The organism is Stieleria tagensis (assembly GCF_024129865.1).
Classification (GTDB): domain Bacteria; phylum Planctomycetota; class Planctomycetia; order Pirellulales; family Pirellulaceae; genus Stieleria; species Stieleria tagensis.
This window is the reverse complement of the sequence record NZ_JAMYFE010000086.1, coordinates 1-115,343: the sequence shown is the minus strand read 5'-3', so window position 1 is coordinate 115,343 and position 115,343 is coordinate 1. Positions and strand designations below refer to the sequence as shown.

Annotated in this window: 76 protein-coding genes and 1 other RNA gene (1 of these 77 running past the window's edge); 33 read left to right on the top strand and 44 right to left on the bottom strand. The window is 57.3% G+C overall.

Annotated features, from left to right (window positions below):
* Positions 1-1,116: the 5' portion of a M28 family peptidase gene (locus NHH03_RS20170; protein WP_253159007.1), read on the bottom strand. 36 nt of this gene lie to the left of the window's left edge; only the first 1,116 of its 1,152 coding nucleotides appear in the window; the start codon lies at positions 1,114-1,116; the stop codon falls past the left edge of the window.
* 92 nt (positions 1,117-1,208) lie between these two features.
* Positions 1,209-2,594 carry a Si-specific NAD(P)(+) transhydrogenase gene (gene sthA / locus NHH03_RS20165; RefSeq protein WP_253159005.1) on the bottom strand — a complete coding sequence of 462 codons (1,386 nt, stop codon included), beginning with the start codon at positions 2,592-2,594 and terminating at the stop codon, positions 1,209-1,211.
* Between the two features lie 39 nt (positions 2,595-2,633).
* Between sthA and NHH03_RS20160 the strand changes: the two genes are divergently transcribed.
* Complete coding sequence (locus NHH03_RS20160; protein WP_253159003.1) at positions 2,634-3,503, top strand: carbon-nitrogen hydrolase family protein; 870 nt, start codon at positions 2,634-2,636, stop codon at positions 3,501-3,503.
* Here NHH03_RS20160 and NHH03_RS20155 read toward each other — a convergent pair.
* From NHH03_RS20155 to NHH03_RS20135, 5 genes are all read right to left on the bottom strand, one after another.
* Positions 3,500-4,717 (bottom strand): polysaccharide biosynthesis/export family protein, encoded by a 1,218-nt coding sequence (locus NHH03_RS20155; protein ID WP_253159001.1) that lies wholly within the window; start codon positions 4,715-4,717, stop codon positions 3,500-3,502. The genes NHH03_RS20160 and NHH03_RS20155 overlap by 4 nt on opposite strands.
* Positions 4,718-4,874: 157 nt before the next feature.
* Positions 4,875-6,479 (bottom strand): hypothetical protein, encoded by a 1,605-nt coding sequence (locus NHH03_RS20150; protein ID WP_253158999.1) that lies wholly within the window; start codon positions 6,477-6,479, stop codon positions 4,875-4,877.
* Positions 6,480-7,560: 1,081 nt separating this feature from the next.
* On the bottom strand, positions 7,561-8,592 hold the full coding sequence (locus tag NHH03_RS20145) for an acyl-CoA desaturase (RefSeq protein ID WP_253158997.1): 1,032 nt from the start codon (positions 8,590-8,592) through the stop codon (positions 7,561-7,563).
* Between the two features lie 497 nt (positions 8,593-9,089).
* Positions 9,090-9,296 (bottom strand): small basic protein, encoded by a 207-nt coding sequence (locus NHH03_RS20140; protein ID WP_253158996.1) that lies wholly within the window; start codon positions 9,294-9,296, stop codon positions 9,090-9,092.
* 102 nt (positions 9,297-9,398) lie between these two features.
* On the bottom strand, positions 9,399-14,957 hold the full coding sequence (locus tag NHH03_RS20135) for an SdrD B-like domain-containing protein (RefSeq protein WP_253158994.1): 5,559 nt from the start codon (positions 14,955-14,957) through the stop codon (positions 9,399-9,401).
* A 592-nt stretch (positions 14,958-15,549) separates the two neighbouring features.
* Between NHH03_RS20135 and NHH03_RS20130 the strand changes: the two genes are divergently transcribed.
* The 3 genes from NHH03_RS20130 (at position 15,550) to NHH03_RS20120 (ending at position 18,473) form a co-directional block, all read left to right on the top strand.
* Positions 15,550-16,455 (top strand): ParA family protein, encoded by a 906-nt coding sequence (locus tag NHH03_RS20130; protein ID WP_253158992.1) that lies wholly within the window; start codon positions 15,550-15,552, stop codon positions 16,453-16,455.
* Between the two features lie 136 nt (positions 16,456-16,591).
* Positions 16,592-17,734, top strand: coding sequence for a prenyltransferase/squalene oxidase repeat-containing protein (locus NHH03_RS20125; protein WP_253158990.1), 1,143 nt, complete (start codon positions 16,592-16,594; stop codon positions 17,732-17,734).
* 1 nt (position 17,735) lies between these two features.
* Entirely contained in the window at positions 17,736-18,473 is a 738-nt protein-coding gene (locus tag NHH03_RS20120) for a hypothetical protein (protein ID WP_253158988.1), read from the top strand.
* A gap of 52 nt (positions 18,474-18,525) precedes the next feature.
* On the opposite strand, the gene NHH03_RS20115 is transcribed toward NHH03_RS20120, so the two are convergent.
* Together NHH03_RS20115 and NHH03_RS20110 are read right to left on the bottom strand one after the other, a co-directional pair.
* Positions 18,526-19,380: a hypothetical protein gene (locus NHH03_RS20115; protein WP_253158986.1), complete on the bottom strand. Its 855-nt coding sequence runs from the start codon at positions 19,378-19,380 to the stop codon at positions 18,526-18,528.
* A gap of 237 nt (positions 19,381-19,617) precedes the next feature.
* Positions 19,618-21,606, bottom strand: a complete 1,989-nt coding sequence (locus tag NHH03_RS20110; RefSeq protein ID WP_253158985.1) for an NAD(+) synthase — start codon at positions 21,604-21,606, stop codon at positions 19,618-19,620.
* 241 nt (positions 21,607-21,847) lie between these two features.
* Between NHH03_RS20110 and NHH03_RS20105 the strand changes: the two genes are divergently transcribed.
* The gene (locus NHH03_RS20105; RefSeq protein WP_253158983.1) at positions 21,848-22,309 is read left to right on the top strand and encodes a superoxide dismutase, Ni; all 462 of its coding nucleotides are present in this window, start codon (positions 21,848-21,850) and stop codon (positions 22,307-22,309) included.
* Positions 22,310-22,331: 22 nt separating this feature from the next.
* Here the strand turns inward: NHH03_RS20105 and NHH03_RS20100 are convergent, their stop codons facing one another.
* Genes NHH03_RS20100 through NHH03_RS20090 form a run of 3 tightly spaced genes read right to left on the bottom strand, consistent with a single transcriptional unit; the run spans position 22,332 to position 25,504 of the window.
* Entirely contained in the window at positions 22,332-23,750 is a 1,419-nt protein-coding gene (locus tag NHH03_RS20100; protein WP_253158981.1) for a DUF4832 domain-containing protein, read from the bottom strand.
* Positions 23,747-24,160 carry a cytidine deaminase gene (locus NHH03_RS20095; RefSeq protein WP_253158979.1) on the bottom strand — a complete coding sequence of 138 codons (414 nt, stop codon included), beginning with the start codon at positions 24,158-24,160 and terminating at the stop codon, positions 23,747-23,749. The genes NHH03_RS20100 and NHH03_RS20095 overlap by 4 nt, the downstream gene beginning before the upstream one ends.
* A gap of 54 nt (positions 24,161-24,214) precedes the next feature.
* On the bottom strand, positions 24,215-25,504 hold the full coding sequence (locus NHH03_RS20090) for a thymidine phosphorylase (RefSeq protein WP_253158977.1): 1,290 nt from the start codon (positions 25,502-25,504) through the stop codon (positions 24,215-24,217).
* 96 nt (positions 25,505-25,600) lie between these two features.
* Between NHH03_RS20090 and NHH03_RS20085 the strand changes: the two genes are divergently transcribed.
* Together NHH03_RS20085 and NHH03_RS20080 are read left to right on the top strand one after the other, a co-directional pair.
* Positions 25,601-26,875, top strand: coding sequence for a S1C family serine protease (locus tag NHH03_RS20085; protein WP_253158975.1), 1,275 nt, complete (start codon positions 25,601-25,603; stop codon positions 26,873-26,875).
* 158 nt (positions 26,876-27,033) lie between these two features.
* The gene (locus tag NHH03_RS20080) at positions 27,034-29,139 is read left to right on the top strand and encodes a carboxy terminal-processing peptidase (RefSeq protein WP_253158973.1); all 2,106 of its coding nucleotides are present in this window, start codon (positions 27,034-27,036) and stop codon (positions 29,137-29,139) included.
* Positions 29,140-29,350: 211 nt separating this feature from the next.
* Here NHH03_RS20080 and NHH03_RS20075 read toward each other — a convergent pair whose 3' ends face one another.
* Positions 29,351-30,265 carry an N-acetylglucosamine-6-phosphate deacetylase gene (locus NHH03_RS20075; RefSeq protein WP_253158972.1) on the bottom strand — a complete coding sequence of 305 codons (915 nt, stop codon included), beginning with the start codon at positions 30,263-30,265 and terminating at the stop codon, positions 29,351-29,353.
* The gene (locus tag NHH03_RS20070; RefSeq protein WP_315861474.1) at positions 30,262-31,026 is read right to left on the bottom strand and encodes a glucosamine-6-phosphate deaminase; all 765 of its coding nucleotides are present in this window, start codon (positions 31,024-31,026) and stop codon (positions 30,262-30,264) included. Before NHH03_RS20070 ends, NHH03_RS20075 begins: the two co-directional genes overlap by 4 nt.
* Positions 31,027-31,163: 137 nt before the next feature.
* On the opposite strand from NHH03_RS20070, the gene NHH03_RS20065 reads away from it, so the two are divergent.
* Positions 31,164-32,351: a hypothetical protein gene (locus NHH03_RS20065; RefSeq protein WP_253158970.1), complete on the top strand. Its 1,188-nt coding sequence runs from the start codon at positions 31,164-31,166 to the stop codon at positions 32,349-32,351.
* Positions 32,352-32,446: 95 nt separating this feature from the next.
* Here NHH03_RS20065 and NHH03_RS20060 read toward each other — a convergent pair whose 3' ends face one another.
* Positions 32,447-33,724 (bottom strand): glutamate-5-semialdehyde dehydrogenase, encoded by a 1,278-nt coding sequence (locus NHH03_RS20060; protein ID WP_253158968.1) that lies wholly within the window; start codon positions 33,722-33,724, stop codon positions 32,447-32,449.
* Between the two features lie 274 nt (positions 33,725-33,998).
* Between NHH03_RS20060 and NHH03_RS20055 the strand changes: the two genes are divergently transcribed.
* On the top strand, positions 33,999-34,784 hold the full coding sequence (locus NHH03_RS20055) for a TIGR00282 family metallophosphoesterase (protein ID WP_253158966.1): 786 nt from the start codon (positions 33,999-34,001) through the stop codon (positions 34,782-34,784).
* 15 nt (positions 34,785-34,799) lie between these two features.
* Here NHH03_RS20055 and NHH03_RS20050 read toward each other — a convergent pair whose 3' ends face one another.
* Positions 34,800-35,021, bottom strand: a complete 222-nt coding sequence (locus tag NHH03_RS20050; protein ID WP_253158964.1) for a BON domain-containing protein — start codon at positions 35,019-35,021, stop codon at positions 34,800-34,802.
* Positions 35,022-35,098: 77 nt separating this feature from the next.
* Here NHH03_RS20050 and NHH03_RS20045 point away from each other — a divergent pair, with 77 nt between their 5' ends.
* Entirely contained in the window at positions 35,099-35,338 is a 240-nt protein-coding gene (locus NHH03_RS20045) for a hypothetical protein (protein ID WP_253158962.1), read from the top strand.
* A 326-nt stretch (positions 35,339-35,664) separates the two neighbouring features.
* Here the strand turns inward: NHH03_RS20045 and NHH03_RS20040 are convergent, their stop codons facing one another.
* Positions 35,665-36,213 (bottom strand): hypothetical protein, encoded by a 549-nt coding sequence (locus NHH03_RS20040; protein WP_253158960.1) that lies wholly within the window; start codon positions 36,211-36,213, stop codon positions 35,665-35,667.
* Between the two features lie 116 nt (positions 36,214-36,329).
* Here NHH03_RS20040 and NHH03_RS20035 point away from each other — a divergent pair, with 116 nt between their 5' ends.
* From NHH03_RS20035 to NHH03_RS20020, 4 genes are all read left to right on the top strand, one after another.
* Positions 36,330-37,451 carry a leucine-rich repeat domain-containing protein gene (locus NHH03_RS20035; RefSeq protein ID WP_253158958.1) on the top strand — a complete coding sequence of 374 codons (1,122 nt, stop codon included), beginning with the start codon at positions 36,330-36,332 and terminating at the stop codon, positions 37,449-37,451.
* A gap of 75 nt (positions 37,452-37,526) precedes the next feature.
* Positions 37,527-37,923, top strand: an RNA gene (gene rnpB, locus NHH03_RS20030) — RNase P RNA component class A.
* A 136-nt stretch (positions 37,924-38,059) separates the two neighbouring features.
* The gene (locus tag NHH03_RS20025; protein ID WP_253158956.1) at positions 38,060-38,698 is read left to right on the top strand and encodes a hypothetical protein; all 639 of its coding nucleotides are present in this window, start codon (positions 38,060-38,062) and stop codon (positions 38,696-38,698) included.
* Between the two features lie 510 nt (positions 38,699-39,208).
* The gene (locus tag NHH03_RS20020) at positions 39,209-41,857 is read left to right on the top strand and encodes an ATP-dependent Clp protease ATP-binding subunit (RefSeq protein WP_253158954.1); all 2,649 of its coding nucleotides are present in this window, start codon (positions 39,209-39,211) and stop codon (positions 41,855-41,857) included.
* A gap of 69 nt (positions 41,858-41,926) precedes the next feature.
* On the opposite strand, the gene NHH03_RS20015 is transcribed toward NHH03_RS20020, so the two are convergent.
* Positions 41,927-42,208: a hypothetical protein gene (locus NHH03_RS20015; protein WP_253158952.1), complete on the bottom strand. Its 282-nt coding sequence runs from the start codon at positions 42,206-42,208 to the stop codon at positions 41,927-41,929.
* Between the two features lie 186 nt (positions 42,209-42,394).
* Between NHH03_RS20015 and NHH03_RS20010 the strand changes: the two genes are divergently transcribed.
* A complete protein-coding gene (locus NHH03_RS20010; RefSeq protein ID WP_253158950.1) occupies positions 42,395-42,769 on the top strand; it encodes a hypothetical protein in 375 nt (124 codons plus the stop codon).
* A 71-nt stretch (positions 42,770-42,840) separates the two neighbouring features.
* Here the strand turns inward: NHH03_RS20010 and NHH03_RS20005 are convergent, their stop codons facing one another.
* The 6 genes from NHH03_RS20005 to NHH03_RS19980 all read right to left on the bottom strand — a co-directional run bounded on the left by NHH03_RS20005 (position 42,841) and on the right by NHH03_RS19980 (position 60,816).
* Entirely contained in the window at positions 42,841-44,553 is a 1,713-nt protein-coding gene (locus NHH03_RS20005; RefSeq protein WP_253158948.1) for an alpha-keto acid decarboxylase family protein, read from the bottom strand.
* Between the two features lie 85 nt (positions 44,554-44,638).
* Entirely contained in the window at positions 44,639-48,553 is a 3,915-nt protein-coding gene (locus NHH03_RS20000; RefSeq protein WP_253158946.1) for a protein kinase domain-containing protein, read from the bottom strand.
* A 34-nt stretch (positions 48,554-48,587) separates the two neighbouring features.
* The gene (locus tag NHH03_RS19995; RefSeq protein ID WP_253158944.1) at positions 48,588-49,793 is read right to left on the bottom strand and encodes a hypothetical protein; all 1,206 of its coding nucleotides are present in this window, start codon (positions 49,791-49,793) and stop codon (positions 48,588-48,590) included.
* Positions 49,794-49,796: 3 nt separating this feature from the next.
* Positions 49,797-51,167, bottom strand: coding sequence for a hypothetical protein (locus tag NHH03_RS19990; RefSeq protein ID WP_253158943.1), 1,371 nt, complete (start codon positions 51,165-51,167; stop codon positions 49,797-49,799).
* Positions 51,160-51,930: an SDR family oxidoreductase gene (locus NHH03_RS19985; RefSeq protein ID WP_253158941.1), complete on the bottom strand. Its 771-nt coding sequence runs from the start codon at positions 51,928-51,930 to the stop codon at positions 51,160-51,162. The genes NHH03_RS19990 and NHH03_RS19985 overlap by 8 nt, the downstream gene beginning before the upstream one ends.
* 174 nt (positions 51,931-52,104) lie before the next feature.
* Complete coding sequence (locus NHH03_RS19980; RefSeq protein ID WP_253158939.1) at positions 52,105-60,816, bottom strand: type I polyketide synthase; 8,712 nt, start codon at positions 60,814-60,816, stop codon at positions 52,105-52,107.
* Positions 60,817-61,103: 287 nt separating this feature from the next.
* On the opposite strand from NHH03_RS19980, the gene NHH03_RS19975 reads away from it, so the two are divergent.
* Entirely contained in the window at positions 61,104-62,825 is a 1,722-nt protein-coding gene (locus NHH03_RS19975; RefSeq protein WP_253158937.1) for a B12-binding domain-containing radical SAM protein, read from the top strand.
* A gap of 102 nt (positions 62,826-62,927) precedes the next feature.
* The gene (locus NHH03_RS19970; protein ID WP_253158935.1) at positions 62,928-67,511 is read left to right on the top strand and encodes a c-type cytochrome domain-containing protein; all 4,584 of its coding nucleotides are present in this window, start codon (positions 62,928-62,930) and stop codon (positions 67,509-67,511) included.
* An 11-nt stretch (positions 67,512-67,522) separates the two neighbouring features.
* Here NHH03_RS19970 and NHH03_RS19965 read toward each other — a convergent pair whose 3' ends face one another.
* The 4 genes from NHH03_RS19965 to NHH03_RS19950 all read right to left on the bottom strand — a co-directional run bounded on the left by NHH03_RS19965 (position 67,523) and on the right by NHH03_RS19950 (position 74,476).
* Positions 67,523-68,500: a hypothetical protein gene (locus NHH03_RS19965; RefSeq protein ID WP_253158933.1), complete on the bottom strand. Its 978-nt coding sequence runs from the start codon at positions 68,498-68,500 to the stop codon at positions 67,523-67,525.
* Positions 68,501-68,697: 197 nt separating this feature from the next.
* Entirely contained in the window at positions 68,698-73,200 is a 4,503-nt protein-coding gene (locus NHH03_RS19960; RefSeq protein ID WP_253158931.1) for a VWA domain-containing protein, read from the bottom strand.
* A 302-nt stretch (positions 73,201-73,502) separates the two neighbouring features.
* On the bottom strand, positions 73,503-73,991 hold the full coding sequence (locus NHH03_RS19955) for a hypothetical protein (protein ID WP_253158929.1): 489 nt from the start codon (positions 73,989-73,991) through the stop codon (positions 73,503-73,505).
* A 347-nt stretch (positions 73,992-74,338) separates the two neighbouring features.
* Entirely contained in the window at positions 74,339-74,476 is a 138-nt protein-coding gene (locus NHH03_RS19950; protein ID WP_253158927.1) for a hypothetical protein, read from the bottom strand.
* 319 nt (positions 74,477-74,795) lie between these two features.
* Here NHH03_RS19950 and NHH03_RS19945 point away from each other — a divergent pair, with 319 nt between their 5' ends.
* Complete coding sequence (locus NHH03_RS19945; RefSeq protein WP_253158925.1) at positions 74,796-75,713, top strand: hypothetical protein; 918 nt, start codon at positions 74,796-74,798, stop codon at positions 75,711-75,713.
* Positions 75,714-75,761: 48 nt separating this feature from the next.
* Here NHH03_RS19945 and NHH03_RS19940 read toward each other — a convergent pair whose 3' ends face one another.
* Both NHH03_RS19940 and NHH03_RS19935 read right to left on the bottom strand, forming a co-directional pair.
* Positions 75,762-77,069, bottom strand: coding sequence for a DUF1501 domain-containing protein (locus NHH03_RS19940; protein WP_253158923.1), 1,308 nt, complete (start codon positions 77,067-77,069; stop codon positions 75,762-75,764).
* Entirely contained in the window at positions 77,069-78,757 is a 1,689-nt protein-coding gene (locus NHH03_RS19935; RefSeq protein WP_253158921.1) for a DUF1549 domain-containing protein, read from the bottom strand. Before NHH03_RS19935 ends, NHH03_RS19940 begins: the two co-directional genes overlap by 1 nt.
* Before the next feature lie 209 nt (positions 78,758-78,966).
* Here NHH03_RS19935 and NHH03_RS19930 point away from each other — a divergent pair, with 209 nt between their 5' ends.
* Positions 78,967-79,677, top strand: a complete 711-nt coding sequence (locus tag NHH03_RS19930; protein WP_253158919.1) for a class I SAM-dependent methyltransferase — start codon at positions 78,967-78,969, stop codon at positions 79,675-79,677.
* Between the two features lie 95 nt (positions 79,678-79,772).
* On the opposite strand, the gene NHH03_RS19925 is transcribed toward NHH03_RS19930, so the two are convergent.
* Positions 79,773-80,891: a WD40/YVTN/BNR-like repeat-containing protein gene (locus tag NHH03_RS19925; RefSeq protein ID WP_253158917.1), complete on the bottom strand. Its 1,119-nt coding sequence runs from the start codon at positions 80,889-80,891 to the stop codon at positions 79,773-79,775.
* Between the two features lie 38 nt (positions 80,892-80,929).
* The gene (locus NHH03_RS19920) at positions 80,930-81,199 is read right to left on the bottom strand and encodes a MoaD/ThiS family protein (protein ID WP_253158915.1); all 270 of its coding nucleotides are present in this window, start codon (positions 81,197-81,199) and stop codon (positions 80,930-80,932) included.
* 329 nt (positions 81,200-81,528) lie between these two features.
* Between NHH03_RS19920 and NHH03_RS19915 the strand changes: the two genes are divergently transcribed.
* Genes NHH03_RS19915 through NHH03_RS19900 form a run of 4 tightly spaced genes read left to right on the top strand, consistent with a single transcriptional unit; the run spans position 81,529 to position 86,246 of the window.
* On the top strand, positions 81,529-82,881 hold the full coding sequence (locus NHH03_RS19915) for a Gfo/Idh/MocA family protein (RefSeq protein ID WP_253158913.1): 1,353 nt from the start codon (positions 81,529-81,531) through the stop codon (positions 82,879-82,881).
* 27 nt (positions 82,882-82,908) lie between these two features.
* The gene (locus NHH03_RS19910; RefSeq protein ID WP_253158911.1) at positions 82,909-83,976 is read left to right on the top strand and encodes a dipeptidase; all 1,068 of its coding nucleotides are present in this window, start codon (positions 82,909-82,911) and stop codon (positions 83,974-83,976) included.
* A 46-nt stretch (positions 83,977-84,022) separates the two neighbouring features.
* Positions 84,023-84,388, top strand: coding sequence for a DUF997 family protein (locus tag NHH03_RS19905; RefSeq protein ID WP_253158909.1), 366 nt, complete (start codon positions 84,023-84,025; stop codon positions 84,386-84,388).
* Complete coding sequence (locus NHH03_RS19900) at positions 84,372-86,246, top strand: sodium:solute symporter family transporter (protein WP_253158907.1); 1,875 nt, start codon at positions 84,372-84,374, stop codon at positions 86,244-86,246. Before NHH03_RS19905 ends, NHH03_RS19900 begins: the two co-directional genes overlap by 17 nt.
* Positions 86,247-86,284: 38 nt before the next feature.
* On the opposite strand, the gene NHH03_RS19895 is transcribed toward NHH03_RS19900, so the two are convergent.
* Entirely contained in the window at positions 86,285-89,263 is a 2,979-nt protein-coding gene (locus tag NHH03_RS19895; protein WP_253158905.1) for a PQQ-dependent sugar dehydrogenase, read from the bottom strand.
* Positions 89,264-89,464: 201 nt separating this feature from the next.
* Between NHH03_RS19895 and NHH03_RS19890 the strand changes: the two genes are divergently transcribed.
* On the top strand, positions 89,465-90,856 hold the full coding sequence (locus NHH03_RS19890; protein ID WP_253158903.1) for an outer membrane protein assembly factor BamB family protein: 1,392 nt from the start codon (positions 89,465-89,467) through the stop codon (positions 90,854-90,856).
* A gap of 491 nt (positions 90,857-91,347) precedes the next feature.
* On the opposite strand, the gene NHH03_RS19885 is transcribed toward NHH03_RS19890, so the two are convergent.
* Together NHH03_RS19885 and NHH03_RS19880 are read right to left on the bottom strand one after the other, a co-directional pair.
* Positions 91,348-92,706, bottom strand: a complete 1,359-nt coding sequence (locus NHH03_RS19885) for a sulfatase (protein ID WP_253158901.1) — start codon at positions 92,704-92,706, stop codon at positions 91,348-91,350.
* Positions 92,707-92,802: 96 nt separating this feature from the next.
* The gene (locus tag NHH03_RS19880; protein WP_253158900.1) at positions 92,803-93,603 is read right to left on the bottom strand and encodes a hypothetical protein; all 801 of its coding nucleotides are present in this window, start codon (positions 93,601-93,603) and stop codon (positions 92,803-92,805) included.
* A gap of 116 nt (positions 93,604-93,719) precedes the next feature.
* Between NHH03_RS19880 and NHH03_RS19875 the strand changes: the two genes are divergently transcribed.
* From NHH03_RS19875 to NHH03_RS19855, 5 genes are all read left to right on the top strand, one after another.
* Positions 93,720-94,265, top strand: a complete 546-nt coding sequence (locus NHH03_RS19875; RefSeq protein WP_253158898.1) for a sigma-70 family RNA polymerase sigma factor — start codon at positions 93,720-93,722, stop codon at positions 94,263-94,265.
* Positions 94,262-95,929 (top strand): FecR domain-containing protein, encoded by a 1,668-nt coding sequence (locus NHH03_RS19870; RefSeq protein WP_253158896.1) that lies wholly within the window; start codon positions 94,262-94,264, stop codon positions 95,927-95,929. The genes NHH03_RS19875 and NHH03_RS19870 overlap by 4 nt, the downstream gene beginning before the upstream one ends.
* Before the next feature lie 43 nt (positions 95,930-95,972).
* Complete coding sequence (locus tag NHH03_RS19865; RefSeq protein ID WP_253158894.1) at positions 95,973-98,891, top strand: PSD1 and planctomycete cytochrome C domain-containing protein; 2,919 nt, start codon at positions 95,973-95,975, stop codon at positions 98,889-98,891.
* 65 nt (positions 98,892-98,956) lie between these two features.
* Positions 98,957-100,345 (top strand): DUF1501 domain-containing protein, encoded by a 1,389-nt coding sequence (locus NHH03_RS19860; RefSeq protein ID WP_253158892.1) that lies wholly within the window; start codon positions 98,957-98,959, stop codon positions 100,343-100,345.
* A gap of 299 nt (positions 100,346-100,644) precedes the next feature.
* Positions 100,645-101,370, top strand: a complete 726-nt coding sequence (locus tag NHH03_RS19855; protein WP_253158890.1) for a 3-keto-disaccharide hydrolase — start codon at positions 100,645-100,647, stop codon at positions 101,368-101,370.
* Here the strand turns inward: NHH03_RS19855 and NHH03_RS19850 are convergent.
* Together NHH03_RS19850 and aroE are read right to left on the bottom strand one after the other, a co-directional pair.
* Positions 101,367-101,864, bottom strand: coding sequence for a GNAT family N-acetyltransferase (locus NHH03_RS19850; RefSeq protein WP_253158888.1), 498 nt, complete (start codon positions 101,862-101,864; stop codon positions 101,367-101,369). The genes NHH03_RS19855 and NHH03_RS19850 overlap by 4 nt on opposite strands.
* Positions 101,865-101,879: 15 nt before the next feature.
* A complete protein-coding gene (aroE, locus tag NHH03_RS19845) occupies positions 101,880-103,373 on the bottom strand; it encodes a shikimate dehydrogenase (RefSeq protein ID WP_253158886.1) in 1,494 nt (497 codons plus the stop codon).
* Between the two features lie 178 nt (positions 103,374-103,551).
* Here aroE and NHH03_RS19840 point away from each other — a divergent pair, with 178 nt between their 5' ends.
* A complete protein-coding gene (locus NHH03_RS19840; RefSeq protein WP_253158884.1) occupies positions 103,552-104,706 on the top strand; it encodes an outer membrane protein assembly factor BamB family protein in 1,155 nt (384 codons plus the stop codon).
* A gap of 3 nt (positions 104,707-104,709) precedes the next feature.
* Here NHH03_RS19840 and NHH03_RS19835 read toward each other — a convergent pair whose 3' ends face one another.
* The 5 genes from NHH03_RS19835 to NHH03_RS19815 form a co-directional block, all read right to left on the bottom strand.
* On the bottom strand, positions 104,710-105,519 hold the full coding sequence (locus NHH03_RS19835; protein WP_253158882.1) for an inositol monophosphatase family protein: 810 nt from the start codon (positions 105,517-105,519) through the stop codon (positions 104,710-104,712).
* A gap of 94 nt (positions 105,520-105,613) precedes the next feature.
* Positions 105,614-105,835 (bottom strand): translation initiation factor IF-1, encoded by a 222-nt coding sequence (gene infA / locus NHH03_RS19830; RefSeq protein WP_094411247.1) that lies wholly within the window; start codon positions 105,833-105,835, stop codon positions 105,614-105,616.
* A 15-nt stretch (positions 105,836-105,850) separates the two neighbouring features.
* Positions 105,851-106,264 (bottom strand): 30S ribosomal protein S9, encoded by a 414-nt coding sequence (gene rpsI, locus NHH03_RS19825; protein ID WP_253158880.1) that lies wholly within the window; start codon positions 106,262-106,264, stop codon positions 105,851-105,853.
* A gap of 63 nt (positions 106,265-106,327) precedes the next feature.
* The gene (gene rplM / locus NHH03_RS19820; RefSeq protein ID WP_253158878.1) at positions 106,328-106,783 is read right to left on the bottom strand and encodes a 50S ribosomal protein L13; all 456 of its coding nucleotides are present in this window, start codon (positions 106,781-106,783) and stop codon (positions 106,328-106,330) included.
* Between the two features lie 464 nt (positions 106,784-107,247).
* On the bottom strand, positions 107,248-108,717 hold the full coding sequence (locus NHH03_RS19815; protein WP_390895599.1) for a deoxyribodipyrimidine photolyase: 1,470 nt from the start codon (positions 108,715-108,717) through the stop codon (positions 107,248-107,250).
* Between the two features lie 117 nt (positions 108,718-108,834).
* Between NHH03_RS19815 and NHH03_RS19810 the strand changes: the two genes are divergently transcribed.
* Positions 108,835-110,187, top strand: a complete 1,353-nt coding sequence (locus NHH03_RS19810; RefSeq protein ID WP_253158876.1) for an A24 family peptidase — start codon at positions 108,835-108,837, stop codon at positions 110,185-110,187.
* On the opposite strand, the gene NHH03_RS19805 is transcribed toward NHH03_RS19810, so the two are convergent.
* A complete protein-coding gene (locus NHH03_RS19805; protein WP_253158874.1) occupies positions 110,104-111,651 on the bottom strand; it encodes a GntP family permease in 1,548 nt (515 codons plus the stop codon). The genes NHH03_RS19810 and NHH03_RS19805 overlap by 84 nt on opposite strands.
* Positions 111,652-112,011: 360 nt before the next feature.
* Between NHH03_RS19805 and metF the strand changes: the two genes are divergently transcribed.
* A complete protein-coding gene (metF, locus tag NHH03_RS19800; protein WP_253158872.1) occupies positions 112,012-112,902 on the top strand; it encodes a methylenetetrahydrofolate reductase [NAD(P)H] in 891 nt (296 codons plus the stop codon).
* Here the strand turns inward: metF and NHH03_RS19795 are convergent.
* The gene (locus NHH03_RS19795) at positions 112,899-113,729 is read right to left on the bottom strand and encodes a hypothetical protein (RefSeq protein WP_253158871.1); all 831 of its coding nucleotides are present in this window, start codon (positions 113,727-113,729) and stop codon (positions 112,899-112,901) included. The two genes, metF and NHH03_RS19795, sit on opposite strands and share 4 nt — an antisense overlap.
* 142 nt (positions 113,730-113,871) lie before the next feature.
* Between NHH03_RS19795 and NHH03_RS19790 the strand changes: the two genes are divergently transcribed.
* On the top strand, positions 113,872-115,185 hold the full coding sequence (locus NHH03_RS19790) for a prolipoprotein diacylglyceryl transferase (RefSeq protein WP_253158870.1): 1,314 nt from the start codon (positions 113,872-113,874) through the stop codon (positions 115,183-115,185).
* Positions 115,186-115,343 lie beyond the last annotated feature (158 nt).

Here is a 115,343-nt window from a genome sequence, read left to right as displayed (position 1 = left end):
AATCATCCATTGGTGTGCGACCCAGACCACGGCCGCGATCGATTCACCACTGCAGTTGGCCGGCACGTCTTGTTGCGTGTGCCAGTACGACGGGGCGCCAATGCCGGGTCGCGGGTAGTCAAAATCGATCACATCAATCGTGGGGATCCCGGCGATCTGGTTCAGTGGCAAATGGTCGTCACGCAGTTCATGTCGCTGTCGCATGACAAAGGCCTGGACGCCCAATCGGTCGGCGGTTTTCCAGAACGATCGCGCCACGTCTTTGGCGTATCGCAAACTATTGACTTCGTAGTACAGCTTCAATTCTTTATCGCCGATCATGTCGAACAGGACGCCCGATTGGTAGCCGATCTTAGGTGGCTCGGTTTTGTATTGATTGGCAAAATAGGTCGATCCAATGAAGTAGCGATCGCGGCGTTCTTGCCAGACAAATTCTTCGCCGTCGAACATCACCAGATCAACGCCAATATCGCTGGGCAAGTCATCCAGTTGATTGGCCAATTCCATCAGCCCAGCGGTGCCGCTGGCGCCGTCATTGGCGCCGATGAAAACACCGCGTTTGTTGTGGGGGTCTCGGTCGGGATAGGGCCGCGTGTCGTAATGGGCACAAAACAAGAAACGTTTGGGTCGATCGGGGTGCCAGGAAGCGATCAAGTTTGTCATCTCGAGCGCGGATCCGTCATTCGGATTGCGGGTCTCGAAACCTTGCCGGGTCACCGTGGCGCCACGTTTGGCGAAAAAATCTTCGAGCAATTGCTGTTGCCGCACCATCGCCGGGCTGCCCGATGGCCGAGGCCCTAAATCGCACAGTTGGTTCAGGTAGCCCATCGCCCGGCCGGCATCGTAGCGATCGGGAATCGGGCCCACCGCAGGGCTTTCGGCCACCACGGCGCCGCGCCCACCGACGCCCGATAGCACCGCGATCAAGATCACGACCAAACCAATGATCAATCCCAACGCCAGGAACGTCCATGTCGGATAAGAAGGGCGTGGCGATCCATCACTGGATTGGCGATCGGAATCCGATCGCGGTGGATGATCGCGACGGATCGTTAGCGATTGCTGCCGCGGCTGGTCGGCCAGCGAGTGAGACGCGGAAACGAAGGCTTTGGTCATGAATCAAGTCGGCCGATGCGGTGCGAAACAGTCCGACCGGTCAACTGGCCGCTCAGACAGCAGCCATTGTAGCGCTCCGACAGGTGATGTGACTAGAACAGTCGGTTGTATCCATTGAGCGCTGCGACCCGGTAGGCTTCGGCCATGGTGGGATAATTGAATGTGGTTTCGATGAAATACTCCAGGGTCTGGCCGTGACCGCTCATCACCGCTTGGCCGATATGGATGATTTCCGATGCGTTTGCGCCAAAGCAGTGAACACCCAGCACCTCCAATGTCTCGCGATGAAACAAAATTTTGAGCATGCCAACGGTGGTTCCCATGATTTGAGCACGGGCCAAACTTTTGAATTGACTTTGGCCCACTTCGTAGGGAATGCAGGCCGCAGTCAGTTCACGCTCGGTTTTTCCGACCGAACTGATTTCGGGACTGGTGTAGATTCCGGTGGGGATGTCGTTGATCCGCAAGTTGCCGTCGCAGCGTCCGAGCACATGCATGCCTGCGGCGCGGCCTTGCGTGTAGGCGGCACTGGCGAGCGAGGGAAAACCGATCACATCACCGACGGCATAAATGTGTGCTTTGGCGGTTTGGAACTGTTCGTCGACTTCCAATTGGCCTCGGCTATTGACTGCCAGTCCGATGTTTTCCAACCCCAGGTCTTCGGTGTTTCCGCTGCGCCCGTTGGCCCATAGAAACGCATCGGTCTTGAGCGCTTTGCCGCTTTTCAGGTGCAGCACCACACCGTCGCTGTGTCCTTCGATGCGATCCATTTCCTCGTTGTGGCGAATGATCACGCCTTGGTCACGTAGGTGGTAGGCCAATGCGTCGACGATTTCATCGTCCAGAAATTCCAGCAGGTGACTGCGGGTGTTGATCAAATTGACTTTGATTCCGATGTTTCGATACATCGATGCGTACTCGGTACCGATAACCCCGGCGCCGTAAATCGTGATCGAACTGGGTTTTTCTTCGAGTTGTAAAACGGTGTCGCTGTCGAAGATGCGTGGATGACTAAAATCGACATCGGGCGGGTGATAGGGACGCGTGCCGGTGGCGATGACAAACGATTTGCTGCGGATCGTTTCTGCATCGTCGATCGACACGGTGTGTTCGTCAACGAACCGCGCTTGCCCGAAAAAGATGGGGACTTCGTTTCGATCGTAAAACGATTGCCGCATCGTGACCTGTTTGCGGATGATCGCTTCGGTGCCACGCCGCAGTTGCTCCATGGTCGGGCTGGCATGAATCCCCAGTTCTCGGAAGACAGGATTCTTCAACACGTTCATGGTGTTGGTGATCGTGTATCGCAGGGCTTTGCTGGGAATCGTCCCCCAGTGGGTGCAGCCGCCGCCGATCTGACGGTATCGTTCGGCGACTCCGACCCGCAACCCGCCTTTGCGAGCCTGCATCGCCGCCCCCTCGCCGCCGGGACCCGTTCCGATCACAAATAGGTCAAAATCAAACTCTTTGTCGCTCATCTGTGTCCGCTTCTTGGCTGGAAATTCCGATTTACCCGCATGTGTTTTACGATGTTGATCGCTTGTGTCCAATCCGATGTGACGTTTGCCGACCCCGCTGCGAACCTGAATCGCGTTCTGGCATGGATGGAAACGGCCGCAGAAAAAAAGAAAGATTGTGCGACCGAAGAGGCGGACGTGGTGGTTTTTCCCGAGTGTATGTTGACCGGCTACGCATTTGGTTCACGCCAACACGCACTGGAAGTCGCACTGGAAATCGACGATCCAATTTTTCAAAAACTTGGTCAAGCTGCCCGCCAATGGGGGCAATTTGTGACGCTGGGGTTTTTGGAGTCCGCAGCGGGACGGTTGTACAACAGTGCCGTGCTGATTGGGCCGGACGGGGTAGTCGGTTGCTATCGCAAAATTCACCTGCCGCACCTGGGGGTGGATCGATTTGTGGACCGTGGCGATCAACCCTACCAAACGTTCGCTGCAGCGACACCCCGGCGGGGGCGAGCACAGATCGGGCTGGCGATCTGTTACGACGCATCCTTTCCCGAGCCGATCCGGGTGTTGGGGTTGGCGGGGGCCGACATCATTGCGCTCGGTACCAACTGGCCTGTCGAAGCGGCGCGCACGGCTCAGATCGTGCCGTCGGCTCGCAGTCTAGAAAACCACTTGTATTTCGCTGCGGCCAATCGTGTCGGACACGAAAATGGGTTTGACTTTTGTGGCCTCAGCTCGATCTGTGGACCCGACGGTGTGGTGTTGGCAGCGACCGACGGCGATCAGGAAACGATGTTGCTGGCGGAGATCGATTTGGCAGTGGCACGCAACAAGCGAATCGAGCGGACGGCTGGCACACACATCATCGATCGATTTGCCGATCGCAGACCTGAATTCTACGGATCGATCACAGAGGGTTAACGGCCGTCAAAGTTGAATGGTGCGACGCGGTAGACACCGTTGGTAAAGACCAATGCCAACCAGTTGTCCAAACGTTGAATCGGTTTATCGGGCACGATGATGACGTCACCGTCACGCAGCCAGATTTCATCGGCGGGTGTCGGGCGTTTGCCATAGACTGCGCCTTGCAGATCCAACATCGTCGAAATCAAACGCCAATCCTCGGCTCGTCGAAAGACAACCACTTGACGCATGTTGCCGCCGGGTAGATGGCCGCCAGATTGTGCGATTGCAGCCAACACGGTGGTCGGGCCTTCCAGCTGGATTCGTCCCGGTGCAGCGACCTGTCCCAAGACGTTGACAAAGTGATTGGCTTGTTGCGTCAAGATCGGTTCGGTTTCCAGTCCGACAACCAGTTCCCGGTATCGCAGGTTGATTTCTTTCTTTAATTCCGGCAGCGAGAACCCTTGCACACATAGACCACCGATACCAGGCAAGCGAATTTTTCCGTCGGGCATCACGGTCACATTGAGCGCCTGCTGTTGCAAACCGCTGGCACCACCGACGGCATTGCGAATGTCGTCAGCCAGCGTGTTGGTGCGAACCGGCGTGACATCGATCGATGGTTCGTCGTACAACTTTTTGTAGCTGGTTTCCAAAACTTGGCGCAACTGGCTGACCGTCAACCCGGCGGCGTGAATTTGTCCCAGCAAACGAACCGTGATCGTGCCATCGGGTTGAATCACCAATCCACGTTCAAGGGTGCCGCGCGTCAGATCGGGGTCCGCGACCGATTCGATCAATACTTCGTCGCCGGGCGCAAGCCGGTAGTCGCCTTGGTCTTGCCGCCGGGTGATCAGATAGATCACCTGTAGCTGGTCATTGGGACGCAGTCGATATTCGCTCAGATGCGCATAGCGTGACGGTCCGGCGTAGCCCCCGGGCCCATAGGCGTCAAACGGCTGAGGGGCCATATCGCGCCAGCGTCCCTCCTGGCCACACTGGTCCTGGCAATCGACTGCCATCATGCATTTTGGGCATCCGCCCTGGCAGGGATAGCCACCGGGAACATTGCGGCATCCACATTCGGTTTCGGAGACGGTGCTACCAAACTGGCCCAACATTTCGTTGGTGACCGGCCCGTCCTGGGCGACACCGATCCCCAAGGCTGCTGATCCGGGGGATTGAGCATGTGCCGTGATCCAACCGTTGAGTCCCCCTCCGCAGGCAGTCATCAGTATCCAAGCCACACCCATCAACACCTTCCTGGCGTTCCGGCGACGATCGATTATTTGAGACTGCATGTACAAATCTCGAATTCGCTTTGGTCGTGGTGTGGAAGGTGAAAGACAGGAAACTCGCAGCCGATGAAGCGGGACGGATCGATTTCGACTACCACAGTTTTGGCAGGTTGCCGAAGTAGCGATTCAGATGCGTCTTCATCTTGCTCGTGGAAACCGGTTCGCGCTGGGCGTCAGCGCTGGGATCGCTGGCGGCTGGGTTGAGATCCGACGGAGCATGGTCAACAACAGACCGTGGGAGTTTTGCTGGTGCGGTAGGCGGCGCAGTTTGCGTCACGGGGGTTGCCGCTGGGCCCGGCGGATCCGGCGTTGGCATTCGATAGCCGGCAAACGACGCTTGAGTCGGCTGGGCCGACAGCGATCCGCCGGGTGCCGCCGCGGTCGCGCCGGACAAGTTGACCGCCGGCGAGATCGAAGCAAATTCGCCCGGTGACAATTCGACGATTTCAGGAACCCGGTTGGTCGTCACCGTCGGACCGTTGGCTGCCGAGGATTGTTGGGCCAGTTGCATCGCGGCCTGACGATCACCGCGACGCATCATGATTTGCGCCAGCGCCTGTGAGGCTTCGTCCGACGGTGCCAGTGACATCGCATGTCGCAACGCCATCTCGGCTTCGCTATCCAATCCCATCGATGCCAACTGCATCCCCAGTCGAGTCGCCAGCGCCGGGTTGGTCGGTTGTCCTTGCAGGGCCGAACGGCGTAAACACAACGCGGTTTCTTCTGGCAACCAACTCGCTTCGTTGCGTCCCAGTTGGATCGCGGCCAGCAAGTCCATCGCCTGTGCCGCTTCGACTCGGTTCGCTGCCAGCGGAGCCAGTTTGGTGCGGGCATAGTCCAGGTAACGGTCGGCCGCCACCGTCGGTGTCAGTCCGGGGACAAGTTGGCCGGCCAAGACAGGTGTTTGGTGTGACGAAACGATGCCTTCGAGTTCGCTGGGGTTGACCGACGCACCATAGGCGACAAAGTCACGCGATTCGCGAATGGCTGTTCGCGCCTGTTGTAGATCCGCGGACGATGAATGCGCCGCCGTGGTGGTGGTGGTTGCGGTGGGGGCGGTGACATCGATGCCGGTCGCGATCAACTCCATCGCCTTCCATCCCGATGCTTCAGCACTCGCCCAAGCGTTCACCGAGTATTCGCGGTAGGCATCGTCCAGCAGTGCCGCCGCGCGATCGCTGCAAGAGTCGGGAGTGATCGATTGCAGCCAACTGGGGGCGCCGGCAGGCACACGTCGTGGCTGGTCGGCGTTTAAATCCGCATGGCGTTTGGCGGCCACGGCGATCATCCGAGGCGCAGCTTGCTCGCTAGCAGGCGGCGTTGTCGGCAATTCGAAGTTCTGGCCGAGCTGTGTCGACGGTGCGGGTTCGGCCTGTGTGGCCTGGGGTGCTCGATGGCTCGGTGGCAATTGCGGCAGCCGTTCCGTCGCTACCGGGCGGTTCGGGTCGCTGGGGGCATGGTTGACCACCGGCAGCCGCCGAATGCGCCGCGGCGTCGGGACCGTATCGCTAGAGGGTAGGGAGGTGGCTGCGGGGGTGTCGCCGGCGGGCTGGCTAATGCGGTGCTTGCTTAAAAAGAAAGGGTTGGTGTGCGTTTCCGCCATTGCTGGCGAGGCTACACAGCAGAGTACAGACGCCAACAGCATCGACCGTCGATGGCGTCGTCGTGCGTCGCGTTTCCGCTGTTTCGTGTTCATTGCGTTTCCCTCTCCTTGGCTTCCGTCAGGCTGATCTGACGGGTGCGATCATTTTGGCGTTGTTCGCCGTTGTAATGATCGGACAGGTCGAAACGATGATCCCTGCAATTCCGCCGTCAGCCAGCCGCCATAAGCGGTTGTTGGTGATTGATCTGATACAACCCGCAGAGATCACCAATGATCGGAATTGACAGCAAAATCAAGTCACAACAACGCAAGCAATTTTTTGCAAGCAAGCCGTCTTCGTAGCTGGGCCCGCCAGGGTTCAGACGGTATCGCCGGCGATTGCGGGTGGGCGAAGATTTGGCAGAAGAATGTTCTGCGTGGGAGACCTGCAGCGTTGCTGATCGCTTGGTCGTAGCTGGGCCCGCCAGGGTTCAGACGGTTTCACCGGCGATTGCGGGTGGGCGAAGGTTTGGCAGAAGAATGTTCTGCGTGGGACCTGCAGCGTTGCTGATCGCTTGGTCGTAGCTGGGCCCGCCAGGGTTCAGACGGTTTCACCAGCGATTGCGGGTGGGCAAAGATTTGGCAGAAGAATGTTCTGCGCGGGGCCTGCAGCGTTGCTGATCGCTTGGTCGTAGCTGGGCCCGCCAGGGTTCAGACGGTTTCACCAGCGATCGCGGGTGGGCGAAGATTTGGCAGAAGAAAGTTCTGCGTGGGACCTGCAGCGTTGCTGATCGCTTGGTCGTAGCTGGGCCCGCCAGGGTTCAGACGGTTTCGCCGTCGATTGCGGGTGGGCGAAGATTTGGCAGAAGAATGTTCTGCGCGGGGCCTGCAGCGTTGCTGATCGCTTGGTCGTAGCTGGGCCCGCCAGGGTTCAGACGGTTTCACCAGCGATCGCGAGTGGGCGAAGGTTTGGCAGAAGAATGTTCTGCGCGGGGCCTGCAGCGTTGCTGATCGCTTGGTCGTAGCTGGGCCCGCCAGGGTTCAGACGGTTTCACCGGCGATTGCGGGTGGGCGAAGATTTGGTAGAAGAATGTTCTGCGTGGGGCCCGCGTTTGATTGGCGGTGTGGAACCGATTCACCCGGTGTAATGATGGCAAGCTGGAAGCTTACCCCACTTTTAAACGTGGGAGCACCACTAAGACTTGGTCATCGATTTGGGGCGGACGACGTCTTTGGCCAGTCCGACCATTTCCAAGCTGCGGATCACCCACCAAGACATGTCGTATTCCCACCAGCGGTGACCGTGGGCCGCCGAGCGTGGTTCGGCATGGTGGTTGTTGTGCCAGCCCTCGCCGTGTGACAGCAATGCGACCAACCAATTGTTGCGGCTTTCGTCCCGTGTTTCGTAATTGCGATAGCCAAAGACGTGGGCCACCGAATTCACTGCCCAAGTGCCGTGCAGCACGAATACGGTGCGTGCCGCGACACCCCAAACGTAGTAGCTAGCCGCATAGCGAATCGCTTCTGATCCGCCGCCGATGATGAATCCGACCACGGCACCCACGAGTGTGATCAAGGCGGCATGAGCGAGGAAGACGAAGAACCAGCCGCCTCTTCGCTCCAGTCGCAAGTAGAACGGGTCGCGCAACAGGTCGCGCACATAGCGCTCGTAGTGACTGGTGCGGTCCAGGTCGCGGTTACGGACCAGAACCCAGCCGACGTGACCCCACAGGAAATTGACCAGCGGCGAGTGCGGATCGGGTTGTTTGTCGCTGTGCTGGTGGTGCATGCGGTGAATGGCGACCCACCGCGCCGGCGAATCTTGCAGATTGCACATCCCCAAGATCGCCAATCCGTGCTCAAGCCATTTGGGGCAGGTGAATCCGCGGTGGGTCAATAGGCGGTGGTAACCGATTGTGATTCCCATCATGCCGAACACAAAGTGGCCGGCGATGCCGATGATCAACCCGGACCAAGTGAACAGATAGGCGGCAGTCCAGGGCAGCACTGCTAGCAGGGCGACCAGGTGCACCGCGGTTAATACCGCGACGTATTCCCACAGGATCCGGGTCGGCCGCGTCTGTTCTGGTGGGGCAAGTCGTTGAGGATCGTAGGCCGGTAGCTGGTCGGCGGTGGTTTGGTCGACGGCCGCAGTTTGAACCGTTTGGTCCGTTTCCGCGGATTCGGATCTCGTTTCAGGCGTCACGGGCGCATCGGCGGTGGACATGGCGAGTCTGGATTCGTTGAGGCAATCGGCCAGGTAAGTCTTGCGAAATGGAAAGACCTCCGGCGCGCTCGCCGGGTGACCTCTACAGCTTCGTTCTATGCTAACTGCCAAGTCCCCCGGCAGAGCAATCGGGCAATAAAAAAGCCGTGCGCGAAAAAATTCGCCACGGCTTGGTCGCTTTTAATCAGCACCCCGTGTCATATGGGGGGATGATTTCGCAACCCTGGCTCACACGTTTGAAGTTGCGATTGAATCACAATCCGACGCGTGAGCGAGGGATTTTGGGTGTTAACGGGATCCCCTCGCTGACGCTTCGGGTTACCGAAAACCAGTGCCCCACGGGCAAAAGCACAACGGGCAAAAGCGCAACTTTGGAACTCTCGCGTCGGGCTGTGTTCAACACGAACCCGACTTGCGGCGAATCTGCGATGTGATGGAACGAAAAAAGTCGCTTGCGGTGAGGTCGCCACGAAGAAACAGGGAAACGGCGAGAGAGCCTATTTCTTGTCGTCGTCGGCTTTCTTGACCTTTTTCTTCTTCTTCAACGAGACTTTGACAACGCGCACCTTGGGCATGCCCAGGATGTCGTCTTCCTCGTTGAATTTCTCCAGTTTTTGCAACTGGGCGATCCGCTCGGCTCGGGTCAGCACGTTTCGCGACTTGATCGCCCCGGCTTTTACCTTCAGGCTGCGATCGAGCGTCATGGTAGCTTCCTCGGGGGAGGGAATTTGGTTTGAAAATGATGTTTAGGGCCGCGAAGCGTAATGTCTGGGCCCGGAATCCGCAAGGTTGAGAAGCGGTTTTTTTTAGCGAGACAGGAACAGTCTCTTTTGCAGCAGTCGGGGGGCTTTGATCAGCACCGAAGCTTGGTCGTCTTCGGAATCAATCTGGTTGTCCGGCGTGCTGTCGATATCGAACTCATTGGCGGCCACCAATTCGATCTCCACGTTCTTGATTCCGCGTTGATCGATTCTCAGGTTCAGCACCAACCGCGTCGCTTGGCCGGCATCCAGGTCGCCCAGGTTCCAGCGACCGGTGGTGCTGTCGTAGCTGCCGGATTGCGGCTGGCTGCTGACCAATGCGAACCCGTCGGGGATGGCCACAGCGAATTCGATGCCCGTGGCATCGGCGGGGCCATCATTGGTTGCCGTGAACGCGACTTGGATGGTATCGCCTTCGAGCGGAGTTTCGTTGCTGGTGGTTCCGGCAACCGAAATGTCGATCACCGGCGGCGTGACGCTGGCCGACGCGATGTCGTCTTCATCGGGGTCTCCGTTTCCGGGTGTGCTATTGGGATCGATCTGCTGCGATTGGATGATTTCGGCGACGTTGGTGGAGGGTTCGGCACTGGTCACTGCGGCCACCAACCGCAATTGTTGGAACTGGTCGGCGTCGATCGTTGGGATCGTCCACAGACCGGTGTCGGGATCATAACTGCCGCCGGTGGCGTCGGACGAAACGAATCGCAATCCTGGTGGCAGTGGATCATTGACGACGACTTCGGTGGCATGATTGGGGCCCAAGTTGGTCACCCGAATTGTGAATTCGACTTCGTCGTTGCGCCCGGGCGCGTCGTTGTTGACCGATTTGGTTAACGACAGGTCGGCGATCTGGGTGGTCAGTGTGACCGAGGCTTGGTCGTCTTCACTGGGGTCTCCGTTGGCCGGTGTGCTGTCCGAATCGGGTTGATCGGCGGACTGAATTTCGGCGGTGTTTACGGCGCCGGTGATCATCCCCACGACGGCTTCGATTTGCAGCGTCGGCGTGGCTCCGACGGGGACTTCGCCGACGTTCCAGATCCCGGTGTTGGGATCGTATACACCCAGGCTGGCGCGCGAGGTCTGGTAGGTCAGGCCATCGGGCAGTTGGTCGAGCACCGTGACACCGGTGGCGGTGGACGGGCCCTCGTTGGACACTCCCAATTCAAACAACACGACTTCACCGATGTTCGGATTGTCGTCATCAACGGTTTTGACCAGCGCCAAATCCACCAGTTCCGGTGACAGCGCCGCGCTATCCTGGTCGTCTTCGTCGGGATCGTCGTTGGCGGGGCGACTGTCGGGATCAAACTGGTCGCTGGCGATGATTTGGGCGATGTTGGTTTTGTCATCCACACTGTCAACGCTGGCGGTAATTGTCAGCGTTTCCTGGCCGTCGACGGCGATCATGTCCAAATCCCACACACCGGTTCCGGCGTCATAGGTGCCCGTGCTGACCGTCGATTCGACAACGGTCATGCCGGCGGGGATTTGGTCTCGCAATTGGACACCGGTCGCGATGTCTGGGCCATCATTGGCGACGACGATCGTGAACACCACTTGGCTGCCGACATTGGGCGTGTTGTCATCGACGGTTTTACTGACCGACAGGTCCGCGGTCGCCGGTGTCACGGTGGCGCCGGCCGAGTCGTCTTCGTTGGGGTCGCCGTTGCCCGGAGTGCTATCGATGTCACGCTGGTCGGCCGCGGTGACCTCGGCGTTATTGGTTTCGGCGAAGTCCGAATTGACCATCACAACGATCAGCAGCGATTCGGTTTCACCGGTCCCGACACCGCCCACGGTCCACACGCCGGTGGTGGGGTCATAGACGCCCGAGGGCTGGCTGCGGACGAATGTCAAACCGGGCGGCAGCAGATCGGTGACTTCGACACCGGTCGCCGGATCCTGTCCGTCGTTGCTGACCGAGAGCGTGAACGTGACTTCGTCGCCCGGATTGGGCCGATCGACGCTGGCGGTCTTGGTCAGCGACAGGTCGATCGACTGCGGCATGATCGTGGCGCTGGCATAGTCGTCTTCGGTTTCAACGCTGTTGCCCGGCGTGCTGTCTGGGTCGGCTTGATCGGCGGCGATGACTTGGGCGATGTTGGTAACGTCGTTGATTGTGTCGACGATCGCATTGATCCGCAGCGTCGCGAATGCGTTGACGTCCACCGCGCTGTCTTCGATCGTTTCGGTGTTGACCGCGGTGTTCAAATTGCCGATCACATTGATCCGCGGCACATCGACGCCTTCCAATGCGGTGCCGAGAAATCGGATTTCAATATTGATGCCGCTCGGATTCGTTGCCAGCGAAACTTCGCGCAGTTGGAATTGCGAGGGTAGATAGCCGAGTGCGACCAAGGCATTTGCCGTTTCGCCCAGCGGGTCACTTTGGAACAACGCGATCGGGCTGTCATGCGTGATCGGGCTGTTTTGCTGGGAGAACACCATGTTCCCGCTGGTCGCCGTGAACACTTCGGGGCCGATGATCAGGGTTTGTCGTTCGGTCGGAGCGGGCACTTCGCCGATCGTCCAGACGCCGCTGGCCGAGTTGTAGATGCCAGCCGAAACGCTGTTGGAGACATACGTCAATCCGGTCGGCAGCAGGTCGCGGACTTGGACTCCGGTCGCGTTATCGGGACCGCTGTTGGTGACCGTGATGTCGAACGAAATCTGGTCACCGGCATTGGGGTGGCTATCGCCGAACACCACTTTTTCCAGTGACAGGTCGGCGGATTCCGTCGTGAATGCCACGGAATCCTGATCGTCCTCGGTGGGCACGTTGTTTCCGGGCGTGCTGTCGATGTCGCGTTGGTCGGCGGTCTGGACCTGGGCGCTGTTGGTGCCCATTCCGATCGAATCGACTCGGGTGCGGATCGTCAGCGTCACCGGATCGTTGATCCCGATCGAACCGATGGTCCAAATGCCGGTCGAACGGTCATAACTGCCACGTGACGGCGACTCGTCGATCGACGTGACACCGGCGGGCAATTGTTCGGCGACAGTCACACCGGTGGCCACATCATCGCCGGTGTTGTTGACGGTGATCACAAACTCGATTTCGTCGCCCACCGTCGGCGAATAGTTGTCGACGGTTTTATTCAACATCAAATCGATCTGACGCGGCCGAATTTGTGCGTCGTCTTGGTCGTCTTCGGTTGGATCGCCGTTGTTCGGTGTGCTGTCGGTGTCGGGCTGATCCGACGCAATGATTTCAGCCATATTGGTTTGGAACCCCGCGCCGGTGACGATCGCATCGAGATTCAACGTCACCGACGTCCCAGAAGCGAGGGTGCCGACATTCCAAATTCCACTGACCGAATCGAAGTCCGCCACGCCGCCGTTGCCACTGCCGGGGGCATAGTTGGCGGCGACGAACTGGGTCCCCGAGGGCAATTGGTCGCGGACTTGAACTCCGGTCGCCGTGCTGGGGCCGCTATTGGAAACGGTGATTTGGAACCGGACCGTGTCGCCGATGTCGGGCGACAGATTGTTGACGCTTTTGATCAGTGACAGGTCGGCCGCTTGCGGAGTGATCTGGACTTGGGCTTGATCATCTTCGCCCGGCACATCGTTGCCCGGTGTGCTGTTGCTATCGTCCTGATCCGCGGTCTCGACCTGTGCGGAGTTTGTTTTGACTCCGATTTGGTCCACCGAGGCTTGGATCGTCAATGACGTGCTGCCGTTGTTGGGCAGCGTGCCGATGTCCCAAATGCCGGTGTTGGGGTTGTATTGCCCAGGCGCCGAGGACATCAGGAAAGTCAGTCCCGGCGGCAATTGGTCCAGCACGGTGACGCCGGTTGCATCATTCGGGCCGGCGTTGGAGACGGTGACGGTGAAGTTAACGATGCTGTTCAAATTGGGCGTCGCATCGTCGACGGTTTTCGTCAGGCTCAGGTTGGCGGCAGCGGTGGCAAAGGTGACACTGGAAAAATCATCGCCGGTCCCATCTCCCGGGATGCTGTCGATATCGGCTTCGTTGGCCGCGATGACTTCGGCGGAATTGGTTCGCGAACCGGCGGTGTCGACGATGGCGCGGATCGTCAGCGTTTCCGTCGTGTTCCCGGAAATCGTACCGACGTCCCAGACGCCATTGGCCGAGTTGTAGGAACCGGTCGTCGTGGTCACATCGCCGGGGGCGGCAATCCGCAGTCCGGCGGGCAGTTGGTCGCGAACTTGGACGCCCGTCGCATCCTGGCCCAGACGGTTGGCGGCAACCACGGTGAAGGTGACTGTGTCACCCACATTGGGCAGCACGTTGTCAATCGACTTGCTGACCTCGAGATCGATTTGCTGTGGTGTCAGGTTCACCGATGCCGAGTTGTTGCTGTCGATTTGGTCGGTTTGATCGCTGCGCGTGATCGTGGCAACATTGTTTTTGGATCCCACGGTCGTGACCCGGCCGGTGATCACCAACGTGGCTTGATTGTTTTGGCCTGCGGTCAGCGTGCCGACATTCCAGATCCCGGTGCTGGCGTTGTAATTGTTGCCGGCCGATGAGGACAGGAATTGGACACCGGCGGGCAATTGGTCGGTGACTTGCACATTGGTGGCGTCGGCCGGGCCATTGTTGGTCAACTGAACGGTGTAGTTGATCGTGTCGCCGACATTGGGCGACGCATTGTCGACCGTTTTGGTGATCGCCAATTCGGCTTCGTCATAGTTGTCGAAATCAGCGTTGAACTGCGTCATTGCAAACGCACCGATCAGTTCCGCAACACCGTCGGTGCGACGCCCGCCTTCGATTTCCAATTCGATCGCGGTGATGTTGGTCAGGTCCGCGCCGCCACCGACGCTCTGGAAAGCAGTGAAGGCGACGTATTCGATTTCACGAATGTCGAAGCTAGCGGTTTCCGGGATCGGGACCCGGGCGAAGGAGTAGCGACTGGCGGTGGCCGGGTTGTTGTCGTCGGAGTACAGTCGCAGAATTGCGATCGAGTCATCCGAGTCGCTGCCGGCGACCAGGTTGAAACCAAACGCTTGGCCACCGGCGGTCAAGTCGACGTCCAATCCCGTGTCGTCGACGTTGATGGGGTCGGAATCGATGCCGTCCCAAATCACACGACGTTCACCATCACCACCGGTCAATGAGTCGAAACTGATCACGCCCAGCGAGGAAGCGATTGCCAGTTGCACGCCGCTATCGTCCGAGGCGCTGACGTCGTTGACGACCAAGTCACGCTGGCCACCGATGGCTTCGGGGGCGTTCATTTGGCTGGTCACCGGGATGTTGTCGGCGATGTTGTCGGTGACGGTTTGCGATGTCGAATCAAAGGAATCGATTCGCGTCGACAAGGTGCCGGTCACGTCGTCGGTGGTGATCGTGATCGTCGAAGACACCTTTTCAACCAAATTCCGATTGCTGGGCGTCGTTTGCGCGGGTTGGCGAACGATGTAACTGCCGGCGGTCAGCATCGGGAAGGAATACAGGCCCGAAGCGTCGCTGGTTGTCGTTTGGATCAACGAACCACTGGTGGATTCTAAACGAATCTGCGCATCGGCAATCCGGACGTCGCCGGCATCGACCACATTGTTGTTGTTGATGTCGTCGTAGACGGTTCCGGAGATCGCTGCCAAATTGGTCGCCGCTGCCAACACACGACGCATTTCTAGCGTCTCCATACGCGGGCGAAACGCGGTCGAATTTCGACGTCGTTTGTCGCGCGCCGTTTGGGGACGGGGTCGTCGGGCCGGTGGGTTGGAGGAGCCGTAACGAGATTTCATCGAGGTGCCGGTGTCTGCAAAGCGGTTGATTGGCTCTCTGCAGCAGGCGAGCTCGATTGCTGATTCGTCGACTGACCTGCGCAGGATGGAACACATCGCATTCGGCATCGTCATCTGTGCCTGTCGCACCCAGTTTTTCATCGCCGGCGGGTAACGAATGGCGGCCATTGGGTTGGGGAATTAGCGGTCAGGATGGTCACAACCGACGATCGGGTTCAGGCCCAACGGATTTGCAACCGGTTGAGCCGGCCGGTGCGAGGAACGTCGGTGTGAAACCGGCGCTGGATAAGGATCAGGTTGAATCGCTGATAGCGATAAAATCGGCGAACCGATGTTTGCCGCTGTGATTTTGCCGGGGCTGAGTCAGGCGGCCTTCGCCACGACGTTCATCTGTAGCCAATAGTGTCCCATAGCCCCCCCGGGGGAAGCCTGCACGTAAATCCACTCCAGCCTGACCACACGACGAGCCGAGACAATGCCCCTATTGCTGATGATCAACTTGAAAGGAGGCGTTGGCAAAACGGCCTCGACCGTCGCGTTGGCTGAAACCTTAGCCGAGCAGGGGCAGCGGACTTTGGTGATCGATGCCGACCACCAAAGCATGGCCGGAGAGTTGTTGGTGGGCGAATCCAGGATGATGCAAGCAGAACGACGTGGCAGCACACTGCACGATGTGTTCTTGTCGATGGCCGATGTCGACTTCGATCCGGGCAGTTTGGGACGGTATGTGATTCGCGGTGCGTCGAACGTGCTGGCGACTGAGAATCGATTGTCGGTGATCCCCTGTTCCTTTCGAATCGATGATTTCTTTAGCAACCTGGCTCGCTCCAGTCGTCTCTGTCGCACCTACACTTCCGAGCGAGAAATCCTGGTCCAACTACAGCGCCAGATGCGGAAAATGGATCGCTGGTTGCGAACCGAGTTTGACTTTGTCTTGGTCGATTGCCCACCCAGTGTGGCGATGCAAGTGCGGTTGTTTATGAAAGTCGCTGATGGATATGTCATCCCCAGCATTCCCGACCAATTGTCGATGCGTGGCACGCATAATCTGGTGCAACGGATAAGCAAATATGGATACAAGATGACCGGACTGGGAACACTGTGGACGCTGTATCGTTCGCAGGTGGCATTGCATCGTGAAATGGTACGTGATCCCTTTCCTGGAATTCCGACACCGTTTCAAGCGGTGATCCCCAATTCCACGCGGTTGGCCGAAGCGGTCGACCCTCGACACATCGCGACTGCACAAATCAATTGTGACGCGAAATACACCAAAGAGTTTGCCGGTCGATATCGAGCAATCGCGGACGAACTGATCGAGCGCTGTCGCTCCGCCGGGATCGGTGCCGGACGCTGCAGCGAGTCCGCCTTCATCGGCTAAACGTCCAACGGACTGGGTTTGCTGGCGACCGCGGGATAGATCGCAGCGAGATTGGTACGGAGCGTGCATTCATCGGTTACCCAAGCCGAGTGGTCGGCTGAAACTGTACCTTTTTTGCTGATTGAGGATCCCCCCGATGAGTCGACGATGGAATTTCCGCCGCGACCGGCGTTTATTTGTCCAAGCCGTGCTGATTTGCGTGACCAGTGCCGGCGTGGTCGCCCAAGAAACGGCAACCGCCACCCAATCTGAGACCGAGATTCAGCGACAGCAAGTCGTCGACAAAGGCCTGGCCTATCTGGCGAAATCGGGGCAGTCCGATGCCGGAACGTTTTCCGATCGCGTGGGCCCCGGTGTCACGGCCCTGGCGATCACCTCGGCCCTGCGCAACGGCCGCGACAGCAGTGATCCGATGGTCGCCGAGGGATTGAAGGCGCTCGAAGGATTTGTAAAGCCCGATGGCGGCATCTATGGCAACGGGCGACTGCGGAATTACGAAACCTGTGTCGCGATGTTGTGTTTTGCCGAAGCCAACAAGAACGGGGGATACAACGAACTGCTGCAGCGAGCCAAGGCCTTTGTGACAGACATTCAGTACGGCGACACCAAGCGTGATCCGGCTGATCCGTGGTACGGCGGTGTCGGCTATGGTGGCCCCGGGCGTCCCGATTTGTCCAACACCGGCTATATGATCGAAGCGCTGCGCGCGACGGAAACGGCTGCGGATGACCCTGCGATCAAGCGTGCCTTGGCATTCGTATCACGCTGCCAGAATCTGGACAGCGCAGCCAACGACACCCAGTTTGCGGCCAAAGTCAATGATGGTGGTTTCTATTACGAAATCCCGACCACCAAAATTGATCCGAGCACATCGGAAGAACGCTACACCGCAAATGGAGGTCTGCGTAGCTATGGGTCGATGACCTACACCGGTTTGAAAAGCATGATTTTTGCCGGGCTGACATCCAACGATCCCCGTGTCAAAGCCGCGGTGCAATGGATTTCCGACCACTATGACGTCGCCAATAATCCAGGTATGGGGTCGGCCGGTCTGTATTACTACTACCACACCTTTGCCGCCGCAATGAAAGCGGCTGGCATCAAGACGCTCAAAGCATCCGACGGCAGTGAGCATGATTGGCGCAAGGATTTGGTCGCGGAACTCGCCAGTCGTCAGAACGAAGACGGTTCGTGGTCCAACTCCAATGAACGCTGGTTCGAAAACGACAAGAACTTGGCGACCAGTTTCGCGCTGATGGCACTGGCCTATTGTGATTGAAATGGTGCGACACAGAAACGCATTGTGGTGGGTTCATCTCGGTACACTGGCAACCGTTGTGTTGTGGGCGGCGGTTGATCTGCAGTTTGAACCGATGATGGGGCAACTGGAATCGCTGTTGGTCTCGCCGCTGGCGGCGGTGGATGCTGCGACGGCCCATGTCGGCTGGCAGCGTCCGGCGGGGCTGATCGTGCTATTGGCCCTGGCGATGATCACGATGACAGGGATCTGTCTGCGTTTTGTCATGCGCTCGACCCAAGGCGCGCGGTCCGTTTCCCTGCAAACACTGTTGTCGATCACGGCCATTGCGGCACTGTGGTTCGCAATCGCAAACCACCATCGGTGGGTCGCTTGGCAGGGCAAGCGGATCCGCATGGTCACTCAGATTGACCAGTTGGAATCGATTGCTTCGCCGCTTCGAATTGATTGGCCACTACGCGATGGGAACCTGGCGGAAATGGGGCCGTTTATGGCCTATCCCTTTGGCCGACCGACGACGTTGATTTTGTTGCAATCACCCGCAGTGGCGGGGAACGGTGTCTGTGTCAGCGCCGTCGAGCGGTCACCGGCGGGGGCTATCAAATTGCAATTGGTTGGCGACCAGTCGAGCGACTGGGCCGAATGGCATCCTGAATCAAGCTGTCCGCAATCGTTCGTCGGCGGGCTGGCAGATCAGCATGATTTGGTGTCCGCGCTTTCGCTGGGCCGAGGCTGGTATCTGGTCCGCTACGACGCCTAAACGCCGTCCGCCTCGTCCCGAAAACAATCGTGATGTGCGGTTTTAAGTGTTTTTATCGCACTCGGTTCAGCCAACGGGTGAGGATGCCGCTGGTGTGCGTGGTCACCGGTGGCGGTTGATCAGCGGTTCGTTTTTGTTGCGGTTGTTCAGCGCGATTGACGGCCAGGATTTCGCTGACTTCAAGCGGCATGCCCAACTTTCCTGTGGGGTCGGGCCGATAGGGGCTGGGCAATGTGATCGGGGACTTGGATTCGGGGCCGATGTCGATGTGCACACTGACGTCGTTCATGGGTGTTTCACCGCTCCGGTCATCGTTGCTGTATTGATGGGTCTGGGGCAGCATCGGAATGGTGTCGGTCGACAAACGCTTGATCGGGAGCGCAGGGGCATCTGAATCCGCATCACGTTCCATATGCCGACCGATCAGATCGATCGCCAGCGAACCGGTGTCGGCGCCACGGATCAGATTGCTGAATTCCTGTTGATCGTTTGTCACAGCCACCGGCGGATTGACGGTGGGTTCCGCGGGAACCGTCGCCGCGGCATCGTCGTCCTGCGGCAGCAAGCTGTCCAGCGGCACCAAAGGCTGGCGATCCTCGATTCGGAAGCGACGTAACTTTGGTGGCGCCCCGGCGACCAAGGGATTGCCGATCATCGGATTGCTTTGGACCTGGCCCTGGCGGATCGGAGCCTTGCTTGTTTCGACGTGGTTGTTTTTCTTCTTCGGCCGCATCTGCAGATCGGCCGACGGGGTTCCGGCAAAGGGCGGGCTGGCGATTTGTGTGGCTTGCTTGGAAGGTGCCACCGTCTCTGCCGCGTCAACCGTTCCGGTTAGGACGCATAACAGGGCTGCGAGTTTTGCAGTCGAATTTGCACGCGGAAATTTTTGGGGGGATCTGCTGAGCATTGGTCGCTTCCTTGCTGGTCGAACGACGAACGATACGTCCGGCGTATCACTTGGCGTCGTCCAGCGAGACCCCTGCGGCAAACCGGAAATGCCCGCCCGGCTCTGATTTTCGCTGGCCGCAATCCAATAACGCTGCCAATCGGATGGAATCGACTGAGCATCCCTTTGGGATTGATTGCGCTAACCAACAGAATCCACACAAGTCGACTTAGACGCAGTGATCTTCCGCAGTGATCGTTAAAACGCGGTGCCATCGGCATCGCTGGGCATTCGCCAATCGCCGCGAGGCGACAAACTGACCGAGCCGACTTTGGGACCGTCGGGAACACAGTTGCGTTTGAACTGGTTGCGAAAGAATCGCCGGATGAACACGTCCAGTGTGTCCGCCACGGTGTCCGAATCGTAGTCCTGCTCGAAAGTCGCCTGGGCAGCGAGGTACAGGATTTTTTCGCGAGTGAACCCGTTGCGAACAAAATGGTAGAGAAAGAAATCGTGTAGTTCGTAGGCACCGATGGCGGATTCGGTGTTCTGTCGAATATGGCCATCAGCCGACGGGGGTAACAATTCAGGCGAGATCGGCGTGTCGGCGACGCGGTGCAACAGATCTTTCAATTGTCCTTCAAAAAAGTGATCGGCAGCGTAGCGAACCAGGAACCGAACGAGTGTCTTGGGGATCGATGTGTTGACGTTGTACATCGACATGTGGTCGGCATTGTAAGTCGCCCATCCCAACGCTTGCTCACTCATGTCGCCGGTGCCCAAGGTGAACCCCCGATTCATCAACAGCATCGTTCTGATCCTGGCTTGGACATTTTCAAAGGTCAGATCGGCCGCATCATCGGGCAATTGATTCAACTCGGTCTGCAGCGATTCGGCCGTTGTGGATGCATCGATCGCAATGCCCAACGGCTGGTGCGAGAGGGAATGAAACGTGTCTAGACAGAGTTGGCGAATGTCGATGCAATCACCGCGGATGCCGGTCTGTTCGATCAACTGGTCGGCACTGCTGCGAGTGTGGTCGGTCGTGCCAAAACCGGGCATCGTGATCCCGTGAATCGCGCTGCGCGGCCAACCGGCTGCATCGACCGCTTTGAGAGCCACCAGAAGTGCCAATGTGCTGTCGAGTCCCCCGGAAATGCCGATCGCCAGGGGCGTCGATTTCGGCAGACAGGACAAGCGTTTGATCAGTCCTGCCGACTGAATTGCAAAGATTTCTGCGCAGCGATGTTGTAGTTCAGCGGATTCGCTGGGCACAAAGGGATGCGCATCGACGTGACGAAGGAGTTGTATCGGAGCGCTTCGTTCGTCCCCGCCCTCAAGCAAATCGATGCGTCGGTATTGCGTTTCCAGTTCTTCGGCGGCGTCATCGAATGATCCGACGACACGGCGATCGTGTGCCAACCGCTGCAGGTCGATGTCGCATTGGATCGATGTCTGCTCGATCCATTCGGGTGACAACCCATCGCCGATACGTCGCGACTGGCCCAGCAATGTCCCGTTCTCGGCGATCAAGCAATGTCCGCCGAACACAAGATCGGATGTTGATTCACCAGGGCCGGATGATGCATAGGCATAGGCCGCGATGCAGCGTCCTGATTGAGATTGAATCAGATCCCGACGCCAAGCGGCTTTGCCCACCGTTTCGTTGCTGGCCGACAGATTCACCAACACATTGGCACCGGCCACCGCCGCGCTGCTGCTGGGCGGGATCGGCGTCCACAGGTCCTCGCATATTTCGACGGCGATCACGGCGGGACCGACCGGGAACAGCAAATCGGTGCCGAAGGGGATTTCTTGGCGATCGATTGACACCGTTTCAGGATCCGCCGGGCCCGAAGCACGAAAATGACGGCCTTCGTAAAACTCTCGATAGGTCGGCAAGAATGTTTTCGGAACGATGCCGGCGATTTCTCCGTCCGCAATCACTGCCGCCACGTTCATCAACGAATCTTGTACGACCAGCGGTAGACCAACGATCACCACTGACCGGCGTCCTTCGCTACAGCGGGCAATCCGCACCAGCTGGGTGGCGGTGGCATTGAGCAGGGCGTCGCTGGCAAACAGATCACCACAGGTGTATCCGGTCAACGCCAGTTCTGGCAATACGATCAAGTCGGCATCGGCCGATTCGATTAGCGATTCAATCGCCGTCGCATTGGCCGCCGGATTGGCGACGACCAATTTGGGAGCAGCCGCCAGAATGCGGAAAATTCCGTGTTGAAACAATTCGAAAGGTCTTGAGGTGAGAGGAATCGATCCGTTGCAATAGCCGACGACGCCATTGTAAACCAAGCGATCGTATTAAAATTGCGGCGGCAGCTCCGGATCGGCTGCCGGATGTCTTGCCGACGTCTATAATCCCAGGCGTCTCAACCCGACGGAGTGATCCGAATCAATGGATTCGCGTTGATCTGCCCGTCGAGTTCGTTTTGTCGAAAGCTATCAACCAACTTGATGAGAGAGTGACATGACCCGATTTTTGACTGCCGCGTTCGCGCTGATGATGACTGCATCGATGGCAATGGCCCACTGCCAAGTTCCTTGTGGTATCTACAGCGACCAGCTGCGATTTGAGCAGATGCTCGAAGACGAACACACGATTTCCAAAGCGCAATTGGAAATCAACGCCATCGCCGAAGGCAAGATGTCGGCTCAGGCCATCAACCAATCGGCGCGGTGGGTGACGACCAAAGAAGATCACGCGACAAACATCCAAAATACGATCGCAGCCTACTTCATGGCACAGCGAATCAAACCGGATAGCGAAAACTATGCCAAGACTTTGGTCGCTGCCCACACGGTGATGGTCGCTGCAATGAAGTGCAAGCAGTCGGCTGACCCGGCCACAGCCAAAGCCCTGGAAAAATCAATCTTCGACCTGTACCGAGCCTACGAAGGCAAAGAACCGGATTTCGAGCACACTCACTAGGCGGTGAGTGTCGATTCAAATTTCAGAACCCGATTTTCCCTAGTGTGATCCAACCGGGTTGGGTTTGATCTTGTTCGGCGTTGGCAAACCGCAACGGTTTGCCATTGGTCAACGGGTGCACGACTCTTAGCAGCACCGTGTAGTCGCCCGACAGGCCGGTCGTTGTTAGCGACGCCTTCAGTTCATGGGGGGCGTTGTCTGGCAGGTGACCTCGCATGGCCAGTCCCGGCGCGATCTGACGCGCGGCGATGCTGCCGTGGCTGTCGACCCAGGCAATTTCGGTGGGCCAGTTTGCGTAGAACGGTGCGACACCCTGATTGATCAGTTCCAGTTTCAGTTGACAGGTCGACTGTGACGGGTCGATCGAAAACGTTGCACTGCGAAGATGCAGGTCGTATCCCATGCGTCGCACTTCGGTTTCGGCACGTTGAAATCGTTGCGGCGACGCCGCTTCGCGAAACATGCCGGTGTCCATCAACCAACTGGCGTGGGTGGCGCTGACGCAATCATGAAAGCTCTGTGCCTGCGGTGGCCACTCGGTGCGTTTGTCAAAGATTTTGCCCCAGACCTCGGGGCGGATTTCACCACCGATCGGTTGCGTTTTCCATTTGTCGATTGCCGCGGAACCGGCTGATTTCAACGCCGGCATATAAAACCAATCGTCTTCTCGCCGCCCCGTTTCGATCGTCGCCCAGGAAAAGGAGTCGTCGTGATAGCCGAACGGGCGCGAGGCGTTTTCCGCTTGATAGCCGTGATCCGGCCCCGCCGGGTAACGCAATAAGATCGGGGTGTCTGTGAAAGCAGCCGCGTAGGCGTCGAGCACCAGTTGTTGGGTTTGTTTGCTGGCCCAAAGTTCATTTCGGGGGTAGGTATGCCATTCGCCCCAAGTGCCGAGCAATCCCGCTGTCACGTAGGCCAGTCGTGGATCGCCATCGTAGTTTGCGCCAAAGGCACGGATGAAGTCTTGCAGTGCTGTTCGCAATCCGGCGTCTTCGTAGTCCGGCGTCCGCACGGTCTTGGGTGGGAAGGGCGCCGTGTTGGTATTGGTGTACTGGTGAACCTTCATCCCCTGCGTTTCCAGGAACTCGGGGATGCCCTCATCGTGCCCCGGATACTCCATGTAGATTCGCACCACCGCTTGATTTCCACGGGACGCGATTTTGTCCAGCAACGATTCCATCGGTTGCCAATCGAATTGGTCTTTACCCACCATCAAATCGCTCAGTGGCAGGTAGCTGAATTCCATGCTGTGTGGGAATCGGCCTGGTTCCGGAGCAGCGTAGGGCACCAATCCTTTGAGCGGGTTGTCGACGGGGCTGGGCGCAGCAGTGAGTTCAAAGTGTGGATCAGCGCCCGCCGCTTGGTTGGCTGCGAGCCCGAGAAAACACGATGCGAGACACAGTGTGGCGAATGGCAAACACAAAGGCAGAGACGGATTCATGTCACCGGTAATCGTGAGGCGTCAAAGGCGTCGGGCAAGAGGTAGGACAATTGGCGGATCTGTCGAGTCCCGGTCAAGACGTCCGTCATCACGACTTGCAGGTCCGCGCCAAATTCCGACAGAAACTGGCGGCAGGCACCGCAGGGTTTCACGCCGCCGACACTGGCGATGGCGATGGCAACAAAGTCCCGGTGGCCCTGTGCGACCGCAGTGGCTGCGGCGACACGCTCGGCACAAATCGTCAACGAGTAACTGGCGTTTTCGACGTTGCATCCGGTCACAATCTCGCCCCCGTTGATCCACAGTGCTGCCCCCACATAAAAATGACTATGGGGTGCATAGGCCTGGTCACGTGCTTCACAGGCGGCACGAACCAAACGATCAATCTCACGCGATTTCAGCTCAGTCATCAGCGAACAAAACGGAGGAGAATAGGACACGGCGGAACGAACACAAGCCAATGATCACAACAGCAATGGTCGTGGCTGGACCGGGCTCTCTGCCAAGACGACGGCGTGCTGCAATCGTTTAACATAATCATTCTGATCGGGCCGGTGGCAATGCAATCTCAAAAGGGGCTGGCCGCGTTGCACCGCGTCGCCGATTTGGACCAGTGCCGCGATACCGATTTCCGGGTCGATCGAATCGCCGACCCGTTGTCGTCCCCCACCGAGCAAGACAATGGTGGAACCGATTTGATGACAGTCCAGTGCACTGACGTATCCGTCGCGGTCGGCGTGGATGACCCGCTGGGGTGCCAATGGCAGGTCGCCGTTCCAGCGGCCACCTTGCGCATCGACCATCGCCATCCAACGCTCGTGCGCGGCACCGCTATCAAGTGCCGTGGTCAATTGGCGGGTGGCATCGTCCGCATCCGCCGCCAGTTTCACTGTCGTCAACAAGGATGCACCGAGTGCCAGGGTTAGTTCGCGGACCCGCATCGTTGCGGGACTCAAATCACTGCGGCATTCCAGGATCGCCACCGCTTCGTTGACTTCGATCGCATTGCCCACGGCTTGCCCGAGTGGTTGATCCATGTCCGAAAGCAGGACCGAGGTTGGTAGCCCAGCAGCGGCGCCGACACGTTGCAGCGATGTGGCCAATTCGCGGGCTTGCTCGGGCGTCTTCATAAAGGCCGCCGAACCGACTTTGACATCCATCACCAGCGCATCCAGACTGGCGGCGAGTTTCTTACTGAGGATGCTGGCGGTGATCAATGCTACCGATTCGACGGTCGCCGTCACGTCGCGCAGTGCGTACAGTCGGCGGTCGGCTGGGGCGATGCGCTCGTTGGCACCCACGATAAATGCCCCAGCATCACGCAGCACTTTGTCAGATTGTGGGGCGGCCAGATCGGTTCGGAAACCATTGATTGATTCCAATTTGTCCAACGTTCCGCCGGTCAGTCCCAGCCCCCGCCCGCTGATCATCGGCACATGGGCGCCGCAGGCGGCCAGCAGCGGGGCCAGAATCAACGAGACCTTGTCGCCCAGCCCGCCGGTGCTGTGTTTGTCCACACGCGGCGTTTGTGCCGAAACCTGGCGGTCAAACTCATCGCCACTGTCTCGCATCGCACGGGTTAAGGACGCGGTTTCTTCCGGCGTCATCCCCTGCAGGCAGATCGCCATCGCCAGCGCGGACATCTGGTAATCGGCAACGGTTCCCTGGCAAAATCCGTCAATCAAGAATCGAATTTCGTCGTCGTTCAGCGACAGTCCGTCACGTTTCTTGGCCAGCAGGTTTGCGGCAAACATCGATGATGACCGTGGTATGCGAGATCGTTATAGTGAACGCTACGCTTTGATCGTGCCAAGCAATCATCCTTCTGTCGACGTCAACTAGGAATCTCGATGCCACTTTCCCGTTACCTGATCGCACTGATCTTCTCCGTCATCACGACGCTGATGTTCAGCCAGTGCCTGGCCGCCGACGACCCGCCGGCGGAGGCAGGCGTCGATGCCACCGCCAACGACGCTGCGGATGCAACTGAGCCGCAGAAGGAACAGGAGGCCAGCGAAGGGACCGCCCCGGTTGTCGAAACCGGTGAACCAGCGGCGGCGGAAGCGCCACATTCGGAGATGATTGAGGCGTTGCAGGCGGGGCCGCGCGCGTTGTCGTTGGCATTCCGGATGGCAGCCAAACGCGCCACCCCGTCGGTCGTGGTGCTGTACAGTTATGGGCAAAACGGCGAACAGACCGATGAAGAAGAGGAACCGGATGCGGAGGACGAGCTGCCCCTGTTGGAGCGGGCGGAGATCCCGACGCCGCCGCCGACGACGGAAAAATTGACCGGAATTGGTTCTGGAGTGATCGTTTCCGACGACGGATTGATTATCACCAACAATCACGTGATCACCGGGGCGACGCGTGTGGTCGTGCAAATGCCCGACGAGACGCGGGTGGACGCCGATGTCGTTCGCGGCGACCCGGACAGTGACGTGGCCATGGTTCGAGTGGATTTTCCCGAAAAACTGCAGGCGATCGCGATCGGTGATTCAGACCACTTGGAAATCGGTGACTGGGTGCTGGCGATCGGCAGCCCATTTCGGTTGGAGGCCACCGTCAGCGCGGGAATTATCAGCGGTAAAAACCGCCGGATCGACCGTATCCGCCGCAGCAACATGTTGCAGACCGATGCGGCGATCAACCCCGGAAACTCCGGCGGTGCATTGATCGATTTGGACGGAAAAGTGATCGGGATCAGCACCGCGATCGCTACCCGCAGCGGGTTTTACCAGGGCGTCGGGTTTGCGATCCCGATCAATCAAGCACGTTGGATTGCCAGCGAGTTGGACCGCCACGGCAAAGTCCGTCGGGCTGCGATCGGAACGACACTGGTCGAATTAAAGCCGCGGATTGCCAAACAATTCAACTTGGAACCCTATTCGGGAATCTTGGTCTATCAAGTGATCAAGGACTCCGTCGCCGAGCAGGCTGGGATCGAACCGCTGGACGTGATCGTCGAATTTGATGGCCAGCCGGTGCATGATTCCAATAGTTTACAAACGGCTATTGAACGCCAACCGATCGGTTCGAAGCAAGCAATCACCGTGAAACGCGACGGAAAGCGGGTTGAATTGATGGTCGAACTGGCGACTGTCGATGATCCGACAGGACAAGAATGAGAAACCAACATTGTCTGGGTTTCGCCTCTTTCCTACCATTCCACCGCGGCCCAGCTTCCGGTTACGTATGATAGGAAGACAGTAGCGGGGAAAATCGTCCCCCGTGTTGCCGCATTTGCGTTCGCGTTCAAACCACCTCGATATTCGGATCAGTCACAATGGATAGCCGTTTCCCCGCGCGTACATTTGCCCATTTAGCGGCGCTCGCCGGCCTGGGGGTGGCCTGCCTGACCGTCCCGGCAACCGCGCAAGTCACTGCTGTTGCGCCGGCTGCTGCGGCCCAGGCCGAGACGGAAACGGCAACCGCGCCCCCGCAACCGACCGCCCAAGACCGCCATATTGCTCGCCTGATCGCCCAGCTGATCCCGAAATATCACATCTCGACGATGGCGCTGAATGACGAAATCAGCGAGCGGGCACTTGATTTGTACCTGGATCGTTTTGATCCATTGAAATTGTACTTTTACCAGTCCGATATCGATCAGTTCAAAGCCTACAAGGACAAGATCGACGACATGGTAAAAAAAGGCGATCTGACACTGGCGTACAGCATTTTTAATCGCTTCACCCAGCGTGTCGACGAGCGTGTCGCGGTCGCATTGGAATTGCTCGATTCCGAATTTGATTTCAGCAAGGAGGATTACATCATCGTCGATGCCGAAGCCGCCCAGTATGCCAATTCGCCCGAGGAAGCTCGCGAGCGCTGGCGCCGCCAAATCAAGTACGCATTGTTGGATTTGCGCGACGATGGGACCGAAGGCGATGAGGCGCGCGATCTGCTCCGCCGTCGCTACAAACGCTACGCACGGCGATTTAAAACCTATGACAATGACGACTTGTTAGAAGCCTACCTGACCTCGGTCACCAGCGCGTTTGATCCCCATTCGACCTACATGTCCCCGTCCACCTTGGACGATTTCAATATCTCGATGGGACTGAAACTGCAAGGCATCGGTGCCGCGCTGCGAGAGAAAGACGGCAACACCGTTGTGATGCAAGTCATCCCCGGGGGTGCCGCATCGTTGGACGAGCGTTTGCAACCCGATGACGTGATCGTCTCGGTCGGCCAAGGCGAATCCGGAGAGATGGTTGACATCGTCGAAATGCCGCTGCAAGACGTCGTCAGCTTGATCCGAGGCAATGCCGGAACCGTCGTCCGTTTGGGCGTGAAAGTCGGCGGCAAAGGCACGCTGGAGATTTATAAACTGGTGCGGGCCCAAGTCGAATTGGAGCAGTCCGCGGCACGTGGCAAAATCATCGATCACGAGATGCCCGATGGCACCAAGCAGAAAATTGGCTTTATCAATCTGCCGAGTTTCTACATGGACATGCAAGCGGCTCGTGAAAACCAAGCCGATTTCCGTAGCAGCACACGTGACGTTCGCCGCATCCTGATGGATTTCAAAACCCAAGGTGTGCAAGGCGTCGTGATCGACCTGAGCCGTAATGGTGGCGGATCGTTGACCGAAGCGATCAACCTGACCGGGTTGTTCATCAATCGTGGTCCTGTCGTCCAAGTCAAAGACTCGGGGGGGCAGATCAACCAATACAATGACGAAGAACCGGGAACCGTGTGGAGCGGCCCATTGGTCGTGCAAACCAGCAAGTTCAGTGCAAGTGCCAGCGAGATTTTTGCCGGTGCGATCAAAGATTACAATCGTGGCATCATCGTCGGTGACCCCCAGACCCACGGCAAAGGCACCGTGCAGACGCTGATGGATCTGGCCGAACGTTTGTTCGGGACCCAGCGAGCCAATTACGGCGCGCTGAAAGTCACCCTGCAACAGTTCTACCTGCCCGACGGCGAAAGCACCCAGCGTGATGGTGTCGCCGCCGACATCGTGCTGCCGAGTCTGACGCAAAAAATGGATGTGGCCGAAGGCGACCTGAAGTATGCCTTGGAAACCGATCGCATCGATGGGGCGCGGCATGACATCTACAATCTGGTGCCGACCGATCTGTTGACCGAACTGCGGCAAAAATCCGAGCAGCGAGTCAAGGCGGACGATGAGTTCATTGACCTGATTCGGCGGATTGCCCTGTTCGTGAAACAAAAGGACGAAGACACCGTTCCGCTGGAAGAAACCGCGTTCATGGAGCGTCGCAAAGAATTGGATGCTCAGAAGGAAGAGGAAAAAGAAGAACTCGAGCAGGAGACCGATCAAGAGGTCTATCGCGATACCTTCTACAACCGCGAAGTCATGAACATCACCGGTGATTACATCGAAGGTTTGCAACGTCAGCAGCTCGTTCAATCCCGCTAATCGCCAACGGTTGTGGATCTTGTGAAAGATCCTACTCTCCTTCTTGAACGATCAGCCGTTGAGCGCTAGCTCACGGTTCCTGGTGACTCGCATTGCAAAGTCCGTGGAACCGGATGCTAGCGCGTGCCGGCTGATTAAATCAACAGCCCCTCACGTGTCGGGTTGTGATAAAAGCACAACTTCATACCTCTGGAAAGGACGGTGAAATCCGTCAATCAATCTCCAGCACGCGGGCCGGGTTGTGACTGGTCCAGCGGTCGATCTGCGGCTGCTGCAAGCCGAGCTGACCGCGGAGCATGGTGATCATCTGAGGCATCGTCGTCGCACAGCCGGCGAAGTGTTCGCGGCCTTCTGCCCAAGCGGCTAGGTCGTCGTCGACTTCGACGGTTTGCCCGGCCAGTCGATATTTGCCAGGACCTAATCCGGCCGCACTGATCGCATCGGTCACAATCACCACATTCTGATCAGGGATGCAACGCAGGTAATTCGCCAGCGCGAACCAAGGCACGTGGTGTCCATCGGCGATCAGTGAAATCACCAATTGGTCGGCTAGCGAGAGAACACGTTGGACGATGTTGTCATGGCGATGTAGCTGTGCCGGACAACCGTTTCCCAGGTGCGTGTACATCTTCAGCCCGACATCGATCGTCGCCTGCATCTGGTCGATCGTCGCGTCGCTGTGACCGGCGGCAACCACAACCGATTCACGCGTCAGCCGCGCGGTGGTTTCGACCGCTCCGCCGACCTCCGGTGCCAGTGTGAACAATCGCACCAATCCCCGCCCGGCATCCAGCAGACGCATCGCTTGATCAACGTTTGCCGCGACCACTTGACCGGAGGGATGGGCGCCAACAAACCCTGGTTGCGAGCTGATAAAAGGGCCTTCGACATGAATTCCAGCGATGCTTTCGGCGATCAATGCATCTGATTCAACGGCGTCTGCGATTCGGGTGATGCGGCGAACCATCAGCCCCAAATCGTCGGTGATGATGGTCGGCAGGAAACATTTCACGCCGTCGTCACGCATCGCCAAACAAGCCGCAGCGATCATCGTTTCGGTCAACGTGTCGTCGTTGAAATCGACGCCGGCGTAACCGTTGACCTGTAAATCAACCGAACCACTCACGCAAATTTCTCCATCGAAGCTCTTGTATCGGCTTGCAATTCGCTGGCCGCTGCATCATCAATGATCAGCGTTGCCGAGGGGTGTTCCCGTAAAATGCTGGCCGGAATTTGCGGGCTGATCGGATCGCAGAGTGTGGCGCGAACCGCAGCCGCCTTGCGTTGGTCGGGAACGCTGCAATAGATCGATTTGGTTTTCATGATCTGTTTGATCGACATGCTGATCGCCCGTGTGGGGACGGTTTCGAGCGACTCGAACCAGCCTTCACCGACTTGTTGTAGACGGCATTCTTGATCCAAATCAACGATCAAATAAGGATCGTCGGTTTCAAAGTCAGCCGGCGGATCGTTAAACGCCAAGTGACCGTTTTCGCCGATCCCGACCAGTGCGACATCGATGGTGACGGCCGAGATCGCCGCTGCCGCGTCACGCAGGGTTGATTCCGGATCGGCGTCCCCGGCCAAGTAGTGAAACGATGCCAGCGGTACCTGGTCGACAAATCGTTCTTGCAAATAACGACAAAAGGACGCCGGATGATCGCGGCCGACGCCGATGTATTCGTCCAGGTGAAAGCCATGCACTCGGCTCCAATCCACGTCGGGTTGGGCGGTCAGTTGTGACAGCACCTCAAACTGCGACGCACCGGTAGCCACGATTAAATAAGCCGCACCACGTTGTTGGATCGCTTGCCGCAAATCGGACGCCGCTTGTTTTGCCGCGTATTGCCCCATTGACTGTGGGCTTGAGGTAACAATGGTTTTCACTGATATTTCGTTACAATCACGGGAGGAATTTGGTCGACTCTACACAATAAGGGTGGCTCATTTGGCACCCACTGCCGTTTGATTGCTTTGCTAGCAACGATTGACATCGTACCACTTCATGCCCGAGTGCTGCCACCATGCCTGATCTTTCGCATCGGATCCGAGAGTTGGGGCTATCAGTTGAACATTGGGCCAAGGAGCATCGGTGGCTGATCCGCTACTCGCATTCAAAACGTGTGCGCGATCAATGGATGTCGCGGCAGAAAGCGAAGGCCGACAAATCCAAGTTGTCGGCGCAGCCCGCCGGATGTGCCACCAAGCGTTGTCTGTTGGATTTGCAACGCATTGCCAACGACGGTGAACAGGGGCGTCGCTTTCACGCTTTAGTCACCCTGTTACAGCATGGCGGGTACGAGTTGTCGCTGGTGCCTCGTTTGCAGTTCTTGCAAACCGGGCATCGTCAGTACAAAGCCAGCGCGCTGACGAACATCCAGCCGTTTTGCGACTCCGACTTGCATGCCGACCAGGCGCCGTTTGATCTCTGTTTATCCGATCGCTGCGACCGGCATCCGCGGGCGCGACGGACCATGCGTGTGATCACCTCGACCCGGCGGCCACTTTCGGACAGCGATTACGCTTTGCCCTACAGTTTTTTTCCGTTGGTCTGGGACCACCACTGCGACGGCAGCTTCGATGGCTATCGTCAATCGCCGCGGACTTGGCGACTGTTCTTTGCCGGTCAATGCACGCAGGAAGGTTATCGCGGCATCAGCAAGTACCCGCGTTTGCAGATCTTAGACCGGCACAGTGTGATCCGTTGTGCCAAACAGCACTATGCCGATTTGCTGCTGGAGATCACGTCAGATGAATGTCTGGCGGATGCGCGTGCGATACGTCACGCTTCGTTTGTGATGATCGACAATGCCAACTATCGCACCGATCCGGCGGATTGGTTCGGGCTGCTTTCGCAGTCCGATTTCTTTCTGGCGGCGCCTGGTGGCGACTATCCGTTGTCACACAATGCCATCGAGGCGATCGCGGTCGGCACCATTCCGGTGTTGGAATATGAATCGTTGTTCACGCCCGCGCTGCGTGATGGCGAAAATTGTGTGACCTATCGCGGTGCCGCAGGGCTGCGTGGAGCGTTCGATCGGATTGCCGCGATGTCACCGCAACAGATTTCAACGCTGCGTCGCGGCGTCATCGATTACTACCAGGATCATCTCAGCCCGGCAGCCTTCGCCCAGCAGTTGGAATCCCAGCGGCACCATCGGTTGCATCTCTACAGTTACCTGACACCGGCCACTGTCAAATCCGCCGCTTAGTTTCTTTGCCGCTGGGGCGGCGAAGTTGCTATGCGGTACGTCAGTCATGGGATCGACGGTGGGCGAGGCGAGGCCTGGTTGTTTCGACGTTGGGTTTAGGTGCGGATATGGCCGTCGCCGCGGACGATGTACTTGTAGGTGGTCAATTCTCGCAGTCCACAGGGGCCGCGGGCATGGAACTTGTCGGTCGAGATGCCGATCTCGGCACCGAGCCCGAACACGCTCCCGTCGTTGAAACGCGTGCTGGCGTTGACCATCACTGCGGCGCTGTCCACGCCGCCGGTGAATCGTTCGGCCGCGGCGAGGTCTTGGGTGATGATCGAATCGGTGTGGTGTGACCCGTAGCGATTGATGTGGTCGATCGCGTCATCAATCGAATCGACGACAGCCACGCTGATGATCGGCCCCAGGTATTCCGTTCCCCAATCCTGTTCTCCCGCTGCGGTGGACTTGGCGATCCACTGTGCGGCGGTTTCGTCGGCGCGAATTTCGACGCCTTCGTCCAACAAGCGTTTGCTGATCACCGGCAACGCCGATTTGGCAATGGAGCGATGAACCAACAGCGACTCACAGGCATTGCAAACACCCATTCGCTGGCATTTTGCGTTGTGAATGATTTTCGCAGCCATTTCAATGTCGGCCGACTGATCGACGTAGACGTGACAATTGCCGTTGTAGTGCTTGATCACCGGCATGGTGGCTTCGCTGGTGACCCGGCGAATCAGCCCTTCCCCGCCGCGGGGGATCGCCACATCGATCAGTTCCCCGAGCGACAGGAATTCTCCCACCGCAGCTCGGTCGGTGGTTTCCACCAATTGCACGGCATGTTTGGGCAAACCACATTTTTCAGCGGTCTGGGCCAGCACCTCGACGATCGCGCGGCTGCTGTGGATGGCCTCTTTGCCGCCGCGCAAAATCACAGCGTTGCCGCTCTTGACACAGATCGCCGCCGCATCGGCGGTCACGTTGGGGCGACTTTCGTAAATGAAGAACACGACGCCCAAGGGCACGCGTTTCTTTAACACTTGCAGCCCACCGGGACGGGTGAATCCGTCCAGAACTTCACCGATTGGATCGGCCAGCATGCTGATTTCTCGCAGCGCGTTAGCGATTGCCGCGATTCGGTCGGGATTTAAACGCAGTCGATCGACGGCCGCATCGGTCAGCCCATAGTCGTCGGATGCTGCTAAATCGGATTCGTTGGCGACAATGATTTGTCCGGCGGCAGCGACCAGGGCATCTGCAGATTCCAGCAGCCAGCGGTTTTTGATCTCCGCATCCAGGGTGGCAAGTTCGGCCGAGGCGCGTTTCGCGTTGGTGGCGGTTGTGAGACAGTATTGGGTCAGATCGACGCTGGGGGCGGCCGTGTTCATGATGGACGGTGGGTGCAGGCATTCAGGGAACGGGCGAAGGCAGCGGGCGGGCGAAGAAGGGGAAACGTCGCGACATTTCCATCACGATTTGCCCTGCGCTGTGTACTACCATAGCCGAGATGGCAATCTTCTGAACCACAGGGTTGGCCAAATCCCCCACCGGGAAATCGCCACAGAGTGTCTCGCGTTGACGATCGAGCGTTCCACCGATACGGTTTATCAGTCTTGTCCGTCCCCAGATTCCTCCTCCACGTTTTCGAGCTTATCGACCGGTATGAAATTTCTATTTCTCGGAGATATTGTTGGAAAACCAGGCATGAACGCCGTTCTGCAATGCACCCAGCGGATTCGTGAAGAGCTGGATTTGGACTACGTGGTCGCCAATGCCGAAAATGCCTCGGACGGGTCGGGGTTGATGCCCAAACAATTTGAGCAATTGATCGACAGCGGGATCGACGGAGTGACGTTGGGCGACCATATCTTTCGTCGTAAAGAGATCATCCGGTCGCTGCAAAAGAGCGATCGGATTGTGAAACCGGCCAACTACCCGCTGGCAGCTGCCGGTCGTCGCTGGACGCTGATCAAACGGAGTGGCCGTTCGCCGCTAGCAATCGTTTCGATCATGGGCCGGGTCTTCATGCGGCCGGTTGATTGCCCGTTCCAAGCCTTGGATGAAGTGCTGGAAGAGATCCAGCCGCACACCGATCAAATTTTGGTGGACGTGCATGCCGAGGCCACCAGTGACAAACAGGTCTTGGGCCGCTACCTCGATGGCAAAGTCACCGCGGTGTTGGGGACGCACACGCATGTGCCAACCGCCGACACCTGTCTGTTGCCCGGCGGCACGGCGTTTCAATGCGACGTCGGGATGTGTGGCCCCTACGACAGTATCATCGGTCGCGACATCGAACGCGTCACGCAAACGACGCGGACCGCAGAGCCCTGTCACTTTCACGTTGCCACCGGAGACGTTCGGCTATGTGGAGCCATTGTGACGTCAGACGAAAACGGGCGGGCTACGGAAATCAAACGGTTCGAGCAACGCGTGACGCTGAATTAAACGCGTGATGCGGAACTAACCGTGAACGTGCAGGTGATTGACCACTTGCAGATTCCCGGCCAACGGCAAGATCGCTTCTTGGGCCAGTTGCTTGTGATAGAAGCTTCGCACGCGCCCATGCAGTTGCAGTTCGTTAGATTCTTCGTCGACCCGCAGTCCACGTAGTTCCGGTACGGAATTATTGGCCAGCACAGCCGACGCCGCCGTTAAAATTTCTTTTGTTTCCGTCGTCATCATTGTTTTCTGCGTGAGGCGTGGAAGCGATCGTTATTCAAATATCACACATCACAAAGAAATTGCCTACACGAATCTGAATGAAATCGTGGAACCGATACAGCTTTGTCGCGGTCGTGGAACATCCAACAAGCGCAATGCAAGCGATCGAGCGCAACGACAAAATTGGTATCTCAACTACAAGCGGTAACATACGTCACCTAGTTGAAGCAACTTTTGAATTGATAGCAAAACAGATCAAGAAACAAAATTTGCCAGCTTGCTCGATCCGCCTTGACCGCCGCAAAGGGGCGCGCGTATCTTCCCGCCATCGCCGTTGAGCTTGGCCTTGGTCAGCGACGCGGTGATGACGATGTGGCTTCCGGCGAGATCCTGCACTGGCACTTGAAAGCGAAATATCCGTTCTTTCAAGTTGCTGCGGACGAATCGTTGTTGCTTGTTCGATGGACCGAATCAAGCGTGGCGATGAAGGCGGCAAGGCACTGGCATGAGCGTTCGGCAGGTCCCGGCAAGGAAGCGGGCGACCCTGTCGGACCACCTTTGTTTCTCGCATTAATGCGGGGAACCAAAACAATCCACCGGCTCCCGGTCCCAAAGCGCGTTATCCTCCGCCCCCCTAGGATCTCGTACTGGACCGGGGGCTTTTTTATTCTTCTTCCCACTCTGGGAATCGTGCGAACGCCTCTGGCGGTTGCAGCAGATCATGCCATGCTTGGTCATCCGAGAACGATGCGGACGCAGTTGGATCGGCCGGTTGATCGCTTGCGAATTCCCCATCGACCCATTCGTCATCGACGATCACCGCTGCGAGTGAGCGACCGACAATGATCGAGGTTTGCAGTTCTGTAATCAGAGTCGACTGGGGGCATCCGTTGCGGATCGAACCGAGTTGCGGTTCGAGTTGATGGCCCACCTGCCAGTTCAGGTTGAACTGGTCCGATAGATCACATAGCAATTGAATCAACTGCATCATCACGATCAACGATTCATCGTCCGATCCCGATTCGGTCAGCGGCAATTCGAATCGTACCGCCAATGGATGTCCCGGGTTGGTGTCGAATTGCGGCGCAGCGAGTGGCCAGTCTCGACGGTCGCAGTGCGAGTGAAACTGTGCAGCCACTGCGTCGTGATCCAGCGACCCGTTGGCGCAATCGCCGTCATCGCAGTGGCCGGAACAATGGAACAGTAGATTCATTGGGGAAAACGCAATCCATGGTGGGGGCATTTTCGCTGCGACACCGTCGCCGCCCAGAACGTTAGACTGACGTTAACTTCGTCCACTGTGCCGTCCATCTTTTGGGAAATTGATTCGTGAAACGCTTTGATCGGTTTTTGTTCGCACTATTCGGCTTGTCGTTGCTGGCGGGATGCACGTCAGAAGTCGCGGTCAATGCACCGGTCGAGTCGTCGCAGGCCCGCGCGTCGGCCGACGAGTCACTCGACGGAGAGTCGCTGGATGCGGCGATTGAATCGGCGGCCAAGGTGCGCCGTGACGGCGATGGGGCGATCATTGAAGTCGATCTTCGCGAAAGTCCGTCACTGGAAGTCTTGTCACAACTACCTAAGTTACCAAAGCTGCGCAGCGTTTTGCTCTCTGGCACTGCATTGACCGATGCCGAGTTAAAAAACGTGGGGCGGATCAGCAGCCTGGAAAACCTGGATCTACGCGGCTGTGGGGTCACTGACTTGGGGCTGGCGACGTTGACGGATCTGGGGCATTTGAAATCGATCAAGTTTTCCGGCAGTGATGGCGTCACCCAAGTCACCGATGTGGGGCTGGAAAAGCTGAGTGCATTAAAAACGCTCAAGGTCATCGCACTCGATTTCCTGCCGATCTCCGACAAGGGACTGAAATCGATCGCGAAGCTGACTGAACTGCGAGAGTTATATTTGGCGGGGACAAAGATCACCGACGCCTCGGCGTCGACGATCGGCTCGTTTTCCCAGTTGTCTAAACTGCGGGTGGCGTCGACAGCGATCGGTGATGCGGGAGTGACTCAATTGGCGGGTCTGTCGGGCCTGGTGGAGTTGGATGTCAGCGATTGCCCGGGGATCAGCGACAAAGCCTTGCCGGTGATGTTGGGGATTGGCAAATTGACCAAGCTGAATCTTTACAGCACCGCGATCGGGGATGCGGGCTGGGACCTGGCGGCCGAGCAGCTGCCCGGCGAGCCACCGCTACAGTGGTTGAATGTCGACAAGACGCCCTTGACCGACGCATCGTTGGCAACGATCAGCCGATTCCAAGGGCTCACGTTTTTGCATCTTGGTTCGACCGCGGTCACCGACGCAGGGCTGCCATCATTGGCCGACCTTGAAAAACTGCAGAAGCTGATTGTGACGCGGACGGCGGTTACCGCTGATGGGGTCAAGCAATTGCAGTCCTCATTGCCGCAGACCGAGATCCAGTTGGAATATGTTGCGGGCAAATAGGGGCTTCGGTTTGCATTGCTTTTCGCGAACCTTGCTGCCCCCGTCCAAATCGATCATGTTACGCGATCCGAATGATCAGAGGGCGGGGCGATCGCTCGGCGGCTTCGGCCACCGGGAGGAAAGTCCGGGCTCCGCAGGACAGGATGGTCGATAACGTCGACCGGCCGCGAGGCTAGGGAAAGTGCAGCAGAGAACAGACCGCCGAACGGTCCGCGAAGGCGGATGCGTGGTAAGGGTGAAACGGTGCGGTAAGAGCGCACCAGCGGCCGAGGTGACTCGGTCGGCTTGGTAAACCCCATCCGGAGCTAGACCAAACAGGGTGCAGAAGCGGTCCGCTTCGCAATGACACTCGGGTAGGTCGCAATGGAGGCGGCGAGCAATCGTCGTGCACAGATAAATGGTCGCCATCAGCCTGGCCGTCCTTGCGGCGGCCTGGTTGGTACAGAACCCGGCTTACAAGCCCTCTGATGATTCGGGTCTTTTGCCAACTCACCAGTCGGACGGACTTAAGAGCGCGCCTGCACTCCGGACAGGCTCCAACCGCTGATTCCCATTGCGTTGCGGCGGGGCAATGTCCTAAACCCAGAGCCAAACACTTTGAGTGGTTCATGGACATCCGCATCTATCTGACCTGCCTTTGGCCAGGGCTTAGCGAGCTTTGGTGGCGAGGCCGATTGTCGGCGCTACCGTTGGCGATCGGGTTCGCTATCGGTCTAAACTCATTGTTGGTACTGAAATATTTGTACCCGACCTGGTTGGATCCGTTGTTGGTCCGCTCGGCATGGTGGGTGGGCGCGATCCTGTGGGTCTGCTGGAGCGTCAAAAGCGTGCGTGAGTTGCCGGAACTGTTGTCTCCGCGTGCGGTGACCGACCAACCGGACCGCTTTGACGAGGCGCATCAAGCGTATTTACAGGCGGATTGGCCGAATTGTGAGCGGCTGTTGCTAGGCATTTTGGCGATCGAACCGCGAGATCCGCCGTCACTGTTGCTGTTGTCAGGCGTCTACCGTCATACAGGGCGATGGGAGCATGCGGAGTCGCTGATTAGCGAACTGGAACGACTGGAAGTCGCTGCCGCGTGGGAAATCGAAATCGAGGCCGAACGGGCGCGAATCGAGCAATTTTCGCATCCCGACGATGAGCATGAGGAAGCGGAGGATGACGATTCAGAACCTTCGCCGGATTCATCGACCCAGCCACCGGCAGCGGATGCCGGCGGCGATGCTGCCGATTTGACAGCGGCCTAGCACCATTGATTGGGGGGCAGGGGCGGATGGGTTTCGACCCCGGAATCTCACGCTAGTAAAAAATGCAACCTTTTCCGTTGCCGGTTTGACATGCCAGTGAGGGGGGGCGGGAACAACGTGACGAGCCCTCGCGGTTGCTCGCAAAACATTTTTTTCGACAGCCAATCGCGTTCATTATTGTGTCGATTGAGGGATTGTTTCGCTGTCACTCCTATCCCCCAAAATTTGTAAAACCGATAGAATCAAGATCAGCCGGTTGACCGCCGGGCATCTCATCTCCACCAGCGCCTCAGGTGGGGACGCATTCCCGAATTCGCTTGATATGGCGTACGGTTTGCTGTTATGGGATGGACGAGGAACGGAAACGAATGACTCGCCAAGATGACAGTCCCGCTGTCATTTGAATTTTAAGAATCGCAAGACCGTTTCGACGGTGTTGAACGAACCAACCCTTTCGCAGTGCCCGTTGGATTGCGTCAGGGAACACACGCCGGGTAACGAGACTAACAAATGTACGAACGATTTACCGATCGCGCTCGCAAGGTCATGCAATTGGCCAATCAAGAGGCGCAGCGTTTCAACCACGAATACATCGGCACCGAGCACATCTTGCTGGGGCTGGTGAAAGAGGGCAGCGGCGTCGCGGCCAACGTGCTGAAGAACTTGGACGTCGATCTGCGAAAGATCCGGCTGGAAGTCGAAAAGCTTGTTCAAAGCGGACCGGAAATGGTCACGGTGGGCAAACTGCCACAGACCCCACGGGCCAAGAAGGTCATCGAGTATTCGATGGAGGAAGCTCGTAACCTGAACCATAGCTATGTGGGTACCGAGCACATCCTGTTGGGCTTGCTGCGTGAACAAGAAGGCGTCGCGGCTCAAGTCTTGATGAACTTGGGATTGAAACTGGAAGACGTCCGCGAGGAAGTCCTTAACCTACTCGGTCACGGTCTCGACGGCGCCGAAGTTGGCGAGCGTGGTGGACGTGGCAGCGAAGAAGGCAGCAGTAGCGGCACGTCTGGCAAGAGCGGCAAGAGCAAGACACCGGCACTGGACAGTTTTGGCCGTGACCTGACCGAACTGGCTCGCAAAGGCGAACTGGATCCGGTGATCGGTCGTGCTCGTGAAATCGAGCGTGCCATTCAAATTCTCTGCCGTCGAACCAAGAACAACCCGGTGCTACTGGGTGAAGCCGGTGTCGGTAAGACCGCCATCGTCGAAGGGTTCGCACAGAAAGTCATCGAAGGCGAAGTCCCCGAGATTCTGGCCGAAAAGCGAATCGTCGTGTTGGACTTGGCGATGATGGTCGCCGGTACCAAATACCGCGGTCAGTTCGAAGAACGCATCAAAGCGGTGATGACCGAAGTCCGTCGTGTGAAGAACACCATCTTGTTCATCGACGAATTGCACACCTTGGTGGGTGCCGGTGGTGCCGAGGGTGCGATCGATGCCGCCAACGTGCTCAAGCCCGCCTTGGCTCGTGGTGAGATCCAATGCATCGGTGCGACGACGTTGGACGAGTACCGAAAGTACATCGAAAAAGACAACGCGTTGGCGCGCCGTTTCCAAGAGATCATCGTCGAGCCGACCAGCAAAGACGAAACGATCGCAATCTTGAAAGGGTTGCGCGAACGCTACGAAGAACACCACCGTGTTCAAATCACCGACGACGCTGTGGTTGCAGCGGTCGAGATGAGTGAGCGTTACATCACCGCACGTTGCTTGCCGGACAAAGCCATCGACGTGATCGATGAAGCCGGCGCGCGGGTGCGATTGCGAACCATGACCCGTCCACCAGATTTGAAAGAAATCGACGAAGAAGTCGAACAGCTGAACAAAGAGAAGGAAGACGCGGTCGCCAACCAAGACTTTGAAAAGGCTGCGAACCTGCGTGATCAAGCGGAAAAGCTTCGCAAGAAGAAAGACCAGATCACGCAAGATTGGCGTGAGAAAAGTCAACAAACCGATGGCGTCGTTGACGAAGAAGTCATTGCCGAAGTGGTCAGCAAGATGACCGGCATTCCATTGACGCGTCTGTCGACCGAAGACAGCTTGCGTTTGATGAAGATGGAAGAAGAATTGCACAAGCGTGTTGTCAGCCAAGATTTGGCCGTCACCGCGGTTGCCAAAGCGGTTCGCCGGAGTCGCAGTGGATTGAAAGATCCGCGTCGACCCACCGGTTCGTTCATCTTCGCCGGACCCACCGGTGTCGGTAAAACGTTGTTGGCCAAAGCACTTGCCGAATACATGTTCGGCGACAGCGATGCGCTCGTGCACATTGACATGAGCGAGTACATGGAAAAACACAACGTCAGCCGATTGATCGGTGCGCCTCCCGGATTCGTCGGTTACGAAGAAGGCGGTCAATTGACCGAGAAAATTCGCCGTCGTCCGTACGCGGTCGTGCTGTTCGACGAAATCGAAAAGGCTCACCCGGACGTCTTCAACATGATGTTGCAAGTCATGGAAGAAGGCCGGTTGACCGATTCATTCGGACGCAACATCGACTTCCGAAACACCATCTTGATCATGACCACCAATGCCGGTGCCGAAGCGATCAAGAACGAGTCGGCATTCGGGTTCCAAAAATCGGACAATGACGCCAGTTACGAATCGATGAAGGTTCGCGTGATGGAGCAGATTGAGCGTGTGTTCCGTCCCGAGTTCTTGAATCGATTGGACGACACGATCATTTTCCGCCACCTGACCCGCGAAGACTTGAAAGACGTGATCGATTTCGAATTGTCAAAGGTTCGCGAACGTTTGCAAGATCGTGGTCTGTCGTTGATCCTGCAGGACGAAGCCAAAGAGTTCTTGATTCGACGTGGAACCGATTTGGACTACGGGGCTCGGCCATTGCGTCGCGCGATCGAGCAACGAATCGAAGATCCGCTCAGCGAAGAACTCCTGCGTGGTGCGTTCGAAGGCAAGGACACGATTCTGGTCAAAGGGATCTTGGAGAATTCCGATAGCGAGCGGATCCAGCCAGAAGACATGACTGTCACCGACGAAGGCAAGATGATCGATCCCGACGGCAAGAAAGTGAAGGTCGTCCGGCTTGAGTTCCATGGTGAAAACCGTGGTGACGCCGGCGCCAAAGAGGAACCGGTGAGCGCGACGATCGGTGACGCCGACAAGGGCGACTCAGAATCGGAAAGCTGATCGTCGTTCTCGCGACCAGTCGATCACCATCAATATCAACCCCGTCGGTTCCATGCCGGCGGGGTTGTTTTATTGCCACAGCAAGTACGTGACACTGCCAACGGCGATCAACAGCACGGAAAAGCAACCTGATCGAACGCTGTCGACGCTGGACGTGTTTTTCGGGCCTTGATCGGGTGCCGACACGTGATCCGTGGCAGGTTGATTTTCCATCGCCTCCACCGCATTTTTTGCGTCAATCAATTTGCAGCCCATCCACTCGCGATAGAGTTTTACCGCCTGCAATTTTTGCCCCTTCGCCAAGAGGTCCAGAATCTGACCGCGTTGATTGCTGCTGATTTGATCGGGCATGTTGGTGTTGCCAGGGGTTGGAGAGTGTTGGGCAGGAATCCAGAGACAATAAGTTTGCCATTTTTGTCAACATCCGGCGGGAAATGTGGCGGATGGACCGACCATCATCTATATCTACCTGGTGTCTGGTGGAGCGCACGGGACCGTTTTTGTTTTAAAAACCTATTCTTGAGAGAGATGACAACGATGCGAAAGAAGATCACCAACGGATTGGCCTGTTTGGTTGCGACCGCGCTGATCAGTCTGCCGGTATTGGCGGCCGACGAAGACGGCGACAAGGAAAAGCTGGCGACAAAGCAAATCATGAAAGATGCGTTTAAAGGGCCGCTGCTGAAAAAGGTTGCTGCCGGAGAGGCCAGTGAAGAAGAGACCAAGAAGCTGAACGAAATGTTGGTCGCGTTGTCCAAGAATGAGCCCAAAAAGGGTGATGCGGAGAGTTGGAAGAAATTCACTGCCCCGTTGGTCGCTGCCGGAAAAGCCGCGGTCGAAGGAAAACCCGATGCTGGTGCGATGCTGAAAAAAGGCGCCAACTGCAAAGACTGTCACAAGAGCCATAAATAACGGTTCAGGATCGACTGAACCCTGGCGGGCCCAGCTACGGGATACACCGCCAGTGAGTGTTCCAACAAGCGTTAGCCGACGCTTTCGCCCATTCGGGCGGCCAGTTTCTTAAGTGTGACGCTACCATCACCCTCGATCAGTTTTGCATGAATCAAATGCGGTTGATCGGGGGTTTTCCATGCGCTTTCCAATGCGGTTTGAAACTCTGTTTCGGTGGCGACCAAATGGCTTTGCCCGCCGCCATAAACGGACAGCAGTTTCCCGTAATCCCAAGGCTGGATTTCGTTGTATTCCCATTCGCCGGCGTGCAGGAATCGCTCGGTGCCGTAACCATGATTGTCCAGCACGATCACGATCGGATTGTGTCCATAGCGGATCAGGGTGCTGAGTTCTTGGCCGGTCATTTGAAATGCCCCGTCACCGACCAGAGCAACCACGCGGTGGTCCGGACGCGCCGTTGCAGCGCCCAAAGCTGCGGGAACACTGAATCCCATCGATGTGTAATAAGCCGGGCTCAAGAATTCACCGCGCTCGTGGATTGTCAGTTCGGTCGCGGCAAACAGGGAATCACCTACATCGGCGATGACAATGGTGTCCGCGTCGATCAAGCGATTCAATCGGCCCATCATCCAACTGGTTCGCAAGCCGTCATCGCTGGCGGCTTCGACCACGGTTTGTTGCGACTTTGTTCGGACCAATGTATCGGGAACCGTTTGCTGTGACCTCGACAGCCCCGATTCACACAAACCACGCAAGAACTCCTTGAGCCCCACGTTGTGGTAGTGGTGGTGGGAAATCCGCAATGCTTCGCTGGTTGCATAGACACAGCGCGTGGGGTCCAGGTTGGCGGAAAAAATCCCCAGATTGATGTCACTCAAAAATGCGCCCAACATCAAAGTCAGGTCGCTGTTTTCAACGAACTGTGTGACCGCTTGGTCGCCCAACGCACCTTCGTATAAACCGATGAACAACGGGTGCCGTTCGCTGATCACACTTTTGCCCAGCATCGTCGTTGCGATCGGAATATTGGCGGTCTCGGCCAGTCGCAATAATTCATCTTGCAATCCAAACCGGTGCAGTTCGACGCCGGCCAAAATAACGGGGTTCGTCGCCGATTCGATTCGCTGCCGTGTTTCGGCAATCGCTTCGACAGTGGCTTGGGGATCGTTTTCGAATACCGAACCACGATAGCCATGGGCGATCGGGGGGACGACGTGAACCATGTCGCGTGGCAATTCCAAATACACCGGGCGTTTAAAACGATCGCACGCATCGAGCACGCGGTCGATTTCCGAAAACGCGGTCAGTGGGTCGGAGAGTTCGCTGCCGGCGATCGTGAATTTTTCAAACACTTCGTACTGGGTTCGGAAATCGCGGACCATGTGATGCAGTAGCGCGCCGCTGGCGCGTTCTTTCAACCCCGGCGATCCGGTGACCACCACGACCGGTGATTTTTCCGCATAGGCACCTGCGATCGAGTTACAGACACTTAATCCGCCGACGCAATACGTAACACACACCGCGCCCATTCCGTTCAACCGCGCGTAGGCGTCGGCGGCAAACCCGGCGCAATCTTCTCGCGTGCAACCGATCATTTCGATCGGGCTTTTTTCCAATTCGCTGTACAGAGACAGCACATAGTCACCGGGGATGCCAAACATGTGGCCGATCCCATAGTCCTGCAAACGCTGAATCAGATACTGACCGATCGACACGTTCGCGGTGACACGTCGCAGATCGTCGCGGTTGGATTTCGCAGCGGTGTTCGTAGGGTGCGCATTCATTCCAATGCCTGGGCAGTGAGTTGAATCGAGATCAGGCCGAATTCGAAACATCAAAACATCGGCGTTCCAACACCATTCTACCCGTTCACAACTGTCGCGTTGCATCGACCAGGTCGATCTGGAAATCGTCCAGGTAGAACGTCGATGATTTTGGATCCGAAACGATGATTTCGACGCGCAGTGGGACAGTGGTTTCATCACTGGCTGAAATCGAAAATTCATCCTGACACAATGCCCAATCGTCGCTGTTTGCGGGCATCGGGATTTTCAACAACGTTTGTTCATCCTGTGCGATTTGAATTTCAACAGCGCTGGTTTGGTTGCCGTTTGATTTGACAGTTGCCGTCAACCGATAACGATGCCCCGGCGTTGCCGGGATCGTTTGACGCAGTCGCCAATCCGACGTGGCGTGATCGGGCTGGGTGCGCTGGATCATCAACGATGAATTTCCACCATGGCTGATCGAGGAAGTGATCGCCAGCGGAGGGCTACCCGTGTGATCGCCAGCGGACAATCGATCATTGGAACGGATCGGTTGCAGTTCCCAATAACGTTCGATCGGCAATTCAAAATCGGCGCCCAGTAGGGGCAGCGTGGCCGGTGGATGATCGCTCGCGGAACGCAGGATTTGATTGACCGAGGCAACGGGCATTTCAGTGATCTGATCGAGGAAAAATTTTAACTCAGACAGCTGCTGTTTAATGGTCACTTGTTCTGCTGCCGGGATCGTTTTCTTTGAACGGCGGATCAACTGCGAGGCCTGCTGCCGTGTCATCTCGACAAATTGCGATAGATCGCAGGCCGGTTCCAATTGTCTCGCTTGGCGGATCGCGTCCAATGTTTCATCGAATTCGGCACGCGTCATTGCATTTTTTCCTAAACCCAACCAAGCCGTCGCGCGTAACCGATGCGAGACCTGTGCCCCGATGACTTGGCGATACCAACGATCAACCTGCGATGGATCGTTCTGTTTGTTCTGTTCTGCGATGCGAGCCGCACCGATCAGGCAGACCGCGTCGTCGGGCGATTGGGCGAGCGCCGCTTGGAAATGCTGTTGGGCCTGTTTCCGATTCTGATTTCGCAGCTGGCACCAACCGGCAACCCGGTGGGCTCGCCAATTGGTCGGGTCGAGTGAGACCGCTCGATCTGCCCATTGCAGCGCGGGGTCCAATTTTCCACGGACGTATTCCAAAGATGCGATCAACGCCGATCGGGTTCCCAGTGTGGGGTCAACGGCAGTCGCAGCGAGGATCTGGTCCGATGCTTGATAGGCAAACTCGATTGCTTCTGTCCGCCCGCGCAGTTCGTCCAAGTGATAGAACGGGCTGTCGATCGTCTTTTCCACATCGAACGCCAAGTCCACTGCTTTGAAAAATGCACCGATGGCCGCTTCGTCTTGTCCCAGTTCGATGGCGGTTGCACCGAGGTGCCAGTACACCCAGTGGGCAGCCGGCGCAAGTCGTCTGGCTTGGCTGGCGTCACGAAAACTGGCGCGCAGAAGTTCTCCGGCACGCTGCCGCTGACCGGCTGTGGCCGAGTGGTGATCCCGCATCAGTACGGCTTGCCGCAGTGCGACGGTCGAGCGATCGGCGTGGCCAAAGGCGGCATCGGGACGGATTGCGATACAGCGGCCGTACTCCGATCGCGCCAGTTCGTAGTGTTCAATCGCAGCATCGTAGTCGTCTTGGCGTTCTGAGTGCTGGGCCAACAAAAAGTAGGCTTGCGCAAGGGTCAACCGGATCCAATAGTCATCCGAGGCTTCGTCGGAGACACGGCGGAGGGTTTCCAGGGCAACGTTCAAGCAACGCAGGGAGGGTGAATCGGATTGCGGAGGGGCAAAGCGATCGCCATACCCGCTGAACCAAGACCGATAGGCTGGGTCGACGCTGGCAATCAAACTGAACACGGCCAACGAGCGGCCGTCATCTGGGTTCTGGGGCGGTCCCAGTTCACGAGCATCGATCCGTGTTCCGCGGCGCAAGCGTGCTGAGGCGATGCTGCCTAGCCAACGCGCCGCTTCACCCGGCCGAAACGTGTTGATCCGTTTCGTCAGTTCGACCGTCGCCTGAGCTTGGCTGGCGCCGACATTGGTCGACAGAAAACTGCGGATGATTTTTAGGATGCTGGGCATTCCGCCGGCCGAATCGCCGCCCATCGCGATCGCCATCTTTTTCAAATAAATCAAATCAAGCGCCGTTAGAATACGGTACACCTGCCAACGCAATCGGTCGCTTTGTAGGGGCGTTAAATCATCGTCGGGCAATTCCTGCCACCAGGTTTGGCTATCCCAAACCCCAAGTTGTTCCAATGACTCCTGAAGCAGAATCGCGGCTTCGGTATCGCGAGCCAGATGATCCAGGTCCTCACCGGATTTGTACAGGGATTCGAATTTGCCAAGCCGAATCAGTCGCTGCTGTTGGGCCAATCGTTTGTTTCGGCGCAGGGCCAACGAGTCTTGGTTTTCCATCCGATCCAAAGCGACGCCCAGCAGGGCCGCCGCATCGGCGTAGCGGCTGTCGCCGAGCGCGGCTTCGGCACGGTCGATCGCCGCATCGGCCGCCGCAACGGCTTCTAATCGACGCGTTTGTTCTTGTAGCTGAATCTGTTGCTGGTCGGCTTCTTTTTGGCGTGCTGCGACGACCTCACGCCGATTCATTTCTTGGCGAATTAGCAGCCCAGAAATGGTCGCCAACAGCGTCAGCAAGCAGCCGACCGCCAGCGCCGCACTGATCGCTCGGTTTTTGCGGGTCCAACGCAAGAGTCGATCCAGCGGCGGATCGGGAAAGACACTGACCGGTTGATCGTCCAGATAGTTCTGTAAATCGTCCGCCAACTTGCCCGGGCCGGAATATCGCTGCTGTGGATCGATCGCCATGGCTTTCATGACGATCGCCTGTAGCGGCCGAGGGACGTGGGGGCAGGCCGTCCCGGGAGGCTCAAATTCGCCGGCCAGGATCCGCCGGATCGTTGACTTCAAATCGGCTTGACCCATGTGTGGTGGTCTGCCAACAAGAACGAAATACAGCGTCGCTCCCAAACAATAGACATCTGCGGGAGGACCGATTTGCTCGGTTTTTCCAGCCGCTTGCTCAGGGCTCATGTAGCGCGGGGTTCCCATCGTGGTTCCCTGCTGAGTTTGTTCGACCGACGAATCGTTCGCCGACGGCGGACAGAGTGTTGCGTCGATTACCGATTGTTCCTGGTCAATTGCCGGTGACGTTGGACTGGGCGCGGCAGATTGGTCGATCCGCTTGGCCAATCCCCAGTCGACGACCAGTGTTTGGCCGTAAGCACCGAGCATGATATTGGCTGGTTTCAGATCGCGGTGAATGACATGTTTGCTGTGTGCATAGTCGATGGTCTGGCACACGTCGACAAAGTGGTCCAGCATGCGGCGCAGCGAAGCGTTGTCGTACCAGGTGCCTGGGGCAATGCATTCGGCGACCACTTGTTCCAACGTGCGACCACGAATGAACTGCATCGCATAAAAAGGACGCCCGTCGGCTTGGTCGCCCAATGAATAGATGGGAACAATTCCGGGATGTTCCAAGTACCCGGTGATCTCGGCTTCGCGTCGAAAGCGGGACTCCGCATGGAGATTGCCTGCCCATTCGGGACGCATCTGTTTGAGCGCGACTTCGCGCCCAAGTTGACGGTCCCATGCCACCCAGACTTCGCCCAGTCCGCCGAGTGCGTGCTTGCTGCGAATCTCGAATCGCGACGCATCGCTTGTCGGCGTGATCGCAGTGGCTTCGTTGCCCGATGGCGCATCGTCATTGCCCGTCGACCGGTGGCAGGACTGTGTCGCGGTGCCAGCCACTCCGGGAAACAACCCCGAGGATAGAAAACGGTCCTCGTCGGTTTGGATCAATGCCGCGATCAGCGATTCCGCCTTTTTCCGCAGCGCACTGTCGCCTGCACAGACGCTATCCAAGTAAGCCCGGCGCTTTTCCGGATCGTCCAAGGTGAGAGCGTGCGTTGCGATTTCATCAAGGTCCATCGAGATATCCTATCGGAATCGCTCGGACGCAGCACTAGAGCGCGGCGGTTTCGCTGGTGCCAACCAGTTTACCGAACTGGTCTAGGATTTCAGTCAGACTAACAGCGGGCCGCTCGCCGTCAGCCTGGCTCAAGCGGCGGATGGTTTCCATCGATAGAATCCCAGCGGATCGATATCGGATCCCACTGACGACCGGATCGGCCGGGTACATGCCCATCAACACGGTGCGATTGAATTGGATGTCGGCTGAAATCAATGGGACGGGGGAATTCAATCGCATTCCACGAGTTTCCAAACGATGCAGATTGGTTCTTGCATCACTGGTGACAAACACTTTGATTTCCGGTTCATCAGCCGTGCACTCCGGCGTCAGATGCAGCAACAATATTTCAGTGATCGTTTCTGCTCGGTCGGATGCACCGGTGACGGTCTGGTCTTTCTTGGCGAAGGTAAACGCCAATGCCAGCGTTCGACCGACGATGTCGCTGGCCGTTCCGGATTGATTCACATCCCCGACGACACCGAGAGCGCGAAATCGACTGACCGAGATTTTGATCATCGGTTCGGCATCAACCGTCATGCCGGGGCGATCGAGTTCAAAAAATGCGGCTTGGCAATCCGTACCAAAATAGGGGCGATTGTTGGCATCGTGATACAGCACCGGCTGGACCGCCAAACGGTGATCGGCAAAGTATTTGTTGACTTGGCCCCGCGTCACCGCAGGCAGTTTTCGTGGCCCGGATTGATCAAATTCCAATCCGATCGTCAGCACGGTCAGCCGTCCCAGTGTGCCCGTTTCACCCGGTCGCGGTTTGGAAAGCGGTGGGGAGACCGTGACACCGGAAACCAACAGCCGGCAGGCCCGGTCGCGTGAATTGGTGTACGCCTTGCGAACTTCCGAGCGCGCGTAGGGGAATTGACTGAACGAAGTCACCTCGTCGCGTGCCGGCGTGGCGCCGATCACGCCGACTCGCAGTGACAGCGGGCTGCGCCCCAAGTTCACTTCTTGGTCGCCGTCGAGTTCCGAGTCTTTGCTGGCGGTGGGGGCACCAAAGCTGCCGAGTGTCATCTCACGCAAGGCTTCGCGTTTGGCCAAGGCATCGGGGTCTTCGACCGTCTCGACCGTCGGTTGTTCGGCAACCGAGACATTGAATTGGTTTTGAACGACATAGGTTATCAAATAGATCGCCAGTGCAAGTCCAGCCAACACGGTCAGCAGTTTCAGATGTTTTTGGTCCATCGATCAGGTGTCCGACAAAGACGTGGATGTGAAAATCGAACGCGAAAAATGTTCAATCGAATGAGCGAGTAATTGAGCCGCTCGGTGACAGTGGGGCGACGGTGATGCAAAACGCAGGGACCATCCTATTGGTCCGCCCATCTCCCAGATCGTCACCGCGAGTTCACCACCGGCTTGCAACGGAGCCGACATGCCGACGTTGCGAATCGGTGTGTCACCAACGCACGCACCATCAACGAACCCGTACCGCCGGGAGAAACGAATGCTGGACAAACAGGTTAGGCTGGCCGTTGGCGTAAACCAACCCATTTGTTCGACCAGTCGCAGGGATCCGGGAATCTTTTCAACGGCGCCGATTCCATAGGCTAATTCACCGGCAATGCGAAGTGAACGGACGGCTTGGATCTGTTGGTGAACCGAATCCAAAATGCTGGCCGCGGTTTGATCCGCATCGATTCCTAATTCGTCGTGTCGACGGCGAACAAACGCGAAACCGAGATGGTTGGCCGAACTGCGGCGATTAGACCAGCGACGCATCTGAGTCGGATTCATCACCATCACATACTTTCCAGCTGCCGCGCAATGCGGCGAAACCTGGGCAATTGCATAGGCCGTCGCGGCGACCGCATAGTCGTTCAGGGGAATTTTGTGGTTTCGCAGCGCGATTCGTAGTTTGCCGGACAATTCTGCCTCCAGCTCAAACGCCCAGGTGTCCGAGGCCACCGAACGCAGTGGGTTGGCCGCGGTGGGGGCATCGCCGGATTCTTTGGCAACCGGATCAACGACGTCTTTGCTGACCCGGACGTTGCGGCCACGAATCGTCTGCCAGGTGTTCCGAAGATCTGGAAAAGTGGTTTCGCCGCGGCGGTCAGTTGGGGAATGGGCAGGTGATTCCCCACCGGACGGTGAGATTGATTGGCCATGAAGCTGGGCAAAGAACTCACCGATCACACGAGCGGCACCCACACCATCACAGGCACAATGATGGAAACGGAATCGGATGGCGGGATAGTCGGTGTTGTTGGACACCAGCAGGCAGGCGCCAACGCCCTGACGCACGTCCGGTGCGGGGACGGATGTCGGATCTGTCGTCGGTTCTAACGAAACGATATGAAAACACTTGGCGTCATCGATCGGCGCTGGCACCCAGTGCTGACGCTTGCCTGATCCGGTGAGTCGCCAAAACAGTCGATGGTGACCAGCGACAACCGCCACCCAGGCGTCCCGCAATGGATCGGGACCGACCACGCCGTCCAATTCCAGTGTCAAATCAAACACCATTCCGCTGCCGTGCGAAGAACGCGAAAAATATCGCTCGATCACGGAACTGGGCAACGCTACATCTCCATCGAAACGGCTGGCGTGATTAGACACGGATACTGACCCCACCGTCGACGACGATGGTTTGTCCCTGGATCAGATCGCTATCGGGGCCGGCCAGGAATGCGACGACATTGGCGATATCTTGTTCACTTAACCGACGCTGACCAACCATCATGCGATCACTTGCCGCATCAACTAAATCACTGGCACCGGGCATCGTCGCGATCGCTTCGGTCGCGATGATCCCGGGCAACACACAATTGAAATTGATGCCTCGGTCGCCGAGTTCCAATGCCAGATGTCGGATGAGCGATTCGAGTGCGGCTTTGGAAGCGCCGATGGCTCCGTAGTGAGGCACCGCCCACTGCGAACCATGGCTACTGACGGCAACCAATTTTCCATGGTGTTCCGACGCCGAGAGCGCTCGCGCGGTGGCTTGAGCGACCCACAGCACGGCCGAGGCATTGATCCGCAGGGTGGCTTCGAGATTCACCGGACTCAGGTCCATCAGGTCGCGAAACCCACCTGCCGCCGCATTGTTGACGACGATATCCAAGCCGCCAAATTGGTCCGTGACTTGATCGACCATCGCCGCCACGTCGTCTTTGTTGGAGACATCCGCGCGGACCAACATCAACGATCCGCCGACCGCATCGATTTGCTCCGCCGTTTGCACGGCTTGAGCTTCCGAATTCAGGAAATTGATCGCCACACTGGCGCCACGACGTGCAAGCTCCACGGCAATCGACCGGCCGATTCCTCGGCTGGCACCGGTGACAAGGGCTCGACGCCCGGCAAGGTCTTTGGAGGTCACTGTTTGGGCTGTTGGCGAATCGGTCGATGTTTACAAATGAGAACGCCCATTCTAGTTCGCCCCCCTGATTGGCCAACACCACCGTCGGCGGAGCGTTGATCGAAGGCGAATGAAACTTGGTCGAGTTTGGCGAATGTCCGGTTTGTTCGACTGTTAACGGTCTGGCGGAACCGGCTAGCCCAGCCAGCCAACCCGGTACCCGGTCAGTTCTGCGATCAGGTCGTTGTTCAGGCCAGCCGCAACGACGGACAAAATTCCACCGCTTTGATCCTCGGTTTCGGCCAGCCATCTCGCCACGACACGCAGCGGTTCACCGGGCTCAGGCAACCGTCCCAGGCGAATTTGTTCGATCGAAACCGGAAGACTGGCACGCCGCCCGACGAAGCCGGCCAACATCCCGGCGGCGTACAGCATCGCATCCATGGTCGCCGGCGATGTGATCCATCCCGACAATGGCCGGTCTTCACCCATCAAGTGCGCGGGGCTGGCGGCCACAATCGTCCCGATCGCGACGGGCATCGAATCCGATGCAGGATCGATTGTGAATCCGATGCTGCGCAAACAACGCAGCGACGGCCCGTGGTAGACCGCTGAATCGGGCGGCAGGTATTCAATCGGCTGCTGCGACAGTGAAATGTCGCGCAGCAATGCGTTGTCGTCTAGCTGATCCAACGTCGCTGAATCGGCAAAGTCCAGCGAGGCACAGAAATGTTTGCGCTGGGCTTCGACCAAACGACCATCGCGACGACGCAGGTCACAGGCCAGCGTCCAACGATTGGTTTCGGTGGGGTCACGAACCAATTCCACCGCAAACGCGTCCTCGCCGCTGACCTTGAGTGGTGCGATGGCACGCACGCCTTGGATGGCAGTGACCGTGGGGACGTTGCCACCAGAAAGAGTCTGCTGCAACAATCCGGCCTGGGCCAATATTTCGGTCGCGATCACCAACGGTAACGTGGGCTTTCCACCCACCAAATGCTCTTTCAAAAACAAGTCTCGCGCCGGGTCGAGTGTGACCGAAAACGATTCTGTGTCGGCTGGCAGATCGACATCGCCGCGACGTCGGTTCGGCATCAACAGCGGTGCTGCGAACGAACGGTCGTCTTCTCCGGAATGAAAGAATTTGCGGATGTAGCGACGGTCGGTGATCAAGACCTCGCTGGCATCGCCGCCCTGTTCCATTTCATTCAGAAAATGCGTCAGTCCGTCAGCGGCCGGCATGAATTTCATACCAATCATGTCCAACGCCAATTTGGCTTCGGGTTTGGTTGCCATGCCGACGTCACCCCAGGCGTGCCAGTGAAAGGTCACACACCGTGTTTGTGGGCGTTGTCGCCCGAGGTTTCCGATCAATTTGGCCAACATGTCATTGGCGGCGGAATAGTCGGTGTGCCCGTTGGCGCCAAAGCGTCCGCTGATCGAACCGAAGCCGACGAACCATTCCAGTGGATCGTTGCGGGTGGCGCTTGCCAGGGCGACGGTGCCGTCAATCTTGGCGCTCAAACATTGGTCGACTTTATCCGGGCGCTTTCGATCAAACCGTGCATCTTGTCCTGAACCGGCACCCTGGATGACGCCACGAATCGGACCATCAGTCGCGCGAATCGCTGCAACGGCGGCCTGCACCGCCGCCGGGTCGGACACGTTCACGCAATGATATTGGGCGCGGATTCCGCGTCGTCGGCATTCACACAGCGTCAAATCGATCTCGATCGCTTTCTCAAATTGACGCCAGAACTTCACCGGGTTTTCGCCCGCGGCCTGTTTCTGTCGCATCACCACCCGACGCAGATCACCGCGATCGCGCAAGGCGTGCTGGCGAGTTTCATCATCAATCTGCGGTGCCGGCGCCATGCCCAATAGGTGCAACTTCAAATCGTGCCGCTCGGCCAACTCCATCGCCGTCATGGCCGTGATCCCGCGCCCGCCACCGGCGACGATCCAATTGCCACCACGCGTCAACGGAAACCGTGTCGAACGCGCCGTAGTGGTGCCGAGGAGCGGAAGCGGTGCGTGAGTGACCGCCACAGCCGACCGCTGTTCCGCGGCCACCACGACTTCTTCGTCATAAGACGGAACCGCCAGTTCGCGCCAGATTCCATCCACGATCTCGTCAGCGCGACGGTCCTGGGCAGCATCGACGACCAGCATCGGTGTGTCCCTGTGGCCACGCATCCACGCTTCGATCAACATGGCTTTGGTCAGTCCCGCCATCGCACCGGATTCACTCGATCGGTTTTCCGGCGCAGTTTGTCCGGGTGGATCAAAACCAAACCACCCGCCGTTGCGGACCACTGTGACCAAACTGGATTGATCCATCCGATCATCATCAATCGCACGTTGCATCCAACGCTGGCAAATCCGGTACGGCACCTGAAGCGCGGACTGTCGTCGCCCGGTGAAGGCCGCGGGGTCATCCACCGACCAGTCGGCATCGGCGTCGTGAGCGGTGGTCAGGAATAAATGGGGTGTGACGCCCAACTGCCAAAGAGTGTCCAGTTCGTCGTCCAATCCATTGCATTCGGGACGACGTAATCGTTCCGTCGGCACACCCGATTGCGCCAGTCGATCCACGAGCGCATCGGCAATTTTGTTGTCGCCAACGACTAGAGCGGCGCCGCTGAATTGCGGCTCTCGAGGCATGCCATCACGGCGCGGCGCGGATCGCATTCGCAGCGTGAACCGGTGGGTCCCCTCGGACGGGACATCGATCGGCAAATCCGCGAGCAGGGACGCCGGTGGACTGTTTGTCGTCGAGCTAGCTAGCGGAGCAGGCGTTTTTTTTTTACGGCCCTCGACTTGGTCCATGATGAAATCATGGATCGACGCAAGTGTCGGGAAATCAGCCAATTTCAAGTCGCTTTGCTGAATCGGAGGCAATTCAAATTGCTGTTCCAATTCACCTAATAGCTGAGCACGTTTGATACTGTCCACGCCGAGTTCGGATTCCAAGTCGGCTTCCATGTCGATGATGGATTCATCGTATCCAGTTTGGTCAACCAATAAATCGATCATCAACTGACGCAGTGCGTCGGCATCAACATCGGTTGATGCGTCGGCGGTCGGTTGGCGAGTCTCCGGGGCGTTTACAGTAGCGCCCGACGGTGTGACTGCAGCGGGGATCGACGACGAGAAAGCTGGTTCATCGACTGGGATCAGCCGCAGAATATCGGCCATCGATTGGAACTCGGCCAGTTTGACATCTTGGGTCGTCAGCTCCAGCCCGGCCCATTGCACCAGTTCGCCGATCAACTGTGCTTTCTTGATGCTGTCTACGCCCAGTTCGGCTTCTAGATCCGCATCGAATTCAATGATCTCGGGCTCGTAACCCGTCAGATCAACCACCAAATCAAACAGGAACGAACGCGCCGCGTCGACGTTGGCGGTTGGTTTCGTCGCGGTTGCCACGGTGGCCCCAGCCAGAGTCTCCCCCGTTGGTTTGGCCGGAGCGATGGCGGGACGGGGCTGGTTGCCGCTCGGCATCCCCGGTTTGTCGCGTCCGTTGGCGTTGTCCGGGGCTCGCCGGCCGCGGCGGGTGACATCGATGACGCTGAAGCGGTTCGCTGCGGTCGCGGCGGCGGAGCTGGCCGATTTCGAGTGGTGGCCATTGGAGGATGGCATCCGCGTAGCGGGCGCGGCGGTTGACTGTCCGGAATTCGATGTGATCACGTGCGATGCGACGGGGTGCCGGGTGAACAGCTCGCTGGCCAATTCCACGAAACGTCGGTTGGTCGCGATGTCCAAACCCGGGTCGTCGGCGCTGATACAGATGGCTTGACTGCCAACGGTGGCCGCTGCTAATCGAGTCAACACGTTGCCGGGACCAACTTCCAACAACAGTCCACATCCGTCTGCAACCAGTCGGCTGACCGCGCCGCTGAATCCGACCGGTTGGATCAATTGATCGATCAGGTTGGCATGGATTTCACTTGGCTCGGCCAGGTAACGATTCTGGGTCGCTGATAGGAATCCGAATCGCGGCGGTCGTAGTCGTGCGCCGGATTGCCGAGCGGCCAACATCTCGCGGGCTGGCTTCATCGCCGGCGTATGAAACGCCGCCGGGACGGGGATCACGACCGAGGCAACGCCAGCAGCGGAAAGATTCGACTTTGCCGCGGCAATCGCTTCGGGGGTTCCAGCGATGACGGTTTGATTCGGCGAATTATGGTGCGTGATTACACAGGGGCTGTGGTGGGGGCGCAGGATCGAATCGACGAGTGACGGTTCACCGCGCACCGACAACAACTCACCGCGTGGACCGCCATGCATCGTCACCGCGTCGCTACGCGATTTGGCGAACTCAATCGCACCGCGGGTGGACATCACGCCGGCAGCCCAGGCCGCCGTGCATTCACCAAAGCTATGGCCGAGTACAACATCGGGGCGCATCCCGCTGCGCAACAGCGATTCGGTCAAAGCAGTACCGGTCGCCAACAACCAGGCCTGAGTCCACCAGACATCGCGTCCCAAGCGGGATTGGGGATCGTGCAGCCGATCGCCAACGGGTTCGAGTTGTAGAGCGGCTAAATGTTGGTCAAATTCGTGAATCGATTCCAAGCACTGTGGGTCCAAATCGAAGACGCGCGGAATGGCAGCGTATTGCGAGCCTTGGCCGGGGAACGTCCAAGCGACGCGAGTTCCCGTCAGCGGCCCCAATTTGACAAGCCCAGCACGTTTGGCGACGGTGCCACTTTGTCCGCTCGCCATCGGACCGCTCAACAACGCTTGGGCGGTTGATCGAATTTCGTCTTCGCTTGCCCCCGCAATCACCGCGCAGCATTCGCCGCCATCCTCTGAAGTTCGCTGATTTGCCGTTGTCGATCCCGTTTGGGCGACCGATTGAAGTTGGTCGCCCAGCGCTTGTGGATGGTGCGCGTGCAAACAGACCGACAGGACCGAATCAGACTTGCTGGCAGAATTCGTCACGGGAGAAACACGGGCCTTGATGTGGAATCGGCTTTGATCAGGGGCGTCCACGTGCTGTCGAGCAGACGTGGTGGATGCGGGTGATTGGTTCAGATCAGGGTGCGAGACACGGACATTGATTTGGTAACCATCGGAAGCAGTTTCGGTGATTGTTGCGGGTTGCCGCAGAGGTTTGTCCGCCGCAGCGATCGTCGTCGCGATGACTTGCACCAATCCGTGCCCACCGCCGAGGTGTCCGAGTTGATCCACAATCTTGTGAGACGAGATCGGATTGCCGCTCGGACCTGGATCGCAATCGTTGGCTCTCGCCGCGACCACATCCTCGGCAAACGTTTCGCTGATCGAGTCGATCGTGCCGAGAATCCGTCGGTTGGCTTTCCTGGCATCGGAAAGCCGTTGTAACAAAATGATTGCTACCCCTTCGGCAGGGAAGATGCGACCGGGATCACGCAGCAATTCTTGTCGCGAAGCAGAGGATGCCAGTCGTCCATTTCGGAATAATTGTTCCAATGCGACCAGATCCAGCGACCGTTGGGCCGTTCCACACAGTACGGCATCGACGTGTCCGGCGGCCAATTGTTCCGCGGCGGTCAGCATGGCCAGCCCACTGGATGCTTCGTCGGCATCCACCGCGCAGGCACCGCCCATCAAATCAAAGGTCCGTGCGATTCGCGATGCCAGCGTGCTGGCGGTGAATCCGCCGGTTTCATCCAGCAAAGCCGGATAGGCCGCGAGGGCTGTGCGGCGATAGGCTTCTGCCCATTGAGCGGCTTGTTCCTCTGCCACTCCCTGTGCAATCGCTGCACGCTGTAGGTGACGACAGATTTCTGGCAGTCGCAAACCGATTTGAAGTTCATTGCTGAATTGCCCGCCAAACATCGTCCCAATCGTGACGCCGACGCGTTTGCGATCGATCGACCAGTCGCCGTTGTCAAATTCATCGACCGCTTGGCGAACCGCCTCGATCAACATCAATTGTGCCGGGTTGGCATTGGCCACAATCTTGGGAGGAATCCGGTACGACTGTGCATCGAATTTAAAGTCTCGTACGTATCCGCCCATCGCGTGTGGCGCATGGTAGTCTGCATCGTCACGTCCCAGCCCAATCAACTTGCCGTGCGATGGGGCGTCCGAATCGATTGGCCAACGATCGGTTGGTGGCGGTTGTAGATGACTTTGTTCGCTGGACAGTAATTGTGCCAAGGCAGCGACGGACGCTGCACCGGGCAAGACCAATCCACGGCCCACAATTGCAATCGGCTCGTCGCGTTTCGCCCGTGATCGAACTCGCACCCGCTGGTCCCGCTTCGTTTGGCGGGACGTTCCGACTTGTTCAAACACGGCGTGGGCGTTTAGGCCACCGATTCCAAACGCGTTGACCGCGGCGATCCGACTGCGATCTCGGTCGGTGGCCTGCTGTGGCCAGGGACGAACCGCGTCAACCACATTAACCGATCCGTTTGCCCAGTCGAATGATGGAGTCGGTTGTTGGAAGTTGATCGACGGCGGGATCTCGCCGCGACGCATGGCGATCAAACATTTCACCAGCCCGACCAATCCGGCGGCTTCCAGCAAGTGGCCGAGGTTGCTTTTGACACTCCCGATTGGCAATTTGCCGCGGCATGTCTGTTTCAGCAACGTGTCCAAACTTTCCAGTTCCGTGGCGTCACCAATTTGCGTGCTGGTGGCGTGGCACTCCAAGTAATCGATGTCGAGCGGCGTGCTGTCGGGCACGGCTCGCCGCATCGCCATCTGTTGCCCTTCGCTGCGCGGTGCCCACAACCCTTTGCCCTTTCCGTCGGACGAAATGCCGACGCCATGTAGGGTGGCCAGCACCGGCATCCCTGCAGCAACCGCTACGCTGCGTTTGGCGATCACCACCGCAACGTAGCCTTCACTGCTGACCAAACCGCTGGCACGCGAATCAAACGGGTAAGACCCAACGGCGCTACAGGCACCGGTTTGAGAAAACAGGGCCAGGTTATCGACGTTATTAAAGGTCGCACCGCCGACGACAGCCAAATCCAAACGTCCATTGTTGATCGCCGTGGCCGCGTGGTGCAGCGCGATCAATGACGACGAACAAGCCGCATCGATGACTTCCCGGCGGCCACGGAATTTTAATAGCCTGGCCGTCAAGGATGCCGCGGAATAGGCGTTCAATTCGGGATCGCTGCGGTCGGTCCGTTGCGGACGGTCCCGGCGGATCGCCACGGTGACATCCTTGCGGACGCGGCGACGGACGGATTGGGGCACCGATTCAGCCGCGGTTTCCGAGACGAATCGTGTGGCCGCTTCGGCCAGTGTTGCCAGCGCAAGCGCTCCGCCCTGTTCGGTGCCACCGCTGTGTCCGACGAACACGCCAGCGCGCCCCAAGTCGATCGCGGGGCAGTTGCCCAAATTGGCGCGACCGATCGATGCATCGACCGCAGCTAAAGCGACCTGTGCAAATTGGCGATGCGTCAGATCAAACTGACCGAGAGTTTCGATTTCGCGTTCGATGGACAGGTCGCTGGGACGAGGATCAACACAACCGCCGATTTCGGTGTACGTTTTGCCGGGCGTTCCGGGCGTCGGATGTAGATACAGTTCTCGATCGAGTCGATCGGGCGGAAGCCGGGTGATGGCTGATTCACCGCGGTACAACAACTGTTCGAATTGATGGGCGTCGTCGATACCACCGGGCAATCGAACTTCGTAGCCACACAGCACCACATCGTCGCCGTCTTCGGAATCGGGTTTGAATTCGGACTCGGTGCTGACCGGTTGGCTGATTCGCGACGAGGATTGCTGGACCGAGGAATACTGGGACCTTAACATCGCGGCCGGTTTCGGTGCCGACCAATTGTTGACCATTTCCAACAACACGTCCGTGCTGATTTTTGGCGGCGGTGGCAGCGGCGTTTCGGCAATGACCCGATCGATGTGACGACGATCAAAAACCGGGTCGTCGCGAAAGTAGGGCAGGAAGGTCGCGACAAAGGGTGCCGCGATCTTGTCAATTGCTACGCGCTGGGTAGCCGGCGACACCGGACGTGCCGATGCCTGTCGCGCCGATGTCGGGCGTGATGCCAAGTAGTCTGCGGTTGCACAGCGGAACGCAGCGTCCAAGTCACGGATCGCGGTTCCGCCATCGGCCGTCAAATGATAGGTCTGGCCGTGATAGGCCGGATCGGAAAGAATCGTTTCCAGCGCGGCTGCGATCCAGTGGACATCGACAAGATTCTTTCGTTCCTGACCGGCGAAGCCCAGATCGCGAAACCACTGGCCATCGGCGGGCAACCCAAATCTCGCCGCCAACATTTGGTACATCGAAAACGCGCCGTAGATCGTTCGGTCACCGGAAACCGGGGTCAATCCGATCGGATCGATCACGATGGAGGGACGGTACACGGTCAACGAACGAGTGCCGGGGCGGTCGGTTAACCAAGTTTGACGCAGCAACTGTTCAGCTTGGACCTTGCTGCATTCGTAGTCGTTGGCAAATGCTTGCCCCACATCCGCGTCGGTTTCCAATACCCGTCCGCTGCGTGTGCCACAGACGTAGGCTGTCGAGACATGGTGAAATTCGTTGATGTTGCACTGCCGCGCCAATCGCAACACGTTCTCGGTGCCGCCCAGATTGGTGCGATAGGGTTCTCCGTCGGCGTTGTCGGCGGCGGGGGCAAAACTCAAACTTGCGGCGCTGTGCAGAATGGCGTCGCAGTTGCTGTTGATCCACGCCGTTGCAATCGTGTCGAGACCCAATTGGGGTTGATTCAGATCGCCACGAAATACGATCGGACGGCGGAGCGTCGTCTGCCAGTGTTGCTCGAACGGGGCCAGAACCTGGTCGATCCGCTGTTCGGCAGACCATTTGCCTTTCTCACGTGCGATCACCGCACAGCGACGACCGGATCGTATCAATCGCGCCAGGACGCTGGCGCCGACCATACCGGTTGCTCCGGTGATCAGGAGCATCGATTGGGATGGATTGCGCTGCATGAAGAATCGTAGGACAAGGAAATCCTGTGACGAAATGAATTGCCTCAGATTTGGCCAGTCTATTCGTGATGAATTGAAAGTAAATCATGTCCCGGGAAAGCTCGCAAATACGGATTCGCTCGCCCCGGGCTGTAGGGACGCGATAACGGTGCCGCCACCGCCGTTGGCGTCGCATTTTGGAGGTTTCCGCTGTAATCCAAATTCATGCAACTAGACTTTCCGCAAACGCTTTGCACGCTCTCAAGCAACAAAAATAGCACACAATGTCAATCGATTCGCCGCGAATTCAGTTGCCGGCAAGCCCCGACCAGTCGTTGCGTTGTCTGTTGATCCAGCCCGAATTTGAGCAAACCAACTACTGGAATTTTGTCGAAAGTGCCAAAGCCATCGGTGCCAAAGCCACTGCGCCGCCGCTGGGGTTGATGACAGTGGCGGCGCTCTTGCCGCAATCTTGGCAATTTCGTTTGGTCGATCTAAACGTCGCGCCGTTGTCCGACCAGGACTGGGAGTGGGCCGATTTGATCTGCACCGGCGGCATGTTGCCCCAGCAGCCCGGTATTCTGAATTTGGTGCGTCGTGCCAACAGCGACGGAAAATTTGTTGCCGTCGGCGGACCCGATCCGACGAGCCAACCACAAATCTACGAGCAAGCCGATGCGGTGGTGATGGGAGAAGGCGAAGCAACGATCGGGATGTGGTTGGATGCCTGGCGCAGCGGCAATCCCAACGGAGTGTTCGAATCGGTGACCAAGCCGGACGTGACCAAAACACCGCCCCCACGATTTGATCTGATTTCGTTCGACGATTATTTGCACGTCGGACTGCAAACTTCGCGAGGTTGTCCCTACAACTGCGAGTTCTGTGACATCATTGAACTGTTCGGCCGACGCCCCCGAGTCAAGACGCCCCAGCAGTTCATTGGCGAATTAGACCAGCTGTACAATGCCGGCTATCGCGGTTGGGTGGATTTCACGGACGACAATTTCATCGGCAATCGCAAATTGATCAAACCCTTACTGCTCGCACTCAAAGAGTGGAACAAGTCACACCGCTATCCCTTTGTCTTTTCGACCGAAGCGAGTTTGAATCTGGCTGACGACAAAGAATTGCTGGAATTGATGCAAGAGACACAGTTTCGTTATGTCTTTTTAGGCATCGAATCTCCCGATGAAGAAACGCTGATTCACACCCAGAAAAAGATCAATACCGTCGCTCCAATCATCGATCGCGTGAGAACGATCTATGATCACGGGATCTCGGTCGCAGCCGGATTGATTATCGGATTTGATACCGAAAAACCTGGGACCGATCGGCCGATGATTCGGTTCATTCAAGAGAGCGGGATCTCGTTGGCAATGGTTGGACTATTGAGTGCGTTGCCCAACACCCAACTGACACGTCGACTCAAACGAGAGCGGCGGTTGATCGATGCCAACCATCAATGGATCGACGACCCGAATGTGTCCTACGAACTGCGCAGCAATGAGTCCAAGGACCAGACCGCTAGCGGATTGAACTTTGTCACGATGCGTGACCGAGTGGAAATCTATCGTGAACTACGGTCGATCATTCGCGCGGTGTATGCTCCGGACGCCTTTATGGCTCGTGTCATGGACACGACAAAACGAATGAAGATTCGCAACAAACACATTCCCAATCGTTGGGAGTTTCGACGGATGTTCCGCGGATTTCGAACCATTGCTTGGCGAATGCTTGCCGATCGGCGAACACGCTGGTTGTACGTCAAGAACTTCTTGCGCGCGGCGATGATGGGGCCGACGAAGTTCGAGTATGCGCACACCATCATGGGCAGTTATCTGCACTTTGATGGACAAACCCAAAAGATCCTGGTCGCGCTGGATCAATCGATCGAATTCGCGGAAAACCATGCGACCTATCCGATGAGCGTGGCTGAGATTCCACCGGAAACAAGAACGATCGAATTGCCGGTTTCGTCCTGCACGAGTATTGGACAATCGCTGTGAGTGGGATCTTTGACCAGATCCGCTACGGATTGGTCTTGAGGTCGACGTGGCTCGCGTCGTGGTATGATTGCGACTCAACTTTTTCGCGTTGGGTGGCCCAAAATGAATCTGTATCAAAAATGGCTTGGTATTTCGGTTGCTGACAAGTCTCCCGATTTCTTTCAGTTGTTGGAGATCAGCCGCGAGGAACGCGATGTTGAAACCATCAAGGCGGCCGCCCTGGTACAGATTCAAAAGTTGCAACAGTATCGGAATGGGCCAGATGCCGAGAAGTGCGCGAAACTGATCGCGAGGGTCAAAAAGGCCTATCAAGTCCTCGCCAATCCAACGCTGCGTGACGAGTATCTGAAACGATTGCAGGCCGCCGAACAGACTGCCCAACAGGGCGCCAAACAAACCGTCAAACAAGCGCCCGCGGATCGCCCGCCAGCAAAGGCACCGGCTGGGGGAAAAACAAACCGCCCAAAACAGTCGATCGCACCGCAACCGGTGGCGACTGCAGCGAGTGATCTGAAACAGGATCCGGCGAACAAACGCAGCATGGTAGTCCCGGCGATCGCCGTGGCAGCGATCGTGCTGGTCGCCGGCGGCCTGGGATTGACGCGGTTCCTATCCGGTTCTGCCGACCCGGCCGCTACCACTGCAACGACGATGCCGGCGGTCCGCTCGCAGCAGAATTCTTCTGCCGAACCATTGGTTGCTGAACCGTCGCCCAGCGTCGATGACACCCAGCCAAGGGAATCCATTGTCGAGCCCACTGAACGGAACCAGCCCACTGAACGGAACCAGCCCAGCGAATCGGAGGATCCTGGCGGCGTTGACGCAACAGCATCCGTTGCCGTCAACGACTCGGTCGCTGCTGCCGAACAAACAGTCGAAACCGAAGTGACAGACGTATCGATGTCGGCAAACGTCGTGACGGCGTCCAGCCAACTTGCTCGGTCTGTCTTGGCAAAACACTGTTTTCGCTGTCATGGTGAAAACGAAACGGATGAAGGCGGGTTCGGTTTTGTCCTCAATCGCGAGAAATTGATTTCCTCTGGATATGTCCGTCCGCGTGACCCCACGCAGTCTCTACTGCTCGAGCGGATCACATCAAAGGATTCTCCGATGCCGCCTGAGGGGGAACAGCCACGGCCAACTGCGGAAGAAACCAGCGTGATTGAAAATTGGATTCATGGCGGTGCCGAGGCGTTTGAAGAATCCACGCCGATGCCGTTTCTAGCAAACGATGAAAAGTATCGTTTGATCGCCACCGATCTGGAGCAGGTTGAAAAACGTGATCGCGCGTTCCAGCGGTATTTCACTGTTGATCATTTGGCCAATGCCGGCTATTCCGCAGAGGAACTGAGTGTCTACAAGCGGGCGCTTGCAAAGTTGCTGAATAGTCTCTCGTGGAACCGAAAGCTGGCACAACCAGCGGCGGTTGGAACGACAGGGGCGATCTTTCGAATTGATCTGCGAGATTTGAAATGGACAACGGACAGCTGGCAACAGATTCTTCAAGGCTATCCCTACGGAGTTTTGTTTGATTCGCTCGCTGCGTCCTATGTACGCAACGAAACGGGCTGTGAAGTTCCTCTCGTTCGCGCCGACTGGTTCGTTGATTCTGCGTCACGTCCGCCGCTCTACCATACGCTGGCTCAAATCCCTGCGACCGATCGAGAGTTGGAGCAATTGCTGCGAGTCAATGTAAAAGAAAACATTGATCAGGCTCGGGTGATGCGAGTCGGATTCGCACGGTCAGGCGTCTCTCAGCACAATCGCATGATCGAACGTCACGAATCGATTTTTGGCGCCTATTGGAAAAGCTATGATTTTGCCGGATCAACCGGACGGAAAAACCTGTTTGAAAACCCCCTGGGACCGGGGACGATCAACGGAACCTTTGACCATGATGGTGGCGAAATCATCTTTCAGTTGCCCAACGGAATGTTGGCTTACATGCTGACTGATAGCGCTGGCAATCGAATTGACAAAGGCCCAACGAGCATCGTCAGCGACCCTCGCCAGCCCGATCGCGCGGTCGTCAACGGCGTCTCGTGCATGTCCTGCCACTATGGCGGTTTTATCCAAAAGGCCGACGAGATTCATCCTCATGTGCTGGCCAACCAGGCGGCCTATTCCCGTCACAAAGAAATTAGTGCGTTGTATGGGAATGACCAAAAGGCGCAGGACGCGATGAAAACCGACACCCAACGGTACCTGACCGCGTTGTCGAGCGATCAGATTCAAATGCCGCGTCCGACCCGCGCTGGCGAACCGATCGTCCTGGTTTCCACTCGCTACAGGAACGAGATCGATGTGCAACTTGCGGCGGCGGAGTTGGGGCTACCGCTGGAAACGTTTGCTGTCCAGCTCGGCAACATCGCTGTGGCGGATCTGAGTCGCAAGATTGGCGTGTGGAAAACGACCGGCGGTGTCGTCAAACGCGAAACCTTCCAACAGGTCTTTGGCAGATTGACACAAGAGTTGGGCCTTGGCGCTGTCGCGTTGGTTGCAACCCCGGTCGCTGTGAAAGAACCTGTCGCGGCAGACCCACCCGGCCCGGCCCGTCTCTCCAATCTTCCCTTCGGCGTGAATCCCGCTGTCGCGGATGCGGCATTTTCGGCGGCTCAACGCTCGCAGCATTCTCGCGACTCGAAAGAGGCGGAAAAACTTTTCGTGGAAGCGATCCGAACGGCGGTGAACCTTCGGTACCGGATCCAGGCCTGTGAACAAGCGATTGGAGTGTTCGAACGCTCCGATCGAGTCGAGTTGTTGATTGACGCTCACAAGATCATTCTCGATGCCTGCCGCAACCCGGCGGAGATCGAGCGAGCGCGAGTCAATTTTTATCATTCGCTAATCCGATTTGTACAAAAATCTTCGAACAGGTTCAGATCAACCAATGGTCAAACGCTTAGCAACAGTGGGAGTTGGGGCGGGGATTTCCCCAGTTCGGTTTCCACTGCGATCGCGATGACCTTTGAACCGCAGTTGCAGAAAACGCCAGATCATGAAGCCACTCTGCGGGTGCTGCAAAGCTACTATCAACGCATCAGCGAGCATCCAAAGAAGCGACTTGCCGTGCTGTTGCAACTTCAGGAAAACCACCACAAACGTGGCGCAACACTTGATCTCGAATCGACGATGGATCTGGCCACGCTACTGGCCGAATCCGGTGAGAACGCCCAAGCGGCTCAGATCTATTCGACACTTGGGGATCAATTTACCGGGTCTAGGGCGGCAGCATTCTTGTTGTTGGAAGCCAACTGTTGGATCGCTGCGAAGGAATCGTCAAAGGCTGAGGTGGCGCTGAACAAGTCGTACAAGCAATCTTTGAGCGACCAAAAGATCACCATCACCGGACTGCAAATGGCACAGATCGGCGACGCCTACAGCGCCATTGATCAGACCGACCAGGCCGTCGAAAGCTACAAGCGGGCACTGCGATTCGAGAAGAGTCCCACACAGTCTCAACTGGTCCAGCAGAAACTTGCAAAACTGGTCGCTGCCTCACGGCCCGCCGCTTCGGTACCGCAGGTGGAGGAGTCGATGGACGATCTGTTGGATCCTAAACGCAAGTTTCGGTTGGAAGCCCAGAACTTGGAAGATCGTTCGTCCGGCGGTGCACTGAGTGTCTTTCTAGCGATGACCGCTGCGGCCGATGCCTGGATCAAAGCCGAGGACGCCGAACGAGCCCAAAAAGCGTTGGTCAAAGCCGTTGCCGCAGCGCGCCGCATCAAGGATTACAGCACGCCGCAAAACCATGCAAAATTGGCAGATCTGTTTCGCCGCAATCATCAAAACCAAGCGGCAATGGACCACTATTTTCAAGCGCTTCGGTTTGCGAAATCCGCTGCAGAAATCGACAGGTATCAAATCGAAATCGATGCGTTGGTTGAAAGCGATCCGACGTTGAACCCGGCCGACGATGCCGCGTTATTGACCGATGCCAATTACAAGTATCGCGTCCAGGCGCGCCAGGCCGAAGAACAGAAGTCGTATGATGCTCAATCCAAGGCCCTGAATTTAATTCGTGCCTGTGGATTTTGGCATGATGCCGGTGATCCAGAAGACGTGCTTCGTTGCGGCGAGCTGGCGGAGGCATCGATCGCAAAAATGGTTTCTGATTCGCCCTATCCGCCACAGGAAGGTCACTATGCTCAGCTAGCGAAAATCTATGTCGAGGCCGAATTGCATGAACCCGCCGTGCGTTGTTTCATGGCCGCGCTTGCGTTTGCCGCTCGTGACGACCAGGCCGTGACGTACCACCAACAGGCCACCTCGATTGCCGAACGTCACTCTATCGCCATGCCGAAACTGGATGAACAGGCCGCTGCAAAACTGGATCCACTGAACCGTTTTCGTGTCCAGGCGCGCAAGGACGAGCAATCCGCCACGCAACAAACCGGATCCGGTTTGTTGTATCAACTGAAATCCGCCGCCAAGAACTGGATCAAGGCCGATGAAACGGCCGAAGCGACCCGAGTCGTAAACCTGTATGTACGAGAGGTTCTAAAGGATCCCAGCGATTCCAGTTTCGAACGCAATTGTGTCGAAGCGGGGGATCTGTACCTGCAACTCGATCGCAAGGATACCGCGCGGAAGTGCTACGAAGAAGCGATCAATGCATGCAAGTATGATTCCCGCAAACGGTCGATCCAACGAAAGATTGACGCGCTAAACGATGGGGGTGAATAGGATTTGGTTGCTCAACTGGCGGGCGTGATTTTCTTTCCCAGCAAGTTGATGGTGACCGTGGCCTTGCTGTCTTCTTCGGGGATCCAATAGCCATCGCCGACGGTTGTCGGTAGCGTGACGCCATCGGTGAGCGAGTGTTGGTCGTCCAGGTGAGTCGGCAAGGTTTCGATACTGCTGACTTCACAGGGCCGCCCCTTGGCAACGTTCTCGTCGCGCAAAAAGACTTGGATTTCTGCCAGCCCGCCCCCGCTTCCACTCCACTTCATGACTTCGACCGAAACCGTGTCGAACATCACATCGGGCAGACGAATCGGGGTGTTGGGTTGTTTGCGGTTTAGTTTGAGATTCTTTTTTGTCCAGACAACTTTTGAACCGCTCAGCAATTGAAGCGTGACCGAGGTGGTCAAGCGTTGATGAAGTTTTTGGTCCGACGGCAGATTCCAAATCACGATTCCCATTTGGCCGCGGCTGCCATTGAACTTTGATTTCAAGTCAATCAAATCGATTTGCTGTCGATACTTTTCATTGGCATCTGCGATCGCATCGCGATGATTCTTGAGACTCGCTGCGACGGTCGCCTGGTATTGCCGATCGGATTCGTTGCGACTGACGGTGGCTTGCTGTTGGATCGCCATGATCGCGCGTTGATGGTCCGTTTTGGACTGCGCTGTGATGGCGTTGATGGCAGCGGAGTATTCCGCTCGCCCAAACACCTTTCCATCGGCAACCAATTCTTTGGCTTGCCGAAGCTGCTGTTGATAGTGCGCCAACTGGCTGCTCGCCAGTTTATCGGCTTGGTCGCCCAGTCCTTTGTCACGCAGCTGCTGAACGCCTTTTTCGATCCCAGCGGTCGCGTCGGATAGCTGTTTCAGGTACCGCGCTGATTCGTCGGCTTGGGTGGCCGCCTGTTGCGCCAACGAACCGTGGGCGCTGAACAAGAAAAGACCAAGAATAACAATCGTGAAAATCGTCGTGTGGCTGCGGTTCATCAGAATCACCGTCGAAAATTGAACGACCGCCTAAGCGGGGAACTTTCTGGCGGCCATTCTACACGATTTGATTCTGCGAACCGGTGCGGGGTCGTTGCGACCAGGATCTTTGGAACGCTGGCGGGCCCGGTGAGGGGCGACACCGCCAGTGAATGTTCCAAGTGATCCGAATCGATCAACCGTTCGCTAAGGCACCATTAGTTGCCAAAGCCCCCACCGCCACCGCCGATGCCACCACCGCCGCCGCCGATGCCACCACCACCGCCGCCGATGCCACCAGCGCCACCGCCACCTGCGCCGCCGGTTTCACCGTCGACGAAGTTGAAGGTGGAAACGTCACCGATCTGCGAGAAGAACGGTGCCGGCGAGATACGGACGTAGCGTCGATCGGCAGAAATAATCGCCAGGGTCGACATCGTCGCTCCTTCGGGCAACAGCGTGATCTGCGGCTGGAAACCGACAGCATTGCCGCGTCCGAAGAATGGGTTGCCGGCGTTGCCGCCAGTGAACCGCTGGATGTCTTGGTACAGATCGTTCAAGACCTGGTTGGAACTGCTGCCAGGACCAGCGAATTGACCTAGCAACTGGCCATTCAGGTCACGTTGCACATCACGCAGGTGAGCCAATTGAGCGTCACCCAGTTTTTGTTTCCGCTTTCCGTCTTTGACTTCGAAAACGAACAGAGCATTCTTTTCCGTCAGCGGAATCTCTTTGCGAATGAATTTCTGGGCGGGGCGTCCGGCGTCCGTGACGATTTCGACGGTCGCTTGTCCGGTCGACACTTCGCCCCAAACCTTTCGAACCAGCAAACGATACTGGCCGTTGAAGCCTTGCGGGCAAACATAGGTTTCCGAGACAGTGCCGTCGCTGCTTTCGCCTTGGCCGGGATAGGAATCGCCTAGCAAGGTACCGCCGCTGGCACTGGAACGATTTTCCAGCGAGCAAACGGTTCCGCCGGGTTCTTCGACTGCCAAATCAATGTCGGCGTTACCGGTCCAGGAGACGCGGATGACGACATCATGCGAGGCTGCGGTTTTGAGTTCTTCACCGAACTTGGCGGCATCTTCATTGCGACCCGATTCGATCAAGTCCGCATAGGTGCTGCGGGCAAGCAATCGCGCCTTGTCAACGACGGGGCTGAACTCAGCCGGCCAAGCTTGGGACAACACGCCTTTACAGGCCCAGGCGATTGCCGCATGGTCCTGCAAGTGTTCTGCCAATCGCAGTCCCATTACATAGGGTTCACGACGGTTGGAATCCATCTCGGCAACTTGTTTGCACAATCGCAGTGCGGCCGCATCCGAGCCAAGGTCTTCCAATCGACCGGCGACATTCAAAACATCGTCGGGGGTTTCGGCAAAGTCGACTGCGGACAATAGGGCACGTTCGACTTCCGATTTCTCAGCCCCAGTCGCAGTCAATGCAATCGCATAGGCTTGATACATCCATGGCTGAACCTGACCGGCCCGAATTGCCTCGCCAATCACATCTCGCGACTGACCGAACCATTCGACGGCCGCTTCGGTGTCGCCTTTGGATTCAGCCACACCCGCCTTTTGACTCATCAATGCCACGGTTGCTCGAATCCGTTGATCCAAGATCGTGACCTCGCGAACATTGTTCAACGTCACGCCGGCAAAGAATTCCTCCCATGCTTGGGCACGGGTCTGGCCTTCTTTGGCAACCACTTTGATCGGCGTGATCTGATCTTGTTCTGCTTTGGATAGCGTGTCGGCAGGGACCGAGTCGCTTGCAGCGGTTTGACTGGGAGCCGTGGCTGTGGTTTTGGCATTCAGTGCAGCGTTGTCGGGGACGACAAACATGCCGCCACCGCCGCCCATGCCGCCACCCATACCACCGCCCATGCCGCCACCCATGCCGCCGCCCATGCCGCCGCCCATGCCGCCGCCCATGCCACCGCCCATGCCACCGCCCATGCCGCCGCCCATGCCGCCGCCACCAAGGGAGACGATCGGTACGACCAAGTCGCCGACGGGATAGACTTTGGTGACCAAGTTGTCGTCAGCTGCTTCACGCGTGGTGATCTGCATCACTTCGTCTTTGATCAAATACGTCAAATCCAAATCACGCAACATCAGCCGCAGGAAGGAACGCAAGGTGACGTTCTTCAGGTCGATGTTCACGCCTTGGTCGGCATCGATTCCGATTTCTTCCAAGGCACGCGTGTCGATCACGATTGGGATCGCATGTGCGTTGCTGATCGTTGCGATCGCTTCGCTAAGCGGGGTTTCGATGAACGTTTGCGAGGTTTCATCGGACAACGCTGATTCGATGCGGCGTTCGGTTTCGTTGTCACCGACCAATTCAATCGAACCGTATTTTTCCAGACGACGACGGCTGAGTGCCTGCCAAACGTCCGCTTCGGGATACAGGATTGGAGGTTCGTCGACGAACGGGATGTTACTTTTCAAGACCAGCGAAAATGCATCGACGAAGTTACGCTCGCGCATTTCCGTGTAGCGCCGGTCACGATCATAGGTTTGCAATGCCAAGGGGTAGTCGGTGAAGTGACGACCGGCAACCGAATCTTCGGTGATCGAGTCACCGGAAATCGCCGCGAACTTCAGCGATACGTCGCCATCGGCTTCGGTGTAACGTCCTTCATCGATCAACGCATTCATCTGTTGCGACAACGTTTTCAACGTGGCTTCACGACGAAAGGTTTCTTGCAACAATCGAGCGGTGGCTCGTGCGGCTTCGTCTTGAGCGACCAGGTTGGCTTGCTCGGCGGCGAAACGCCCTTCGGCACCACTGGCGCTTTGGATTGCCGATTGCAACTGGCTTTCCAAGTCCTGACGCAGTTTGGGATCGATGTCTGGCAGCGATTGCACGCGTGCCAAAACTGATTTTAACATTCCGGCCACGCCGGTCGGGTCGCTGCGAAGTGCGCGTTCGGCTTGCAGCAACGCCGCGCGAACCTCGGCTCGTAGACGGCCGTTGGCAGCATCTTGTTGAGCCTGGATGCGATCAAGCAATCCACCGCCACGCTCCAGGATTTCGTCGTCGCCGACAATTCTGCGCGAAGGCGGAACATTTGGGAAACGATCGGCCGGTGCCGGCGCTGGTGCCGCTGCAGGGGGCAGTGCCGGTGCAGCTGCGCGTGGTGCAGGAGCGGCGGGAGCGGCCGGTGCCGGTGCAGCAAATGGGTCGTCACCAGCGGGTGCCGCGGGTGCGGGGGCCGCAGGTGCCGGCGTCGCAGACATCGGCGGCTCGCTGAACGGGTCGTCAGCAGCGGGGGCTGCCGGTGCCGGTGTGCTCGGCTCGCTGAAAGGGTCATCACCAGCAGGTGCTGCGGGTGCCGGTGTAGCGTCCGGTTCGTCACCAAAAATGTTGTCGAAGGGAGAATCGTTTTGAATGATCAACGACGTGCCGCTGGCGTTTTTCAATGCTTTGGCCTCTTCATTGTTCGCGTCGGCTTCCAACGCCATTTCGGCAACGGCTTTGGCGCCTTTTTTGTTGCCGCGACGCAAAGCCAGTTTTCCGGCGCGAACCAATTCGTCCGATTGGGTGGCCAATCCATTTGCCGCGTGACGCAGCAGATTGCTACCGGCTGACGGCAATGTCAGGCCTTGGTTCTTTCCAGCCGCGGCGACCAGACCGGGTAGAAATGCAAAATCAGGATGGCTGGTTTCGACCGCAGCATCGGCCGTGATGGTGACGTTTGCTGTCGGCGTGGTGCCACGCAGGACCAATTCGACCGAGTCGGTTTGCTCGCCCAATTGACCGATCAAAATCGAATCGCGATCGACCCGCAGCGGTGGCAGGCGATTGCCCTGGGCGATCGTCATCGACGAGGGCAATTGAGCTTCGTCGATCCAGATTGCTGATCGGGTTGCCGATTCGGTGACTTGACGGGCGATTGCGACCGCAGTGTTGCCGTCGGCTGTGTTCACGACGCCCAGCACACCACCGGTTTGATTGGCCAAAATTGCCATCAATTCGATATTGGCGGTTGGGCCAATGACAACGCTGTGGACGGAAATGTGGTCGGCACGAAGTGCATCGACCAGCCCGGCAAAACGTTGCTGGTTTTCGGTGGCGTCGATGGATGCACCGTCACCGATGTAAATGATCGAGCGAGTGTTGTGTCGGGGGGCAGCCAACAACGGACCACGAACCGCATCGATCACGGCCACCATGTTGGTGTTGCCCAGCGGCAATCGTCGGTTCAAGTTGTCCAAACCCGTTTTGACGGCACTGTCGCCGACGGGGGACAGTGTGGTCGACATGGCGACAGCATCGACATCGGCAGCGAAAATCTGGACGCGGTCGCGCTGACGCAACGTGCCAATGACTTTACCCAACGCGGCCAACGACTCGCGGCGGAATTCGCCCGATTGGCTTGCTGAGGTGTCGACGACGACGATCACGTCGGCGGCCGGTTTCTGAACTTCGCTCAACAACGCATCATCCGCGGACGGCAAAATCGATGCGGCGAAATAGGTCGCCTGATCATCGCCGTCTGCCTGGCTGTGATAGCTGGCTACGCGAACCTGGGCCGAGCTCTCGGTGGAGTCGGCGGCGGTGGCAAAGGACACCATCGGCATCGTCAAAGCCGCAAGGCCGACGAAACGGCGCAAACATTGCGCTGGCGTGAGTGTGAATTTGAGTTGACGTGCGACGTCTCGCATCTGAATTTTCTCCGCGGTGCTTGAAAACAGCCTTCTGACTGTCTTCATCGGAACAACCGTTCTGTTTGCTAAGTTCCAAACCGGCCAAAAATCCAGCATTTTGTGGGTTTCTGGACGATCAAGGGATGAGGGGACGAGATCAATCGGGAAAAATCTCTTTCCAGAGTCTATTTCCGCTAAATTGTTCTCGCTACGAAAAAAAACGCCTTTCGCCCACTCCGTCTAATCCAACCTCCGATTGTATGTGTTGCATTTTGCTACACCTGTATCGGAATTGATCAGCCGGAGTGGACGAAAGACAAGCCAAACCCCGGCAATCAAGGGTTAAACGCGATTCTCGTGCCAAATCATCAGCGTTCGAACTCAAATTTCGAAACCCCGCGAATTTTGCTGGGCAATTGCCCGCGCACGATGACTTCGGTCACCTGCTGTCGATCGGGATCAAACCGCCGACTGCTGCGTTTGTCGGTGAACACTTCCTGTGGCAGCACCAATTGCTCGCCGGGTTGCAGCGGGCTGGCCTGCATCAGCAGATAGCCATCGTTGAGTTCGATTGCCAGATTTCGAATCGGTTGGTCCAAATCACTGCGGATGATCACCACCGGGGTCAAAACGGCCATGCCGCCGCTGACCGTTTCCACCGGTTCGGCCCCCAAGGTGACGGTGACCGGTAGCGGCGGTCCGCCCACACTGTTGGGAAACATGGCGTAGACCGCCAATCCGACGCCAATCATCACGGCAAATGCCGCGATCATCGCCCGCCGTGAGAGCTGGGCCGTGGGCGCCACACGGACGATCTCACGCGGTTCAGAATCCGGATCGGGAGTCGACTCGGTCATGTGATTTGGCTGCTGCGGACGAGCTCGTGGTGCGTCAAAGCCCAAAATCTACGGTTCATCTGTTTACGGCCGACTTGGAAGCCCGCCGTACCCGACGGTCGAACGTTGACGCAGCACTGAGGAGGATTGGTTGTTCAATCAAATGGTTGTGCAATAAAAAAAGCCGGCCGACAAATCGTTAGACCTGTCAGCCGGCAGTTGCTTCGACCCGTCGGCGGCAAAATGGAGCCGCTGGGAGAAACGCGTAAGTCTGAGCGTGCTACTGCACTTGCCGTTGATTGACTTAGGCGAACCCTGAAAATGATCCCTCTGCCGAATTAGATAGATCGAAGCGGGCGAGGCCTTATTCAGACGTCGCCGGGTAAGTGTAGGCCGCTGGCAGCTGACAGCAAGATCAGCATTGCTGCGGCAACCATCCCATCGGCGTTTCCGGACGGTCGACGTGATGGAATCTGGCCACGTTTGACACGGTTTTTGGCTGACATAAACCCGCTTCGCTGCTCTGCAACGCCGACAAAAAAATCCTGTCGCAACTGCTTCAATTCGTCTCTGTACCCAACGGGACATTTTCGTCGCATTTTTTTAAGTCACATCTGACTCGCTGCCACGCTTGGTTGGCTGAGCCCCCCATTGAACGTTTTGAATTTCGGCTTTGATCGTAACCCGACGCGTCAGCGAGGGATTTAGGGTGTTAACGGGATCCCTCGCTCACGCTTCGGGTTACCAAAAACCAGTGCCCCACACAACAACGCAACTTCAATAACTGAACGACCGCCGCCGTTCCACAAATTGGACCCATCAGCAATGAATTTTGTTTCTCAGCGCTGCGACATGACCGCCAAGGGTGTGATCGCGATCGTCGTGATCCTTGGATGGCTCGCACCGACCCTGCATGGTGACGAAGCCCAGAGCGAAAACCTGTTTAGTGAAATCACCATGTCCGAGACCGTTGCGGCTTCGGTCGCCGGAAAAGCGATTCGTGATGACAGTACCCTTCGTATCCTGGGGGCGCGGGGACTGACGCAACTGCTGCAATCAAAACAGATCCAATCCGACACCCAGTCTCAAACGGTCGTCGTCGCAGCGGGTGACCTGGTGACCGGCGGTATTGATTCGGACGAACGATCCCTGTTGTTGTCGGTCGATGCCGAAGCGGGGCAGATCAATCTGCGAATGCCTTTCCGCCAATTCGATTCATCCACCGGACTCGACGGCGAGAGCCTGATGACCCTGTTCAAATCCATCGCCCAACTACCGAGCATCCAATTGTCCGCGACCGAAAACGCGCTGACGCTGCACACCTCGATTGACAATCAACAGGTGACGGTCGACCAACTGCGGACCGCAGCGAAGCGACTGGTGTCCGCTGCCGCGACGATCGCGCCTCCAAAGTCCGCGGTGGAACGAACCACACCGGTGGCGGCTGCCAAAAGCAATACGTTCTCAATTTTGGGGACTTGGTCGGCCAAAACGTCTGCCACCGACGCCTGGGCGATTCGCTTTGACAGCGACAAACAGTTCGTGATGGTGCACACCCGCAACGGCAAGAACTCAGTCTCCAAAGGCAGCTATCAAAGCAGGGACAGCAAACTGGTCATCAGTGAAACCGACGGCGTTACGTTGCAAGGATCCATTGACTGGGTGTCAGCGGAAAAATTTCAATGGACGCTGCAAGACAAAAATGGAAAAGCGCTGACGAAGTTAACCTTTGGCAAGCAGTGAAACCCTGTCGCCTACTTCACTGAGGCCGGCGACAGGACTTGGCTCTTGTTAGCTGTTCAAAATGGCTTGGATCGGTGTGCCTTCGCTGCGTTTGAGCGGTCGGCCGATCGGCGTTTGCAGTTCTTCTTCGAACGGAACATCGAGCGCCGCCAAAATCGTCGCGTGCAAATCACCGACAGTGACCGCATCGGAGACATCTGCCAGTGGTTTGTCGGCATCCAATTTTGGATCCGCAGCGGTGGCCCCATGAACTCCGCCGCGTCGAATCCCAGCCCCGGCGAGAAACGTAGAAAATCCATGTGGCCAATGATCCCGTCCCTCTGCCGCATTGATTTTGGGTGTGCGGCCAAACTCGCCACCGCAGACCACCAGCGTGCTATCGAGCCGTTGTTGTTCCTCCAATCGTCGCAGCATCGCTGCGAGTGCGCGGTCGAGGATCTCGCAGCGGGCTGATTGCAGCGTATGGTTGGTGACGTGTGAGTCCCAGCCCGACAAAGTGATTTCGACGCAGCGGACGCCGACGCCGATCAAGCGTGTCGCCGCCAGGCACCCGCGGCCAAACGGTGTGTCGCCAAAATCATCCAATGTGGATTGGGATTCGTTGGAGACATCAAACGCGCTGACTTGCTCGCTGGACATCATCCGCAGTGCCGCTGCGGTTGACGATTCATGCAGGGTTCGGTTTTGGTCCAGGTCGCGCAGCCGTCCCCGGCGAAATTGATCTTCCAGCCACTTCAGATCGTCCATCCGCCTTGCGAAGCGACCTTCGCTGACACTGGATTTCAAATCGGGGACCGGATTTTGCGGATCGCCCATCTTAAAGGCGTCGTAGATCGGGCCGAGATAGCCACCGCGGGCTGGTGAATTTTCTGGCAGGATGGAAATGTGCCTTGGGATATCCAATTGCGATGGAAACTCATGACACAAAATCGAACCGATCGAGGGATGAACCAATGTCGGATCGGGTCGGTAACCGGTTTTGATGTTGTAGATCGCGCGTTGATGATCGCCCTCTTTACTGGTCACGCTGCGGACGAGACTGCCGAGATGCATTTGTTGGGCGATCTGCGGCAACGTTTCGGCGATTTGCAGATCGGGAACGCTCGTCGAAATCGCTTTGACATCTCCGCCGTAGCGAGTGCCGGGATGTGGATCAAACGTTTCCAATTGACTCGGGCCGCCCTCCATCCACAACAAAATCACACTTTTGGGTTTTCCCGCCGGAGTGATCCCCGTGGCGTCGGCCAACGCCAAATGACTTGCTATCGTCGACAGCATCGCGCCACCGGCAGTGGCACCCAGCAGGGTTCGCCGCGACAGGTGAGCGTGTGGGTCGCAGAGTAAGTGATCGTACATTAGTGGTTCCAAGCAAATTCAGTGCTGTTGGCAAGCGTCCAGAAAAAGTCTTCGATCGTTTCACTGCGTTGATCGCAATTTGCCAGCCGCTGGGCAAAGTAGTCTCGTTCGTGCGCGTGGGGATATCGGTTCAGCACACACAAGAACACGGTGTCCACCGCTTGCCGGTCGTCGGCGGCAAACATGTTGATATGCGACGCTGTGTTCAGGACCGGATTGGAACCTCCGGCTTCGCGAAGCATTTTTCCATTCAGTAACAACAACCGCTGAGGAATGGTGACGCCATCATTGCTGAACTCATTCTCGCCCAAATCACCATAACGTTTCAAAAAATCGTTGATCGAACCAAAGCGAATCAGCTGCACCAGCAACGATGACTGACGATCGATCGATTTGATCCGTGATGCTTGAGCAATGGAGCCGGCAACTTGTTCGGCTCGCAATCGAGTCAGCGGAAACACCGCATGCTGCGACTCGTGCTGCGCCGTGATTTCAAACGTCGCAGTGCTGGCCGCGCGAAACGCGTCGGTTTGAGTGATGATCTGGATCACCCGTCGAATGTTGCGGTGTGTTTGGAAATCATTCACGATCGGATCCAGCATCGCCGGCAGCGGTTCGTCCAGCGGTAGATTATCGACTGATTCGGTGGCAGATTGCCCGAACAACAACGCCCAGAATCGCGACACGGCGGCGCGAGAGAATTGCTGGTTATCGCGATGAGTGACCCAAGCGGCCAAACGCGATCGATCGTCACCCGTTTCGGGCAGCAATTCAGGCGAATACGGTACCGCAGGCGTCACCGCAACTTCCTGGTCGGTGTCCAAGTACTGGTACTGGTAGTCTGCCTGGCCGGTTTGAACACCTTGCAAGCCGCTTGTTTTTGCGGCGCTGTAGAAGGCAGCGAGTTGATGAAAGTCCGACTGCAGGCCTTCGCGCGGGTCATTGGGATCACCCAGGCTGACATTGCCCAAAAAGTCGCTGTGGCATTGCAGACAATCAATTCGTAGTCCCAGGAAGGCGCGGCTGGTCCGGGCCGCCAAGCGAATCGGATCAGGATTGCCATCGTTGCTGTCGAATGTGACGGTCAGAAAATTGACTTCGGGGCGATCCGTCCACAATCCTTCGGCGGTGATCAAATCGCTGACGATGTTGTCGTAGCGTTGGTCGGAAGCCAATTGGTCCGACAACCAATGTCGAAAGCGGCGACGACGATAGACAATGAAGGGGCCTTCGTCGGCGCCGACGATGTATCGTGCCCAACGTTCGGCCCAATAGTCGTGGTACCGCGGATCATTCAACAACCGGTCTAAATGTGTCGCTTCTCGTTCCGATTCGGGCAATGTTTCCAACTGCCGAATCTCCTCCAGCGATATCCCGCTGCCGACCAGCGCCAACGACATCCTTCGGCAAATCGTCAACCAATCTGCCGGCTCGGCTGATGCAAGCCCGCTGTGCAATAATTGCTCGCGCCGCGCTTGGTTGACCGCTAGGATCACTTGCGACAGCGAATCCGTGGACTGCGCATCATCGATCGCGGTGGCACCCAGCTTGGTTTGCTGGGCAGCGACGACTGTGGGGTCAGCGGGTTCGGATGGTTTGGACAGCCCCGAAGCCATGTATCCCAGTGCCACCAGCATCAACAGCCCGAACCAGACCCATTTCGCGATCGTGATCAAGGCGGGTTTCATGGTGTTTTCGGAGGTGGGGGTTGGCTGGCACGGTTAATAGGTACGACGTTATTATCCACTGATGTCAGTCCAGCAGGTGAGTCAATTCGGTATCAATTCGCAACCGAACGACAAATCTTGGCAATCGGCCGACTGATCTTCCAAAATCAACCCAACGTCCGTCGACGGCAGTCGGTGGGGCATAGCAATCAACCCGCGGACGCACCGGTATGTCAGAAACGGACTTTTTCTACGAGGCCTACGACCGCGACGACGTGGCCTATGGCGACGTTCCCTCGCAACCGCTTGCCGCCTACCTGGCCCAGGTCCGGCCGACCGGCCAGGCGCTCGATTTAGGCGCCGGTGCCGGTCGCGACACGATTTCAATGGCCCGCGCGGGTTTGCGAGTGCTGGCGGTCGACCTCAGTTCTCGTGGGGCCCAGCGGATCGCACAGCGGGCCGAATCGGCCGGGGTCGCCGATCGGGTGCAAACCTGTGTGGCCAATGTCTGCAGTCTTGAAATCCAAACCGCCGCCTACGATGTGATCTGCGCCACCACGGTGCTGGACCACGTGCCGGCCTCCGACGCGGCACGTGTCTGGGCAAAAATGGTTCACGGATTAAATGCCGGCGGAGTGATCTACGTCGAAGTCCATACGACCGAAGATCCGGGCTGTGATGTGGCTCCGGGCTGCCACAGTGACGCGCCGACCAGCGAGACCGCCGGCGCGGTGATCAATTATTTTGCGCCGAACCAATTGGTCGATTGGGCAACCGCAGCCGAATCGCAGCTACGCGTGTTGCGTTACGAAGAACGTTTGGAATGGGACTACACACACGGACCGGAGCACCAACACGGCAAAGCCATTTTGCTGGCTGTGAAATCCGGCACGCATCCCAACTGGTACGGCCAGCCCGCGGCCTTTCCACGCCGCGAGTGAACCCAACGGTATTTTGACGATGCGCTTCATTTGGAAAGGCGATTTAGCGCAACGTCAAGACTTTGGTCATTGGATCAGATGGCCCTGACAATGCACTAGCCGCCGAATCGGACCACGTAGATTTGTGGCAGATTGCCGTTGACCAGATCCCACTGATCGCCGCGGTTGTCGCTGGTCCATAGCCCGCCGGTCGACGACCCCATCGCCAACGATTGACCGGATGCATCAACGTCCAAGCCGTGACGAAAAACGATGTCGTAACAATGTTCTTGGGGCAACCCGCTGCGCAGGGTTTGGAAACTGGCGCCTTGGTCGTCGGTTCGCGTCACCACCAATTGCGCGTCGCAGGGCACCCGGCATTCATCTTTCACCGCCGGCACAAACCAAGCCGTTTGATCGTCGTTGGGGTCGGTACAGACGGCGAACCCGAACGTCGATGGGCCGGCTGATTCGATTTCGCGATAATGGTTTGATCCATCGGTGGATAAGAAAATGCCGTTGTGATGTTGAACCCACATCACGTCTGGATTGGATCGACAGCACGCGAGTCGGTGTGCGTCTTGAATTTCTTGTTTGAATTGCTCGTCCGGCGGCATGAATTCCGCCCGCAGTCCTTTGCCAATCAAACTCCACGACTCGCCGGCATCTTTGGTTTCCCAAATCCCACCGCAGGAAACGCCCAGGGTGACGTGCCGGCTATCACGGGGGTCGACACAGATCGAATGGATGCCGGGTTCATCTTTGCCACCGCCGAACCATTGCATTCGTTCGTCACGTTGCCAAAGTGATTCGTTCAATTCCCAGGTTTCACCGTTGTCGGGTGAATAGAACAGGCCGCCTGGGATCGTTCCCGCCCACAGACCGTTGGGGCGGTCATGGCCGGCGGTTTCCAATGCCCAAACCTCGGACAAACTCGCGGGCTTGGTGGACGGCGGGACGTTGGGGTCAAAGGACGGCATTGCGATCACCGCGCCGCTGGGATAAACCGGTACGGCGACTTCTTCCCAATGGTTGCCGCCATCGTCGCTGCGGTGCAGTTTGCTGCCGAAGTGGCCAAGCGTTAACGACGCATACAGCACATCGCTACGCGGATCGTGCAACAGCATCGTCACGGTGTGTCCCAAGAAATCGACACGGTCAATCGTCCAACCCGATCGCCCACGCCGCAACGTGAACAGTCCTTTCCGAGTTCCCAAGTGCAAGGTTTCTGACATGAAACAGATCCATCCACCAAAAGAGTTCGTTTGCTGTATTACCCGCCCGAGAGCGCTTGCATCACATAGACTTGGCTGTTGGGGCCCAACGGCGTGTCCAGATTCTCACGTTGATGTAACAACTGACCATCAATGAAGACTGCCACATGTTTGCGAATGCAATCTTGGTCATCCAGAATATAGCCACGGGCTTGAGGATTGCGTTTAAAAACCACGTCAAACAATTCGCGAATCGTTGCCGCCTCCAAAGTTTCCGTCGGACAGTCGACATGCTGTGCCAACTGAGATGTAAATTCAACGGTCACCATCAAAGTTCTTCCAGAAATCGTTGTGCGAGCAATTGACCGATACCGTCTTGTCACGTTTTTAGCGTGGGCCGGACCCACGAATGTCACTTTGAAGCCAGCGCTTTTATGGTAACCCGAAGCGTGAGCGAGGGATTTAGGTTGTTGCCGGGATCCCTCGCTGACGCGTCGGGTTACCAAAACCAATGCCTGACGCAATATCGCAACTTCAACGATTGTAGCTAGCCTGTTCGAGACCGGAAAGTTTGCTGCGTCCGCAACGGTCCGGCGGCGATTGATATGGTAGCCTATCACCCCGCACCCGCCCCCTTACCTCTCCGCGAGCCCGCCTGATGAATCGTTTTGGAAATCTGGATCGCCGTCAATTCATCGCCGCGGGCGCTGCGGCAACTGCCGCCGCCTCGCTTTCGATCCCGCGGCAGGTCTATTCAGCTGCCACCGACCGAATGAAGGTCGCGTTCATTGGTGTTGGTGGTCGCGGTGGAAGGAATTTGCAAACGATCGCAAACACCGGTGGCGTGGATGTCGTCGCGGTCTGTGACGTCGACACCCGTTTTGCCGATCATGCCGCCGAGCAATATCCGGGCGCCCAAACCTTTCAAGACTATCGCCGGCTGTACGACGCCGTCGGACAACAGATCGATGCGGTCGTGGTCAGCACCACCGAACACACGCATGCGTTTGCAACGATGCCCGCACTGAAACTGGGCAAACACGTCTACTGTGAAAAACCGCTTGCTTACAACATTGATGAAACCCGGCGAATCACTCAGGCCGCAGCGGACGCCGGGGTCGTCACACAGATGGGCACTCAGATTCATGCCGGTGACAACTACCACCGCGTCGTGGAACTGATTCAGTCCGGTGCAATCGGCGATGTCAGCGAAGCCCATGTCTGGGTCTCGCGAGCTTGGGGTTTGCAAACCAAAGCCGAAGCGGAACAGCACAAGGATCGATTGTTTGTTGATCATCGACCAACTGAATCGATGACACCCCCAAAGCACATCGATTGGGATCTGTGGCTGGGGCCGGCGCCAGCGCGACCCTATCACGAAGTCTACTTTCCCGGCCCCAACTGGTACCGCTGGTGGGATTTTGGCAACGGCACGATGTCTGATCTGGGCAGCCATTGGAATGATCTGCCCTATTGGGCGCTGAATCTGGACGCGCCGCAGAGTGTGCAGGCATTTGGTCCGCCGCCGCATCCCGAGATCGCTCCGGCGTCCATGAAAGCGGTTTATGAATACGGGGCACGCGGGGATCGGCCCGCGCTGCAACTGACTTGGTACCAGGGTACGGAAAAGCCCCTGGCGTGGAGCAGTGGGCAGATTCCGCAGTGGCCCAGCGGCGTGCTGTTTGTCGGCAGCAAAGGCATGTTGTTGTCGGACTACAACAAGAACCTGCTGTTGCCCGAGCAACAGTTCGCCGATTTTGAAGCCCCCAAACCCTTTGTCCCCGATTCGCCTGGCCAGCACGAGCAGTGGGTTTTGACGTGCCAAGGTCAAGGCAAAACCGCCAGCCCGTTTTCCTATGCAGGTCCGTTGACCGAAGCCAATCATTTGGGCAACGTCGCGTTTCGCGTCGGGGAAAAAATTCGTTGGGATGCCGCGGGCATGCGCTGTATCGATTGTCCCACCGCCGATCCGTTTATTCGCCGGGAACCTCGATCCGGTTGGTCGCTCTAGGGCCGCCTCGGTTAGGAAGACCATCACATGCTGATCTTTGATGCCCACCTGGACCTCAGCCTAAACGCGCTGACCTACAATCGTGATCTGAGGATGTCGATCGCTGACATCCGCAGCAACGAACGTGGTTTGAACGATTTGGGTGGCCGCGGCCACGGCACCGTCTGCTTTCCTGAACTTCGGGCTGCCGGTGTCGGTATCTGTGTTGCCACACAACTGGCCGGATGCATGAAACCCGCGGCAGCAGGCGGCGGCTGGAATAGTCCCGAACAGGCATGGGCGATGACTCAGGGCCAACTGGCCTGGTATCGCGCAATGGAAACCGATGGGCAATTGCTGTCGATTCGAAATCGCAGTGACTTACGATCCCATTTGGCGGCGTGGGCGGATGATCCGGTCAACACTCCGATCGGCTACGTCCTTAGTCTGGAAGGTGCCGATTCGATTCGGACGTTAGATGATTTACCGGCGGCCTATGAACAGGGACTGCGTGCGATTGGGCCGGCGCACTACGGCGTTGGTCGCTACGCGTTGGGACACGACCAATCCGGCCCCTTGTCGATCCAAGGTCGCGAACTGATTCGGCAAATGGATCAGCTGGGAATCATTTTGGATGTCACCCATCTGTGCGAAGAAACGTTTTGGGACGCGTTGGATTGTTTTCAGGGGACGGTCTGGGCCAGTCACCATAATTGTCGTGCTCTGGTCGACGATCCACGGCAGTTGAGCGATCAGCAGATCCAGGCGCTCGCTGAGCGGGATGCCGTGATCGGCATCGCGTTTGACATTTGGATGGGGGTACCCAACTGGATGCGTGGTCAAACCAGCCATGACAATCGACCGGGAGCGGATTTGGCGGCACTTGCCAACCATGTCGATCATGTTTGCCAACTGCTGGGAACGACCCAGCACGTTGGCATTGGAACGGATCTCGATGGTGGCTATGGAACGGAACAGACCCCTGCGGATCTCGACACCATCGCTGATCTGAATCAATTCATCGCCATTCTGCGGCGCCGCGGTTACAGCGACGATGATCTTCAGGGGATCAGCCACGGCAACTTTATTCGTCTGCTCGATCGCACCTGGGATTGAGAATGGATTGTCCGATTGAAATCACTGAAACGCCCAGGAGAATTCATTGAACGTTGTTGATGGCACGGCGACGCCAAACGAACCCGATCCGCCGGTCGGCGGATCGTCAAAATCATTGTTGGACCATTGTCGTCATGAAATGGTCTGGATGGCGGCGCTGTGGACGGTGCTGTTGGTCTGGGTGGTTGGCTGTTGTTGGTCAATCGGTTACACGCCGCCTGGACAGGTCACTCCGTTGGTGTGGGGCATGCCGGCATGGGCGCTGTGGGGAGTGTTTTTGCCCTGGTTGGTGGCGACCGTCGCAACGATTTGGTTCGTCTTGTTTCGCATGATCGATGATCCATTGGGCGAACACGTGGCCGCAGAAAACGGCGCAGAACCCGACGAGGAATCTGATGCATCTGCTGGCTGAACGATCCAACGCCGCCCTGCTGACATTTTTGATCTACACCGCTGCGGTTTTCTTGTTGGCTGTGTTGTCGGGACGCGTTTCCAAGGGCAAAGAATTTGTCGGCGAGTACTTTCTGGGCAGTCGCGGTTTAGGGGTCTGGGCGTTCGCGCTGACCTTTGCCGCAACCAATGCCTCCGGCGGCACCTTCATGGGTTTCCCGGCATTGATCTACACCCATGGTTGGACGCTGGCATTTTGGATCGCCGGGTTCATGGTGTTGCCATTGTTGTCGATGGGATTGATCGGCAAACGACTGAATCAGGTTGCCCGCAAAAGCCAGGCGGTCACGATCCCCGAGATTTTTGGCTCGCGGTTTGAGAGTGCTGCGGTCGGTTTGGTGGCGACCGGATTGTTGGTGTTTTTCATGTTCTTCTACTTGCTGGCTCAATTCAAAGCCGGCGGCAAAATCCTGAGCACACTCTTGGCCGATGAGCCCGCGTTCCAAATCGCGACCGCGTCGATGTCGCGAATGACCGCGGACATCCCCTGGGTCAACCAAGCCAGTGGTGACTACTTGGTGTGTTTGCTGGTGTTCTCGGTCGCGGTGATTGGGTACGTGGTTTATGGCGGGTTTCGCGCCGTGGTTTGGACCGATGTGATGCAGGGCGTGGTGATGTTTGTCGGGGTCATCTTGATGCTTGGGCTGACGCTCTATCAGGTCGGCGGACTGAGCAACGCCACCCGCAAGATGGCTTTGATGACGCCTCCGGAATTTGGCCACGCGGTGATCCGTTTGCAGCAACCGGCATCGACCGACCGGTTGTTGCCCAAGGGAACTTGGGTGCGTCAGTCGGATGATGCGTTTCGATTGGCGGATTTGGCGATTGTTCCGCAAGGCCAGTTGGCCAGTGAACCCGTGCCCATCTTGCGTTTGACAACGGCCTTTGAAATTGAAAAGACCATGACGGATGAGATCGCCAAGGGAGTCACCGTCGACGTGACGGAGATCACGCCGTATCGCTATGGTGCGGGACAAGCTGGCGTCTATGTGTCCAACCCGGGGCCGAGTGCGACCAGTGAGATTGGTTTTCTGGCAATCGGAACGGCATTCAGCTTCTTCATTTTTTGGCCCTTCACCGCGACCGGGCAACCGGCCAACATGATTCGTTTGATGGCGTTCAAAGAGAGTCGAACACTGCGTTATTCAATCGTCACGGTGGCTGTCTATTACGCCGTGATTTTTTTTGCGTTGATCGTGATCTTTTGTTGCGCGCGGGTGTTGATGCCGGGAATGGAAATCGACCCCGACCGCACGATGCCTGACCTGGCGACGACCGTCACTGCCAATGCCGGCGTGCCTTGGTTGGCAGGTCTGTTGGTTGCCGCACCGTTTGCGGCGGTGATGTCTAGTGTCGACAGTTTTTTGTTGCTGGTTTCATCGTCGATGGTCCGCGACATCTATCAAAAGCATCTCAATCACAACGCCCCCGAACGCACGCTGAAACGCCTTAGCTACACCGTGACGGTGGTGATTGGAATTTTGGCGGTGTTGATGGTGATCAACCCACCGACCTATCTACAAGATCTGATCGTGTTTGCCAGTGGCGGATTGGGAGCTTGTTTTTTAGTGCCGATGTTGCTGGCGCTGTACTGGCCGTCGGCAACAGGCGGTGGCATGATCGCCGGCATGTTGGGCGGCACGCTGATGCACCTGGCACTGACGATTTGGGGTTACCTGGAAATCGGCCAATTGCGGGCCTATGAATTCATGGGGCTGAATCCGATCCTTTGGGACTTGGCAGCATCGGCCCTCGCAGCAATCTTGGTGTCGCGCTGTGGGACGGTCAATCGAAAGCTGTATCAAAAGTATTTTGCGTGAAAACCTTAAGCATCGCTGAAAGGCGTCCCACGGGCGTGTCACTGCGGTGCCGCGGTCGCGTCTACAAGCGGGCGCTGTTGAGTGACCAAGAACGCGAGTAAATCGGCTGCTTGCTGGGCGGTGAACTCGGCCAATAATCGGTCTGGCATCACTGATTTGTCCATCGGCTTGATCGATTCAACATCGTCCATCGCCACCACGTGTTGCTTTCCAGTCGGGTCAACGATTTTGATCGAATCATCGGTTTCGGCTGTCACTAGGCCAGACAGGATCCTACCATCAATGGTCAGAATCAATTTGCCCCGATACTTGTCATCAATTGTTTGCGATGGCTGCAACAGACTTGCCAAGATTTCGGCGGGTGTCCGTTGGACTCCGATGCTGCTTAGGTCCGGTCCAACGGTCTGACCCTGGTCGCCGATACGATGGCATTGACGGCAGGAAACATTGGCGGATTGGAAATAGATCGCAGCGCCGGCCTGGGCGTCGCCTTGCATCGCCAGCAAGGCATCAGCGTTCACGTTGTTGCCCAATCGTTTGACACGGCGCTCTGGGGGTAGGAAACGCTCGAACAAATCACGGATCATCGAATCGGAGTGTTGCGCGGCGATCTCTGCCACTGCCAACCGGGTCTGGTACGGCACCGATTGATCGGCACAGGCATGCGCTAAACGTAACGCATCGGAAGTCGATTTGATCTGTTGCTGAATCTGTTGTTGCCACTGCGAATCTGCTGGTCGAGCATCCTGCAGGAGATCCGCCACGGGCTGGTCAGCCGCCGGTTCATCGCTGGTCGGGTCGAGCGACGTGATCCAATCGTGGATCAATGCCGCGCCCTGGTCATCGATCAACGAGGGACCGAACTGAGGCATCCGACCGCGCCCGCTTTTGATCAGTCGATAAAACAGCACACTTCGACAGGGATCACCGGGAGCGATCACCCTTGCATCGGGCAACGCAAATGTTCCCTGCGTGGGCAGCGCATCGACCACGCCCATTTTTTCCAGCGGGAGCGAACCGATCAGTTCAAACGCGGCGGTGCCGCCACCACCGAATCGGTGACAGTGCGCGCAATTCATGTGCAGGTAGCTGCGTGCGCGATCCTGCAGAGAAACCGTTTCGTCATAGGGCGATGCGATCGGATCGGTGTCGGCCGCTTTGTTCTGTAGCAATCCGGGTTCCAAAATTCCTGATTGAGCGAACCGTTGCAACTGGTTGCCGCTGGAAAAGGGATCGTCGCGATTGAGTTGATTCAGTTTAAATCCATGGACCGTGCCGGCGTTCCAAAAGTGACACTGCAAACACTCATCACGACTGGAGTGGTGCCAGATCTGTTTGCGAATCCCGGCGGGCTGATCAGGATCCAAGATTTCAATTGGACGGTCGCTGGCAACGTTGTCTTGTAGAACCGCATCGGTTTGATCGTCATTCCAGATGTAGTTGTAGGCGTTCCAGTCATCGCCATTGCGATGCAAGACCTGGGTTTCCAGTCGGACTTTGTCCTGGGGTTTGCTGGGATCGGGTTGATAGAAAACTGTTTTTGCCAGTACCGCGTCTTGAGGAAATGAAAAATGGCCTAGCACCTGCCCGGTGCGCCAGTCCGGTTTGTCGAAAATCCCGACTTGTGCTTGGCCGGGGATCGCCACCCATTGTTGCGATTGGGTGTGATCGGCCCAATGATGGGCGTTGATGGCGTAGGGTAGCACGCCGGGTGCGGCGATTTGCTCGGCGGTCGATGCAAACAAACCCGTTTCGCTTAGCCGGCGAGGGAAATCAGCTTCGGCCGCGGCGGCATCATTGGGCTGCAGGCGGTGAATCGATCCATCAAATCCGACCACCAGGACTTCGCCATCGGTGTCCAATGCAAAGCAGATAATCCGCATCGAGGTGTCGGCGAGTTCTCGTTTCCAAATGACTTTTTCACCGTCATGCTTCAACCCCCAAATCTTGCCGGTGATCCAGTCGCCATAGATGTAGGCATCGACCAGTTCGGGCAACCGCGGCGAATTCCAAAAGTAGCCGCCGGTGATCGATCGGGCTTCCAGGTGGGAGTGTTCGGCCATCGGCGGAGTGATGGGGGCGGGCCCGAGTTTGCCATTTTCTTTGACGACTTGACTGCCTTCCATCAAGCTCCACCCATAGTTGGCTCCACGGTCGACACGATAAATCATCTCCATCATTTCCCAGCCCACGTCGCCGGTCCACAGCGTGTCGGTCTTGGGATCAAACGCCATCTTCCAAGGATTGCGAAATCCGAACGCCCAGACTTCGCCCCGCGCACCGGGAAGATCGACAAAGGGATTGTCATCGGGAATTCGATAGGCCAGTCCATCGGCCGATTGATTCACATCGATCCGTAGTACCGACGCAGCCAAGTCGCTGATGTCCTGTCCGGTGTCTTTGAAGTCTGGCGGATTAGGGCGGTCGCCGTCACCGATCGAAATGTACAAGTAGTTGTCTGCCCCGAAGTGCAAGCTGCCGCCCGAGTGGCCGCCACCGATCCAGGAAATGATCACTTGCTCTGATGCCGGATCCAGCACCATTCGTTCGGTGTCGATGACTTTGAACCGTGACAATCGCGTCCCGTCGGGTGTGTCGGTGCTGACCACATAACTGATATAGCACCATGGCTGGCGAGGGTAATCCGGATGAAACGTCATCCCAAAAACCTGGCGTCCAGGCATCGGCAACGCCTTCAAGTCAATCGCGTCTTGGATGTCTCGATCGGCCTGCTTGGAAAACGAAACGATCTGGCCTTTGTTGTCCGCAACCAACCAGCGGTCCGTGTTTGGGACCCGGATCATTTCGGTCGGTTCGAATAGCGGTACGTCCGCAAACACCTGTGTCGTGGTGTACGGGTTGGGCGGATCGGGGGTGCCGTGGATCTGTGATTCAGTCCACTGGACACGCGTTGGGGACTGCGCCAGACCATCCTGCGGCATGCCAGCCAAAACCCTGATCAACAGCATTGACGCGATCACGATCAAACAACGAAACCAAGCAATTCCAGTGAACATGTATATCATCGGCGACAGAAAAGAAGAAAATCTGGACGTGTCAGCAATCCTACCAAGCCAGCGGCCAAGCGTGTGCAGGTTAAATTGCCGGGTAGGCGAAGTCGAACCAGGCGCGCGAGCTTGTGAGGCTGAGACTCTACTAGAATGCAGTCGACGATCCACTTGATTGCACGTTTTACAGAACCGAACGGAATGCCAGTGATGTACGGAAAATCAATTCGATTCAGCTTGCTTTGGTTGCTCATTTCAGTCACCCCATTGGCGGTCGCAGCGGATCCAGGTGGGGCTGAGGACAGCGCGAACGCTGCCAATTGGCCGCAGTTTCGTGGCAGTGACAGCGATGGTGTCGCGGCATCATCGCACCCGATGCGCTGGAGTGAAACCGAGAATGTGGACTGGTCAATTGATGTCGATGGCGAGGGTTGGTCTTGTCCGGTTGTCTGGGGTGACAACGTCTTTTTGACAACGGCGGTGCCAATCCCGACCGATGGCGACGCCGCAAATACAGATCCCCAGGAGTACCAAAGCGGATCAGCGGGGCGGCGACAGGAACTGACGCGGTTGAACTACCGCTGGGACGTGGTCTGCATTGACGCCAACGATGGAACCGAAAACTGGCGTCAGACGGCACACACCGGCCACCCCACCATCCCACGCCACAGTTCCAATACCTATGCCACCGAAACGCCACTGACCGATGGACAGCGCGTGTATGCCTACTTTGGGATGACGGGGTTGTATTGCTACGACATGCAAGGCCGATTGCAGTGGTCCAAGAATCTGGGCAGCTATGAGATGCGCGCCGGGTGGGGAACCGCCAGTTCGCCGACCCTGCATGACGGCAAACTGTTTTTGCAGATCGACAATGATGACCAATCGTTCATCGTTGCCATTGATGCGGCAACCGGCAACGAAATCTGGCGCGCCGATCGAGATGAGAAATCCAACTACAGCTCGCCAATCATTTGGCAAAACAGTCAGCGTGACGAATTGATTGCCGGCGGTTCAGTCTGTCGTTCCTACGATCCGATGACCGGCAAACTGCTGTGGCAATTGGAGATGGAGAAAGGACGCAGTTCCGCGACGCCATTGGCGGTTGAGGATCGCTTGTACGTTGGCACGGAACTGCGCAACCGAGGCGGAGACGATGACGGCGGCGGATACTTGTTCTGCATCCGTCCGGGCGGTTCAGGCGACCTTAGCACGCCGCCCGATCAAGCAACGAATCCAGCGGTGCTGTGGAAACAGGAACGGTCTGGGATTCAAATGGCTTCTCCAGTCCTCTGCCAGGGCTATCTGTACTTGCCCGAGCGGCGCAGTGGGATGGTTCACTGCTTGGACGCAGCCACCGGCGAATCGGTTTACAGTACCCGAGTTCCAGGTGCCAGGGCGTTTTGGGCATCGCCCTGGGCCAGTGGTGAACAGGTTTACTGTGTCGATACCAGCGGCACGACCCATGTCATTGCGGCCGGACCGAAATTCAACGTGGTGGCCAAAAATGAAATCGATGAATTGACATGGTCCACACCCGCGATCGCCAACGGCGCCATCTACTTCCGCACCGCATCAAAGCTGTATCGAATCAGCAATTGATGCGAGAGCTGAACTCCAACCCGTTGGAGTTCAACCTTTAGGTTGTTTCGGGTTGGTTGCAGCAGTCGTGACCTGACACGCTAAAGCGTGAACTCTGGCGGTGATTGGTTCCAACCCGTTGGAGTTCAACCTTTAGGTTGTTTCGCGTTGGTTGCGGCGGTTGTGCCTGACACGCTGAAGCGTGAACTCCAACGGTGACTGGTTCCAACCCGTTGGAGTTCAACCTTTAGGGTGTTTCGCGCTGGTTGCAGCAGTCGTGACCTGACACGCTAAAGCGTGAACTCTGGCGGTGATTGGCTCCAACCCGTTGGAGTTCAACCTTTAGGTTGTTTCGGGTTGGTTGCAGCAGTTGTGCCTAGCACGCTAAAGCGTGAACTCCAACGGTGACTGGTTCCAACCCGTTGGAGTTCAACCTTTAGGTTGTTTCGCGTTGGCTGCAGCAGTCGTGACCTGACACGCTGAAGCGTGAACTCTGGCGGTGGGGATGGCGACTATTTGGCTTTGTTGCGTTTGGGCGTGGGGACTTCTTTGCTGGGCAGCCAATTGCCGAATTGCTGTTTGATGTCAGTGTTCTCGGGTCGATCGGCTATGTTTTTCCATTCGTAGGGATCCGCCGCGACGTCGTAGAGTTCTTCGTCGCCATTGGCATAGCGGATGTAGCGATAGGCTTCGGTTTTGACCGAATGATTGCCGCGGCCGTGTGTGGTGATCGCAGGGATGTCCCAGGAATGTTGCGGATCGCGCAGCAACGGCACGATGCTATGTCCACTGACGTAGTCTGGTTTGGGAATCCCGGTTAGCTCACACAGTGTCGGATAGATGCACATCAAATCCACCGAACGATTGCAGCGGGTGCCGGGCTGCGTCAGGCCGGGGACGGACCAAATCATCACCGTCCGTGTGGTTTCTTCCCACAACGCAAATTTGCGCCAGTGTTCTTTTTCGCCCAGCGACCAGCCGTGGTCACTCCACAGACAGATGATCGTGTTGTCGTTGTTGGGGCTTGCCTCGAGCGCGTCCAGCAATCGGCCGAGGTTCATGTCGGTGTACGTGCAGGTCGCCAGATAGGACTGGATCGCTGCTTTCCATCGCCCACTTTTCAGAAATTTTGCGTGGTCTCCGTTCGGGCCGGCCATCCTGACCCCGGCCGGTGGAATGTCAGCCAAGTCGTTTTCGATATGCGGCGGCAGCTGAATGGATTCCAACGGAAAGGCGTCGTAATACTTGCGAGGCACGACGAAGGGTAGATGGGGCTTGTACAGTCCACATGCAACAAAAAAGGGTTGGTCTTGCGGCTTGGTGATTCGCTGGATGCAATAATCCACGCTGTGCCAATCCAACAAATCTTTGTCTTTCAGTTCGGGATGTGTCACGTCCGCGTGGTAGCCGTCCATCTTGTCCACACCCGGACCGTCTAGCTTCAGTCCGTCATTGGACATGTACTCGGACCACTCGTTGTCGTAATGCTGCATCGAGTGATAGATCTTTCCTGCTCCGGCGACGTGGTAGCCTGCTTTTAAGAATTGCGCGCTCAGGCCTTCGCCATCCGCCTGATGATTTTTCCATTTGTCACCATTCTTGTAGCAGCCACTGACCCACGGTCGCTTGCCACTCATCAACGCACAGCGTGATGGCTCACAGGCCGGGACCGCGCAGTGTGCATTGGTGAACGTCACGCCCCGACGTGCCAAGCGATCAAAGTTCGGCGTGCGGGCCTGGGGGTTGCGTTCCAAGTGAGTCAGCCAGTGGTTCAAATCGTCGACCGCAATGAACAGCACATTGGGCCGGTCCGCAGCATGGGCCAGCCCGGACAGGCAACACAGGATCAATCCAGCAAGGATGCGTTTCATTGGAATCAGTCTTGGTAGGTGTGCGGGGACAGAGTATTCGCAGACAGATCAGGAATCACCATTCTATCGCAAACGTTGGTCCCGGCGGTCAGCCAGCTACAGGGGGTGATCCAAATCCAGTGGTTCGCCAAGTTTGGCCGCGTGGTCTGGCAGCGCGCGGTATTCGCGGATCATGATCCAGCCGGATAGGGCGACGGCAGCGATCGCGGTTTGTGGCGTCCAGCAGATAAAGATCCCCATCAACACTTTGTCGAATTCGATTCCCAATCGGATCCCGAGGGTGATGGCGATGGCGATCATCACAAATGTCAGCGGCGTCAGGATCGCGACACGCTGCTGCCAGTTCAATTGTCGAGGGATGAATGCGATGGCGATCAACGCGATCGGCCCTAACGCGTAGATTCCGGCGAGCAGTTCGACGCGCGGCGTCAACGTCTTGACGATCGCGGCCGCTAGGGCAGCCAACACTGTCGCGATCAACAGCCCACGCAGTGAGAATTGAATCTTCAGATCATGGTGTGACTGAGACACCAGACGCGTCATGATCTGGTTCAATGTATGGCGGTTGGCGATCGCGATCACACCCGCGATGGAGCCCAACACAACCGCCAGTGCCAGGCACACGATGAACGGCAATACGTTCAGATGGTGTGCTCCATAGCCGCCCGATTCTCGCCAGATCGTCAACGGAAATCCGATCGCTTCGTCATGGGGATCCAGTTTTCCTAGCAGTCCGCCCCAACCTTGGCTGCGAAAGAAAAACGACAGCGCGTTGGCAGTCCCAATGATCAACACGCCCAGCAATAAACCCCGTACCATCCACGACAATGCAGAATCATCGCGGATCAGTGCATTGGGATGCTGGTTTGGCTGTGTTTTTTGGTTCGACGACATCATCGGCACCTGCGGTAAAATGGGGATGGCGAAGTGGTGGTCTTTCTACGTGATCATTGTTTTGGTGGTTTTCTCTAAAAAAGTTGTTAACCAATCGAAAATCGGGGGAGTTTATAGGCATGCAACCGTCCGAGCACCAAAACACCGACGATTCTGCGATTGTCACGCTGCTGACCGAATGCCAGCTGCCGTTGCGATTGTATGTCCGCGCGTTGATGCCCGGCGACAGCGCGGCCGGTGACGTGATTCAGCAGGCGAATTCAAAAATCTGGGAAAAACGCTCGGAATTTGAAATTGGCACCCAATTCAAGGCCTGGGCGTTTGCAATCGCCCGCTTTGAAGTCCTTAATCATCGCAAAAAACAAGCCCGTGATGCGAGAATTCAGTTTTCAGATGAACTGGAATCAACCATCGCAGCCGAGCTGCAACAGGTCGACGATGGCTTTCTGCAGCGTCAGCAAGCCCTGCGTCAGTGCCTGGAATTGCTCAAGCCGTCCAATCGTGAGTTACTGCTCGGTCGCTATGCGTCGAAACAACCTCTGGCGGATTTTGCCAGCCAACTCGGCCGGCCGGTCGGTAGCGTCAAAGTCACATTGCATCGCTTACGGACTTCCTTGGCAGACTGTATTGAACGACGGTTGGTATCAGCAGGAGAAAGCCGATGAATCCTGATGAACGATCCCTCCTGATTGACTCGCTGTTGGAAGGCCAGATCAGTGAAGCAGACCTGCTGCGGTTGGAGGCGGAATTGACCGTCGATGCCGAAGTCCGCCAGGAATACTATCGTCGGCTGCAACTGGACTTGTTGCTCGAGCGAGAGGCGTCAGAGGCCCCGGGTGACTGGGATGCCGACATCACTGTGCAGGCTTTGACCAAAGCCCAGACTGACTCGCGACGAATCACATGGGTCGCGATGGTTGCGTTGGCCACCGCAGCGTGTTTGTTGATCGCGACGTCTTGGATGTTGTCGCGTGATCGGGAAAACACCAACCAATCCACTGCCGGAATTATCGCCGCAGCCACCGTGCCTCAGGCGTCCTCCACCGAGCCGTCGGCCAACGGGTTCGCCGTTCTAAGCGGCCAATCCGGTGCTGTCTGGGATGGCGATCCGATCGGCAATGGAGCATTGGTACCCGAAGGCAAATTGCATTTGAAATCCGGATTGGTGCACCTGGAACTGTTCAGCGGTGTGCAGATGGTGATCCAAGGCGACGCCTTGTTTTCGGTGGATTCGCCGATGCAAGTCTCGCTGGTGCGCGGCCGAGCGCGAGCTCACGTCCCCGAACCCGCCCATGGGTTTCGCGTGAAGACAGCCTCGGGCGAAGTGGTCGATTTGGGCACCGAGTTCACCGTGGATGTCGATCAAGACAGCGCCCGAGTGAAAGTGGTCGATGGCGAAGTCGAATTGCAGTCGACCGATGCCTTGACCCGACGTTTGACTGACGGCCAGGCCATGCAATTGACGGCGGCTGGATTCGCCGACCATTTGCCACAAGAGGAACTCAATCTATTGGGACCGGCGGCATTTCAAAATGAATTGGCGCAGCTGCAATCGAACCAGTTCAGCAACTGGCAGCAGTCTCGCGAACGCCTGCGTCTTGATCCGCGTTTGATCGCTTACTATCAAGTCAATCCTGATGCCGGTTGGTCGCGCCAGTTGGTCAATCAGGCAGCCGCAAACCCCAACGCCGCAGGTGATGGAGCAGTGGTTGCCGCCGAACGCACCGAGGACCGTTGGGGACGCAATCAAGGCGCACTGGATTTTAGTCCGATGGGCAGCCGTGTCCGAGTCTCCGTTCCCGGCGAACATCGCGGTTTGACCCTCTGCTGTTGGGTTAAAATCAATAGCTTGGACCGCTGGTACAACTCGTTGTTCCTGACCGACGGTCATGAATCCGGCGAACCGCATTGGCAGATCATGAACGACGGACGATTGTTCTTTTCCGTCAAACCGCCCGATTCAGATCAGCTGGATCCGCAGCTTCTGCAACAACAAATTTTCTACTCCGATCCGTTCTGGGATACCTCGTTGAGTGGTCGTTGGATCATGTTAACGACGGTGCTGGATGTGGATCGGAAACGGGTCAGCCATTACTTGAATGATCGTTCCATCGGCAGCCACCACGTCCCCGAGGCGTTGCTGGTCGATTCCGTGAAAATTGGTTCGGCGTCGATTTGCAATTGGAGCGAGCCGATGTACCGAACGGATGCAAAATTTGTCGTGCGTAACTTGAACGGCAGTATGGATGAATTCGCACTTTTCTCCGGTGCGCTTTCAGAGCAAGAGATTAAAGATTTGTTCCAAACCGGAAACCCGCATGAGCACTAACCGAACACCGGGACCCTGCATGATTTCCCTCTCAAACCGGCAAATGACCGTTCCCTCGATCCGAGCAATCGCCGGCGCTGGGCTGCTGACCGTGATCGCAGCGATTTCGCCGACCCAAGCCGCCGACGACGTAGCCGTCCCACCACCGGTTGCTGACGCGGCACCGGCGCACGAACAGGTGGAACGCGATTTCACACTCAAGATTTTGCCGCTTCTAAAAGATAAATGTCAGGGCTGCCACGGCGCTGATCAAGAGGACGTCAAAGGCGAATTCAGTGTGATGGGGCTGGCCGATCTGCTACGCGGCGGAGAATCGGAAGAACCGGCCGTCGTGCCGGGCAAACCGGATGAAGGAACCTTGTTGTCGGCGATCGCCTGGGAAGGCATGGAGATGCCGCCGAAAGAAAATGACCGCCTGACGCAACAGCAAGTCGATCTATTTCGTCAATGGATTAAACAGGGAGCTCCCTGGCCGGACGAACAGACGCAACAACGTTACCGAGACGAAGAGCGAATGCAGGTCGAGACTGCGGACGGTCTGATCGTCACCACCAGTGGCGGCACGTCACAGCAATGGACCGATCGTCGCTACCAACCCGAGGACCTTTGGGCGTGGGGCAAACTGAAATCCAAATCCGAGTGTCTACCGGTGGATGTGGCGGATCAAAGCGAGGCGATCGACTATTTCGTCTCTCGAGCATTGGACGCTGCCGGATTGCAAGGATCCCCCGCGGCATCACCGGTCGCGCTGCTGCGTCGGGCGACATTCGATTTGACCGGTTTGCCGCCGACACCCGCCGAAATCGATTCCTTCACCACCGCTTGGCAGCAAGATCCCGAGGCGGCTTGGTCCGCGACGATCGATCGCCTGTTGTCCAGCCCTCGCTATGGCGAGCATTGGGGACGGCATTGGTTGGACATCAGTCGCTACGCTGACACCGGTGGCATGTCCAATGACTATGAACGTTCCAACATGTGGCGCTACCGCGATTACGTGATTCGTTCGTTCAACAACGACAAACCGTACAACGAATTCATTGTCGAGCAGATCGCCGGCGACGAATTGGCTGACGAGTCTGTGCGTGCCCGCAGCGGTGGCGACGAAGCTGTGGTCAAACAGACACAACTCGATGGCGACTACACCCCACAGGAAGCCGAGTCGTTGGTGGCGACCGGGTTCCTACGTCTGGGGCCCTGGGACAATGCGATGATCGAAGCCGACGAAGCCCGGCAAATCTATCTCGATGATCTGGTCAACATCACCGGACAAACGTTTCTGTCGACGACCATGCGTTGTTGCAAATGTCACGACCATAAATTTGATCCGATCCCGACGCGCGACTACTACCGCATGTATTCCGCGTTTGCGACCACGCACATGGCCGAACGCAAGGTGCCATTTTTGGCGGACGAATCGCGTGATCGATTTGACCAAGGCCGAGAACTGGTCAAGAAAATGCTCGACTTCGCCGTCGCTGAAAAGAACAAGTTGGTCGAAAAACGCGAAACCGCGGCACGCAAATGGTTCGAAGAACACAATCTGCCCTACAAAAATGAACAGCAACGCAAGGACCTGCCAGACGAAGAAAAACCAGAACGTCACGTCGGACTCAGCTACGTCGAACAAGGACAGTTGAAAGTTCGCGAGCAGGACGAATGGATTTGGCAGCGGCGTTTGGAACGCTACCAGCCGATGGCTCAGAGCGTCTACAACGCAGAGTTCGGCGGGATGGCATGGAATGGTGCCCGCAAGTTGCGGATCAACCCCCAGAAAAAGAAAGACCAAACCTTGGTCAATCATATTTTGATCGGTGGCGCATTGACGGCGTTTGGTGATCAAGTCGTGCCCGGCGTCTTGAGTGCCGTTTCGTTGCCGGTCTCAAGTGGGGCCGACGATCCCTATCTATTGACCGACGCTGTCCAAGGACGACGTTTGGGGCTGGCGCGGTGGATCGCTGATCCGCAAAATGCAATTGCCATTCGCTCCATTGTCAACCGCGTCTGGCAATATCACTTTGGTGTCGGCATCGCCGCCAACGCAAATAACTTTGGTGCCAAAGGGGCAAAACCCTCTCACCCCGATCTGTTGGATTACCTATCCAGCGACTTCGTCGAAAACGGTTGGACCATCAAACGATTGCATCGCGTGATCATGATGTCCGACGCCTATCGCCGCAGCACCACACCTGTTGCAGTGGAAAAACTAGCCGAGGTTGATCCTGACAATCGTTTGTTGTCTCACTTCCCACGGCGAAGACTGACTGCCGAGGAATTGCGTGATTCGGTGTTGGCACTGACCGGCGAGCTGCAGCCCAGCCAAGGCGGTGTGCCGATTCGGCCCGAGATCAACATGGAAGTTGCGTTGCAACCGCGGATGATTCAGTTTTCACTGGCACCGTCCTACCAGCCCTCGCCGCAAATCGAACAACGCAATCAGCGAACGATCTATGCCTACCATGTTCGTGGCATGGCCGATCCGTTTACGGAATTGTTCAACCAACCCAATCCCAACGAATCCTGCGAACTACGCGAATCCGCATCGGTGACCCCGCAAGTGTTCACACTGCTAAACAGTGACATGATGACCGATCGATCGATCGCGATGGCGCTGCGGTTGCAAAAGGAGTCGGAGGAACTGCCGCGGCAAATCGATCGGGCGTTTCGATTGACGTTCGGCCGCGCGGCGACGGAATCCGAATTGGAAAACCTGGGTCGATACGTCTCTGAAATGGTCGATTATCACCAGACGGTGGACCCCAAACCGGTCGTCTATCCGGTCTCTATCACTCGGTCATTGGTCGAAGAGTTCTCGGGCAACGTATTCGAGTACGAAGAAATCTTGCCGGTTTTTGAGCACTACCAGCAAGACAAGAAAGCAGCCGATGTCTCCCCGCAAACACGCGCACTGGCCGACATGTGTCTGCTGCTTTGGAACACCAACGAATTCATGTACGTCGACTGAGTATTTCACGCCTGAACCTTTCGCCATCGAATCATCAAACCACTCCTTTCACACGGTCCAATCCTATGCACGCAAGTCGTCGATCTTTTTTGTACGGTCTGGGCGCGACTCTCGGATCAGTCGCCCTAACCGATCTGCTGGCCAGCGAAAATGCGGTTGCGACAGGCCCCCTGTCGCCCAAGCAACCGATGCTGCCGGCGAAAGCCAAAAATGTGATCATGTTGTTCATGGAAGGCGGCCCGGGGCAAATGGATACGTTTGATCCCAAGCCCGAACTGACTCGCTTGCACAAATCGGAATCCAAGCTGACGGCCGGTCAAGAAACGGGATTCAAGTTTTTTGTCGGCAGTCCATTCGGGTTCAAACATGCTGGTGACAATGGCATCGAAATGTGCGACCAGTGGGAACACCTGGCAGATCCCTATGTGGCCAACGAATTATGCAACTATCGTGGTTGCCAGGCCGAGTCGTTGAACCACCCCGAAGCCTTGTTCCACATGAACACCGGCAGTCGATTGGGCGGTGACCCCGCGTTGGGAGCATGGGCAACCTATGGTTTGGGAACGGAAAACCAGAACCTTCCAGGCTACGTGGTGATGACCGAATTGGCATTGCCTCAAGGCGGACCAACCAACTGGAGCAACGGCTTTCTGCCGCCCTATTACCAGGGAACGCGTTTGCGTCCGGAAGGATCGCCGATCTTAGATCTGGCACCGCAAGGATTCAAATCACGCGAACACCAGCGCAGGGCGCTCGACGAACTGGCGCGTCTGAACCAGGCTCACCTGGAATCGCTTTCGGTGGCCGACCAAAAACTAAGTGCCCGGATGGAAAGCTATGAGTTGGCCTTTCGGATGCAAACGGAAGTTCCCGGCGTGATCGATCTGTCGAGTGAAAATCAAGACACGCTGGACATGTACGGATTGGATCAAAGCGAAACGGAAACGTTCGGCCGTCAATGTTTGATGGCGCGACGGTTGGTCGAAAGCGGTGTGCGATTCGTCCAGATTTTCAGCGGCGGCTGGGACAGTCACGACTATTTGGAACGAGGGCATTCGGCGCGCATTAAGAGCGTCGACAAACCGATTGCCGCACTGATCCGCGACCTGAAACAGCGTGGGATGCTAGAAGACACGTTGGTCGTTTGGACGGGTGAGTTCGGCCGAACACCGGACAACAACAAACGTGGCGGTGTTTATTCACTTGGACGCGGACACAATAACATGGCGATGACCATGCTGATGGCTGGCGGGGGTGTGAAACCTGGCGTCGTGGGCGCAACCGACGAATTGGGATCCACCGCAACCGAATGTGTTCACCCGATTCGCGACTTCCACGTCACGCTGTTGAAATTGTTGGGACTCGATGACAACAAGCTGACCTATTTTCATGGCGGACGCTACAAACAGCTCAGCCAATTCGGTGGCGAATTGATTCCGGAATTGATTGCTTAGCAATGGCGATCGCGACGCTCAATTTTTGAAGTTGCGCTTATGCGTTGGGCATTGTTTTTTGGTAACCCGACGCGTCAGCGAGGGATCCCGTTAACACCCAAAATCCCTCGCTCACGCTTCGGGTTACCGTAAAAGCGCAACTTCAAAACTGACGCGTCGGGTTGCGATCAAGACGCAACTTCTAAACGCACACGCCAGCGAACGCTTCCGATTCGGCAGAGGGTTGTGAGTGCACTCGGTGATCGGTCACAATGTGGGGCAACTGTTTGACCATTCCCGCCGTGCTACGAGACCCCGCCATGCCGCGTTCTGTATTGATTGTTTTGCTGACGTGTTCGTCGTTGATTGCAGGATGGAGTGCATGTTCTGCCCAAGAGGGCGCGATCCAGGCTCGGATCGATGATCAGGCGCCCGGTTGGCGTTCGCTGGGGCCGGATGATTTTGAAAAGGTCAACAGTGCGGATGACACTTGGAATTGGAAGGACGGTGTGCTGCACTGCACCGGGCTACCAATCAGCGTATTGGCGACCAAGCAATCGTTCCAGAATGTGGAGATTGTGGTCGAATGGATGCACGAAAAATCGGCCGGTAATTCGGGGCTGTTCGTTTGGGTGACACCGGATTCACTGGCGCGATTGCGAGCCAAGGGAAAACCGGGGTTGCCGCACGGGATCGAAGTCCAAATGCTCGATCATGGATACACCGCGATGATCGAAGCCAGGGGAAAGCCAACGGACTGGTTTGGCACCAATGGCGATGTGTTTGGCGCCGGCAGAGATCTCAAGCCGTTTCCACCGACGTCGCCGAATGGCCAACGCAGTTTCCCACGCAAGCACCTGTGCAATGGTCATGGGAGCTGGAACCACTACTACATTCGCGCGATCAACGGCGAAGTCCGCTTGTGGGTCAATGGCGAAGAGGTTTCCGGTGGAAACGGGGTGTCACCTGCCAGCGGTTACCTGTGTTTAGAAAGCGAGGGGTCGCCGATCCAATTTCGCAAATTGCGTGTGCGAGAACTTCCCTAACGATCTTCGTAGGGTCGCGGGCGAAGCTGGCGGAACAAGACTCGTTTTTGATCCGGCAGCGAGTAATCGAATCCGCAGTTCTGCAGAAAGGACTCGGACGAACTGATTGCCATGATTTCCATCACGCCCAATCCGGCGGCGCGATCCACACACATTTGCACCAGTCGTTTGCCGACGCCGAACCGCTGGTAATCCGTGTGAACCGCCAGACACTGTAGTTCGGCCAGCTTGGCGCTGTAGACCTCGACCGCTGCGAACCCGACACAGCGTTCAACGGCGGCGGATCCTGTTTGGTCTGATGCGTCTGTTTTCTCCATCGCCACGAATCCGTGACGTGTCAATTCGACCAATTCGGCCTGTGTCCGCGAGAGCAGCAATCGCTGCATGACGAACGGTCGCAGCATCGCGTGGATCGCGGCGACGTCGTCCGGTAATGCTTGACGCAATTCCAATGAATCAGGCAGCGGATGCGTGGGAGGCGGTTCAGGGTTCATCACGTCAAGCCATCCTCAGTGAACTTGGACCGGGTTGGTTGCCTGTTTGATTGTTTTCCGCAGCAATGCCGTCGGGGCGTCTTTGCCGGTGAACAATTTGAACTGATAGGCAGCCTGGCGAACAAACATGTCAATGCCGGTGATCACGCGGCACTGGGCGCGCTTGGCGTATTTGATCAGCAATGTGTTTTCGGGATTGTAAACCGTATCGAACACAACCATGAATTGGTTCAGCGCCGATGCATTGAAGGGCGATGAATTGACGTTGGGGTGCATGCCAACCGGTGTGCCGTTGATCAACAGTTGCACTTTTTGGTTGTGCCGGTCTTCCCACGGGACCACGCGGCAACCGATGTCCGATGCCAGCAGTCGGGCGCGTTCCTCAGTCCGCGATGTCACGACGACGTCCGCTTGCCGTTGCTTTAATCCCCAGGCGATCGCTCGCGACACACCACCGGCACCCAACACCATCGTCGTGACACCTTGCAACGCGTTTTCTTTGGGATGATCTTTTTTGTCGAGTAGTTCGACAATGCAATCCATCGCGGCACGGTAGTCGGTGTTGTAACCGAGTCGGTCATTTTCGTGAAACACCATGGTGTTGATTGCACCGATTCCCGTGGCGCTCGATTCGGCTTGGTTGCAATAATCGAGCGCACGTTCTTTGTGTGGAATCGTAATGCTGACACCGCGAATGCCGACGTCATTGACCCCATTCATGAAGTTATGCAAATCGTCGTGCGGCACCCGCAACGGCAGGTAGCGGGCGTTCATCTCTTCCGCTTTAAAAGCAGCGTTGTGAATCATCGGACTGTAGCTGTGTGCGACCGGGTCGGCGATGACACCAAACAACTCGGTTTCGCTGTTGATGTTTTTCACATCGTACATCGTGCTCATTTCTTTCCAGTTCAGCTGGCCGGGGGCCATTGTTTTATCCGTGCTGAACGTGGCATAGGTAAATGGCGCGCCGAAGCGATTGGCTAGGATCCGCGTGATCGATCCGATCTCGCCCATGCACAGACCGATCGTTGGCACTTTGGCGTTGCGGATCAGCTCGAACATGCGAACGTTGTCGGTGAACGAATTCGCCATGGTTGCAATTTTGACGATGTCGGCGTCCTCCTCCGCCATCGCAGCATGCAAGTCTTCCAGATTATCCGGAGTGCCGGAAAAATCGTGGTAACTGATGATCCGTTTGGTGTTCCCGTATCGCGGGATTTGAGACGCGATATCGGCTTCGATATCAACGTATTCCGCGCCGGCGACGATTGCCGAACGCAGCAGCATCAATCGGTCTTGCTCGCTTTTCGTCCACCGCCCACCATCCTGGCGGCGGCGTACCGTCATCACCACCGGACCAGGGCGATCATCCATCAGCCGTGACAAATTGACGGCGCGGCCGATGTAATCCAGACGCAATTCGACGAGTTCGGCCCCTTGTTTCACGAGCTCTTTGTGTTCGTTAATCATCCGCGTGTGGCGGCTGCGACCGAGGCTAACACAAATCATGGAGTGGTGATGTCAAAGAAAGGAAATCGGGCACGGTGTCTGGAATGACGAGTGCGTATAATAGATCGGGTAGTTTGCATCGAGCAGGGGGGTTTTTGATTTCTTACCATCTGCTGCAATGAGTCTGCCGGAAGAATAGGCGTCATCCCGTCACCCCAACCGTTTTTTGACCATGTCAATGATCCATTTTCCCACCACAGGCCTACGGACGTCGGGCGCACCTTCCGCTTTGTTCCAGAGCGTTTGGATTGCCGCGGGGTTCATCCTGTGCAGTCTAGTCGCAGATCAATCATGGGGGGCAGATTGGTTGTACCCCCGTGGTGATGCAGCGGCGTCGGGAGCCACGGCGTCCCAGTTGCCGGCCGAATTGAAGGTGGCCTGGGAATATAAAGCTGATGAAGCCATCGAGACGACTCCGGTTGTCAGTCGCGACCAGGTCTACACCGCCGATGTGATGGGCACGGTTTACGCCCTCTCGCGACAGGACGGGACGCTGGTCTGGAAAAAAAGTTTTGACACCGGATTTCTCGCCGCGCCAATTGTTGCCGACCAGCAACTGATCATCGGTGACATCGAAGGAAATGTGTATGCGCTGGCGATTGCCGATGGAACGCAGCGCTGGACACAAACCACCGCGGGTGAAATCAGCGGCGCAGCGGCGCTCTACAAGGACAACGTGTTGGTGGCCAGCCAGGACGGAAAGCTTTATTGCTTTGCCGCTGCCGATGGAAAACCACAATGGACCTACGAGGCGGATGATCAAATTCGCTGTTCGCCGACCGTCGCGGGGCAGTTGACGTTTTTGGGCGGCTGTGATGCCAAACTGCACGTGGTCGATTTAGAAACTGGCAAGGCGGTCGGCGAGCCATTGCCGCTGGCGGGGCCGACCGGCAGCACGCCCGCGATTCAAGGCGATTTTGCGGTCGTTCCGGTGATGGACGGATCGGTGTTTGGGTTCGATTGGAAAGCCAATCAGCAACGTTGGCGCTATGAAGATATGGAACAATCGCAGGAGTATCGTAGCAGCGCCGCGATCGCGGGCAATGTGGCCGTCGTCAGCAGTCAGCGTAAACACGTCGACGCAATTGACCTGACGACGGGAAAACGCATTTGGCGTCACACACTGAAACGGCGTGCCGATGCGTCACCGGTCATCGCTGGCGATGATGTTTGGGTACCGGCCACCGATGGACGGTTGCTGCGATTGTCGTTGGCCGACGGAACAGAGCGCTGGGTGTTCGAAATCCGCGGTGGTTTCGCGGCGGGCGTCGCGGTAACGGACACCGAGTTGTTCGTCGCGGATGACAACGGCATCGTCCGTTGCTTTCGCTGACCGTTAGGGATGGTGTTTAGCGGTGATCGCCAACACGGCATCGTGCAGCGTGCTGTTGGACGCTGCGATGCTCGATTGCACCAGCCCCAATGGTTGCCCGCGACCGTCTGTGATCGTTCCGCCGGCTTCGGTCAAAATCAATTGACCGGCGGCAAAGTCCCAAGGCGAGAGTTTGTATTCGAAAAAGGCGCCAAACATTCCGCTGGCCACGGCACACAAATCAAGCGCCGCGCCACCAAACCGGCGAATGCCGTGGATGTCGTGGCTAAAAAATTCTTCGACCGCTGCCAGGGTGGACCGCATCATCTCGCCGCGGTCGTAGTAAAACCCACAGCCGACGATGGCGTTGGAAAGCGACGGGGCGCCGGAGACTTTGATCGGCGCGTCGTTATGAAAGGCTCCACCACCAAACGTTGCGGTGTACAGGTCGCCGCTGATCGGGTTCAGCACCACGCCGACCGCGGGCCGTTGGTTTCGATAGTAGGCGACGGAAACCGCAAAATGCGGAATGTGATGTGCGAAATTATTGGTGCCGTCAAGCGGGTCGATCACCCACAGATGCTCGGCGGTGGTGTCACCGACCAGGTCTTCTTCGCCCATCAGTTCGTGATCGGGAAAGGCTTCCGAGATCACGCCAGCGACCACGGCCTGGCTTTCTAGGTCGGCGTCACTGACCAGGTCATAGGTCTTGCCACCGTTGGCGGATTTATCGCGCAGTTCGACGCCGTCACGCCAGTAGCGTTTCAGCACGTGCCCACCGGCAGCGGCCGCGGACTTGGCAACATCCAGAATGGAATCGAGATCGCTTGTCATCGTTGCAAGGGGCTGGGGTTGATCCGACCCAGCGCGGCGGTGACAGGCAGGGCGCCGGAAGATCGACGCACCCGATCGTGGAAGTGGGGGCGGGCTACCGTTCTCGGTACGTGATCCGACCTTTGGTCAGGTCATAGGGCGACAGTTCGACACGAACCTTGTCGCCGGGCACGATGCGGATGAAGTGCTTGCGCATCCGTCCGGCGACGTGCGCCATCACTTCGTTGCCGGTTTCCAATTGGACTCGGAACCGGGTGTTGGCGAGGGCTTGGGTAACCGTACCCTCGACTTCGAATGCTTCTTCTTTCTTTCCCAACTGATTTCCTAGGGGTTATCGTTTGCTGAACTGGACACCACGACGGGCACCACGCAAACCAGGTTTCTTTCGTTCCTTCATACGCGAGTCTCGCGTCAGGAATCCGCCGTCACGCAGAGCATCGTGCAGCGATTCGTCATAGCTAACCAATGCTCGGGCCAGTCCCATTCGCACGGCGCCACTTTGTCCGGTCAGCCCGCCGCCATTGACGCGAACCAACACGTCCAATTTGCCTTCGAGCTCCGTGGCGACCAACGCCTGCTTGATCGCAGTTTGGTCTTGGTCATTCACGAAGTACTCGTCAAGCGGCTTGCGATTGATCAAGATTTTGCCTTCACCGCTGCGGACCCGCACACGTGCAACGCTGCTCTTTCGTCGCCCGGTTCCGAGGGCGTCGCCATTGATCTTGTCTTTTTTGATCAGGGACATCAGTACAATTAATTTAATGAGTCAATAGAGGGGGGAATGGCCGATCACTGGCTGCGAGAACTCTTACGAGGAGATCTTTTTGCCTTTGCGAGCCAACGGCTTCGGGTCTTGTGCGATGTGCGGGTGATCCGGACCCGTGTAGATCTTTAGCTTTTTGATCATTTGTCGAGCCAGCTTGTTCTTTGGCAGCATGCGGCGAACAGCGTGGTAGATCAAATCTTCCGGTTTGCGTTGCTGACGATCGCCGTAGCTTTCCAGTCGCAATCCCGGGTGACCGGTGTACCAAGTGTAGTGACGAACGTCCATTTTGCGTCCGGTCATGCCAACTTTTTCAGCGTTGGTGACGATCACAAAATCACCACAATCAACGTGTGGCGTGTATTCGGGGCGGTGCTTGCCCATCAAGACGACGGCGATGTCGCTGGCCAAACGACCAAGGACTTCATCGGATGCATCGACGAGGTGCCAGCTCTTTTCAACTTGGCCGGCTTTGGCCATGTAGGTAGGTTGCGCAGTCACGGGAACAGTTCTACTGAAAACGGAAAATGTGCGGTTGGGCGAACAACAATGTGAAAGCTCGCTGAAAAATCACGCCTCCGGCTGCGATGCAGTCGGGATAGGACGGCACAATTTCGCTTGGACGCAGAGCTGATCGAGTTCGCGAGTTTGCCGCTGCAAAAAGATCGTTGTCGGACCTTCGGCGGCGAATTCGGAAGGGTATCGGCAGCGTTGCCAATCGGCAAGGGCTTTTCACTGTTTTCAGCCCTGAAACCGACCCGGTTTGAGTAATCGCAGCATTTCCTGCCTCAGGGCCGCGTTTTTGGGCCGGCATTTGCAGTCTGAACGCAGAGATTCATCAGCCAGATTCATCAGCCGTTGAGCGCTCGCTCACGGTTCGTTGTTGCAGATAGTGCGTGACCCCGCGGAACCGGACGCTAGCGCATGCCGGCTGATTGGCGCGGTGCTGGCGTGACGAATTGGGGCTAAGAGGGTTCTCCGAAACGTTGCAGGTAATCCGTCATTCGCAATTTCTTGCGGGCGCTGTCACTGGTCATGTAGCGAAGTTTGCCGAAAACAGGCCGCTGCGGCCCCCAAGCCCGATCGTAGCGGCCGAGCACCCAAAAGATGCCGCTGTACGAATTGGGGTCGCGGCCGTCCAAGGCGTATTTGTTGTTCAGCTCGATCATGATCCGCAGTGCCTCGTCCGGCGTGGGGGTCCAATGAAAGATTTTTTTGCCCCACAGCATCCGCATGTAGTTGTGCATCACCCCGGTCTGGACCAATTCCCGCTGGGCGGCATTCCAGACTTCGTCGTGTGTCTGGGCGGTTTCGAATTGTTCCAGCGAATAAAGCTGCGGACGCGGATCATCGGCCGTTTCCGCCAGCGATTTTAACGCCCAGTCGGGCAGTGATTCCAATTGGTCGTACCGCTGGGGCTCGCGAAACGCCAAATTGAATCCCATCTCGCGCCAGGTCAAAATCTGATCCAAAAACGCTTCGGCGGCGGGACTGGTGTTCCAGAAATCGTGATTTTTGCCGTTTGCATCAGCGGCCTGGTCGGGAGTCCAGTTTTCTTGATCCAGTAGCCGTTGGACCACTTCGGCAGCTGCAAGGTGGCCAAAATGCAGATGGGGGCTGAGACCGGAGGTGGCGTTTTCGTCCGGGTGGTTTCGGTCGTCGCCGTATTTACCAAGCTGGTTGACAATAAAATCCTCCAGCCGCTCTGTCGCCGCGACGCTGCCGCCGCTGACTACCGGGCTGGGGGGAACGGAGTGATCGATGGGGAGGGATGCTAGGCCGCCGTCATCGAGCAAGGCGTCGATCTGGGCCGGTTTCCAGCGCCGCTGGACCGCCGACGGCAATGCCTTGAGCGTCGGCAAGTCCAGATCCGCCAGCGGATCGTCGACCGGCATATCGACCAGACAATCCAAAATGTTTTTCTGCATCCAACGGCGGTAACTGTGTGCCACGGTGAAGGTTCGCTCGGGCAGCGCCAGCGGCACGACGCCATTACTGTCAACGAGTTCCAGCGCCGCCGGCAAGCGATCTTTGACCGCATCGATCATCCGCGGCAAAAAGAAACAGGGGTACTGATCGGTGACCACCGTGCAGGCGTTTTGGGCTAGCTTTGCCAACAGTGGCGATCCCCGCCCGGGCTTGGGTTCAACGTAAGGGAAATACGTGACAGGGCGGTCGGCAAAGGCCGCCTGGTTGTCACGCATTCCCTGGATGATGAAATGGTGGATCCGGTCGCTTGCCCAGCGATAGCGTACGCGGAGCGGTTCGAAGATCAGCAGTGGCTTGCCCAGTCGACGCGCTTGGTCGACGGCGTGCTGTAGTCCAAAATTGTAGCGGGCTCGTCGGCTGGCGATCATCCAATACAGCACATAGTCGCGGTCGTCGGCGATCGGATGCGAATTGGCTGCGGTGATGCGGATCGCAGGAACTGGCATGGTGGCAATGGATGATGGAGCGAGTGTAGAACAAGCGTGGCCTGTGATCAGTATGGAGTGCCAGCAAGCGGCAATCAGCCCGAATCGTCCGGCGGACAATCAATTGGATTTGACAACTTGAATCGACATCGACTGCGTAAGAAGTTGCCGCTGCTGGGCGTGCTGGCGTGGCTGGCCGCACTGCTGGCCGGCTATGTGGTGGGGCTGGCCTGGTTCCAAGCACAGATTTATCCACAATATTCGTTCGCCGATTTGATCGTGCCGCGGCTGATCGATGCCACAATCGTTAGCTGGTTGATCTACTTCTGTAGTTCGATCGGCAGTTTCTTGAATGTCGTTGCTTGGCGGCTGCCTCGCGGTGAAAGCATCGGCGGGCGATCGCGTTGTCCGCGTTGTGCGTGCACGCTGAATAGCCGTGACAACGTTCCTGTGCTGGGATGGATTTCCCTGGGCGGACGCTGCCGGTTTTGTTCTCTGCCGATTTCACGCCGTTATCCGATCGTCGAAGCGTTGGTGGGAATCTCGCTGACCGTGGTGGGCGTTTGCGAAATTTACTCGCTGTCGTTGCCAGGCCAGATCATGCATTGGCACGGTGGCCCCCTCTGGGCTCCGCACGTCACACCGATTTTGTTGGGGATTTTGACTTACCACGCGGTGCTGCTGTCGACGCTGTGGGGAATGGCATTGATTCGCATCGACGGCGCGCGACTGCCCAACGGTTTAACCGTTTTCGCAGCCCTCGCCGCGATCGTGCCGATGCTGGCGTTTCCCACGTTGATGATCGTGCCCTGGCAAACCACGCGACCCTCTCTTTGGTCGCCCCACGGGCTGTACTTTGATGCGGTGATGCGAGTGGTGACGGCCTTGGTCGCCGCGGCGTTGTTCGGCCGGGTGCTGGCCAAGGGGCTGTGTCCGTCGGCGGACCTGAAACTGAATCCGCTCGGCAGTGGCACCGCGCGACTGGTTGACCTGATCGTGATGCTGTCGATTCCAGCGATCTTGATCGGTTGGCAATCCATGCCCGCACTGGTGATCGCGTCGGCAATTCTGGCATTCCTGACGCGTCCGCTGTTGAACTGGATCCCCATTAACGATGGTCCCAAAGGCCAGATTGCGGCGCGCGGTGCGATGGAGTCGTTCTCGTTTGCGCTGCCACTGGCGACCACGTTGCATCTGGCGCTGTGGCGAATGCTGTGGAGTGATCCTTACTGGCCGAGCGACCAAAGCAGCCGCAACGTCATCATCGCAGCCGCGGCGGGGGTGTTGCTGGTGCCGTTGTTCTTGCGACAGCGAGTGGCCGTCGCCGGGCCGACACCGGTCGCTCAAGATGATGCCGACCCGCAGCCGGCTATCACTGAAAGCACCGCCATTGAAAGCGCTGGCGATTCAGCCGACGAATTGCCACAGGATCATGGCGATGGAGAATCCGATCACGGAGATCATCGTGGTCAGCACTCCCCAGGTGCGTAGCGTCTGGCCTTCGGACATCTGGAAGTAGCGTGAAATCATCCAGAACCCGGAATCATTGACGTGTGAAAACCCAGTGGCACCGGCGGCAATCGCGACCGTGATTAGCGCCAATTGCGGTTGATTCATGTCGGTGACAAAGTTCGCCATCAATCCGGCCGCGGTCAGCATTGCGACGGTCGCCGAGCCTTGGGCGATTCGGATCAGCGTGGCGAACAGCCATGCCAACAACAGCACCGAGATCCCAGAATCGGTGAACAACACTTCCAAGGCGTCGGTGATCCCGGTGGCTTTGAGCACACCCTTGAACACGCCGCCGGCGCCGGTGATCAGAATGATGATGCCTGCCGGGCCGAGTGCTTTGGTGGAAATTTCCAGCAGGGTGTTGCGATCCACGCCGCGGCGTGTGCCAAGGAAATACAGGGTGACCAGGGTTGCGGTCAGCAACGCGATCACCGGGTGTCCGATGAATGTAATCGCTTGGACCAGCGGCGACGCATCGGCCAGCGCCGCGGTCAGTTGTAATGATCGTTGGTCGCGCGTCAGTCCTTCGGGCAGCCCCGACGCGACCCACTGTTCGACGATCGTGTTTGCCAAAATCATGCCGATCGGCAGCACAATCAAAAACAGAATGAACCCAAATGACGGCAATTCGACGTTGTCTTCGTCGGAGACGATCGGGGCCTCGGGGATCGGAATATGGATGCCTTTGGACAATTTGATGCACATCCATGGCCCGCATAAAATGGCTGTCGGCAGCCCCACAATCACACCAAACAAGATCACCCAGCCCAAATTCACGCCCAGCAGATAGGCGACCGCGACCGGGCCGGGGGTCGGCGGCACAAAGGCATGGGTGACAGCCATTCCGGCGACCAGCGGCAGTCCAAAATGCAGAAACGGTCGCTTGGTGTCGCGGGCCAACGCGAACAGCAACGGCGCGAGGATCACCAGTGCGACATCCAAGAAGACCGGGATCGAAATGATGAATCCGGTCAGCAGCATCGCCCATGAAGCGCGCTTGGGACCAAATATTCGCACCAGATTGTTCGCCAGCGACTGTGTGCCGCCGCTGTGTTCCAGAATCGCACCAAAGATGGCGCCGATCCCGATGATCGTGGCAATGAATCCTAGCGCGCTGCCCATGCTTTGCACAATCGTGTCGGCGACTTGGGTGATCGGTACCGCGTGGGGGTTCACCAACCGACTGGACGCCGCAACGACCACCGAAACAACCAAGAGCGACAAAAACGCTTGCAGTTTCAGTTGCAGAATCAACACCAGCAACAGTGCGATCCCAAACACCAGCAGCGCGATCAGCGGCCCCGCCGGTACCGGAGCGACCGATTCCGCCGCCGCTTCGGATTGAGCCAACAGGGCACTGCCAGAAAGTGTGTGCAGCGAGAAATGAAACAGGCTGGAGAGACCAACGGGAGCGTGCAAAACTGGCGAAATGACGTCGATCAACGGAGGCACCGTGCGAGGGCAAACGGAAAGTCGGATGGCGGCGATGAAACAGTGAGACGCCCCGGGCGTCGATCGTTGCAGGCGTTCAACAGAGCCATTGGCGTTGGTTCATCGAGAGCGGGGAGTCTAGGCGGGGCGGGAGCGGGGGTCAAGAATTGGCCCTTAACGGCGGCCAGTGGTCGCCATCACGGCTTGGTCAGTTGTGCGGATTAGGCAATCCTGCAATCAATTGCATTGCACGGATTGCGTATTTAACTCAGGGGCTACAATAGAGGCGGATTTTTAACGCCAAGGGGAGAGCTGTCCGCTTCGCTCTACCGCTGGTTCCCCCAATCGTTCCCACTGCATTGCCGGTCTTTGATGAGTTCCACGATCAAACTTTCCGATCATTTCCACAGTGAAAACTGTGCCATCTCATTCGAACTGTTCCCCCCGAAGACCGACGAGGGGATGGCGTTGTTGGAAAAGAATGTGGAGCGTCTGAATGCGTTCGGTCCTAGTTTTTTCACCTGTACCTACGGGGCCGGCGGATCCACGCAATCGAGAACTCTGGATGTGGTCCAACGGGTGCGTCAGATCACCGGACTGCCGGTCGCGTCACACCTGACCTGTGTGGGCCTGACGGTCGAAGCCCTGCGTGATTATTTGGGCGAAGCCAAACGGCGTGGCGCGGATTACATCGTTGCCCTGCGCGGCGATCCACCCAAAGGCAGTGAAACGTTCGAAGCGGTCGAAGGCGGTCTGAGCTATGCCAATGAATTGGTGGAATTGATCCAAGACAGCTATCCAGGCGATTTCGGGATCGCTGTGGCAGGTTATCCCGAAATCCACCAAGAAGCGCCCGACGCGCAAACGGATTTGGACAATCTGAAACGCAAGGTCGACGCCGGCGCCGACGTGATCGTGACCCAGCTGTTCTACGACAACATCGATTTTTATCGGTTCCGTGATGCCTGCCAAGCCGCCGGGATCAACATCCCGATCGTACCCGGCATCTTGCCCGTGACCAATTTCAAACAGGCTCAGCGAATCGCCGGAATGTGCAAGGCACGGATTCCCGATGACATGGCTGCCTCGATGAATTCAAGTGACGATGCGGACTATCAATTCAATATCGGTGTCGACCATGCCCGTATGCAAACGATCGATCTGATCGAAAACGGCGTGCCGGGAATCCACTATTACGTGCTGAATAAGAGTGACGCTGCGGCACAGATGTTGGATGGTTTGTCGCTCGGCTGCAAATCCTAGCGAGGGAATGATTCCAGCGGGACTTCGCGATACAGTTCCAGCATGCTGGCGGCTTCGTTGATCCGTTTTTTGCCGGCGTCGCTCAATTGGTCTTTGAACGTGTAACGCGACTCGAGCGTGCGCTGTTGGCCGTCAGACTCGATTCGCAACAAAATGTTGCTCGGGACCAGGCCGTCGTTGCCGATGGTGCGGCCGAGTTTCATCCGCGCAAACGGCGGCGTGCCCAAACTGCGGATCAGATTCACGCGGGCGACCCAGTCGGTGAATTCGGCAAACCGCTCGGGCTGCATCGGCGAAGTCGGCGTGGTGGCTGTGGCGTCATAGCGGTAGCCGGCGAATGTCACGCGGTAACCCTTTTGTCCCGGCGCAGGATCGGGTTTTGACTCGGGAGCGGCGGCCATGCCCAATCGTTCTTCGATGCCTTCGTTTTTTGCGTATAGCCGGACTCGTGCTGACGCGTTGACGATGTCTTGATTGTTAATCGTGGTTTTCTCGTGGGTCGACCGCGACAATAGAATCACTTTGGATGCAACCGGATCAACCACGGTGACGTCACGCGGTTCGGAGAGTGCAAAGTCATACGCTTTGCCGTCGTCAAACAGCACCAAATGCCGGTCGAGCTGTTGGCCTGATTCAGCGTCCAAGATCTCAATCGTGACCTGAAATGCGGCGGGCGGATCGTCGGCAATCGCTAAGCGAGGAACCAAGGCCAGCCACACCAGAGTCAATGGAGCCAACGACATTGGAATCATTCGCCAACGGGGGCGACGCTGCAGTCGCCGGGGCTGGCCGGACGAACTCTGGGTGTGCTGTTGTGAATGCCGCATGCTAGGAACGTTCTCGACGGTGACTTGGTGGATCGGACGGTGATCTAGACATTTTCACGGTTCAGAGCGTAGAAAAGGTGGGCGATCGTGGTCTAGAGCAATGTCGCCGGCCCCCTCTCCATCCCCCCCGCAGTGGTTTTCCATGCGCCGCACCCTGTTTTTTATCCCCCACGAAATCGCCGGAATTCCGGTGTTTGGACTCGGGTGGGCGCTGGCCATTTTGCTGATTGCCTTGGTCGCGCGATTGGTTTGGGCCAAACGGCAATACGACCGCTATGGCAACCAAGACGGCGAACACCGGCCACCGTCGGTCTCACAGGTGCTGGCCGGTGAAGGCCTGTTTTGGGGAATCGCCGCGGTGCTGCTGACGGTGGTGCTGCCCGGCGTGGAGTTGGAAAACGTCAACGGTGATCCGGTTGGGATGGCGATTCGAGGTTACGGCGTGTTCCTGGTCTGCGGAGTGATGAGCGCCGTGGCGCTGGCGGCCTATCGCAGTGGCCGCAGCGGTCTGGATCCGGATTTGATCTACGCGCTGACGCCGTGGGTGTTCATCGGTGGAATCATCGGCGCCCGGTTGTTCTACGTCATTCAATACCGCGACGGTTTCATCGCCGACACGACGCTGCAAACGATCAAGAATATGTTGGCGTTCACCGAGGGAGGCCTGGTCGTCTACGGTTCCTTCATCGGCGGTTTTTTGGCGTTCATGATTTTTACGCTGCGTCGCAAGGTCCCCGTGCTGCGTCTAGGCGATGCGATCGTGCCCTGTATTTTCCTGGGCGTGTTCTTTGGTCGACTCGGATGTTTGTTGAACGGCTGCTGTTACGGTGGACGTTGTGACGAGGGCTGGGCAGCGTTGCACTTCCCACCCATCACCAAGGTCTACCAGGAACAACTGACCAGTGGCGAACTGTTGGGGATGCAGATCGCCGAGCGGAGCGGAGTGATCGAGTCGGTGGCCGCAGGTAGTGTTGCCGATGAGTTAGGGATCAAGGTCGGAGACGTTTTTGAAGCCGGTGATTTTGATCGCCGCCCGTTCCAAGACGCCGATCCCGATTTGGCGTTCGAACAAATCCAGCCGGGGTGGATGATGCGGGTTTCGGGCAAGACCTATGTCCTGTCGCCAGATCAATTGCCACCGCGCGCGCTGCCGGTGCGGGCCGCCCAGCCGATCAGCAGTCTGTCGGCGCTGGCGTTGTGTGGACTGCTGTGTCTGTTGTCCCTGGTGATCCATCGCAGCGGTGCATTGATGTTCCTGGGGTTTGCATCCTACGCGGTGTTGCGATTCGTGCTGGAAATGGTTCGCGTCGATGAATCCGGTCAATTCAATACCACACTCACGATCTCGCAGTGGGTCAGTGTGTGTGTGCTGTGCCTTTCGATCGCCGGATTGATCTGGGTGTATTTCATCCGCGACGATTCAGAGGATTTACCCGCGCCCACGCCAATCGCGTAGCACAGTCGTCCTCCCGTAGCCGGATTCTCTCAGCCCGGTTCTGCCGTTTTGAAGCCAGCGATTTTCATCACAACCCGACGCGTAAGTTTTGAAGTTGCGCTTTTACGGTAACCCGACGCGTCAGCGAGGGATTTAGGGTGTTAGCGGGATCCCTCGCT

Excerpts from the sequence above, each read along its gene's own strand:
- NHH03_RS20055 (WP_253158966.1), top strand. The coding sequence starts at position 33,999 with ATGAAATTTCTATTTCTCGGAGATATTGTTGGAAAACCAGGCATGAAC.
- NHH03_RS19970 (WP_253158935.1), top strand. The coding sequence starts at position 62,928 with ATGAATCTGTATCAAAAATGGCTTGGTATTTCGGTTGCTGACAAGTCT.
- NHH03_RS19840 (WP_253158884.1), top strand. The coding sequence starts at position 103,552 with ATGATCCATTTTCCCACCACAGGCCTACGGACGTCGGGCGCACCTTCC.
- NHH03_RS19910 (WP_253158911.1), top strand. The coding sequence starts at position 82,909 with ATGCTGATCTTTGATGCCCACCTGGACCTCAGCCTAAACGCGCTGACC.
- NHH03_RS20105 (WP_253158983.1), top strand. The coding sequence starts at position 21,848 with ATGACCCGATTTTTGACTGCCGCGTTCGCGCTGATGATGACTGCATCG.
- NHH03_RS20025 (WP_253158956.1), top strand. The coding sequence starts at position 38,060 with ATGGACATCCGCATCTATCTGACCTGCCTTTGGCCAGGGCTTAGCGAG.
- NHH03_RS19790 (WP_253158870.1), top strand. The coding sequence starts at position 113,872 with ATGCGCCGCACCCTGTTTTTTATCCCCCACGAAATCGCCGGAATTCCG.
- NHH03_RS19815 (WP_390895599.1), bottom strand. The coding sequence starts at position 108,717 with ATGCCAGTTCCTGCGATCCGCATCACCGCAGCCAATTCGCATCCGATC.
- NHH03_RS20085 (WP_253158975.1), top strand. The coding sequence starts at position 25,601 with ATGCCACTTTCCCGTTACCTGATCGCACTGATCTTCTCCGTCATCACG.
- NHH03_RS20060 (WP_253158968.1), bottom strand. The coding sequence starts at position 33,724 with ATGAACACGGCCGCCCCCAGCGTCGATCTGACCCAATACTGTCTCACA.
- NHH03_RS20095 (WP_253158979.1), bottom strand. The coding sequence starts at position 24,160 with ATGACTGAGCTGAAATCGCGTGAGATTGATCGTTTGGTTCGTGCCGCC.
- NHH03_RS20045 (WP_253158962.1), top strand. The coding sequence starts at position 35,099 with ATGAAATCGTGGAACCGATACAGCTTTGTCGCGGTCGTGGAACATCCA.
- rpsI (WP_253158880.1), bottom strand. The coding sequence starts at position 106,264 with ATGTCCCTGATCAAAAAAGACAAGATCAATGGCGACGCCCTCGGAACC.
- NHH03_RS19925 (WP_253158917.1), bottom strand. The coding sequence starts at position 80,891 with ATGTCAGAAACCTTGCACTTGGGAACTCGGAAAGGACTGTTCACGTTG.
- NHH03_RS19935 (WP_253158921.1), bottom strand. The coding sequence starts at position 78,757 with ATGAAACCCGCCTTGATCACGATCGCGAAATGGGTCTGGTTCGGGCTG.
- sthA (WP_253159005.1), bottom strand. The coding sequence starts at position 2,594 with ATGAGCGACAAAGAGTTTGATTTTGACCTATTTGTGATCGGAACGGGT.
- NHH03_RS19865 (WP_253158894.1), top strand. The coding sequence starts at position 95,973 with ATGACCGTTCCCTCGATCCGAGCAATCGCCGGCGCTGGGCTGCTGACC.
- NHH03_RS20005 (WP_253158948.1), bottom strand. The coding sequence starts at position 44,553 with ATGAATGCGCACCCTACGAACACCGCTGCGAAATCCAACCGCGACGAT.
- metF (WP_253158872.1), top strand. The coding sequence starts at position 112,012 with ATGAGTTCCACGATCAAACTTTCCGATCATTTCCACAGTGAAAACTGT.
- NHH03_RS20090 (WP_253158977.1), bottom strand. The coding sequence starts at position 25,504 with ATGTTTGCCGCAAACCTGCTGGCCAAGAAACGTGACGGACTGTCGCTG.
- NHH03_RS19975 (WP_253158937.1), top strand. The coding sequence starts at position 61,104 with ATGTCAATCGATTCGCCGCGAATTCAGTTGCCGGCAAGCCCCGACCAG.
- NHH03_RS19890 (WP_253158903.1), top strand. The coding sequence starts at position 89,465 with ATGTACGGAAAATCAATTCGATTCAGCTTGCTTTGGTTGCTCATTTCA.
- NHH03_RS20020 (WP_253158954.1), top strand. The coding sequence starts at position 39,209 with ATGTACGAACGATTTACCGATCGCGCTCGCAAGGTCATGCAATTGGCC.
- NHH03_RS20015 (WP_253158952.1), bottom strand. The coding sequence starts at position 42,208 with ATGCCCGATCAAATCAGCAGCAATCAACGCGGTCAGATTCTGGACCTC.
- NHH03_RS19965 (WP_253158933.1), bottom strand. The coding sequence starts at position 68,500 with ATGAACCGCAGCCACACGACGATTTTCACGATTGTTATTCTTGGTCTT.
- NHH03_RS19920 (WP_253158915.1), bottom strand. The coding sequence starts at position 81,199 with ATGGTGACCGTTGAATTTACATCTCAGTTGGCACAGCATGTCGACTGT.
- NHH03_RS19880 (WP_253158900.1), bottom strand. The coding sequence starts at position 93,603 with ATGATGTCGTCGAACCAAAAAACACAGCCAAACCAGCATCCCAATGCA.
- NHH03_RS19960 (WP_253158931.1), bottom strand. The coding sequence starts at position 73,200 with ATGAAGACAGTCAGAAGGCTGTTTTCAAGCACCGCGGAGAAAATTCAG.
- NHH03_RS19915 (WP_253158913.1), top strand. The coding sequence starts at position 81,529 with ATGAATCGTTTTGGAAATCTGGATCGCCGTCAATTCATCGCCGCGGGC.
- NHH03_RS20140 (WP_253158996.1), bottom strand. The coding sequence starts at position 9,296 with ATGACGCTCGATCGCAGCCTGAAGGTAAAAGCCGGGGCGATCAAGTCG.
- NHH03_RS19900 (WP_253158907.1), top strand. The coding sequence starts at position 84,372 with ATGCATCTGCTGGCTGAACGATCCAACGCCGCCCTGCTGACATTTTTG.
- NHH03_RS20010 (WP_253158950.1), top strand. The coding sequence starts at position 42,395 with ATGCGAAAGAAGATCACCAACGGATTGGCCTGTTTGGTTGCGACCGCG.
- NHH03_RS20000 (WP_253158946.1), bottom strand. The coding sequence starts at position 48,553 with ATGGACCTTGATGAAATCGCAACGCACGCTCTCACCTTGGACGATCCG.
- NHH03_RS19870 (WP_253158896.1), top strand. The coding sequence starts at position 94,262 with ATGAATCCTGATGAACGATCCCTCCTGATTGACTCGCTGTTGGAAGGC.
- NHH03_RS20130 (WP_253158992.1), top strand. The coding sequence starts at position 15,550 with ATGCCCCTATTGCTGATGATCAACTTGAAAGGAGGCGTTGGCAAAACG.
- NHH03_RS19980 (WP_253158939.1), bottom strand. The coding sequence starts at position 60,816 with ATGCTCCTGATCACCGGAGCAACCGGTATGGTCGGCGCCAGCGTCCTG.
- NHH03_RS19950 (WP_253158927.1), bottom strand. The coding sequence starts at position 74,476 with ATGTCAGCCAAAAACCGTGTCAAACGTGGCCAGATTCCATCACGTCGA.
- NHH03_RS19875 (WP_253158898.1), top strand. The coding sequence starts at position 93,720 with ATGCAACCGTCCGAGCACCAAAACACCGACGATTCTGCGATTGTCACG.
- NHH03_RS19995 (WP_253158944.1), bottom strand. The coding sequence starts at position 49,793 with ATGGACCAAAAACATCTGAAACTGCTGACCGTGTTGGCTGGACTTGCA.
- NHH03_RS20115 (WP_253158986.1), bottom strand. The coding sequence starts at position 19,380 with ATGCTCAGCAGATCCCCCCAAAAATTTCCGCGTGCAAATTCGACTGCA.
- NHH03_RS19940 (WP_253158923.1), bottom strand. The coding sequence starts at position 77,069 with ATGTACGATCACTTACTCTGCGACCCACACGCTCACCTGTCGCGGCGA.
- NHH03_RS19860 (WP_253158892.1), top strand. The coding sequence starts at position 98,957 with ATGCACGCAAGTCGTCGATCTTTTTTGTACGGTCTGGGCGCGACTCTC.
- NHH03_RS19930 (WP_253158919.1), top strand. The coding sequence starts at position 78,967 with ATGTCAGAAACGGACTTTTTCTACGAGGCCTACGACCGCGACGACGTG.
- NHH03_RS19945 (WP_253158925.1), top strand. The coding sequence starts at position 74,796 with ATGAATTTTGTTTCTCAGCGCTGCGACATGACCGCCAAGGGTGTGATC.
- NHH03_RS20145 (WP_253158997.1), bottom strand. The coding sequence starts at position 8,592 with ATGTCCACCGCCGATGCGCCCGTGACGCCTGAAACGAGATCCGAATCC.
- aroE (WP_253158886.1), bottom strand. The coding sequence starts at position 103,373 with ATGATTTGTGTTAGCCTCGGTCGCAGCCGCCACACGCGGATGATTAAC.
- NHH03_RS20160 (WP_253159003.1), top strand. The coding sequence starts at position 2,634 with ATGTGTTTTACGATGTTGATCGCTTGTGTCCAATCCGATGTGACGTTT.
- NHH03_RS19955 (WP_253158929.1), bottom strand. The coding sequence starts at position 73,991 with ATGACCGAGTCGACTCCCGATCCGGATTCTGAACCGCGTGAGATCGTC.
- NHH03_RS20155 (WP_253159001.1), bottom strand. The coding sequence starts at position 4,717 with ATGACTGCCTGCGGAGGGGGACTCAACGGTTGGATCACGGCACATGCT.
- NHH03_RS20135 (WP_253158994.1), bottom strand. The coding sequence starts at position 14,957 with ATGCGTCGTGTGTTGGCAGCGGCGACCAATTTGGCAGCGATCTCCGGA.
- NHH03_RS19835 (WP_253158882.1), bottom strand. The coding sequence starts at position 105,519 with ATGACAAGCGATCTCGATTCCATTCTGGATGTTGCCAAGTCCGCGGCC.
- NHH03_RS20100 (WP_253158981.1), bottom strand. The coding sequence starts at position 23,750 with ATGAATCCGTCTCTGCCTTTGTGTTTGCCATTCGCCACACTGTGTCTC.
- NHH03_RS20120 (WP_253158988.1), top strand. The coding sequence starts at position 17,736 with ATGGTGCGACACAGAAACGCATTGTGGTGGGTTCATCTCGGTACACTG.
- NHH03_RS20065 (WP_253158970.1), top strand. The coding sequence starts at position 31,164 with ATGCCTGATCTTTCGCATCGGATCCGAGAGTTGGGGCTATCAGTTGAA.
- NHH03_RS19855 (WP_253158890.1), top strand. The coding sequence starts at position 100,645 with ATGCCGCGTTCTGTATTGATTGTTTTGCTGACGTGTTCGTCGTTGATT.
- NHH03_RS20150 (WP_253158999.1), bottom strand. The coding sequence starts at position 6,479 with ATGAACACGAAACAGCGGAAACGCGACGCACGACGACGCCATCGACGG.
- NHH03_RS20050 (WP_253158964.1), bottom strand. The coding sequence starts at position 35,021 with ATGATGACGACGGAAACAAAAGAAATTTTAACGGCGGCGTCGGCTGTG.
- NHH03_RS19885 (WP_253158901.1), bottom strand. The coding sequence starts at position 92,706 with ATGAAACGCATCCTTGCTGGATTGATCCTGTGTTGCCTGTCCGGGCTG.
- NHH03_RS19895 (WP_253158905.1), bottom strand. The coding sequence starts at position 89,263 with ATGTTCACTGGAATTGCTTGGTTTCGTTGTTTGATCGTGATCGCGTCA.
- NHH03_RS20125 (WP_253158990.1), top strand. The coding sequence starts at position 16,592 with ATGAGTCGACGATGGAATTTCCGCCGCGACCGGCGTTTATTTGTCCAA.
- NHH03_RS20080 (WP_253158973.1), top strand. The coding sequence starts at position 27,034 with ATGGATAGCCGTTTCCCCGCGCGTACATTTGCCCATTTAGCGGCGCTC.
- NHH03_RS20040 (WP_253158960.1), bottom strand. The coding sequence starts at position 36,213 with ATGAATCTACTGTTCCATTGTTCCGGCCACTGCGATGACGGCGATTGC.
- NHH03_RS19795 (WP_253158871.1), bottom strand. The coding sequence starts at position 113,729 with ATGCGGCATTCACAACAGCACACCCAGAGTTCGTCCGGCCAGCCCCGG.
- NHH03_RS19850 (WP_253158888.1), bottom strand. The coding sequence starts at position 101,864 with ATGAACCCTGAACCGCCTCCCACGCATCCGCTGCCTGATTCATTGGAA.